This window comes from Rouxiella sp. S1S-2 (assembly GCF_009208105.1).
Classification (GTDB): Bacteria; Pseudomonadota; Gammaproteobacteria; order Enterobacterales; family Enterobacteriaceae; genus Rouxiella.
This window is the reverse complement of sequence record NZ_WFKL01000001.1, coordinates 3,166,249-3,281,591: the sequence shown is the minus strand read 5'-3', so window position 1 is coordinate 3,281,591 and position 115,343 is coordinate 3,166,249. Positions and strand designations below refer to the sequence as shown.

The following is a 115,343-nucleotide window of genomic DNA, read 5'->3' as shown; positions in this document are numbered from 1 at the left end:
CATTTGATGCGGTAGGAGGCGTCTCTGCTTGGATACCAGGTTCTGGCATCGTGGCTTTTTTGGCCAAAATTGCGCTAAGTACCGGTATTAGTGTAGCCAAAGACTTAACCCTCGCTACGCTTGCAGATACTTATAAAGAAAAAACTGAAATATTGTCAAATGTTTTGCAAAATATCATTTCAGGCTTGGTTTTAGATGGTATTACTGTGGGTGCTGATTTCGCAGGCAGATGCATGAAAAGCAAAGCTTTCACTAATTTTTTTGATGCCGATAATGTAAAACCACGGCTAACCCAAGGAATGCCGTCTTCTCCTTCCAGACCTCTGAGGCTTGATGACAACCTGAAAGTAACCGTTGACCTGAGCGGTATAGAGCCACAGACGACGGGGAATTATAGCGGCACTTACAAGAGAAATTTTAATTATTATATTAACCAAGACGGTTTCGCCTACGAGGTATTCCTGGACCCAAGTAGCAAGACTCTAAGATTGAAAACTCCCGACCAGGAACTGAGGAGTGGGTACCACAAGCCGGTGCGCTTTAATACGGAGACTAAGCGCTGGGAGACTCACTCGGATGTAGGATTAGCGGGAGGTGGGAAAGCTGGGAGCAATAAATCAAATCAGAAAGTAAAGCCACAGGCACCTTCGAACGTAGCGGAAAATCCCCCACAGATAAAAAAGGTGGATTACAATCTTGCTACAGAGATTGATGCGAAAAATCTCTTAGTGAATCTGAAAAATAACAATGAAATTAGACTGGCGATAAATTCCCCAAGCGGAAAGTGTGAGGCTATGATGCAGCCAGTAGCTAATTTTATGAAAGATAATGGATTTACTGATGTTCGTTATCGTGGCATGTTTATGTGGACTAACGGTGCTGAAAAAATACCAGGAAATCACTATGCAGTGGTGGGAAGAAAAGGGGGGAAGGATTATGTTTTTGATATTACCGCTCACCAGTTTGGTGACAGAGGAATGGTCAGTTTAACAGACCCTCTGATTCTCTCACATGATGCTTGGGTGGCTAAATACCTAGGGGCTACCAGAACCAAGCGTATTACCTATCAAGATCACAATACAATAAGCGCTGCCAAGGACAATTACAGAATAGATACTGTTGTTCGTGAAGAACGTTTAACCAAGCTTCTTCCGGACGAAAAAGTATTAACTGCCCCTGGATGGTACAAGGCTAATTTCAGTTAACGATAAGCGGATGAACAAGACGTTATGTGATCGTCTGACAACGTGCGGGCAATGATTACCCAATGCTCCGCACGTTACGTTGAACGCCGTGGGCCGAGCTCGCGAAGAAGATCAGTGCTTGTCCAGAGACCAAGTGGCGCTGTTGACGTTAACCGCCACCGGCAACAGGCCGACGTTTTTGAATTTATCCGCAAGTACCTGCTGCTCTTTAAACACTTGTGGCGTCATACGCTCGGCGCCAAACGGCATTCTCGCCAGCGCTTTTGCCCAAATGCTCTTATCCAGACCGGTTGATTTAGATAAAATATCGGCAGTTGCATCGGCATGCGTGTTGGCCCAGTCGCTGGTGCTTTTCAGCTCATCAATCAGCTTCTCGGCAGTCTGCGGATAGCCTTCGGCAAATTTTCTACTCGCCAGGAAGAAGGTGTAGTGCGGCACTAATCCCTCAGCGTTTTTCAGCTCACGGGCCTTAGCGTTGGTTTCAACTTCGGCCAGGAACGGATCCCAGATAACCCACGCGTCGATAGCACCTCGCTGGAAGGCGGCCCGGGCGTCGCTTGGGGCCAAATAGACCGGCTTGATGTCTTTGTAAGTCAGGCCCGCATTTTCAAGTGCGGCCACCAGCAGGTAGTTAACGTCGGATCCTTTGTTGAGCGCCACGCGTTTACCTTTTAGGTCGGCCACGGTCTTAATGGCCGAGTTTTCCGGCACCACAATGGCTTCGGTTTTCGGACTCGCCGGGGAGTGGGCCAGATAAACCAGGTCAGCCTTGGCCGCCTGGGCAATAACCGGTGGCGCATCGCCGGTGGCCGCGAGGTCGATACTGCCGACGTTGAGTCCTTCAAGCATCTGCGGACCCGCGGTAAACTCGACCCAGTGCACGTCAATTCCCTGTTTTTTAAAGTCGGCATCCAGCGTACCGCGATATTTTAACAGCGCGAAAATGTTGGCTTTCTGGTAGCCGATATTCACCTCTTTCGGCGTCGTTTCGGCCTGCGCCGCCTGCACGGTGGCGAGTAAAACGGCGGCCGCTATCGTGTTGAGGACTAACTTTTTCATTTTTATTTCCCTGGAATAGATATAGCTAAAAGGTTGGTAGTTCGGAAAACATAGCAAAATTTGTAATAAGGGCTTAATAGATTAACGGCATAAGTTAGATAAAAGTGGGGTATATGACGCGGGACTACTCGGTCCACACCGCATCGCGCACTTTAATCGCCCTCGGGATCAGTCCCAGTGCGTAAAATCTGTCGGCTATAGCCTGCTGGTCTCGAATAATCCCCAAATCCATTCTTTGTGCCTGATGGCTGCGCCGCGCGAACGCGTGAGTGAGCGAATCAGTCGCCATTCCCAGCTCGGCGGAGAGCAGCGTGGCGGCCTCAACACGATTGTTATCTATATAGCGGCCTGTTTTTTCCAGCGCGCCCATCAGATGATGTAGCAGATCGGCGGAGTGCGCTGCAAAGTCGCGGTGTGCCAGATAAAACTGATGATTATTAACCCGACCGCTGCCATTGGCTATCACTCGCAGCTGGCCGCCGCGCTCTGCGTCGCTGAGCAGCGGATCCCACATCATCCATGCATCCACCGCGTGGTGATCGCTGGGAGTTAACGGGTATTTAGGCGGAGAATAGACCACTCGCACGTCATCGAGTGTAAGACCGGCTTCATCTAGAATTTGCACTAGCAGGTAGTGCACATTCGAGCCTTTATTCACTGCAATACGCTTGCCGCGCAGATCGCCGATCGTCTCTATCGGGCTTTCATTAGCCACCACCAGCGCCACGCTTTGAGGGGCAGGCGGCTCCCAGGCAACGTACAGCATACGATTGTCATTAGCCTGTGCAAATAACGGCGGCACCTCGCCGGTGGTGCCAAAGTCAATTTCACCGTTGCTCAGTGCATGTAACAGCTGCGGTCCGGCGGGGAACTCACTCCATAAAACGCTGATACCACGGTTGGAAAAATCAGATTCCAGCAGTTGCCGGGCTTTGAGGATGCCGAGATTGCCAAATTTTTGATAGCCGATGCGCAGTTCACGCTCGTTCGACGTTAGCGGTGTTCCTCCACGGATGCCGCTAACGGCCAGGCTGCGGCGGGGTTTGATTAGCCCGAGATGACCCAAATGTGTACGCAGCGTATTGCGACTGATGCCAAGCAAGGAGGCAGTTTGCAGCTGATTGTTGCCGCTCAACTCAAAGGCGTTGCGCACTAATGAATCAATAACACGTTGATAAACCTGATCATCACCTTTTTGCAACTGCTGGCGCATGAACTCGTCAAGTGCCTCTTCGCTAAACGGCAGCGAGTCGGCAGCGAGCGGGCCAAGGCGTAGCTGACGCGGTGTGATAACCGGTTCTTTACTCAGTAGCACCGCGTTATGCAGGGTATTTTCAAGTTCACGAATGTTGCCCGGCCACGGATATTCCATCAACGTCAGCAGGGTTTCATCGCTCAGTTGCAGCTGCGGACGCCCCAGGCGACGGGCATAAAGGCGCAGAAAATGCTCGGCCAGCAGCGGGATATCTTCTCGACGTTGGCGCAGGGGGGGCAGTGTGACCGCGGCAACGTTCAAACGGTAATACAGATCCTCGCGAAAGCGCCGCTCACGAATGGCCTGCGCTAAATCGACGTGTGTTGCGGCAATGACCCTCACGTTAACCTTCACGGCACGACGCGACCCCACGCGCGTGACCTCGCGCTCCTGCAGTACGCGTAGCAGCTTAACCTGCAGCGGCAGGCTCAGCTCGCCAATCTCATCAAGCAGTAACGTGCCCCCCTCTGCGGCCTCGAACCAGCCCTGATGACGGTCGCGCGCGCCGGTGAACGCGCCTTTTTCATGACCGAAGAGTTCAGACTCCGCCAGACTTTCAGTCAACGCCCCGCAGTTAACGGCCAGAAACGGTTGCTGCCTGCGCGGGCTATGGTGATGTAAATAACGCGCGACCACCTCTTTACCCGTACCGGTTTCTCCGACGATAAGCACTGTAGCGTCAGTAGGCGCCAGACGGTCAAGTACAGTCTGAAAAGCTATCGATGCGGGATCGATCAACGTAGGTCCGTGACTCTGCATCTTCACTCCAGATAATTAGGCGGGAGACAGACAATACCGCCGAGTGAAGGCTTGAGCGAGGGGGTAAAACATCAAAATGTTGCGAATGCAGCAGTGGCATCGCAGCCTGTGTTGCATTTGCAGCAAGTTTTTAGCGAAGATTTATTTCTAATGCTCTGAAATATAAGAAAAATAAAATCATTATGTCTTGGCACGCTTCCTGCTTAGTTGTTTATAACCAAACTGAAGTTTTGAATCTAATAAATTCAGATATCGTTATATAGGAAAGTGATAATGAGCCACTCAGCGCAGGACAACATCAACGTATTCTGGTTTTTACCTACTCACGGCGACGGACGCTATCTCGGCACTACCGAAGGAGGACGTCCCGTTGATTTGCCCTACTTACAACAGGTTGCACTGGCCGCTGACAACCTTGGCTATTACGGTGTGCTGATCCCGACCGGAAAAAGCTGTGAGGATTCGTGGCTGGTCGCGTCGGCGTTGGCACCGATTACTAAAAAGCTGCGTTATCTGGTGGCGGTACGTCCTGGCCTGCAGCCGCCGACGCTGGCGGCACGCATGGCCGCTACCTTGGACCGTCTTTCTGAGGGACGTTTGTTGATTAACGTCGTGACTGGCGGCGACCCGGTTGAGAACAAGGGTGACGGAATTTTCCTCAGTCATGCCGATCGTTACAAGGTGACCCGTGAGTTTCTTGACGTTTACACACGGCTGTTAAAAGGCGAAAAAGTAGATTTCCATGGCGAGCATATTCGGGTTGAAGGTGCTGAGGTGCTGTTCCCACCGGTCCAAGAAAACGGCCCGCCGCTCTATTTCGGTGGTTCTTCCGACGAGGCTATCGACGTTGCCGCCGACCAGATTGATACCTATCTGACCTGGGGCGAACCGGTGGAGCAGGTGGCAGAGAAATTGGCAGTAGTGCGGCAGCGCGCTGAAAAACGTGGCCGCAAACTCAGCTATGGCATTCGTCTGCATGTGATAGTGCGCGAAACCGAAGAGGAAGCCTGGGCTGCGGCAGACCGCCTGATTGCTCATCTCGATGAAGATACTATTGCCGCCGCGCAGAAAATCTTTGCCCGCATGGACTCAACCGGACAGGCTCGTATGAGTGCGCTGCACGGCGGTTCGCGAGACGGACTGCGCATCGCTCCGAATCTGTGGGCCGGGGTGGGTCTGGTTCGAGGTGGTGCAGGCACGGCGCTGGTAGGCAATCCGCAGCAGGTCGCCGAGCGTATTCGCGAGTATCAGGCGCTGGGCATAGACAACTTTATTTTCTCCGGTTATCCGCACCTTGAAGAAGCGCATCGTTTTGCCGAGTTAGTAATGCCGCTGCTGCCGCTGGCATCGAACGCGGAAAAGCGTCAACGCACAGTCAACACCGGACCCTTCGGTGAAACCATCGGCGGCGATCGTCGTCCGGTAAAACAGAATACTCGCCATTAAGGAAACAATGATGAGCCATAAAATCAGTAACGAACCTATCCAATTTGCCTACTGGGTGCCGAACGTCTCTGGTGGTCTGGTTATCAGTAATATTCCTCAGCGCACCAGTTGGGACTTTGACTATAACCGCAAGCTGGCGCAAATTGCCGAGCGTGCCGGTTTTGACTATGCGCTGACGCAGATTCGCTTCACCGCAGGCTATGGCGCAGACAACCAGCATGAGTCGGTGGCGTTCTCTCACGGACTGCTGGGCGCTACCGAAAAGTTAAAAGTGATCGCCGCGCTGTTGCCAGGCCCCTGGAATCCGACGCTGGCGGCCAAACAGATAGCCACTATCAGTCACCTGACCAACGCACGCATCGCGGTGAATATCGTCAGCGGCTGGTTCCGGGGTGAGTTTAAGGCCATCGGCGAGCCGTGGCTGGATCACGAAGAACGTTATTTGCGTTCCGAAGAGTTCATTCGCTGTCTGCGCGGAATTTGGCAGGAAGAAACCTTCAACTTTGCCGGTGATTTTTATCGCTATCGCAACTATGTCATGAAGCCTAAGCCACTCAACCCATTGCCTGAAATTTTCCAGGGCGGAAGCTCTCGCGCCGCGCGTGATATGGCGGCCCGCGTGTCGGACTGGTATTTCACCAACGGTAACAGCGTAGAGGGTATTCGCCAACAGGTTGAAGATATTCAGCATAAAGCCGCGATTAATCAGCATCAAGTTAAGGTCGGGGTTAACGGCTTTGTCATCGCCCGTGAAAGCGAGGAAGAGGCAAAAGAGGTGCTGCAGCAAATTATCGACCAGGCCAATCCGGATGCGGTTAAAGGCTTCCAGCATGAGGCGAAAAATGCCGGTAGCGCCTCTCCGGAAGGTGAGGGCAACTGGGCAAAATCTACGCTGGAAGATTTGGTTCAATACAATGATGGTTTTAAAACTAATCTGATCGGCACGCCGCAGCAAATTGCCGAACGCATTATTGCCCTGAAGAATGCCGGTGTGAGCCTGATGCTCTTGGGTTTCCTGCATTTTCAGGAGGAGGTCGAGTTCTTTGGTCGCGAAGTTATTCCGCGGGTACGTGAGCTTGAACGTCAGCAGCAGCCGGAGTTGAGTCATGGTTGATCGACACATTGTCATCGTTGGTGGCGGATTTTCAGGCACAGCGCTGGCTATTCAACTGGCGAGGCGGGGCAGTGCTGGACTCAGAGTCACGGTCATTGAACCTCGCGACCAGCTCGGGCGTGGAGTGGCCTATGGTACGCGAGATTCTGCGCACCGTATTAATGTTCCCGCCGAACGTATGCACCTTTCAGCCGACGAAGAGGGGGATTTTGACCGTTGGTTCCGCGCGTCACCTGCCTATGAAAAAGATGCCGATGCCCGCTGGCTCGACGGGAAAGTCTATCCGCAGCGTCAGGATTTCGGTACTTACATCGGCGAACGGTATGCGCAGACGGCCGCGTCTTCGACGGTTGAGCTAAACCACATTCGCGACTACGCCGTCGGTTTTGACGATGGCTGTGTGATAACCGCAAGCGGGAAACGCTATCAGGCCGACGACATTGTGTTGGCCATTAGCCATCCACCTCCGGCGTTGCCGAGTGTGCTGAAAACCCTGAAAAATACTCCCGCGCTGATCGCCAATCCCTGGCAGGCCGATGCATTATCCGCCGTAGCGCCCGACGACCGAGTGGCAATTATTGGCAGTGGACTGACCATGTCAGATGCGGTGGCCTCGCTGCACCGGCAGGGGCATCGCGGACCTATCACTGCATTTTCGCGCCGGGGCCAGCTTCCGCGCCCGAATCTCAGCGGACAATTTGAACCGCGCGCATTGGACTACTCCCAACCGCAGCGCGCCACGGCCCGCGGCTGGCTGCGCCGTATTCGTGATGAAGTGGCGCAAGCCGCCGAACAGAGTTTGCCGTGGCAGCTTGTGCTCGATGACATTCGCGTCAACGGCCAACGCCTGTGGCAGCAGTTTTCCCTCAAGGAACAGCGACGTTTTCTGCGCCATCTTCGTCCGTGGTGGGACGTACATCGTTACCGTATTGCGCCACAGGTGAGTGCGGTATTGCAGCAGTTGCAGGAAGAACAGCGTCTGCAGGTCAGGGCCGCGCGCTTAGCCGGTGCTGCCGCAGTGGGAAAGGAACTGCAACTTACCCTACATCCGCGCGGTGCTGAACCTGAGCCACTGACCGTCGACAAAATTATCGTCACCACCGGTCCGGCGCACGGTTCACTGCTGACCGGTGATGCACTGCTAAGCCAACTGGCAGCGCAGGGGCTCATTCAGGCTGACCCGCTGGCGTTGGGGATTTGGGTTAATCAACAGTCGCAAACGTTGAACGGCTCGGGAGAGGCCAATCCACACCTGCTGGTAGTCGGCCCCGCCGCGCGAGGCCGCTTTGGCGAGCTGATGGGGTTGCCGCAGGTGGCTGAACATGCCGAAAAGCTAGCCCACCAATTACTCAATGTCGCCGTGCCTTCTCTGAAGGGTCGATGTCCAGCCTCACTGAAAAACGTCTGATTTTATTCTGATGTCACTCTGATTTATTTCTGATTTTTACTCGGAACAACACCATTGGATCGGGCGGCCATGACTGACCCGTTTGCTTAGGAGTACGCTATGTCATCGCAACGTGAAATTCGCCTTAATGCTTTTGATATGAACTGTGTCGGCCACCAGTCGCCTGGCTTGTGGAGGCATCCACGCGACCGCTCTTGGCAGTATAAAGATTTATCATATTGGACTGATTTGGCGCGTTTGCTTGAGCGCGGCAAGTTTGATGGCCTGTTTATTGCCGACGTATTGGGCGTGTATGACGTGTTAAACGGCAACAACGATGCCGCTATTCGCAACGCAACCCAGGTTCCGGTTAACGATCCGCTGGCGCTTATCACCCCGATGGCGCTGGTGACAGAACATCTCGGCTTTGGTCTGACGGCGTCACTCTCTTTTGAGCATCCATACCCTTTCGCACGCCGTCTTTCAACGCTGGATCACCTGACCAAGGGCCGTATCGGCTGGAACATCGTGACTTCCTATCTCGAGAGCGGTGCCCGCAATATTGGTTATAAAGAGCAAACTGGGCACGATGCGCGCTATGACTATGCCGATGAGTATCTGCAAGTGGTTTATAAGCTGCTTGAGGGCAGTTGGGAAGAGGGGGCAATTCTGCGCGACCGTGAGCGTGGTATTTTCAGTGATCCAAGCAAAATACATCCGATCAACCATCAGGGAACCTTCTTCCAGGTGCCCGGTATTCACCTTTGTGAACCTTCGCCACAGCGTACGCCAGTCCTTTATCAGGCGGGGGCGTCGAGCCGTGGAAAACAGTTTGCTGCCGAGCATGCCGAATGTGTGTTCGTTGCCGCGCCGTCTAAAGTGTTGCTGAAAAAAACCGTCGCTGATATCCGACGCCGCGCAGAGGAGGCGGGTCGTGACCCGCACAGCATTCTTATTTTCAATCTGCAAACGGTGATTGTGGGGGAAACCGACCAGCAGGCGCAGGCCAAATGGCAAGAGTACAAAAGCTATGTCAGCTATGAAGGCGCGCTGGCGCTGATTTCTGGCTGGACCGGCATTGATTTTGGCCAGTATCAGCCCGACCAGGTGCTGAAACACCTGCACACTAACGCCATTCAATCCGCGGTAGAAACTTTCTCTACCGCCGATCCGAATCGGCAGTGGACCGTGCAGGGTCTGGCTGACTGGGTCGGCATCGGCGGTTTTGGTCCGCTGCTGGTGGGCAGTGCGCAAACCGTGGCCGATGAGTTACAGAGTTGGGTAGAGGAAACCGACGTTGACGGCTTTAATCTGGCCTACGCGGTGACCCACGAAACCTTCACCGACGTGGTCGAACTGTTGGTTCCTGAGCTGCAAAAGCGCGGCGTGTACAAACAGGATTATCAGACCGGCACTCTACGTGAAAAACTTTTTAGCAAGAGTGCGCGGTTGCAGGAGCCGCATCCGGGTGCCGGTTATCGCCGCGCCGCTCAGCCAGATACTCAGCCGGTGGGAGTGGACCTGCCATGATTGAAATCGACAGCCTGTATAAACAGTATCCCACGCCGGACGGTAAGAGGATTGAGGTGTTAAAAGGCGTCTCCCTCACTGTGCCTGCCGCCTCAATTACCGCAGTGGTCGGGCCGAGCGGCGCGGGAAAATCGACGCTGGCAAAATGCATCAGCCTGCTCGAAAAACCCACTTCCGGCAGTATTCGAGTCAATGGCAAAGACCTGTCCAGGCTTTCCGGCGAATCCCTGCGCCGTGAGCGCCGTGCTATTGGTACCGTTTTTCAGTCTTCTGCGTTGCTGCAGCGAAAAACGGTCTGGGAGAATATCGCGCTGCCGCTGGAGTGGCTCGGCGTGGTACCAAAAGATATTAAACGACACGTTGGGCAACTGCTCGAAAGCGTAGGGCTGACGGATAAATCCCCATTTTATCCCTCGCAGCTTTCCGGTGGGCAGCGCCAAAGGGTAGGCATTGCACGCGCGCTGGCGCTGAAACCCTCTGTGCTGTTGGCCGATGAAGCCACCTCAGGGCTGGATCCCGAGGCAACGCAATCAATTCTGACTCTGCTAAAACAGCTGCGAGACCAGTTTGGTTTGGCCATTGTGTTGATAACACACGAGATGGACGTCGTGCGCAGCGCGGCGGATGCGGTGGCTGAAATTCGTGACGGCAGGCTTTTACAACACGGCACGCTTCAGGCACTGCTTGCCCAACCAGAATCTCGCCTTGGTCAGCAGCTTTTTCCGCTTCAGCCGATTGATGCCAGCAGTGATTTGGTGTTGCAGCTGAGCTATGGCGATCGTCGACTCGCCACCGATTGGATAAGCCAGCTCAGTCAGCAGCACCATCTGCAGATTGATGTGCTGGCTGCCCACGTCGAGAAGGTGGGCGACAGGCTGGCGGGAAGAATGCGCATTGGCGTGCGCTTTAACCATCGGGCAGTCGATACCCAAGCGCTTATTCAACAGCTCTATCAGCTCGGTATTAACTCGGACGTTATACAGACTACCCAGCTGTGGCAGGAGGCAGTATGAAATCGGTCGATGTGATGAGTCAGGACACACCCTGGAGCCAAATTCACACCCTAATGCTGCCCGCCTATCTTGAAACCTGGCTGATGGTCGGCATCGTTATGCTGTTTGTGGTGACCCTCGGGGGATTGCTGGGCATCGTTTTATTCAACACCTCCAAACGCGGACTGTTTGTCCAGCCAGGCGTTAATCACGCCCTAAGCTGGCTGGTCAATATGGGGCGGTCGCTGCCGTTTCTGGTGCTGATGGCGGCAATTATTCCTTTCACCTTCTGGTTAACCGGTACCACCATCGGCATTCCTGCGGCAGTGATCCCGATGATTGTCGCCGGCACGCCGTTTTTTGCACGCCTGGTGGAAAACGCGCTGCGGGAATTACCTGCCGACGTCACCGCCGTAGGGCTGGTTTCGGGAGGGTCAACCTGGCAAATAATTTCACGGGCGCAAATCAGCGAAGCCTTGCCGGCGATTGTGGCGGCAATCGTTCTGAATCTTATTTCGATGATTGAGTATTCCGCCATTGCCGGCACCATCGGCGCGGGCGGTATCGGATATTTGGCCGTGGTGTATGGCTATCAGCGCTTTGATAACCACATCATGATTGCCACCATCGTCGTGCTTATCGTCACTATTCAATTGATTCAATTTATTGGCGATCGACTGGTCGCCTCTCTTCAACACGCAAAGGGTACACATTCATCATGACGCAGCAAGATTTTGAAATTAAAAAGAAAAAAAACTGGCCGTGGGTAGCGCTGGTCGTGGCGATAATCGTCATCGCCGCCTTGGCCTGGCATTTTACCTCTCAGCAACGCCATGCCGTGACGTTTGGCACGACGTTACAAGTGCACTTTGAACCCGCAATGGCCGGTGAGCAGAAGCTTATCGAGTACGTTGCACAAAATATTGCCCCTGATTACGGCATTAAAATCGAGGCTGTGGGCCTGCAGGATCCGGTTCAGGCCGACAGAGCCGTAGCCGACGGTCAGTATGCCGCCACGGTTTATCAGCATCAGTGGTGGCTCAAGCAGGTTGTTGACGCCAATAAATTTGCACTCACACCCACGATGCCGCTGTTCCAATGGGCGTTTGGTATTTACTCGGACCGCTATCATTCCATCGATGAGCTGCCGCAGGGGGCCGAAATCGTTGTGCCAAACGACGGTGCCAATCAGGGGCAGGCACTTTGGCTGCTACAGCGTATTGGACTGATCGGCCTCAACCCGGCTGTTGAGCCACGGACCGCGAAATTGTCAGATATTAAAGAAAATCCTCATAACTTTAAGTTTAAAGAGCTGGACTTGTTAACCATGCCTCGCGCTTTAAATTCGGTAGACGCGGCCATTGGCTATGTTTCTCAGTTTGATGCCGGAAAAGTGCCTCGTGATAAAGGCATTTTATTCCCTGCCGCGCCAAAAACCTTTGCTTCGCAGCTGGTGATCGGTACGCCTTATCTTAATGACGAAAATATTATTAAACTGAAAAAAGCCTTTGCTGACCCACGTTTGCAGCAGTGGTTAAAAGAGACGAATGACCCATTGGTCCGAGGTGTTTTAGTGCCCGTCTCGGCAGAGTAAATTCTCGATATTTTGATCCCACACCGGGTTGGCGTAATGCTAATCCGGTTTTTGTGCTGCATTAAAAAACAATATAACTTATTGATTTTAATGAATTTAATATCAATATTTGTTGTTTGTTATTCCCTGTTCCGCGTTTTATAACTTCATGTGTTCGCCTGCAAACCATTCTCAATATTTGTCTTTACATTAAAAACACGAGGGTACTATGAGCACGATAAACATCGACGACGGCATCGCCTCACCGCCGCCTCAGTCAACGCCGATTCGCTCGGTTGGCGACGTCGCCAACTTGATTAACAGCCGTTCTAACAAAAACAGCTATGCCCGCTGGATTGTATTCCTTGCGCTGGGGGGCGTATTCCTCGATGCCTATGACCTGACTACGCTGTCCTACGGCATTGATGACGTGGTTAAAGACTTTGGCCTGACACCAACAATCACGGGTCTGGTGACCTCCTCAATTATGATTGGCACCATCGTGGGTAATTTGCTTGGGGGCTGGCTCACCGACAAATACGGACGTTACTCGGTATTTATGGCCGACATGCTGTTCTTTGTGGTCTCGGCTATCGCCGCTGGCCTGGCACCGAACGTTTGGGTGCTGATTGGCGCACGCTTCCTGATGGGGGTAGGCGTCGGCATTGATTTGCCGGTCGCGATGGCCTACCTGGCGGAGTTCTCGAAGTTTACCGGTAAAGCCAACAAAGCCTCGCGGCTGGCGGCCTGGTGCCCGATGTGGTACGCCGCTTCTTCGGTATGTTTCTTCATTATTTTCGGACTTTATTTTGTCCTGCCAAAAGAGCACATCGACTGGCTGTGGCGCGCTTCGCTGCTGTTTGGTGCCGTGCCCGCGCTGCTGATTATTGCGGTGCGCAGCAAGTTTATGAATGAGTCACCGCTGTGGGCTGCCAATCAGGGTGACCTGAGCGGCGCGGCGCGCATTCTGCGAGATTCCTACGGCATTGATGCGCATGAAGATAAATCGGTCTCTCAGGCAGAGGCTAAAAAAACACCGCCTAAAGTCAGCTTCCGCGTTTTGTTCCAAAAGCCTTACCGTGAGAGAACCCTTGTTGCGGGCGTAATGAACGTGTGTATCTCCTTTGAGTACACGGCGATTGCCTTCTTTCTTCCGTCGATACTGGCGCAGTTCCTGGGGGCTGGCGTCTTTGAAACTATCTCAGCTTCGCTCGGGCTTAACGCGCTGTTCGCCTTCACTGGCGGCCTGCTAGGCATGCGTCTGGCGTGGAAATTCCCTTCGCGTCACGTCGCTATTGCCGGTTTTGCCCTGCAGTTTATTGCCCTGGTTTCTCTGGCGCTGATGGGTCATCCGCAGGCGATTATCGGCGTAGTGTTTGCCATCGCGATGCTGGGTCTATGGCTGTTTGCCGAAGGCTTTGGTCCCGGGGCGCAGTTAATGATCTACCCAGCACTTTCCTATCCTACGCACATTCGCGCCACCGGCGTCGGTTTCAGCCGTTCGCTTTCCGGCATCGGCAGCGCGCTGGCACTGTTTATTCTGCCTATTCTGCAGGCCAGCTTTGGCACCAACATGTTCTGGATAGTCTCTCTCAGCGCCATTATCCCCATCGTTTTCCTGTTGGTCGTCCGCTTTGAGCCGACGCGCCACGACATTGATGCCCCTGAAATTCAGGACTCTGAAAATCACGCCCACCGTGGAGAACAACATGTCTGAACCCCTGACAACGCAGTATGAGACTTTGGCGGCTCGTTTTAGGCCGCTGTTTGCTCGCATAGCTGAAGGCGCAGTAGAGCGCGAAACAACCCGCTCACTGGCCTTCGAGCCGATTCGCTGGCTGAAGGAGGCAGGCTTTGGCACGCTTCGTATTCCGGTCGAAGAGGGCGGCTTGGGTGCTTCACTGCCGCAGCTGTTTCAACTGCTGACCGAACTGGCCGAAGCTGACTCCAATCTGCCGCAGGCGCTGCGTGCCCATTTTGCATTTGTTGAAGACAGGCTCAACCAACCCGACAGTGAAGAGAGAAAGCGCTGGTTTAGACGTTTCATCGACGGTGAGCTGGTAGGCAGCGGATGGACAGAAATCGGCAACCTCAAGCTGGGCGAGGTGGTGACTAAAGTAACCCCGACGCCAAACGGTTGGACGCTGAACGGTCATAAATTTTACAGCACAGGCACCCTGTACGCGGACTGGATCGACGTGTATGCCCAGCGTGAAGACAACGGCCGCGACGTGATTGTACTGGTCAATACCCATCAGTCCGGCGTGGTCCGTGAAGACGACTGGGACGGCTTTGGTCAACGGCTGACCGGCAGTGGAACGACGCGTTTTGAGCAAGCGCAGGTTGAGGCCGCGCACGTTTACGATTTCAGCGAGCGTTTTCACTATCAAACCGCTTTCTATCAACACGTGTTGTTATCCACGCTGGCCGGTATTGCGCGCGCTGTCACCCGCGATGCCGCGCACGGCGTGGCCCAGCGCAAACGTATTTATAGCCACAGCAACGCTCGACTGGTTAAGCAGGACGTACAGGTCTTACAGGTAGTGGGACAAATTTCGAGCTGGGCCTATGCGGTTGATGCGACGGTGCAGCAGGCCACGCACTCGCTGCAAAAAGCCTATGAACTCCACGACAGCGGCGACGACGCGGTGATTCATCAGGCCAACGTGCAGGCGGAGGTTGACTCGGCCAAGGCGCAGGTAATTGCCAGTGACCTGGTGCCGCGCGCTGCCACAGAGCTTTTTAATGCCCTCGGCGCATCGGATACCCGCACCAGCAAGGCGCTGGACCGCCACTGGCGCAATGCGCGCACCGTGGCCTCACATAATCCGGTAATTTATAAAACACGCAACGTCGGCGACTGGGAAGTTAACGGCAATGAACCGACCTTTATCTGGCAAATCGGCAACGGTGAATAAGGAAAATGCAATGACTCAACCGCAACAGCTCACACCGAGATCCGCACCTAAAGCGGCCGTTTTAACCGATGAGCGGCAGGCACTCGAGGCGGCGCGTGCCGTGGCAGAACTGGCGGCGAAGGAGGCCGTCAGGCGTGACAGAGAGCGTATTTACCCGCTGGAGGCGCTGTCACTGTTTAGCCGTCTGGGTCTGGGCAGTATTTCGGTACCGCGAGAGTTTGGCGGCGGTGGGCTCTCGTATCGCACGGTAGCCGAGGTGTTTCGGCTGATTTCGGCCGCCGACCCTTCGTTGGGCCAAATTCCGCAGAATCACTTTGGTCTGATTCAGTATTTACGTGATGAGGGAACCTACGGCCAACAAAAGTCGCTGTTTAAGGCAGTGGTAGAAGGCCAGCGCTTTGGCAACGGTGGACCGGAAAAAAATACGCACCACACGCGTGAAGTGCTGGCTCGACTGCATCAGCGGCCTGATGGACTGCGCCTGAGCGGCGAAAAATTTTACTCCACCGGTGCACTGTTTGCTCACATCGTGGTCACCACCGCCGTTGATGACCACGGCAAAGCGGTGTTGGCGTTTATACCTCAACCTGCCGACGGGCTTGAGGTGATTGATGACTGGTCCGGCGTCGGTCAACGCACCACCGCCAGCGGCACCGTGCGTCTTAACGAAGTGTGGGTCAATCCACAGTGGATTGTGCCGGTACCGGCTGAGGATAAACCTTCACTGCGCGGACCGGTTTCACAGCTGATTCAAGCGGCCATAGATGCGGGCATTGCCCGAGGCGCATTTGATGAAGCCTGTGAATTTATTCGCACCCAGTCACGGCCGTGGGTCGATGCCGGCGTAGCGCACAATGCCGATGATCCTCATTTGCAGGCCGACGTTGGCCGCGTAAACGTTGAACTGAGCGCTGCCGAGGCTCTGCTAAGAAGGGCAGCCAGCGTGCTCGACGGCATAAACCCCACGCAGCTCACGGCCGAAATAGCCGCCAAGGCCTCTATTGCTGTCGCTGAAGCCAAAGTGCTGACCACCTCGGTGGCATTGAAGGCCAGTGAAAAACTGCTGGAGTGGGGCGGCAGCAGGGCCACGCTGAGTCAACACGGCCTCGACCGGCACTGGCGTAATGCCCGAACTCATACTTTGCATGACCCGGTGCGCTGGAAGTATTACGCCATCGGCAATTATTACCTTAATGGCGTTTATCCGGTGCGACATGCTTGGATATAAGGACGTTTTATGACCGCAATTCAGATTAAGCCAAAACGGCCGACCCACATTATCAGCTCGCCAGAGCAGGCACTTAGCGTTGCCCGTGAACTGGCCCAGGCATTTCGCGTCGATGCTTCCCGCCGCGACCGAGACCGCGAGCTGCCCGTTGCACCATTGGAGGAGTTGTTTGCCTCCGGGCTTGGCGCCATCACCGTCCCGCGAAAATGGGGCGGAATAGCCGTTTCAACAGCGGTATTAGCCGACGTTATCGCCCTATTAAGCGAGGCCGACGCGGCTATCGGCCAAGTGCCACAGAACCATTTTTATGCCCTCGAAGTGCTGCGCGTCAACGGCAGTGAGGCACAGCAGCAGCGGTTTTACCGCGAAGTGCTGCAAGGCGTGCATTTGGGCAATGCTCTGGCCGAGTTTTCGTCCCCCACGGCGCACCAGCGCAGCACCACAGTGTTGGAAAACGGCGCGCATTATTTACTTGAAGGGAGAAAGTTTTATGCCACCGGTGCAGTGTTCGCCGACCGTATTCCTACAGCGGCGCGTAACGCCGAAGGCCAGGAGCAGTTGGTGTTTGTGCCACGGCATCAGAAGGGAGTGACGGTTATCGATGACTGGTCGGGATTCGGGCAGCGCACCACCGGTAGCGGAACGGTGATTTTTGAGGCAGTCGAGGTAGACGTTGAAGATATTGTGCCGTTTCATAGCGCGTTTGAGCGACCGACTGCTGTCGGACCGGTTGCGCAAATTATGCACGCCGCCATCGACCAGGGGATTGCCCGCGCTGCATTCAACGACATGCTGCTGTTTATCAACACGCGTTCCCGGCCGTGGCCTGATTCGAATCTGGCGCGCGCCAGCGACGACCCGCTGACTCTCGACCGCACAGGGCAACTTGCCGCACGTTTACAGGCGGGTGATGCCCTGCTGCAGGAGGCTGGGAAAGCCGTAGACCTCGCACAGCTTGACGCGCATGAACAGACCGTGGCCGCAGCTTCGGTGTCAGTTGCAACAGCGCGCGCCTGGACCACAGAGGTGGCGCTGGAGGCGGGGAATTTGTTGTTTGAACTCTCCGGCACGCGATCGGCCCTGCGTGAGCACAACCTTGACCGCCACTGGCGCAATGCACGCACGCACACGCTGCACGACCCGGTGCGCTGGAAATATCCGGTCATCGGCAACTATGTATTAAACGGCGTACTTCCGCCGCGAAGAGGCACCTTATGAGTCAGAGCGGCAAGAAAGTGTTGCTTAACGCCTTCAATATGAACTGTGTGGGCCATATTCACCACGGCATGTGGACGCATCCGCAGGACCAGTCCACCGAGTTTACCTCGTTAAAATATTGGCTTGAGCTGGCGCGTACGTTGGAGCGCGGGCTGTTCGACGGACTGTTTATTGCCGATATTCTCGGCGTTTACGACGTTTATCAGCAGGGCATAGCCTTAACCGCCAAAGAGTCGATTCAACTGCCGGTCAACGACCCGCTGATGCTGGTGTCAGCGATGGCGAGCGTGACCGAACATCTCGGCTTCGGACTCACCGCCAATCTGAGCTACGAGGCGCCTTATCCGTTCGCGCGGCGTTTTTCTACCCTCGATCATCTGACCAACGGCCGCGTTGGCTGGAATATTGTGACCGGCTACCTCGACAGCGCCGCGCGTGCGGTGGGGCAAACGGAGTTATTGAGTCATGACCGACGCTATGATCAGGCTGACGAGTTTCTTGACGTCAGTTACCAGCTCTGGGAAGGCAGCTGGGAAGACGACGCGGTGGTGGCAGACCGACAGCAGCGCATTTATGCCGATCCGACAAAAATTCATCCGGTACATCATCACGGCGAGTTTTATCAGGTTGATGGCTATCACCTTTCTTCGCCATCGCCGCAGCGCACCCCGTTGCTTTTTCAGGCTGGAAGTTCATCGCGCGGCATTGAATTTGCCGCCCGCCACGCCGAATGCACCTTCGTTAGCGGCAGCACACGACAGGGCACGCGTGAGCAGGTGAACAAGCTACGCCAGGCTGCACAGCAGGCCGGCCGCCAGCCTGACGACATAAAGATTTTCATGGGCGTATCCGTGATTGTTGCCGCCACCGAGCGCGAAGCGCGTGAGAAAGAGCAGGAGTATTTACACTACGCCAGCCCCGAAGCAGGCATTGCGCATTTCTCGAGTTCGACCGGTATTGACCTGTCGCAGTTCGAACTCGATGAACCGATTCAAAGCGGACCAACGCGGGCGATTGAGTCCGTGAGCAAAGCCTACAGTGGCTGGACTCGACGCCGTCTGCTTGAGCAGCACGCCATGGGCGGGCGCTACTCTCTGATAGTCGGCAGTGCTTCGCAGGTGGCCGACGAACTGCTGAAATGGGTGGATGAATGCGGCATTGATGGCTTCAATCTGACCCGCATCCTCAATCCGCAGAGCTATATCGATTTCATTGATTTAGTGGTGCCTGAATTACAGCAGCGCGGACGTTATAAGACGGAATATGAAAGCGGCTCACTGAGGAAAAAGCTGTTTAATCACGACAGGCTGCCGTCGCAACATCCCGCGAGCCGTTTCCGACGGTAGCATTTGAAATAAAGAGAGCGGTGCATCTACATAGTTTTGCTTCTAACACCGAGCATATTAACGGGGGGAGAGGCGTGAGAATAATGCGGAATTTAAAGGGAAATTTACCCCATATACTTGACCATATTCTCACGACACTCAGTCGCAATCTCGATGAGATCGTACTCCCAGCGGTTGGGGCTGAAGAGTTCTGCCGACCACATGCCGTCGTAGCCGGTGGCTTTAACGGCGTCAACCCAGGCCTGAATGTCAATTTCACCTTCGCCCGGCATACAGTTTCGCAGCACCATCTGGTCCCAGGGTTCACCGGGCTTGGGCAGACGACCGTCACAGAAATGCACGCCATAAATCAGGTTTTTATCCAGGCGCGCGATGTCCTCTGGTTTGGAGCCTGAAGCATAGAGGTGCCAGAAATCAATCACCATGCCGACGTTGTCTTTACCGACGCGGCGGATGACTTCCAGACCCTGTTCCAGAGTGCGGAATTTAGTGAAGGCGATCACTTCAATTTGATAGCGCACGCCGTATTCCTGTCCGATAGTGGCGATGGCGCTTACGTTTTCAGTGATGATATCCATCACCTGTTCCTCTGGCAGGTCGTCGATGCCGTTAAGCGCCAGAATTTGCACTGTCGGGCAGTTAAGCTCTGCCGCCGCGCGGGTTAAACGCGTTGCTTCGGCCAGCATGGTTTTCTTCTGCTCTCCCTGATGGCGTTCAATTTCAAGCAGGGCATTGACACAACCTACTGACAAACCATAGCCGTCAACGACCTCTTTTAATCTGGCGGTGGTGCCACCATTATCGAGGTAGCGCACCAGTTTGCTGCTGAGTATTTCCAGACTGTCATAGCCGGTTTGCTTGGCGATTCTTGCATCAGTTAATACGTTGCTGTAGTGGGTTGAAATTCCGTGTAGGGCTTTTTGCATCTGATACTCCTGAGTTTTTTATGATTACGCCTTATTAGGATTGTGATGGGCGTAATCAGGTTTGATGATTAAAGGTTTGTCATTTCGCGAATATAGCGGCGCGCCCTGATGGCATATTCCAAAGGATTGGCCCGCGCTGGGTCCTGCTCTGCCTCTACCACCATCCAACCCTTGTAGCCACTTTTGTCGAGCAGCGCGAACAGCGGTGCAAAATCAATCACGCCGTCGCCTGGCACGGTAAACATGCCCTGACATACTCCGCCCATAAACGCGCTTTTTTCAGCGATAACCTGCTGTAAAACGTCCGCACGGCAGTCTTTAAGATGAACGTGAGCGATGCGCGCAAGATGTTTTTCGAGCACCTGCTCTACTGCTTGTTGATTGAGTTCAGAGGCATAAATGTGGCCGGTATCAAACAGCAGATAAACGTTATGATTTACCGACGCCATAAAGCGGTCGATTTCATCCGGCGTTTGAATACCCGTGCCCATGTGGTGATGTAAACATACCAATATGCCTTTCTCGGCAGCCAGCTCGGCGAGGTGGTTGTAGCCCTCGACGATCCGCTGCCACTGCGCGTCGTTGAACTGCACTCTGTCGCCGTAAATCGGTTGCGCCTTGCCCTGAATGCTTCCGCTTTGTTCAGAACAGCCCATCACCTTCGCTCCCATGGCGTGCAGGAAACTCAGTGTTTCCTTGAATTCCTGCACTGTTTCCTCTCTTCGCCCGTCGGCGAAGAAGGTGCTAAACCAGGCATTACAAATCTGCAGTCCGCGCAGTTGCAGGGCCGGCTTGAGCAGGTGGGGATCGCGCGGATATTTGCTGCCCACTTCGCTGCCGCTAAACCCTGCAAGTGCCATTTCACTGATGCACTGCTGAAAACTGTTTTCGCTGCCTAGCGCCGGCATATCGTCGTTGGTCCAGCCGATAGGGGCAATGGCAAGTTTTACGTAATCGCTGTTCATTGTGGCGTCCTTCGTGAAGCCGTTATTGCGGGTTGTTTAAATAGTGGCTGATGCCATAAATCACCAGCGCGTGGTCTTCGTGCGAAGGCAGGCCGCTGACACTGACCGCACCAAAAACGGCGCCGCGCTTGGTTAACAGCGGGAAACTGCCGCCGTGGTCGCAGTATTGAGCCTGATTGATAAAAGCGTGATGCTCCATGCGCTGCCCGGTTTGCTCGTAGTTGACGCCCGCATACAGAGAGGAGTGGGCAAGTCGCAGTACGGTATTTCTCTTACGCTTCATCCATTCAAGATTATCGGCACTTGATCCGGGTAAGGCAGAGAGGAAAAGAGTCTGGCCGAAGGCATAAACTTCAATTGAAACAGGTGCGTTCAGCTCGGCGGCACGTTGGCGAATGGCGCTGCCAATGGCCCACGCCGAGGAGAAATCAAAGTCGACATTATCGAAACGATACTTAATTTCCTGCTGTAACAGGACATCGGGTGTAAGCGGCTGACTCATGGTTAACACTCCAGCTATGAAATGACGAGTTGAACTCAGGAGAGGCTAAGTCATGGGAATAAAAGTTTCAATTAACATTTAAAATGAAATTGTTGGATGATAATTTAGTTAAGATATTGATATAAATGATAATTATTTAAAAATGCGAGGTGTTTTTTAAAATTAACTGGAGAACTGGAATGCATATTTGTGATGGTTATCACCTAAAAATGCTTCGTAAGTAATTTTCAGGATCCTATTAGCAGTATTTTATGTAAATTTTTGGTATAAAAATTCCATTAATAATTATTTGAAATTATATTGTCGATCTGGACGTATTTTTTCGGGAGCTAAAATGAAATTTGATTATCAACTGCCTGCTGCGCGCACGCCCGACGGCATGAGTGCCCCTTCGCTGCGCTGGGGCATTGTAGGACCTGGCTGGGTTGCACAAAAGTTTGTTGCCGCACTGCAGAAAAATACCCGCCAACGTATTCTGGCGGTGGCGGGGAGTTCTATTACCAAAGCTGAGGAATTTGGGCAAAAAATGGGTATCCCCAAGGCGTTTGGCTCCATCGAGGAACTGCTTAACGGGGGGGATGTGGACGTGGTGTACATCTCAACGCCGCATACTGCCCACTATGCTTGCGCGATGCAGGCGATTCGCGCGGGTAAGCACGTGCTGGTGGAAAAACCCCTAGCGATAAATGCGCGGGAAGTGGCGTCTTTGCAGCAGGCCGCTCGCGAACATCGCGTGTTTCTCATGGAGGCCATGTGGAGCGCTTTCCTACCAAAATTTGATGTGATTCAGCAAGTGATTGAGCAAGGAATTATCGGAGAAGTTCATTCGATTATCGCCGACCATGGCGAGTATTTTACCGAAGATCATCGCATTATGCGCCCCGAACTGGCAGGCGGGACCTTAATGGACCTAGGTTCTTACCCCGTGGCGCTGGCAACCCGTATTCTCGGGCCTGCCGAGCAGATACTCGCCTCGGGCCAAACGGCCCCGACTGGCGTCAACGGACAGGCATCAATCATACTCAAACATGCACACGGACATCAGTCCTCGCTCCATACCACGCTGTTTAGCCACACGCCTGGCAGCGCGGTTATCGCCGGTAACAAGGGATATATTTTCATTGAAGGTATGTTTTATGCACCGGGTAATTTCCACCTTTTTAATAATGAAAAGGATAAAGTGACCTATCTGGAACCTAAATACTCCTATGACTCGCTTTATCATCAGGCCGTACATCTTGCTGTTTGTGTTGAGCAGGGCCTCACGGAGTCGCCGATTAGACCTGTCAACGACACGTTACTGACGATGCAAACGCTGGATGAAGTCCGCCTTCAGCTTGGCGTGGTGTTTCACACCGAGCGAGGCGACGAGAAACACTGACTGCGTGAGTGAACTGGGTGATTCATATGGCCTGTGGATGAGTCACCCAATAATTTCTACGGATAAGCTTGATCTTATATTGTTATGTTATAACATAACAATATAATCAACAGTGTTATAACCCGTCCGTAGAGGTCTACATTATGTCAGAGTCATCAAACCCGTATCTGAACGGCGCGCCAGACACGCGCTTGCCCGTCACCGTGCTTTCTGGATTTCTGGGCGCCGGTAAAACCACCTTACTTAATCATATTCTCAATAATCGACAGGGCCTGCGCGTTGCGGTCATCGTTAATGATATGTCGGAGGTCAATATTGACGCCGCGTTGGTGCGTGACGGTGGTGCAGAGCTGTCGCGGACTGACGAGAAGCTGGTGGAAATGAGCAATGGCTGTATCTGCTGTACGCTGCGTGAAGACTTGCTGATTGAGGTCGACAGGTTGGCCAAAGCCGGTCGCTTCGACCATCTGGTGATTGAATCAACGGGGATATCCGAGCCGTTGCCCGTCGCCGAAACCTTCACCTTTGCCGATGATGAGGGGCAAAGCCTGTCTGCGATCGCCCGTCTCGACACGATGGTCACCGTTGTTGACGCCTACAACTTTTTGAAAGACTACCAGTCAGATACCTTGCTGCACGAGCGCGGTGAATCACTGGGAGAATTGGACCAACGCAGCATCGTCGATTTATTGATTGAGCAGATTGAATTTTGTGATGTCATTTTGCTTAACAAAGTTGACCTTATCGATGTCCCTCAGTGCGACCAACTGTTTGCGATACTTCGCCGCCTTAATCCGCGGGCGAAAATTGAAATCTCCTCGTTTGGAAAAGTCGGCCTCGATAAAGTGCTAAACAGCGGACTGTTCGATTTTGAGCAAGCCTCGCAGGCACCCGGCTGGCTTAGGGAGTTGCGTGGCGAACATACGCCTGAGACAGAAGAGTTTGGCATAACCAATTTTGTCTATCGCGCGCGCAGACCTTTTCATCCGCAACGCTTCTGGGACGTTATGGAGGGCGAGCTGGAAGGGGTTGTGCGTTCTAAAGGCTATTTTTGGTTAGCCACGCGTCCCACTTTTGCCGGTTCATGGTCACAAGCAGGCGGCGTTGCGCATCAGGAAATGGCCGGGACTTGGTGGGCGAGCATTCCACGTGAGAACTGGCCCCAGGACCCTGAAACGCTTGAGTTCATTCTTGAAAAATGGATTGACGGTATCGGCGATGCACGACAGGAGCTGGTGTTTATCGGCATAAGTATGGCCGAGGAGCATCTTCGCGAGCGTCTGGATTATGCACTGCTGACCGCTGACGAAATGAAACAGGGTCCAAAAGGGTGGTCACGTTTTAACGATCCGATCCCTTCCTGGGAACATGGGCTGTGAGTCTGCAACATTCCGGCATCGTTCAAACGCTAAAAACGCCGCTGATTATCCTCAATGGTTTTCTTGGGGCAGGAAAAACTACGCTGTTAAAAAGCCTGCTGTATAAGCTGCGTGACCAAAAGGTGAAGCTGGCGGTAATTGTTAACGACATGAGCGAGTTGGACGTTGACGGTGTGATTATTGCCAACACCGAATTAGTGAGCAAGGCGCGGCTAAACTTCGTCAGCATTTCGGCCACCAGTATCAGCAGCGAGCAGGGAATTGGGCGACTGGATGAAGCATTAAATAAGCTGCACGATGAATATAAACCCGATTTACTGCTGCTAGAAACCTCGGGCAGTAGCCATCCCGCACCGCTGCTGCGCTATTTTCAGCAGCATAACACCGTCGCCCTTAAAGGCTTTTTGACGCTGGCTGATGCGGTGATGCTCAGAGACGATTACCGCAGCGGCGAGGCACTGGTTGAAGGCTTTCAGCGCCACCTGGCGCAGGGTACGCAGGGGGTCGAAAACCTGTTGGCCGAGCAAATAATGCTCTCGAGCAAGGTGTTATTGACCAAAACCGACCGACTCAGTGCTTCAGCAGTGAGGGAAATTGCCCACCATCTGCACCCGCTTAATCCCTATATCGATATTATGGCAACGCAGTGGGGAGAGGTAAATTTGAGCATGCTAACGTCGCTGCCGGATTACAATTTTCATCTGGTTGCCCAACTTCTCGATGAGATGGAACTGATGCACCAAGGGCGCGCCGATGCGTCTGCGGGACGTGAAGATTACATGTTGGAAACGCGGGTGATAGAGGATAAACGCCCGTTTCATCCCCAGCGATTATGGGACACCTGCCAGCAGTTTTTGGGCAAAGGGGTTCATCGTAGCAAAGGTTTTTTTTGGATGGCCAGCCGTGACGATCTTGCACTGCTGTGGAATCAGGCGGCGGGCAGCATTAATCTGGAGTTTGTCAGCTATTGGAAGGCGGGTGTATTGGCGCACCCTGACAGCGGCCTGATGGCAGAGGAGCGGCAAATGCTTGAGCAGCAGGTGGCGAAACAGTGTTCGCGTTTCGGCGACAGGCACTGTCGCTTGACGGTGATTGGCGAGGGCGCTGGGGTAGCTGAATTTACCGAGGCGTTGACGCGAAGTTTTTGCACCGAGGCCGAAATCGCCCATTGGCAGCAGGGCGGTGTTTTTGTCGATCCATGGCCGCAGCGGATGGCACGATTGAAAGCGAAGTAATCAGCATGCCGCCAACGTGGTGGCGGCATGCTGACGGTTGTTTTGGCTGTTTTCGATAGTGTTAAAGCGACTGTTTAGGCCGATTTTGTTGTCGCTCTGCGCTGTGCACGCGCCTCGGCCTGAGTGAGAATTTCGAGCAAATCGCCTTCATCAATATCAAGAACCTCCCCCCTTTCGACCAGCACAGCGTGCAAGTCTTCACGATGAATTCCCCTGCGTTGGCGGACACCCGGCTGTGGCAGATTTACTGCGACCGGCACCGCTTTCGCGCTCGACATCGAGTGAGGATAGCGGCGTTTTACTGCATTATTAAACACCAGGGCGACAGCAGTGAGCAGCAGGGAGTTGATCAGCACCGGATAGAGGGCAAAGCCGTATCCCAGCTGGGCAATTGCCGGTCCGCCAAGAACGGCTGTCACGGCCACGGCACCGCTAGGTGGATGCAGACAGCGCAGCGGAAACATTAGCGCAATCGACAAAGCAACGGCTAATCCGGCCGCCAGCGCGGTGTCAGATAGGCAATATGCGCAGGTGACACCAATAACCGCTGCCAGCAGGTTCCCCCCCACAATCGCCCAAGGCTGGGCTAATGGACTGGCTGGAATGGCAAACATCAGCACTGCCGAAGCACCCATCGGCGCAATCAACCAAGGGCTGCTGTCGCCCAAGGCATGATGACAAAGCCATGCGGTCAGAATCAGGCCAATACCGGCACCGACACAGCCAGCAAGGCGTTCACGGCGGCTAGATAAAATGGGTTGTGGCCAGAAATGTGCACAGCCGTTGAGGAACTTCTTTATGAATGGATTCATGATGCTAAGGAAGAGTGTTAAAAACGATTTATATCATATCAAGCATAAAATTGATGAGGCGTAAGTGCGTTTCGTCATACCAAGTGAATATTGACGGGAAACGCACGTTATCTTGCCAACCTAATTAAATAAGTTGAAGAATCAGGAAAGTGCAGGCTGATAGCGCCTTGCCGGAACGGTTATCAGCAGCAGACAAACGCCGACCATCCCCATTCCCAGCCAGCCAATCGGTGATATTTTTTCGCCAACGACCCACACGGCCAACACCGCCGCGACGACCGGCTCGAGCAGGGTAAGTGTAGTGGCACTGCTCGACGGGATGCGCGCTAGCCCAAAGCCGTAGCAAACATAGCCCACAAACATCGGGATCAGTGCCATATAAGTGCCGACGGCGGCATTATTCCATGAGGCCAGCAGGGGGCCGCCAGTGATAAACAGTACCGGCATCAGCAGCAGACCACCGAGACCGAAGGTGGCACCCATCGACGTTTTGGATGGCACGCCCTGTTGCATTAGCTGTCTTGCCGCCCACGAATAGAGCGCGTAGGTTAGCCCGGCCAGCAGTCCGAGCATGACGCCGGTGAGAACGTCCCCTGACATTGCCGACTCATCATGGCCCGCGCCCTTTCCAAGGCACAGTAAAATCATGCCTGCAATTCCAATACACGCACCTAACATCCAGCGAGCAGACAGACGTTTGCCTTCAAACAGATATTCGATAAGTGCGGACAGCAGGGGAGCCGAACCGATCGAAATTACCGTACCGACGGTGACGCCGGCGAGGTGCATTGAGGCATAGAACACTAAAGGATAAATGCCCACCGCCAGGCCGCCGGTGAGTACCAAGCGCCAGTGTTGACGCAGGCTGTGGCGAAAACGAACAAGGCTTTTCAACGCAATGAGCGCCTGTAGCAGGCCGCCGACGCCCATCGCGAGGGCGCCAATGGCCACCGGACTCACCTGTGGCGCAAAAGTTGCCGCGGTGCCGGTGGTGCCCCATAAAACCGAGGCAAAAAGAACCGCTAACGTTCCGGAAAGTTGACCGCCGACCACTAGACTCATAGCGCCTCCATCATCATGCTTGCCATGGCGAACGCCTGACGCACGCAGTTGCCGTTGCCTTCAAGACCGGCGCGGGATATTGACCCCTCAAGCAGAAAAGAAAAGTGTCTGGCTAAGGTATTGGCCCTGTCAGTATCTTCTCCGGTTAGCGGGGTAAGATGTTCGGCAAGGATAGATTCAACCTGCTCTTTATGCCGACGAACCGCCAGCCTGCCCGGAGCGCCGGCGGGTAACTCTGCCGCGGCGTTTAATAGACCACAGCCTCTGAATCCCCGTTCGTAAGCGTGCTCGGCGTGGTCTTCATAGGCTTGAAACACGGCCAATACTTTTTGCTGTGATGTTGTCGCCTGAGCCAGTCTGGCGGCGTAAAGTGAGAGCCACTCGTCGTGACGGATCTCTAGGTAGGTCTCTACCAGTTCAGCTTTGGAAGCAAAATTGTTATAAAGGCTTTTCTTGGCGACACCGGCTCTTTTTACCACCGCATCAATGCCAGTACCGGCAATGCCATCATTGTAAAAAAGCACGCTTGCGGCACCGAGCAGTCGATCGCGGGCACTTTCAGACACTTCAGTTTTGTCATTGGACACGGAGTCACCTGTAGGTTTTATAAGTAGTAGGTAGCCCAGTCTACCTACTTGCTTAACTGCGTCAAGCTATACGACGCTTTTTATTATTTGTGGTAAAGGTTAGGTTGATAAAACAAACACCGAGTCAGCTTAAAAAAATCATAAACTAGCGCTAAAACTCAGGAAATTATCAGGGAGGAAAAAATGAATATTACGGTCGGTATTTGCCAGAAAAATGAGTATGAACGGATGGTGGCGATTTTCACCGAAATGGAGGAGCACTATTATGGTAAGGGAGTCGTTGAACTGCATAAGATGCAGCACTATCTGGCCTCAAGAGTTTTCGCCCAAGATTCAGGCGTGACGGTTATCCGTGTAGAGCAGGGTGAACGGGTGATTGGCTTTGCCTGTATCAATGTTCTTTACCCGTCACCAAGATACTCGGGACAGATGTTTATCAAAGAGCTGTTTATCTCTGAACGTTATCGTGGGAATGGCGCAGGTAAAAAATTGATGCAATTCATTGGCCGGCTGGCGCTTGAGCGTGAGTGCAACACCCTCGACTGGATGTCGGAAAAAAGTAATGACAACTCCAGGCGATTTTATACGTCACTCGGTGGCGAGATACTGGGCGGCATGCACCATTTTCGCCTCCACGGCGCGGGATTGAAAGCGCTAGCCACGGGGTGACGATAAAAATAATTTATTTAAGGGATAGGCTTAATTAATCCAAATTCTGAGACATATTGATACCCGTAATATGAAAACCACACTTTTCATACAGGGCCTTGGCGGACGGATTTTCGGGTGCGACGCGAAGGCCGACTTCGTTAATGCCCATGACTTTCAGGCGCACTTTCATTTCCATCAGCGCAGCACGTCCCAACCCGCGATTGCGCCAGTCTGGGAGAATGTAAAAATCATTAATCCAGGCAGCCTGCCTGATTAATCCTACCCACAGATAGCCGACCGTCGACTGCGGTTCAGCGCAAAGGCTAATGCACCAAACGGCATTGTCGTTGCTCTCGACACCCTGGGGTAACATCATATTGAGGGTCTCACTGGCTTGATTACGTGCTTTTTCGGCACTGTATACGCGTGTATTTTGCAAATCTTGCGCATATTCACTGATGAAAATTGTGCGATATTTTGCAAATTCCTCAGCGTTCATATCCTTTAATAAAATCACAATATCTCCTTGAATCAAAAGTCATTCCTCAAAGATAACATTTGAAAACTGTTTTACAAGACGCAGAATCTGCTAAAAAAAAGGGCGACAGCTAAGTCGCCCAAGACACAGAAAGTAAACAAGTCAAGCAAGGGCAGTGTTAACCTTTAACGCCTCCCGCTGTCAGTCCGCCGACCAGCCAGCGTTGCGCAATCAGGAACACGGCGGTTATCGGAATAGCCGAGAGAATGGCAGCGGCGGCAAAATCTCCCCACAAATAGTTCTGCGGGTTGAGGTATTGCTGCATGCCAACCGCCAGCGTGTAACTGTTGACGTCACGCAGCAGGAGAGACGCCACCGGCACTTCAGTGATGGCGGCAATAAACGACAGAATAAATACGACCGCCAAAATAGGCACCGACAGCGGCAGCAGCACCAGACGGAATGCCTGCCAAGGTGTTGCGCCGTCAAGCGCCGCGGCCTCTTCCAGTGAGCCGTCAATGGTTTCAAAATAGCCCTTGATGGTCCATACGTGCAGCGCAATACCCCCCATATAAGCGAAAATCACCCCGCCGTGGGTATTAAGCCCAAGAAACGGCACATAGATGCCTAGCCGGTCAAACAGTGCATAGAGCGCCACCAGAGACAGCACCGCCGGAAACATCTGGAAAATTAACATCCCCTTTAACAGTGAGCTTTTGCCGCGAAACTTCATGCGGGCAAACGCATAGGCACAGGTGGTTGAAAGCGCCACGATACCCACCGCAGTAATTCCGGCAATTTTGATTGAGTTCCACAGCCACAGCATCACCGGAAAGGGCGGTGGCGTAATGCTGCCGTCGCTGTTAGTGACCGACATCCCCAGCGCCAGTTTCCAATGGTCCCACGACACCTGGTCCGGAATCAGGCTGCCGGTGGCAAAGTTGCCGGGACGCAGCGAAATCGCGAATACCATCAGTAACGGGAACAAAATCAGCGCGATAAAACTCAGTAGCAGCAGGTGCGTGACCAGCAGCCTGACTTTTTGCGACTTCGGTTTAACCATCGGCATTGTCGTCTCTCCTTAGTCCAGTTTCAGTCGTGAAGCTTTGAGGTTCACGACAGCCAGCACGCCAACCAGCAGGAATATCAGCGTCGCAATCGCCGCCGCCAGCCCGAAGTCTTGGCCACCGCTGCCCTCAAAAGCAATGCGATAGGTGTAGCTGACCAGCAAATCGGTGTGACCCGCCGGCGTAGTGGTGCCTATCATGTCCGGGCCGCCGTTGGTCAACAGCTGGATCAGCACGAAATTATTAAAGTTAAAGGCGAAGCTGGCAATCATCAGCGGCGTCAGCGGTTTTACCAGCAGCGGCAGCGTGATACGGAAGAAATTCTGCATCGGCGTCGCGCCGTCCATCGCTGAGGCCTCGTACAAGTCGTCGGGAATGGCTTTCAGCAGCCCCATGCACAAGATCATCATGTAAGGATAACCGAGCCAAGTATTGACGAGTATAATCATACTTTTGGCGGTAAGCGGATCGCTAAACCACGCCGGTTTAATGCCAAACAGCGCATTGAGCATCAGGTTGATTTCACCAAAGCTCTGGTTGAATAATCCCTTGAAGATCAGAATCGAAATAAACGCCGGCACCGCATAGGGTAAAATCAGCAGAATGCGATAAATCGCTTTGCCTTTCAGCGCCTCCCACTGCACCACGCAGGCTAAAATCATGCCTACTGCAACGGTCAGCACCACGGTGAGCAGGGCAAAAATAACCGTCCAGACGAAAATAGACAGGAAGGGTTTCTTTATGCCGTCGTCATGTAATACGCGCAGAAAATTATTCCAGCCAATACCGACAGTAAAGCCGGGGCTGAGTTTTTCGGCCTGCCACTGCGATTTTCCGTCTGCGTCGAGCTTAACCGCCTGGTAAAAACCACTCTCCATATTGGGGCGATAAATGGCGCCGGTTTGCACGTTGGTCAGCTGTTTGCCGTCTTCTGCCAGCTTATAAAGCGGCTGTGTTCCGGAAAATTGTCGCAGTGAGCTCATACGCAGAATTTCGCCGTCGGGTAATTTGGCCGATAGCTGACCTAGCACCAGACGATTTTGCGTAATCACCCTTAGCGCGGCCTTTTCACCGGCGGGTTGGCTTTGCGCCACGAGATCCAGCGTTTTTGGCGCGGATGCATCAAAAGCAAATGGCGGCGACACCAGCACATTGCTGCCGTCAGGGGCATTAAGGACTAACTGCCACTGGTCTCCGGCAGCGATTAGCGAAAAGTTTAACGCGCTGCCACCCTGAAACTCGCGCCCCATCAGCACCGACTGAGCGCGTTCAAAGGTTAACTGGTTAAGACTGCTGTAGTTGGTGAAAGCGATGGCAATAGTACACACCAGCGGAAACAGCACAAACAACGACATTCCCGCGAGACCAGGATAAATATAGCGCCACGAATACGCGCGACGGTTGCCATAAATATACAATCCCAGGCTTGAGAGAATGAGGGTCAACATGGCAAATAAGTATTCACCCTGCACATACATTCGAACGATCAAGTAACCGGTTAAGCAGGCAAGCAGGCCGATGAGTGGCCATTTAAATGCGTGACTAAACGGCCGTTTTTTACGTGCGGTCAGACCGATTTGGGCTACTGGCATAAGGGCAATCCTTTGAGTCACGGGGCGCAGACGTACCGGCCTGGCCCCGCTATTAACGTAACGTTCTCTCACTTTAAAAGCGGTGCATCACGCGCCGTTACTTGGTGATGCGAGTCTCGACGTCTTTCAACGCCTGCTGAACCGTTTGACGGCCGTTAACCGCATTGATAATGGCGCTGCGTTCGGCGTACCAGAAGGCGCTCATTTGCGGGACATTCGGCATAATTTCGCCGTTTTTCGAGTTGGCCATCGTGGCTGCAATGCGTGGGTCTTTTTCTAGCTGTTGCTGATAAGACTTCAGCGCTACCGCGCCCAGTGGTTTGTCTTTGTTCACCACTGCCAGCCCTTCATCGGTAATCAGATAATTTTCCAGAAACTCTTTAGCCAGCTCTTTATTCGGGCTGGCGGCGTTAATTCCGGCGGTGAGCACGCCAACAAAGGGTTTAGACGGTTTGCCTTTAAAGGTCGGCAGCAGGGTTACGCCATAGTTGATTTTGCTTTTGTCGAGGTTCGACCATGCCCACGGGCCGTCGATGGTCATTGCCGTTTGGCCTTTATTAAAGGCAGCTTCGGCAATGGAATAATCGGTATCGGCATTGATATGTTTGTTTTTAACCAGGTCGATGATGAACTGCAGGCCTGCCTGAGAACCCGCGTTGTCTACGCCGGTATCTTTAATATTGTATTTGCCGTCTTCATATTTGAAGGCGTAACCGCCGTCGGCGGCAATGATTGGCCAGGTGAAGTACGGCTCCTGCAGGTTCCACATAATGGCGCTTTTGCCTTTGGCGCGCAGTTGCTTGTCGAGGGCCGGGATCTCTTCCCAGGTTTTAGGTGCTTCCTTGATAATGTCTTTGTTGTAAATCAGCGACAGCGCTTCCACTGCAACCGGATAGCCAATCAGCTTGCCGTTGTAGGTGGCGGCGTCCCAGGTGAACGGGAACAGCTTGTCCTTAAAGGCCTGGTCCGGGGTGATCTCTGCCAGCAGGCCGGACTGCGCGTAGCCACCAAAACGGTCGTGCGCCCAGAAAATAATGTCCGGACCGTCGCCGGTGGCAGCCACCTGTGGATACTTCTCTTCAAGTTTGTCCGGGTGTTCAACCGTGACTTTAATTCCGGTGTCTTTCTCGAATTTCTTGCCGACTTCCGCCAGGCCGTTGTAGCCCTTGTCACCGTTAATCCAGATAACCAGTTTGCCTTCTTCTATTTTGGCAAATGCGGGGGATGACAGCACCAGCGTGGCCAGTGCCGACAGAGCCAGCGTGTGCCTGAGCATGGTTTTAAGCCGAGGTACGTTGTTTCGAGAAGTGTTAATGCTGAGCGTCATAATCCAATCCTTTTATATGCGGTGAGGCGTCGGTTTTCGTCTTAGACGGGAAAGCCAGGGTACGCCGCCAGTGTGGATTCAACCCGCCGCCGCTTCATCATCCCCCTCTCTACGCCCCCACGGCTCAGAGTGTGATGTAGCTCCCAGCGTTAGGCTATATGTGGTCAAACACGCGGGATTAGGCTTCATTTTTTGCCAGGCAGATCACGAATCTGATTTTTGGTTTGAACTTTCAGCCCTTTGGCTTAACACCCCATCCTCCTTTCTCCTCCCCCATGAAAAACTTTGTTACGGATGATTACGCTTAGCTGCGGTTCCTTCACTCTTCATTGCATTCAGTTTCCTCGCTGGCAGCAAGTACAGGAGTTCAGGATGGCGAGCGTTTCCCTTAACGGCGTGTACAAGGCATTTGGTGAAAACGTGATTTCCAGTGATATCAATCTGGAGATCGACGAAGGCGAATTTGTGGTGTTTGTCGGCCCATCGGGCTGCGGCAAATCAACACTGCTGCGCATGATTGCCGGTCTCGAGGACATTACCTCGGGCGAATTGAAGATTGGCGACAGGCGTATGAATGAAGTGCCACCCGCCGAGCGCGGTATTGGCATGGTGTTTCAGTCTTATGCGCTTTATCCGCACCTGTCGGTGGCCGAAAACATGTCCTTTGGACTCAAACTGGCGGGCGCTGGCAAAGCTGAAATCACTCAAAAGGTTAATCAGGTTTCTGAGGTGCTGCAGTTGGCACACCTGTTGGACCGTCGCCCAAAAGCGCTTTCGGGCGGGCAGCGTCAACGTGTGGCGATTGGCCGTACGTTGGTCTCGGAGCCGTCAGTGTTCCTGCTTGATGAACCGCTTTCTAATCTGGATGCCGCGCTGCGCGTACAGATGCGTATTGAAATTTCGCGTCTGCATAAGCGGTTAAAACGCACCATGATTTACGTCACGCATGACCAGGTAGAAGCCATGACGCTGGCCGACAAAATCGTAGTGCTCGACGCCGGACATATCGCTCAAGTCGGCAAGCCGCTTGAACTTTATCACTATCCCGCCAACCGCTTCGTGGCCGGTTTTATCGGCTCACCGAAAATGAACTTTTTGCCGGTAAAAATCACCGAGGCCGAGCCTGCACGCGTGCAAATCGAGCTGCCGAACCGCCAACGGGTCTGGTTGCCGGTAGAAGGTACCGACGTGAAAGTGGGCAGCAATCTCTCGTTAGGCATTCGCCCTGAGCATCTTTTATCGAGCGACGTCGCTGAAGTGACGCTTTCGGGGGAGGTGCAGGTGGTTGAGCAATTAGGTAATGAAACGCAGATCCACATCCAAATTCCGGCAATTCGTCAGAACCTGGTTTACCGCCAGAACGACGTGGTGCTGGTAGAAGAAGGTGCAACATTTGCCATTGGTTTGCCGCCACACCGCTGCCACCTGTTCCGCGAAGACGGAACCGCGTGTCGACGATTGCATCCCGAGCTCGGCGTTTGAAAGCACGCATCCCCTCACAGGAGAAAATGATGATAACAATGCGTAATTCCTCTCTGGCCCTGGCAGTGACGGCAGGTCTTTTTTCTACACAAGTTATGGCCGTTGATTTCACCGGCTATGCCCGTTCCGGCATCGGCTGGACAGGAAGCGGCGGCGAGCAGCAGTGCTTTAAGGCAACGGGTGCAGACAGCAAATATCGCCTCGGTAACGAATGTGAAACTTATGCCGAATTAAGGCTGGGTCAAGAAGTGTGGAAGCAGGGTGATAAAAGCTTCTATTTCAACAGTAACGTAGCGTATTCCGTTTCGCAGCAGAATGATTATGAGTCAACCGATCCGGCTTTTCGCGAAGCTAACGTGATAGGTAAGAACCTGATCGACTGGCTTCCTGGCGCAACGATGTGGGCCGGTAAGCGTTTCTACCAGCGTCATGACGTGCACATGATTGACTTCTACTACTGGGATATTTCCGGTCCAGGTGCCGGTTTGGAAGATATCGACGTCGGCTTCGGTAAACTCTCCTTCGCCGCAACGCGTAACACCGAAAGCGGCGGTTCATACGGGTATATCGCGGATCAACGTAAAGAAATCCCAACCTCGAATGACGTGTTCGACGTGCGTTTAGCAGGCCTGCAAACCAACCCAGGCGGCATGTTGGAGCTGGGTGTTGATTACGGCCGAGCCAATGCGCGTGATGGCTATTCGCTGGCCGACGACGCCACCAAAGACGGAGTCTTGCTGACCGCAGAACACACGCAGAGCATTTATAACGGCTATAACAAATTTGTGCTGCAGTACGCCTCAGACTCGATGACCGATGCGGGTCAAGGTACGGCAAACGGCCATTCCAGCGGCGGATCAGTCAATAACAACGGTAAAATGGTCCGTGTTATCGACCACGGTGCCATTGACTTCAACGACACCTGGGGCCTGATGTATGTGGCGATGTATCAAGACGTTAATCGCGACAATAACAATGGCACCACCTGGTACACCGTGGGCGTGCGCCCAATGTACAAATGGACGCCAATCATGAGTACGCTGCTTGAAGTAGGCTATGACAACGTTAAGTCGCAGCGCACCGACGAGCGTAACGGCCAATATAAAGTCACTCTCGCTCAACAGTGGCAGGCAGGCGACAGCATCTGGTCACGTCCGGCCATCCGCGTTTTCGCCACCTATGCCAACTGGGATGAGAAATGGGGCTATAACACCGACACCGGCGCAAGCAACGGTTTAGCCATGAGCGACACCGCCAACCGTACCTTCAGCCGTGGTAAAGACAGTGAAGTAACCTTCGGGGCGCAAATGGAAATCTGGTGGTAAAAATTTCTGTCATCCGTTGAGATTTAAGAAGGGCCGAGCAGGTTGCAGTCAGGGCCTGCTCCACGCTTCATCGTGTTTATTAAGGAAACAATAATGAGAAAAAGTCTGCTGTCACTCTGTTTGTCGCTGAGCCTGCTGGCGGCAGCACCCGCGGGGGTGTTTGCCGCTAACGGCGTTGAGAACACTACGCCGGTTATTTCGAGTCAAACTTTACATAATCTTTCATGGACGCCGCTGGTTCCGCCGGTCACACAGGACGTCACGCTGGGCGAGGGGAGCGCTAAAATTAATCAGGGCGATATTCAGGGGGCCGTGGCAGCATTTGCCGTGCCTGCTGACAGAGGTTCACTGGAAATCACGCTAACCAGCATCGCCACCGGAAAAACGGTGTATGCGCCAAACGTGTTAGTGCTGGACGAGCAGATGCATCCGGCGGCATTTTATCCTTCAAGCTATTTCCCCTATATGAAGCCGGGTATTGTTTCAAGCGATCGCCTCGAAGGCACGTTGAAGCTGACGCCTGCGCTGGGACAGAAGCAAATATATTTACTGGTGTATACCACCGAGCAGGATTTGGCCGCCACCACCCAAATGGTGAACCCGGCTAAGGCCTACGCGGCTGGCGTAGGCAACGCGCTGCCGGATATTCCAGACCCGATTGCTCGCCACACGCCGACCGGCACGCTGAGTATTAAAATTAGCGCCGAACAAAAAACCGGTAACGTGATGATTGGTCAACTGTTCCCTTCTTCGGCACCGGCAGCTGCTGCACCGGTCGTGGTGGGCAATACCCAGCCTGCGGCTCCGGCTCCTGCACCGATTAAAAATGCAGAGCCGTTGCTCAGTGATTCAGAGCGTTATTTCAACGACTCAATAAGAAAAGCAGTGAAGGGCGGTAACATCGACAAGGCGCTGAAACTGCTGGATGAGGCGGAAAGACTGGGATCAAAAACGGCACGTCAGACCTTTATCGACAGTGTGAAACACTAAGAATATTCGCTGGCAACAGGGACAGTAAAAACGCACCGAACAACAGTCGGTGCTTTTTTTTATCCGTAATTTCATCTATTAAGGTCGGAAGGGACTAGGCGCAGTAACCCATCACCTGCAGCAAATGCTGCGCCTGTTGAATGGCTTGCTGACGATGCACCACGCCCAGTTTCTGATAAAGATTGCGGATGTGGGTTTTGATGGTGGTCGCTGCAACCACCAGTTCGGCGGCAATTTGGTCATTGCTGTAGCCCGAATAAATCAGTCCCAGCACCTGCCATTCGCGCTGAGTGAGCGGGCTGGTGCGGATAAGCTCCGGCACCTGCGGATGGGTCAGTAATTTACTGACGAATTTTTCGTCAAAGTTGGCAAACTTATGGCGATGATGCTGATTGATTTCACGCAAAATCAGCTGAGCACGGCGCTGTTCAAGCACCGGCAGCAGATTTAGCTGTAGCAGGTGGCGCAACTGCTGGGCCATAATTTCGCCTTCAATCACAAAGTGACTGATAAATCCGGTGCGATTCGCCAGCCCAAGCGCCTCAATCAGCACACGCTGTGCCTCACTTTTCCTGCCAGTGTGCCAATAAAGCAGATTGCTGAGCAGCAAATTCCGGTTCAGGTCGCTGGTGAGACGCAGCTGTCGTGCATTTTCATTAAGCTCGTCGAGCACCACTTCAGCTTGCTCAAACTGTTCAAGTAAAATCTGCACGCGGGCAATATTGCGCCACTGGCCCTGCTGGAAGTGGTTATCGGCCATGTCGGGTTTACGTGCTAGCTGAAGCCACTGGCGGGCGGCCACTTTATCGGCGGTCATCTGCCAGTAAATCACCCGCGGCTTGTCAGTATTGGTTAACCAGTCGATGTGATACTGCCCGGTTTTCAACAAGTTTTCACAGCGAGTAAGATAGTGGTGCGCGTTATCGAGTTGGCCACGCGCCAGTGAACATTTCGCCAGCATCGCCAGACACTGCAGCTGCTGCGGTTGCTGAAAGTTGTTTAATACTTCCAGACCTCGGCGGGCGGCATCTTCGGCATCGTCGAGTCTTGCCCACGACCAGAGCAGCTGCGAGCGCAGGCGCAGCAAAAATTCGTGCATCGGCAACTGTTCAAGGTGCTGTTCGCTGACCAGTTCAAAGGCGCGATCCTGCGTTTCATAGGCGGCCTGCAAAAAGCCCTGAGCAATCAGAATTTCGCTTTGCTGCAGCAGCGCCCACAGCGCATAGTGGTAAGACTCATGACGACGCGCGATCTGTTCTGTTTGCTGCATCAGCGGCAGGGCGCGGCTTAAATCACCTTTACAGTGCTGGATTTCTCCGGTGACCGACGTCGCGACAATGCGGCTGTAATAACTCTCATACGGCAGAAAGCGCAGTGCCTCAGTGGCCAATTTTTCTGCCTCATCCTGTCGGCCGTCGTTGATGGCAACCTGGGCGCGCAGGGCGTCAAACTCTGCGGTCAGGTCCTGTTCCATCACGATATTGCGCTGCATCATCTCGCTCTCTGCCCTTACCAGCAGCGCCTCAACCTCGGCATAGCGATGCTGGCTCTGTGCCAGCCAGGCCTGCAACAGCACCAGTTTAGGGTTTTGAATCAGCCGATCGTACGGCAAGGCATTTAAACACTGTTCGAGCAAGGGCAGCTCACTTTGATTGAACAGCGCCCAGGCGTGCTGCAGCAAAATATCGCGCAGCAGGTCCAAGTCGTCAGCGCCCAGCGCATGATGAATCGCCTCGGCGGGAAAACCCTGTGTCAGCCAGCCCTCCGCCGCCGCACGGTGAATTTTAGGCAATTCGCTGGCCAACTCCCACTGGCAACGCTGGCGCAGAAAGGAGCTGAACAGCGGATGAAAATTGAACCATTCGCCGTTGTCATCCATGCGGTGAATAAACAGACCCTGGCGCTCAAGCTCCTCGAGGCGCTGCTGGCCGTTGTCGCCACCGGTCAGCTTAACTATCAGGGCATCATTCATCGAATGCAGTAAGGAGCAGCGGAGCAAAAAATCGCGGGTGGATCCATCAACGCGGTCAAGCACCTCATCCACCAAATATTCGGATAGATGGCTGGCATTCAGCCCGGCAAGTTTTCGTGCCGACTGCTGGGTTGACTGCTGTGAAGAGTGAGTAGACTGCCGCGCCGAAAGGGCGATCAGCTGCAGCGCCGTGGCCCAGCCCGCGACTTCATCGCACAGCCGATTGCTGTCGGCGTGGTCAATAGGGTCTTTTAGGCGACAGTCAAAAAACTGCTGTGTTTCATGGTGGTTAAAAGCCAGGTGGGTGGCGTTAAGCTCGAGCAGTTGCTCGCGCACGCGCATATTGGCAATACCCAACTGCGGCAGAGTGCGAGAGCACAGCACCAAGAGAACATTTTCGGGCTGATGACGCAGAAAGAAGCGCATTCCTTCATGAATCGCATCATTCGTTATTAGATGGTAGTCATCAATAACCAGCAGCAGCGGGCCGTGCCAGTCAGAAAGCTCCACGAACAGTTGCGCAAACAAAGTGGAGAGACTGGCATATTGATGCTTCTGGCTCAGCGCTTCACTTTTTACACAGTGGCCGCCGCACGCCTGCTGCACGGCGGCAATCAAATAACTGGCAAACCGCTCAAGCTGATTGTCGCCCTCATCCAGTGAATACCAGCCCAGACAATTTTTGCCCGCCGCCCAGTGGGCCACTAACGTCGTTTTGCCGTATCCCGCCGGGCTGGTCACCAGCATCAAACGGTAGTTCGGTGCCGTGGCAAGCTTGGTCAGCAAGCGATCGCGAACTACACTATTTTGCTGCCTAACCGGGCAACTCAGTTTTGAAGGGATCAGCATTTTTCAATCCTTTGATAAAAATCTGGGAGGGGCGTAAGGAATTATTTCATAGCGCGTAATTAATGTTTCTAAACTCCGCTTTTGAAATATTTATTGCAACATTATTACCTTATTTCATGTTGTTAAGTTGCTCTGCATCACACTTTTAAGCCACGTAGTTTCCGAAATTTTTCTGACCCTAAATTTCAACCCGCTAAGCCCCGTGTCTCATCCCTGACTAATCCCCGATGGGATGATGCTCCACCGGCGAAGAACCCGCAGCATAGTGAAAATTTCTTTAAAGGTTTCCGAATAAAGAGGGCAAGTGATGCAAGTGACTTTAGATAAAGCGCAGTTTGAGGCCGCATTAAAACGCCAGTGGCAGGGATTTGGTTTACAGCAGTCGCAGGATATGACGTCACACCAGTGGTGGCTTGCTACCAGCGCGGCGCTTGCAGAACAGCTTCGCGCACAACCCTTGCCCAAGGCGGAGAATCAGCCGCAGCGCCACGTAAACTATATCTCGATGGAGTTTTTGATTGGCCGACTGACCGCCAACAATCTGCTTAATCTCGGCTGGTACGACACGGTGAGCGAGTCTCTCAAACAGCAGGGCGTAGCCTTGGCCGATATCTTGGAGCAGGAAACCGATCCGGCGCTGGGCAACGGGGGACTCGGACGTTTAGCGGCCTGTTTTCTGGATTCGATGGCGACGGTGGGCCAACCGGCGATCGGTTATGGCCTGAATTATCAGTACGGCCTGTTTCGTCAGTCGTTTGATGATGGCCAGCAGCAGGAGGCGCCGGACAACTGGCATCGCGAAAATTATCCGTGGTTTAGCCGCAACAGTTCACTGTCGGTTGACGTTGCTTTTGGGGGATCGCTGGTCAAAAATGAGGACGGAAAAGAGCACTGGCGTCCGGCATTTAGCCTGCGCGGTGAGGCTTGCGACCTGCCGGTGGTGGGTTATAGAAACGGCGTGACTCAGCCACTGCGTCTTTGGGAGGCGACCGACGTTCATCCGTTTGACCTGACGCTGTTTAACGACGGTGAATTTCTCAAGGCCGAGCAGAAAGGTATCGACGCCGCCAAGTTAACCAAAGTGCTGTATCCGAATGATAATCATCAGGCGGGAAAACGACTTCGCTTGATGCAGCAGTATTTCCAATGTGCCTGCTCGGTGGCCGATATTTTACGCCGCCATCATTTTCTGGGTCGCAAAATTGAGGATTTGCCTGAGTTTGAGGTGATTCAGCTTAACGACACCCATCCGACCATTGCGATCCCCGAGCTGTTGCGCATTTTGCTCGACGAGTACCAGTTGGAATGGGACGCCGCCTGGGCCATCACCAGTCGGACCTTTGCCTATACCAACCATACGTTGATGCCCGAAGCGCTGGAATGTTGGGACGAAAAACTGGTTAAAAGCCTACTGCCTCGCCATTTTTCATTGATCAAGGCGATTAATGCCCGTTTCAAAAAAGTGGTTGAAAAACAGTGGCCAGGTAACAAAGCGGTGTGGGAAAAGCTCTCCGTACATCAGAATAAACAGGTAAGAATGGCTAACCTGTGCGTGGTCAGCGGCTTTGCGGTAAACGGCGTTGCGGCGCTGCACTCTGAGCTGGTGGTGAAAGACCTGTTCCCGGAATACCATCAGCTGTGGCCCAATAAATTTCACAATGTGACCAACGGCATTACGCCACGTCGCTGGCTCAAGCAGTGCAATCGCGCACTGTCGACGCTGATTGACACCACGCTGAAAACCGAATGGGTCAATGACCTCGACGCGCTGAAGGACCTCGAAAGTCAGGTTGATAACGCCGATTTTTGCCGGCAATACCAGCTCATTAAGCGTGAGAACAAAATCCGCCTGGCCGAGTACGTTCACCGCACAATGGGCATTACGCTCAATCCGGAGGCTATTTTTGACGTGCAGATTAAGCGCCTGCACGAATATAAACGCCAGCATTTGAACCTGCTGCACATTTTGTCGCTCTATCGCCAACTGCGCGATAACCCGCAGCTGGATATCGTGCCCCGCGTGTTCCTGTTTGGGGCCAAAGCGGCACCAGGTTATTACCTCGCCAAAAATATCATCTTTGCTATCAACAAGGTGGCGGAAAAGATTAACAATGATCCGCAGGTGGCCGACAGACTGAAAGTGGTGTTCATCCCCGATTATCGGGTTTCGGTAGCTGAGCTGATGATCCCGGCCGCCGACGTGTCAGAGCAGATCTCTACCGCCGGTAAAGAGGCCTCCGGTACCGGCAATATGAAGCTGGCACTGAACGGAGCACTGACCGTCGGTACGCTCGACGGTGCCAACGTCGAGATTGCAGAGCAGGTCGGTGAAGAGAACATTTTTATCTTCGGTAATACGGTCGATCAGGTGAAAGCGCTGTTGGCGAAAGGCTACAACCCGCTTGCGCTGCGTAAAAAAGATGCCCATCTTGATGCCATTCTTGGCGAGCTGGAAGACGGCACCTTCAGCAACGGCGATAAGCAGGCATTTAGCCTGATGCTCGACAGTCTGCTGGGCGGCGGTGACCCTTATCTGGTGTTGGCGGACTTCGCCGACTACTGCGCGGCGCAGAAAAAAGTCGATGCGTTATACCGCAATCAGGATCAGTGGACGCGCACGACCATTCTTAATACCGCGCGCGTCGGCATGTTTAGCGCCGACCGTTCTATTCGTGATTATCAACAACGGATTTGGCAGGCAAAGCGATAAGGAGATGCAATGGAGAACAAAGCACTGGAACAGGCTGCCAGAGAGGCCGGTATTTCCTCGGGGTTCATCAATGCCCACGGCAAACAGCAGGCGATAGCTGCCGAAACCAAGCGTGATCTGCTGGCGGCGATGGGCTGGGAGCCCGGCAGCAGTGCGCAAGTAACGCCGGTGCCTGTGGTTAAAGTTTTTGTGACCGGCAATCGCTTGGCGCTGCCGGTAGCCGGTGATGGCGAATACGGCTGGAAGCTACAGCTTGAAACGGGCGCGACTCAGCAGGGTCGCGTAAGCGGAAAAATGACCTTGGCGCTGCCGGCAAAAATCCCTGAGGGTTATCATAAACTCACCCTGACACAGGGCGAGCAGCATTGGGATTGCCGAGTTATCGTGGCGCCAAAACGCTGCTATGAGTCCGATGCCTTGCTGTCGGGCAAAAAGTTGTGGGGCGCCTGTGTGCAGCTTTACACCCTGCGCTCGGCCAACAACTGGGGCATTGGCGATTTCGGCGACCTCAGTGTGATGCTAAAAAACGTCGCCGAACGTGGAGGGGCATTTGTTGGCCTTAATCCGATCCACGCGCTGTATCCGGCAAATCCGGTAGCCGCCAGTCCTTACAGCCCGTCGTCACGCAGCTGGTTAAACGTTATTTATATTGATGTCGGCGCACTCGACGATTTTACGCGCAGTGAACAGGCGCAACAGTGGTGGAATTTGCCACAAACTCAGCAGCAATTGCGGGACGTGCGCGCCAGTGACTGGGTCGACTACGAGCAGGTGATGGCGTTAAAACTTACGGGGCTGCGGCTGGCCTATGCGCAGTTCCTTGGGCGTAAAGCGCACGACCCGCTGGTGAAATCACTGGCTCATTTCGTCAAAAACGGCGGGGAAAGTCTGTATTTACAGGCGGCGTTTGACGCCCTGTATCAGCATTTGGCGCAGGAGAATCACGTCGCGCTGGGTTGGAACCGCTGGCCGGAGCAGTATCATGATGCACGCGGTCCGGCGGTCAGAGCATTTTGCGAGCAGCACGCCCAAGACGTTGAGTTTTATTTATGGTTGCAGTGGTTGGCAGAAACACAGCTTGCCAAAGCCTATAAGCTCAGCCAGCAGCAGAGCATGTCGATAGGGCTGTATCGCGACCTGGCGGTTGGCGTGGTCGAAGGCGGGGCGGAAACTTGGAGCGACGGCGAGCTGTATTGTCTGAAAGCCGCCGTGGGCGCGCCACCTGATATTCTCGGGCCTTTAGGGCAAAACTGGGATTTACGCCCGATGGACCCACACGTGATGGTTAAACGCGGCTATCAACCGTTTATCGACCTGTTGCGCGCCAACATGACGCACAGTGGTGCATTGCGCATCGATCACGTCATGACTCTGCTAAGACTTTGGTGGATCCCAGCGGGAGAAACGGCGGATAAAGGCGCCTACGTACATTACCCAGTTGACGATTTGCTGGCCATTTTATCACTCGAAAGCCAGCGCCACCGCTGTATGGTGATAGGTGAAGATCTTGGCACCGTGCCGGTAGAAATTGTCAGCAAGCTGCGCGAGTCCGGCGTTTACTCGTATAAAGTGCTCTATTTTGAGCGTGATGAAGAGAGTAATTTCCGCGCGCCGCAGTCGTATCCGGTTCAGGCGATGGCAACCATTACCACCCACGACCTGCCCACGCTGCGCGGCTACTGGCAGGGCGACGACCTGGCGCTGGGCAAAACGCTCGGACTTTATCGTGATGAAGAAGTGTTGCAGGGACTTTATGCCGATCGCGCCCGTGCGCGGCAGGGGTTGCTCGATGGTCTTCACTATTACGACTGCATTGCGAAAAGAACCGGGCATCAGGCTGAGATGATGGAAATGACGCCGGTGCTCAACCGCGGTTTGCAGCGCTACGTAGCCGACAGTGCCTGCGCGCTGCTGGGGCTACAGCCCGAAGACTGGCTCGACATGTCGGTGCCGGTTAATGTGCCTGGCACCAGCGACGAATACCCCAACTGGCGGCGCAAACTTTCGCACAGCCTTGAAGAAATGTTTGCCGATGATCAGGTCAACAAGCTTATTAAAGATCTCGATAAACGCCGCCGCAAGGTATCAGTAAACTGAAACTGGTGTGAAAACAAAAATCCGGAGTCAGTAATGGCTCCGGATTTTTTTAAGCTTTAGGCCTACTTCGTTTTAGCCAGACGTTAGCCCAGCATGCCGCGCAACACGGTGGTCAGCTCAACCTCGCCAATCACCCGGTTCGCAATATCCCCCTCAAAGCAGATCCACTCCTCATTGAAACCGTCGATCATCTGGATGCGCGGCAGGGGATGGTTGGCGCCCTGTGCGCGAAATAGCGCTTCCCACGTTTCGCGTGGCACCGCAGAGGCGGCAACCTCATGCCCTAAAACGTCCTCAAAGGCGTGGGCCAGGTCATTAGGTGAAATACGCACCGGACCTTCAAGCTCGATGATACGTTTCCCCGTCCAGGTTTGTTGCATTAACTCGGCGGACACACGCCCCACGTCGGCGGTTGCTACCATCGGCACCGGCTTGTCGAGCGGCTGCAAATAACTGTCGATAACGCCGTTATGACGCGCGTTTTCAATATCGAGCGCCGAGTTTTCCATAAACCAGCCCGGACGCAGGAAGGTGACAGGCAGGTCTAGCTGGTTTAAGGACTCTTCCATTAGCGTGCGTTGGGTCAGTAAATTGGTCTGCGTCGCCTGCGCGCCAATAGTTGAAAGACACACCACCTTTTGCGGCCTGGCAGATTCAAGCGCACAGAATACGGCGGCGATCACTTTTCTTGCTTCGGGAAAACCCGGCTCGGGATCGAAATCTGACGGCGGAAGAATAAACACCGCTTCTGCCCCCTTAAAGGCCTTACTGAGCGCGGCGGTGTCGTACATATCCGCGACGGCAATGTCGCATCCCAGCGCCTGCCATTCGTCTGCCTTACGCGGGTCACGTATAACCGCGCGCACCGCCTGACCACGGTTAAGTAAATTGCGTGCTACCGCGCCGCCGACTTTTCCGGTAATACCTGTAATGACGTACATTCTGTGGTTCCTTAAATGGTGTGAATGACGAAAGGGATGCCAGTGCACCTGTGGAAAGGAGTATAGGGTGTGTTTTAAGTTGACAGAATGCACACTGATGCATAACTTTAGTGACTTTTAAGCACGAGTGAACGATGAGTTTCGACGGAAGACTGCTTGCCAACATCAACGTATTAGCCGCTATTGTGCACAGCGGCAGCTTTGCGCGTGCCGCTCAGGCGCTTAGCCTCTCACCGTCTGGCGTTAGCCGCTCAGTGAGCCGACTCGAAGCTAGCATCGGTATACGGTTGTTCGACCGTACTACGCGAGCAGTCACACTCACCGATGAGGGGCGACGGCTGTACGAGGAAATTAGCCCGCTTTTGGCGGGAATCGGCGACGCCGTCAGCTTGGCGTCGGGGGCTTCTACCGCCGTTCACGGACGGCTTCGCGTTAACGTCGATGCTTATTTTTCGCGCAGAATACTCGCGCCGCACCTCAGTGAATTTCTGGATAAATATCCGGGGCTGTCGCTTGACGTTATGGTGCTTGATCAGCTGGGCGACATCGTGGGAGAAGGATTCGATATTGCCGTACGTTTTGGCCAACCACCTTCATCATCGCTTATTGCCCGCAGGCTGCTCGAGACTAAAACGGTGACCGTCGCCTCGCCAAAATATCTAAAAAAACACGGGGTGCCGCAAACGCCGGCCGATTTGGCCAGCCATTCATGCATTCAGATGCGAAGTTCAATGACAGGGCTGCCGTTGGAGTGGGAGTACACTCAAGAGGGAAAAACAGCGCCGGCCAAAATTACCAGCCGACTGCTGGTTAACGAGTCTGAAACTTTATTGACTGCCTGTCTGGCGGGCGCGGGTATAGCGCGAATGAAAGCCGAAGGGGTGCGTGATTTAATTGCCCAAGGCCTGCTGGTCGAGCTGCTGCCCACCTGGACGGGTGAGAAATTCACTCTTTACGCACTGTACCCGTCGCGACATTTACCGCCTGCCAAGGTGCGCGCCTTCATTGAGTTTGTGCAGCAGCTTGTTGCGGCACAGTCTTAAGACGCCGGTGGGATCCTCGCGATGACTTTGATTTCGAAGTCAAAACCGGCCAACCAGTTTACGCCGACGGCGGTCCAGTTCGGATAAGGCGGTTCTCCAAAGGCCTTGAGTCTGACCGCGTTGAGCGTTTCCCACTGGTTGGCGGGGTCGGTGTGGAAACTCGTGACGTCAATGACGTCGTCGATTGTGCATCCGGCTGCGGCCAGTACTGCCACAAGATTCTCAAAGGCGAGCTGGACCTGTTTCTCGAAAACGGGGTCGGGCGAGCCGTCCTCTCTACTGCCGACCTGTCCCGATACAAACAATAAATCGCCTGAGCGAATAGCCGCCGAATACTTATTAATTTCATACAGTGCCTGGCGACCGGCGGGGAAGATGGCTTCACGTTTACTCATGGATTAGCTCCTGTTAGAACACGTTTTAGGTTTCAGCTAGACATCTGACAAGGGGGGAAATCGGTGTTAACATACGCTGCGTATGTATTAATATCCTACATACGTGGCGTATGTCAAATAACATACGTGGCGTATATTATTGCGGGAGAGTGAAAAGTGGCAAAAAAACGTGAGCAGAAAGTCGAGGAAACTCGCGCTAAACTCATTCAGGCCGCGCGTAAAGCCTTTGCAGAAAAGGGCTATGCGGCAGCCTCGATGGATGAATTAACGGCAGAAGTGGGCCTGACGCGCGGCGCGCTTTACCACAACTTTGGTGATAAAAAGGGCCTGCTGCAGGCGGTTATCGACCAGATGGATCTTGAGATGCTGGCGCGTCTGCACAAAATTCAGGCACAGGCAGACGATGCGTGGTCGGGATTTTTGGCCGAAAACATCACCTATATCGAGATGGCGCTGGAACCTGAAATCCAGCGCGTTATGCTGCTAGACGGCGCGGCGGTGCTGGGAGACCCCTCGAACTGGCCGAATCAGAATGCCTGTTTGCGCAGGGCGGCAATCACCATCCAAACGTTGATTGATGAGGGAACCTTGAAACCTGTCGATCCCGAGGCAGCGGCGCGCTTGCTCAACGGCGCTGCGCTTAATGCTGCCCTGTGGATTGCGGCAGCGGATGACCCTCATGCCATTTTAGAAAAAGCGATTGATGCTTTTCGCCTGCTGGCCGCGGGGTTGAAGGCCTAAAGCACGCACCGCTTTGGTTCGTTGCTTTAGAAATGTGCTTTTTTATGGTGCGTATTTTTTCGTGCTGTAACGATTGTTTCAATTGGCCTTGTATACAACGATTGTATACAAAGGCTTGGCGCGATTTTGCCTTCAGTAATCAATCTGGTACAGAAATTGCTTTTTCCTAAAGAGACCTTAAGGAGAAGCAAATGAAAGCTGTGGTGATTGGTGGTGGAATTGGTGGGACGTGTGCGGCAATCGCGCTTAAACGTTTTGGGATCGAAACTGCGGTCTTTGAGGCAGTAAAAGAGATCAAACCGGTGGGCGCGGCGATTTCCATCTGGCCTAATGGCGTGAAATGCCTGAATTATCTCGGCATGAAAGATGCGCTGCGCCAGCTTGGCGGACAGATGCGCTACATGGCTTACAATGATTACCAGCAGGGCCAGACCCTAACGCGTTTCAGCATGGACCCGCTGATTCAATGCGTAGGCGAACAGCCGTATCCGGTGGCGCGCGCCGAGTTGCAGGCGATGCTCCTCGACGCCTATGGCCGCAACGACGTGCAGTTTGGCAAGCGTGTGACTCACGTTGAAGAATCAGCGAGTGGCGTAACGGCGTGGTTTGACGACGGAACTTCCGCCACCGGTGACCTGCTGATTGCCGCCGACGGCACGCATTCTGTGATCCGTAAACACGTGCTGGGCTACGCTACCGAGCGTCGCTATGCAGGTTATGTTAACTGGAACGGTCTGGTCGAGATTGACGAAAGCATTGCTCCGGCCGATCAGTGGACCACTTTCGTGGGGGAAGGCAAGCGTGTTTCGCTGATGCCGGTGAGCGGCAACCGATTCTACTTCTTCTTTGACGTGCCGCTGCCAAAAGGGTTGGCGCAGGATCGCAGCACGGTGTGCGAAGATTTGCAGGGTTATTTCGCGGGCTGGGCGGAGCCGGTACAAAAACTTATTGCTCAAATTAATCCGCAAACCACCAATCGGGTTGAAATTCACGACATCGAACCCTTTGAGAAACTGGTTAAGGGGCGCATTGCGCTGCTGGGTGACTCGGCTCACAGCACCACCCCGGACATTGGGCAGGGTGGCTGCGCGGCAATGGAGGACGCGGTGGTGCTGGCGACCATGCTGCAAACCAATTCGCTCGGTATTGAAGATGCGCTGTTGCGCTATCAGGAAAAACGCGCCGATCGCGTTAAAGACCTGGTGCTAAAGGCCCGCAAGCGCTGCGATGTCACCCACGGCAAAGAGATGGCAGTCACCGAACAGTGGTATCGGGACCTCAAACAGGAAACCGGTGAGCGTATTCTGGCCGGCATGTGTGAAACTATTCTTGGTGGGCCTCTTCAGTAACCTCTCTCGCGTGAGTGTGGGAATGTCATTCGGCATTCCCATTGCGTATTTTCCTAAATTTCCCCTTCAAGATAAAACCGTCAACTATCTTATGGATAGATGCGATATCGCCTGCCATGCTTATTAATTAATCCATGGAGGCCGCGATGCATAAATTCGTATTATCAATATTTTCCAGCCCTGAATCGCTGCTGCAGGTGTTGAGTCGACGCGACGTTGAGGAAGCGATTGAGGAGGGCGAGCGCATTATTATCAACGAGGATGGTGTTGCCTCGGTAAATATCAAAAGCAATGAAGTGAAAGAGGATTTCCAGCGGCACGTTCAGGCACTCAGGAGAGTTTAAGATGGGAACAGCTGTCTTTATGGTACTGATGGTCTGTGGTTACTGGTACACCAGCCGCGACCTGTCGACCCGCTTTAAATTTAAGCGCACCTTTGGCTGGGACGTCTATTTTCTGGTCGCCTTATATGGCTGCATTTTTGTCCTGCAGGGTTTGGTTGCTACTGCATTGATTTGGTTAGTTCTTTTTATCGCTTCCGGCATTATGAATCTGACCTCATATTCACTGGCGGACCGCTATCACCACATGCAAATGGACTTCATCAACTGGAGCTTTCTGGGTATTCAGGCTCCCGTGGTGATTATGCTGACCCTGGCGGTTATATTCTGTATTTATCGCTCTAACTGGGCGGGCAGTGCGCGCTTAAACAGCGCGGGCAGAAAAGAACTCTACAAAAGGCTAACCCATTCAAACGGCGTTGAAGGATTGCTGTTTCAATGTATGGAAGAGGGGCATTTGGCATGGATCACGTTGAAATCTCGACGTATTTATATTGGCATGGTGCACACTGCATCGTTCGAAAATAGCGCGACCGCCAACGTGGTGATCGTGCCCATGCTCAGTGGTTATCGTGAAGGTAAAGCCATGAGTCTGTGCATAGAGCATAACTACAGCGCGTGGTACGACGAACATGACATCTCACTGGATTCGTCTCCGCGCTCGGCAATGGATTTTCGCAAGGTGATTATGGTCGAGCAGATTGAAAGCCTCTCACTGTTTGACGCGGCCAGCGCCACGGCGCTGTCGATAAGACAGGATCAGTAGGGTAATCCTGCTGTGCGATAAGCCACGCTGCCCGGTGTGGGCAGCGTTTCATAAGGCAGAGGCTGCGGGGACTGACTGTCAGCGGGGTTAAGTTTGCAACTTCTGTTTCACTGCCTCCCAACCGCGCGCGTCCAGCCCTTACGCGCTGGCAAGCCCTGTATGGCTACGCCTGCGGCAACAAGCAGAAGCAGGGCAGAAACAATCACCACCTGTTCGAATCCGTACATAAAAAAGGTGGGCTGTTGATTGCGTACCAAAAAGCCAAATAGCGCGACGCCAATGACTCCACCTATCTGCCTTGAGGCATTCAGCAGGCCAGAGGCGATACCAGCCTGCTTGCCCGCCACTGCCGCCAGCGCAGCGTTGGTAATGGTGGGAATGGTCAGGGCAGTGCCGCCACCAGCAATCAGCATCGGGATAACCAGCAACGGATAAGATGCGACCACAATGCCGGGTAAAAACAGTGCATAGCCGCAGGCCGAGATGAGCAAGCCACTCACCGCGAGAGTTCTCGCTCCCACCTTCGTCACCAAACGTCCCGCCGTGATATTGAAAACAACCAAAACCCCCATCATCGGCAAGAAGGCCATACCGGTTTGCAGTGGGGTAAACCCGCGAATAAACTGAAAATAAAGGCTGAGGGTAAACACCGTGCCATAAAAAGTCAGATTAGCCAGCAGTCCAATGATCGTTGCGCTGCGCAGGGGGGCGTTACGAAATAAACTGAGCGGCAACATCGGTGAAGGGCTGCGTGCCTCAAGCCACAGAAACACAGTGCCCAACAAAACGAAACACGCAAACGCGACGGCAATCAATGGGTTTTCCCAACCCAGACTGCTCGCCTCTGTCAGCGCAATAGTGAGCGCCGCCAGTGTGAGTGCGCCGGTTATCTGCCCCGTAATATCGAGGCTTTTCGTGGGCTGTACCGGTGAAGTTGGCGCATAGCGGCCGACAACCCATAGGCCCAGCAGGCCCAGCGGGAGATTAATCAAAAAAATACTGCGCCATCCGATGCTGGTTATCAGCAGGCCGCCTATGACTGGGCCTGCCGCCAAGGCTATTCCGCCCGATGCCGCCCACCAACCCACGGCGCGGCTTCTTGCCTCATCATCTAAAAATACCTGGCGCAGCAGCGAAAGCGAGGCTGGCACTAATAGTGCCGCGCCCAAGCCCTGAACAACTCGCGCTGTAATCAGGGCTGAAAGTGTGGGAGCAAGCCCGCATCCCGCCGAGCCAAGGGTAAAAATGGCGAAGCCAACCATAAAAACGCGCTTAGCGCCCAGTCGGTCTCCCAGTGCCCCCGCTGTTAACAATAGCGCGGCAAAGACCAGCGCGTAGGCATTAACAATCCATTGTAAATTATTGATTTTTGTGTGAAATTTTATGTGCAATGCCTCAAGCGCCACGTTGACCACGCTCACGTCGAGAAGGACAATGATAAAACCGAGGCATGCGGCAAATTGTATAAAGCGCAGCTGCCGATGGGATTGATTATGCATAGATGGCTCACCTGATAATAAGATTGAGCAATCATAGGTTGAAATCATGCGTGCGAAAATTCAGTATATGCACATGGCAGACTGGGAAATATGCACAGATGTTTGACTGGCAAGATTTACGATTCTTTCTCGCCGTGGCGCAGGCCGGTAGCCTGTCGGGCGCGGCGCGGGCAATGCATGTCGATCACGCGACGGTAAGCCGTCGCCTGAATCTGCTGGAAGAGAAGCTGCAGGTGCGGTTGGTCGACAGACAACCTCGCGCCTGCCTGCTCACGCCGCTGGGTGAACAGGTGGCTCAGTTAGCCGCCCAAATGGAAGTCAGTGCGTTTGCTGTCGAAAGAGCGACTCGCGCTGCACAGTTACCGCTGGTGGGCAAGGTGTCGGTCAGTGCCCCGCCAGTGCTGGCGGCCAATTTTTTGGCAAAACAATTGTTTGCTTTTCGCCAGCGCTATCCGGATATTCAGCTTTCTATTGCCAGTCAGGTACAAAGTGTTTCACTCAGCCGTCGTGAGGCCGACATTGCCGTGCGCCTGTTTCGGCCTACCGAGCAGAGCAGTGTGGCGCGCAAGATTGGTTTAATGCCGTTTGCGCTTTACGCCAGCAAAGATTATGAGCATGCAAAAACGCCCGAAAGCTGGGAGTTTATTGCCTACGATGCATCGCTTTCGGAGATGACCCACCAAAAGTGGCTGCTTGAAGTAGCAAACGGTCGGCGAGTTGTGTGCGAAGTCAGCGATATCACCAGTCAGTGCGTGGCGGTGCGCACCGGTATTGGCGTCGCCGGACTGCCGTGCTTTCTGGGCGACGGTGACCCTCAATTGCAGCGTTTACGTTTTGATGGCGAGGCGTTTGCCAGAGAAATCTGGATAGTGGTTCATGCGGACCTGCGGCATACGCCGCAAATCCGCGCAGTTATGGACTTTATTATTGAGGCCGTTAAGGCACAGTGGAGCAACGATTGAACGATAAGAGCATTGAATCTGAGGCTTACTTATCGGCCAGGCTAATAATCTCCACGCGCTTTTTATCAGGACTCACTGCTAACCACACGGCAATACAAATAATCACGCCGCCGAAGATAAAGCCGGAGTTAATCTCTTCGCCTAGCACTAAATAACTCCAGAAAACGCCAAACGGCGGGATCAGAAATGTGACCGACAGCGTTTTGAGTGGCCCAATATCGCTGATGAGGCGGAAATAGAGGATATAGGCCACTGCTGTACAGAGTAGACCAACCCCCAGCACGCTGCCCCACACCTCGGGCTGTGCCCAGTTCACCGCCGGTCCGAATGCAAGGGTGTAGCCAAAGAAAGGCAGAAGGAACAGGGTTGCACCCAGTTGGCTGCCGAAGGCGACTATCGTGGGCTCAAGACCTCCCTTGTCTGAAATCCATTTTTTAGCCAGAAAACCGGCTACGCCATAGCAGGCGGTGGCAATAAGGCATGCTATTACGCCCCACACCAGGTCAGCGGTCGAATGCATCTCTCCGGTGGACGTTATCAGCACTATCCCCGCGAGTCCAAGAAACACGCCTGCCCACTTCTTGACGTTCAACGTGGCGCCAAAAAAGGAAAAACCGATCACCGCGCCCATCAGTGGGGTGGTGGCATTTAAAATGGCGGAGTATCCCGCAGGCAGCCAGCGGGCGGCCAGGCAATACATCAGAAACGGCAAACCCGAGTTGATCGCGCCAAGCAGCAGCGCTTGCCGAGTTTTGCCGTTAAAGGCTATCTTTTTTCGCATCATCAGCAAAATAATAGCCAGTCCGCTACAGCCGAAAAGCACCCGTAGAAACGCGGTATTAATCGCTCCAAATTCAGGTGCCGCAATACGCATAAACAGGAAACTGGCTCCCCAAATGGCAGCTAACGTCAATAATCTTATAAAGTCGGGCACCTTCATGTTGTTTCCTTACTTTTTGCGATAGCCGGTTGACACTCTTCAGCCGTAATAGAGGTATAGTTTAGCGGCCTGTGGCACAGAGAAAATAGCACAGGTAGATGCGGTAATGGATAGGGTAATAGTTAACCGGAGGCGTTGTGCTTAAAATTTGGGGCAGAAAGACATCATCGAACGTGCAGGCTTTGATGTGGTGTGTGGGTGAATTGAATTTACCTTATGAACGTTATGATATCGGTCATCGTTTTGGCGGCAACGATACGCCGGAATTTTTAGCGATGAACCCCAACGGTACCGTGCCGGTATTGCAGGACGGTGACGATGAACCGTTGTGGGAAACCGGCGCCATCCTGCGTTATATCGCGAGAGTGTATGGCAATGAGGCTTTTTGGCCGTCGAGTGCGGCAGAGTGCGCGCAGGTTGATAAATGGACGGAATGGGCCAAAGTCAGCGTCTCGCACAGCTTTACGGCCCCGCTTTTTTGGCGAGTAGTGCGAACCGCCAGCAAAGACAGAGACCAACCAGCCATCGATAACGCAATGAAGGTATTGAATAAATTTTTAGATGTTGCCGAAGTCCAGCTCAGCAAGCACGCCTATATTGCCGGTGAGGGTTTTACACTTGCCGATGTGCAGTTCGGGCATATTCTCTACCGTTATTTTGACATCGATATTGAGCGCGAATCGTTTCCGGCCCTGGAGCAATACTATGAACGACTGAAGCAGCGTCCGGCTTTCGTCGAGCATGTGATGGTTTCTTATGACGATCTCCGGGTGAAGTGATTTAAAATCGAAAACAGCCATTTCGTTCAAGATTCTAGATCAAACAAAGGCCATATAACGGCCCTGTCATTCACGGTTTCTCTCTTCGATACGGTGCTATTTATGCCACGTGCATGAGACTTTCTGCATTTCATTTGACTCGGCACTTTACGCGCGCGATAAGCGTAATTTTTAGCTTCTTATGTTTTACCTCGTTAGCTCACTTTGGTAATGATTAACTGCACTATCTTCAGTAAATTAAAGGAACTACTCTGTTGTCATTTGAGCACTATGGTGACGTATGTGCTCATTATGTTGATACCTGTCAGTATTAATTGGAGTTCCTCATGTCTCAAACCTCTATTACACATGCTTTGGGCCAGGCTACGGTCGCTAAAATATTTGAAACTACGCTTGAATTTGGTTCAACCTATCTCTTCCCCGACTGGGCCGACGACACGCCTGTTGTGCCGCTCAGTGTGCACAGCTGGTTGGTGAAAAATGAAGGGAAAATATATTTGATTGATGCTGGAGTGGGCAAGGGCAAGACCCGCGCCTCGGCGTTATTCAATCATCTCGATAACCCTTATTTAGAGCGATTGGCCGAGCAGGGTGTAACTCCTGATCAGGTCGATTATGTCTTGATGACGCATATTCATACTGACCACGTAGGTTGGAATACAACTTTCAAAGACGGTGAATGGCAACCCACTTTTCCCAATGCGCGCTATGTGTTTCCTAAAGAAGGCTATGAGTTTTATCTCACCGAAGAAGGCCGAGCCGTGGCGGGATATGCTGCTTTTACCGACAGCGTTGCGCCAATCGTTGCCGCCGGTTTAGCCGATTTTATCCCCGCAGCGGGGGGAACGGTAGACCAACATTTTGAATATATTCCCACGCCCGGCCACTGCGTGGGTCATATGTCGATCCGTTTTAGCTCCGAGGGAGAGCAGGGATTATTTGCCGGAGACGTGATGCATTGTCTGGAACAGGTTAAAAACCCCCAGTTAGTCTCGGTATTTTGCGTAGATAAGCCCCTGGCGATAGAGACTCGCCAGCAGATTCTGGAACAGATGGCACAGAGTCACACGCTGTATTTCAGCTCTCATTTTGAAGGCAGCTCCGTCGGCTACGTTAACCGTGAAGGCGACCATTATCGCTGGCAGCCGGTTTAAGCAAAATATTAAATATCGTGCATTTATTACGGTGGCTCTACTCTCCGCCACCGGTAAATAAGAATAGAAGATGCTAAATTTTTGCTAATTATCTAATCGCTATATTATTTATTATATAGCGATTGTAAGGTACTGTCTTACCCCATTGAAGGCGTAATATTTAAGAGGAACTCAGATTGTACCTGTATATGTTTTACTTAGGCGGCAATGCCGGAAGATCAAATATTGAAGTTCACGATATTCAGTTTGTAGCAGCCGAGCAGCCGGAGCATGCTTGGCCTGCGCTGCGTGAAGCATGGTTTGGCGACGCGGATAAAGTGCACATTGATGGTTATGCGCGTATTAATTGGGCGGACGGCTATGCCGTTTCACTGTCGGCGACGCCTGCGGCGGACGATAAAAAGCTGTTTTTTGTTAATGCCGGTGCCTATGACCCTTCGACGTTGGCTGAATTACACGCCTTTGATTTGTTTGTCGCCCGAGATGCACAAGAGGCTAAAGTCAGAGGAGTAGAGTCTTTGCTTAATGGTGCACTGCATCAGCATAAAGATAATCTTAAAGACGTGGATGATTGCATTCTGTTGGATAAAATCGGCGATCTTTATGTGCATTTAACCCCGAGCAGTCACGGTAAAGCTTTCAGACCTGAGTGGCAGGGCTACCAGCCTATTGGGCTCTAACCCTTATTTTAGCCTCTGTTAATCCAGAGGCTAATGTTTGAGTATGCTGGGGCAGGGTGCGGAATGACCATTTTTTTACCGTTAGGCTATTTGCTGGTCTGATGGTGGATTGGGCAGACATCGTGGGATATTAAAACGCTGGCTTCAACGTTATTGACCCGGCTGTTTATTCCTTTGCTGATCGTTTTCAATATTGCCATACACTTTAGCAGCATGAGCGGCATCATTATTGCCACCGCTCTATTATCAGGACAGTTTATTATTGCTGTGCAGCGATAACGTCAATAATCACTAACGGCTCTTTGCCCGTGTTGCTTAATCCGTGTGATTCGCCTTTGCGGACAATAGTAATATCACCGGCTTTAACCGGATAATCTTTACCGTCGGTGTCTTTAAATGTGCCAGTGCCAGAAACAATCACATAAGCATCTTCATTATCTTTATGCTGGTGATAGCCAATCGAGTCACCCGGTTTGAGGGTCAGCCAGCTTAGCTCTTTAATTGCCTGATCGGGCTTGGCTTTATCGCGTGTAAAGGCAAAAGCCGCATCCACGTTACCTTTACCGCCGCCCAAGCCTTTCTTTTCAACTTTTTGCTGTTGTTCTTTAGTAATGACCTGCGCATTTGCCCATGAAGCCGGTAATAACGCGGCGATACACAATAATGCAGTTGTTAATTTACGCATAAATTTCACCCAGTTATTATAAATCCATTATTTCAGGCACCCTGTTGCTGCCTGATTTTTCCTGCCGTTCTTTATGCCAGAAAAAAGACTTTTCCACATTGCCAAAAAGTGACATCAACAAAAAACGCCACCCGCAGAATAGACGTGTGGCGTTAATCAGAGACTAGAATGGGGTATTAGCCAGGATAAATACCGCGATCTTTACGCGCCATCAGAATTCGCTCACAGGCCACAATATAGGCCGCCGTGCGCAGCGAACAATCCTTCTCTTTTGCTTTGTCCCAAACGTGAACCATGGCGTCGGTCATGAGTTTGTCCATACGCACATTAATCTCGTCTTCGCTCCAGAAGAAGCTGGCCATGTCTTGTACCCACTCAAAGTAGCTGACCGTCACACCGCCGGCGTTGCACACCACGTCTGGCACGACAATTACGCCGCGCTCGGCTAAAATGTCGTCGGCCTCTGGGAAGGTTGGGCCGTTGGCACCTTCAAGTACCAATTTACAACTGAGCAGCTGTGCGCGTTCGCGGGTGATTTGTCCCTCGAGTGCCGCAGGAATAAGAATATCCATCGGCGTAGTCCAGAAGGCTTCGCTGTCGATTTCCTGTGCACCCGGGAAGCCTGCAATTTGTCTGTGCTGGATTTGCCACTCACTCAACGCCGCCATATCGATGCCGGAGTCATTAAACAAGGTTGCCGTATGGTCTTGAATTACCACGATCCGTGCGCCGATTTCGGCAAACAGGCGAGCGGCTTCGCTGCCCACGTTACCAAATCCTTGAATCGCCACTCTTGCGCCTTCAGTTTCAATACCTGCGCGGCGTGCAACTTCGCGTCCGGTAACAAATACCCCGCGGCCGGTGGCTTTTTCGCGGCCTAGTGAGCCGCCGAGATGAATCGGCTTACCGGTCACAACGCCGGTGATGGTGGTGCCGTGGTTCATGGAATACGTGTCCATGATCCAAGCCATAACTTTGCTGTTAGTCCCGACGTCCGGTGCCGGAATGTCTTTCTGAGGCCCGATAATGATGCCAATTTCGCTCGTGTAGCGGCGAGTCAGTCGCTCCAGCTCACCGTCAGACAGCGCAAAGGGATCAACGCGAATGCCGCCTTTCGCTCCGCCATAAGGCAGATTCACGGCCGCACACTTGATGGTCATCCACGCCGAAAGCGCCATAACTTCGTTGAGATCAACACCAGGGTGGTAGCGGATACCGCCTTTTCCCGGGCCGCGCGAGAGGTTGTGCTGAACGCGATAGCCTTCAAAATGACGGATCGTACCGTCATCCATTTGCAGGGGAATATCTACGATCAGCGCGCGTTTCGGATGACGTAGGGTGTCTATCCAGCGTGAAAGGTCACCGAGATAAGGGGCGACGCGATCGATTTGACGCAGATAGGTTGTCCAGGGAGATGTACTGCTTTCTGACGCGTAAGATAACTTTTCCATAAAAAAGCCTTTTTAAATAAAGTCATTTATTTTGTGAAGCTGAGGAAGAGAAGTGCATTTCACTATGCGGTGATAATGTTATCAGCTTTTATAAAGAGTGTTTATGGACGACAACGGCAAATTGCTTATTTGTGATCGGTGAGGCATTCAATTAGTGAATAGTTATACAAGAAATAGAGACCTCTAAGGAGTGAATATTTATGCAGTTTATATTCATTAAAGTGACTAATAAACTTTTTTTTCCCAATTATCAGAACTTTGAGACCGGTCAAAAAGTGAATGAAATGATATTTTTCAGTGTTGACTTTGTTAAAGCTCAACGCCAGCATGCATCCTGAACTCGCCGCTCCATGACTTTTCTGCAAGGCTAAAGGAATTGCAATGACCCTCGAGAAAATAGAACGACAGGAAAACGCTGCCGGTAAGCTTGATGCCCCTGAGAAACTGCACAGGGGCCTCAGTGAGCGTCATATTCAGATGATTGCCTTAGGGGGGGCAATTGGCACGGGTCTCTTTATGGGCGCAGGGAAAAATATCGCCGTTTCCGGTACTTCCATTTTAATCATCTACATGCTGGTTGGCTTTTTCATGTACATGGTAATGCGGGCTATGGGTGAGGTGTTGCTTTCGCGTCTCGACTATCGGTCGTTCGCGGATTTTGTCGCGGATTATCTCGGACCAAAAGCCAGTTTTTTTCTCGGCTGGTCCTACTGGTTGAGCTGGGTTGTTACCTGTATTGCCGACGTGGTGGTGTGCGGCGGCTATATGCAGTACTGGTTTCCGCATATGTCAGCCTGGGCGCCGGCGCTGTTCACACTCGGGCTGCTTTGCCTGTTCAACATGCTGTCGGTCAAGATGTTTGGCGAGGCGGAGTTTTGGTTTGCTCTGATCAAAGTGGTGACCATTGTGGCGCTTATCTTGACCGGTGGCTGGATGATTGCGACCGGCTGGACCTCTCCGGACGGTGTACGCGCCTCAATGCATCACCTTAGTGACCCAGAAGTGTTTATGCCGCACGGCATTGCAGGTTTTTTGGCCGGATTCCAAATCGCTATTTTTTCTTATACCGGCATCGAACTGCTAGGCACCATGACCGCGGAGACCAAGGATCCGCAGCGAATTTTGCCAAAAGCCATCAATGCGCTGCCGCTGCGGATCATTATTTTCTATATGCTGTCGATGACAGTGATTATTGGCGTAACGTCCTGGGGGGCTATCTCGCCCGACGTTAGTCCGTTCGTGATGCTTTTTGCCAAAGCCGGGTTACCCGCTGCGGCCGCCGTGATCAATTTTGTTGCTCTGACCTCGGCTATGTCGTCGGCTAACAGCGGCGTTTATTCCAGCACGCGTATGCTTTATGGCCTGTCTATCGAGAAACACGCCCATTGGCAGTTCCGAATCCTTTCGAGAACCACGTTAATCCCCATACGCAGCCTGTTATTCTCTTGTTTTTGCATGCTCAGCGGCACACTTTTACTGTTTTTAGTGCCGAACGTGATGACGCTGTTCACTATCGTTTCTACTCTGGCAGCAATTTTGGTGATTTACAGTTGGGCGATGATCCTGATTTCTTATCTGGTTTATCGCAAAAAGCGCCCTGATTTGCACGCCGCATCCTCATTTAAAATGCCTGCGGGTATTGTGATGACTTGGCTCAGCCTGGCGTTTTTTGCCTTTACGATTGTCATTATGCTGTTCGACCCAGACACACTTTCTGCACTTTGTGCCACGCCGCTGTGGTTCATCATGCTGTTCATTTTTTGGAAAATGAAGCAAAGAAAAGAGCAACAAATGACGACGGTAATCAACAGTCAGGCATAGAGCTGAAGTGACGGATTATTATTCCTCAGAGAGTCCGTCCTGATTGACCAGCCAGCGTTCAAAATCTTGGTGTAAAACGGTTTTCTGCACCCCAACTGGCGTCAGCGCCTGATACAGGCACGGCGCCACGGTGTTTTGTGTAAACAGCGGAACAAGATTACCACGCGCAATTTCGGTAGACAGCGTCTTGATCGGTCCTAGACCGACGCCAATCCCTTCAAGCATCGCGTGCAGCGAAACGTGAAAATGATCGTAACGTCTAAAACCGCTTACCGGCATTTGTTGCAGGCCCGCCGCGGCAAACCATTGATTCCAGTGGCCTGGGCGAGTCAACGTCTCAATCCGTGGGCACAACAAAACATCTGCTGGTTTCTCAATGGGATAGCGTTTAAGCAGCGCCGGTGAGGCCATTAGACAATGCTGGTCCTGCAAGAACGCAATGGCCGAATACTCCACCGCGCTGATTTCTCGACGAATTAACAGGTCATAATGACCGATAATATGCAGCTGTTCGGTATTGGCGGTGGATATTTGCAAATTAGCCTGTGGGTAACGGGCGTAAAAATCGTCAATTCGTGGGAGCAGCCACTTTAAACTCAGGGTAGTTGGCACGCTGATGTTAAACACATTATTCCGCCCGCCGTTTCCATAACGCAGCGCAATATCAGAAAGCGTGTCAAAGGCGCTACCGAGTTCACGGGCCAGCGTCAAGGCGTAGGGGGTAGGTACACGCCGCTGACCCTCCTTGCTGAATAAATTTACCCCAAACCACTTTTCAACCACCTGAATTTGACGGCTTATCGCGCCGTGAGTGATGCACAGCTCTTTGGCCGCTGCGGTATAACTGCCTGCATGACAGGCAACCAGAAAAGCCTTCAGCGCTGTCAGGGGAGGAAGAGGGTGCATTTACTGTCCTTTAAAGTCACGGTTATGTGATGTTTTAGCACGAGTATTGTAATTTTTTAACCGCTAACATCGCGTTAATGAAGACTTGCAGGAAATAAATTCGGTGATGTATCTCGTTATTATCTTGATTGGGGTTCTGGCTGGGACCCTTAGCGGCGTAGTTGGCACGGGGTCATCCATCATGCTGTTACCGGCTTTGACCTACACTTTTGGCCCCAAGGCGGCTATTCCTATCATGGCCATTGCCGCTATTATGGGCAACGTGTCGCGGGTGATTTTATGGCGCAAAGAGATCAATTATAAAGCATTTATGCTTTATGCCATCCCCGGTATTCCTGCGGCTGTTCTGGGGGCAAACACGCTATGGGTCATGCCGGTTGAATTATCAAACCTCTGTATCGGACTGTTCTTTTTGCTGCTCATTCCCCTGCGTCGATGGGCAAAAGCACAGGCCTTCACGTTGACCAGTGTCCAGTTGGCGCTAGTCGGGGCGGTGGTCGGATATTTGACCGGCGTGGTGTTCTCAACCGGTCCGATAACGATCCCTATATTTGCCGGATACGGCCTAGTCAAAGGCGCGTTGTTATCTACCGAAGCCGCCGCCTCATTTGCTATCTATTTGGCTAAAGCCTCAACCTTTGAAGCTATCGGCGCACTGCCCGCATCGGTATTTATTTGCGGCATTTTGGTCGGCAGCACCTTGATTATGGGCACCCTGATAGGCAAAAGATTTGTGCTCAGACTTTCAGAAAACGTCTTTAATCGGTTGATTGACGCCATGCTGCTGATTGCCGGAGTTTCTTTGCTGTGGGATGCGGTGGTGTAGTTTTTTGATAAAACGGCGTTACGGTTTTTTCTCGGACGAGTAACCCAAAGCCTAACCATTGGCTTCGGGTTACGGTATTACTGACTTTACTCTCAATACGCTAAAGGCTCTGTGCGGCAAGTGCAACGGCGTCGGCACCGGCGGGGATGCGCATGGGGGCTGAAGGGTCGTTTACCGCCTGCCACACCGCGTGCGCCACGTCGGCCGCGTAGGTAACAACGGCAGTGTTTTTAGCGTTGGCAAAAAAATTCGCGGCAAAAGCCTCATACGGCTCGGGAAAGACGTTTTGCATTCTCGATGCCGCATTTTTGCCAAAATCGGTGGAGGGAGCCAACCCCGGCAGCACCAGACCCACCCGAATATTAAAGGGCGCGAGTTCGAGCGCCAGCGATTCTGTAAAGGCATTAACCGCGGCCTTGCTGGCGGTATAAACGGCAAGCAGCGGGATCGCTTTTAGTGTGACCGTAGACGTCACGTTTATAATCACACCTGATTTTCGCTGTCTGAACTGTGGAATAAACGCCTTACACAGCGCCATTGTGCCAAAAGTATTGGTGTTGAAAATATCACGAGCGAGATCCATTGAGGTACCTTCGATAGCACTCAGCAAGCCAATACCCGCATTGTTGACCAGTGCGTCAATGGGACCGGCGGCTTCAACCGCGTGGTGAATGCTTTCTGCGTCGGTCACATCAAGGGCAAGCAGGCGCAGGTGTTCGGAGCGCGGCAGCAGGTCTTCACGCGGGGTACGCATGGTGGCAATGACCTTCCAACCTTGTTTTAAGAAATAGCCTGCGGTCTCTAACCCAAAGCCGGAGGAACAGCCAGTAATCAGCACAGTTTTCATTATAACTCCTGAAGATAAATCGTTAGAACTTGACTCTACGCGCCATCGGCCGTACTTAATACATTGCAAAGTCCAGTTTTCATTCGTTGGAGTCCGGTTATGAACGATCCTCTTGCCGAGGTGGTTACGTTGCTCCAGCCTCAGGCCCCTTTTTCGAAACTCGTCCACGGCGCAGGAATATGGCGTGCACATCGTACGCAAAGCGAAAAGCCGTTTTATGGGGTGATCCTGGAAGGATGTTGCAGTCTGGAGCTTAATGGGCAACCGCCGCTTACTCTGCAAAAGGGCGATTTTGTGCTTATCCCGGCAGCATCGGATTTTTCGACATCAAGTTATCCTCCCGAGCTTTCTATAGAAGTCAGCAGTTCTCCAACCTTGCATCCTGAGGGAGTCTACCGAATAGGTTCTCCACAAGGGGAGCCAGAGGTGCAATTACTGATTGGATATTGTCAGTTCGGCTCGCCGGATGCGGCGCTGCTGGTTTCACTTCTGCCACAGCTGGTGCTGGTTCGGGGCGAGAAAAGGCTTTCAACGCTGGTTCAGTTGGTGGCTGATGAAACACGTCAGCGCCGACCTGCTCGTGACGTCGTTTTACTGCGCCTGTTGGAGGTTTTACTGATAGAAGCGTTGCGATCCATGACCGCAACCGCAGGCTCTACGGGATTGTTACGCGGATTAGCCGACGAGCGTCTTGCCGCAGCGATACGGCAAATGCATAAAACGCCGGGACGTAGATGGACGGTGGTGGAGTTGGCAAAAGAGGCGGCGCTGTCTCGTTCAAGCTTTTTTGAACGCTTTAGAGAAGCCGTTGGCGTGGCGCCGATGGAGTATTTGCTGGCCTGGAGAATGGCGCTGGCCAGAAAGATGCTGCAAAACAAAGAAGGCAGCATGGGGGATATTGCAGAGTGCGTGGGCTATGGTTCTGCCAGCGCATTTAGCGTCGCATTTACCCGTTATGTCGGTATGCCACCGGCACATTACGCTCAGCAAGTGCGGCAGTAAGCGTGGCGCAGAAGCCCCTTTCTGCGCGCTTGTTAGTTGATGATTCGATTTCGCTATCAGCCAAAGGTAAAGGCGTAGGCATTTACATCCGCATCAAGAAACTCGATGGTGAAGGTGTGCTCACTGCCGGCATCCGGCTGGCGTATGAGCTGATAGAGTCGCTGGTCGGTCACCACGCCTTCCCCGCTGGCGGAGATGTCCGAACCGTGCATCTCGCCAGGCTCTTTACCGTCGAGGGTGACCTTAAAGCGGATCTGTTTACCCTGTTCCTGCGGACCTAATACGAGATGAAGGTCGCGAGCGTGGAAACGATAGGTAATGCGTCCGTTAGGCTTATTTAAGGTTATTTTTTCATCACCCACGGTCCAGTTTCCCTGCAGGCCCCACTCGTTGAGGTCCAGACGGTCTGAAATGGTAAAGTCCGCCGGTGCATCGGTCACCTTATTGTCCGAGGCAAAATGCTGTGAACGCATATAACCCAGATAGGTTTCAGGTGAGATGTCACTATCCTGACCGGCGGCTTGTTCTACGCCTTTTGCCTGTACCTGACTAATTGAGGTGCTGACGTTTTTAGCACCGGCTTCTTTAAGCAGTTGCTGAATAACGCGCTCCGACTGCGGATACTCGCCTTCGCCAAAGTGTTCATAGCGAATTTCGCCTTTGGCATCAATGAAGTAGTGAGCCGGCCAATACTGGTTATTAAAGGCACGCCAGATGCTGTAGTTATTATCAATCGCAATCGGGTAGTCGATGCCCAACTTTTTAGACTCTTGAATCACGTTATTAACGTTGCGCTCAAAGGCAAACTCAGGGGCATGTACGCCGATAACCACCAGTCCTTCGCTGCGGTATTTATCCGCCCACGCCTTAACGTACGGCAGGGCGCGCAGGCAGTTAATGCAGGAATAGGTCCAAAAATCTATCAATACCACTTTGCCTTTCAGCGCCTGCGGGGTCAGCGGTGGCGAATTAAGCCACTGGACGGCACCGTCTAGAGAGGGCATCGGGCCAAGGTCGCTCAAGACCGGCGCACCGTTCTCGTCGGCGGCGCTTGGCGACTGATTATTGGTGCGGCTTAGACCAAATTTATCGACCAGCTTTTGCTCAAGGCCGCTGGTGGTTTCATTGGAAAGGCGCGTCAGCAGGCCGGTATCCAGACCCAGTGCAATGGCCACCACGCCTATCAGCATCGCTGCGCCAATCCCTCGGCGTATCCATTCCCCCGCACCCAAAGAGCGTTTCATGGCGGTGAAAACTTTGCCACCGATCAGCAGGGCCAGCATTAAAGAGGTCACGGCGCCCGCGGCGTAGGCTAACAGCAGCAGGCTAGAGCCGACGTTAGCCCCTTGCAGCGCTGCGCCAGTGAGTACTAATCCAAGGATCGGGCCTGCACACGGTGCCCAAAGCAGCCCGGTTGCAATACCCAGCAGGAAAGAGGTGCGGGTTGGCGATTTTTTACTGCTGGTCGCCGCTTCACTTACCTTGTTACCGGCCGAGACCAGCGGGCGCATCACTCTGTCACCAATGTGCGGGAACAGCAGCGTGACGCCGAAAAATGCCATCAGCACCAGTGCAACCCAGCGTCCGTACTGATTGGCCTGCACCACCCATCCTCCGCCTACTGCGGCCAGCGTGGCAACCAGCGTAAATGTCAGCGCCATTCCGGCCAGCAAGGGTAAACCTGATTTCAGAAAAGATTGGTCGGAGCGAGCAAAAACGAAAGGCAATACCGGCAAAATGCAGGGACTGGCGATGGTCAAAATGCCGCCAAAATAGGCGAGAATAAGGATTAGCATAGTAAAACCTCAATAGGTCGCGGCTGCCTTGAAGCCTGATGCAGCGCAATGTACCGGAACATATCGTCGAGTATCGCTATATATTTAAATATATAGCGATACTCGAATTATATCCCCCTTGAACCTGCTTGGGTGAGGTTTAACGAAAATGTTAACATTGTGGTGAACGGCCAAGGGCAAGGAAAAGAGTGAGGGAGCAAACTCTGAAGGGATAAGTCTGCCCCGTTAAGACATTAACAGGGCAGGGTAACGCTATGCGCAGTCTTAGTCAGCCAGACGACGGCAAATTGCGTCGGTGAATTCGCGGGTCGTTGCCGTACCCTTGAGGTCGCCGGTGCGAATGTTGTCTTCGTTCAATACTGCATAAATTGCAGCACGCAGGCGATCGCCTTTGTCTTTCATGTCAACGTGGTCAAGCATCATGGCAGCAGCCAGCAGCAAGGAGATCGGGTTAGCGAGACCTTTACCCGCGATATCCGGTGCTGTGCCGTGAACGGCTTCGAAAATAGCCACATCTTTACCGATATTGGCACCTGGAGCCATGCCCAGACCACCGACCAGACCGGCGATTTGGTCAGAAAGAATGTCGCCGAACAGGTTGGTACACAGCAGCATATCGAAGCGCCACGGGTTCAGAACCAGTTGCATCGCACAGGCATCAACAATCATATCGTCAACTTCAACGCGGCCTTCGTACTCTTTGGCCACTTCACGCGCCGCTTCCAGGAAAATGCCGGTCAGCGCTTTCAGGATGTTGGCCTTGTGAACGATAGTGATTTTTTTACGGTTATTTTTAATGGCATATTCAAACGCATAGCGAGCAATACGTTTGCTTCCCTCACGGGTATTCATGCCGGTTGAAACGGCAACCGCTTTAGGATCATCGCCTACCGGAATGTAGTATTCGTGCGAGACATAGAAACCGCCCAAGTTTTCGCGGAACAGCACCAAATCGATGTCTTCAAAACGGCCCGGGACCAGGGTGCTGGCAGGGCGTACGTTGGCATACAGCTCAAATTCTTCGCGCAGACGCACGTTAGAAGAGCGGAACCCACCGCCGATTGGCGTAGCAAGCGGACCTTTCAGCGCTAAACGACGTTCGCGGATGCTGGCTAATGTACTCGCCGGCAGCGGATCCCCTTCCGCTTCCACACCTGCAACGCCTGCCTGCTTAACATCCCATTCGAAAGGTTGGCCAAGCGCATCGAGAACTCTGACAGTCGCTTCAACAACTTCCGGTCCAATACCATCACCTGGTATTAGCGTGGCAGGGATTTTCTTGTTTAGTTGGGTCATGTTACTTGTCTCTTTTTGGTAAACGGGAAACTTTTCAAGTGTGTCAGCTTACTGCCGACCATTGTAATGTTGTAAACACCAGACTGCGATGCGAATTTGTTTCTTAAAATATCTAACTGTGCGGACAGATGCATTATCCGCGGATGCTAAAGCGCAAAATTTGTAGAAAAAATGTTAATTAATTTGATGAATCTTACCGCGTTGCGGCATCAATTTCACGGATAATCTCTATGAGTGCGCGCAGATTTGCCGGCATATGGCGATTCTGCGGGAAGTAGAGGCACAGACCTGCAATGGCTGGAGACCAGTCTTCCAAGACCGCCACCAGCGCGCCGTTAGCCAGCGATTCGTTGACATAACTGTCTGGCAGATAGGCAATACCCAGGCCGTCGATGGCCGCCTCGCGCGTTAACTGCAAATTATCAAGGGTCAGCATTCCGGGCACATCCAGCGCGGTCTCCTGCCCGTGTTTGAGAAACTCCCACCGGTAGCGTTTACCGCTCGGCAGCCTCTGGCGGAGGCACTGATGTTGTAACAGGTCGTCAGGTACGATTGGCCTGCCACAGCGCGTGAGATATTCAGGCGAGGCGACGGCAAGAAAACGCACCTCCGGTCCCAGCCGCACAGCAATCATGTCTTTCGGCACGGCTTCTGCGAGCCTAATCCCGGCATCAAAGCCTGCTTCAACAATATCTACCAGCGCCCCCTCGGCCACCAGGTCGAGTTCTACGTGGGGATAACGCTGCATGAACTGCGGCACGATGCTGGCGAGCAGGATGCGAATTCCGCCCTCATTCCCATTAATTCTTAGTCGGCCAATCAGGTGATTATGATTTCCAGAAACGTTTTCGAGCGCAACATTCAGCCCGTTAAGCAGCGGTTCGAGACTGTTGAGCAGTCGTTCCCCCGCCTCAGTAAGCGAGACGCTGCGGGTTGTTCGATGCAGCAACCGCGTGCCGAGGGTGTCTTCCAGCGTTTTCATTACGTGGCTCAGTGAAGATCGCGTCACGCCGAGCATGTCCGCCGCACGGCGAAAGCTTTTGTACTCAGCAACGGCCATGAAAGCTCTAAGTTCTGCCAGCGTTGGCTTGTTAATTGGTGACATTATTTCACCTGTAGGTCCCATTTATTGGTCATTAACGTAACAATAAAGAGGGGCTAACATCTATACCTCAACGCCGATTTATTCTTACAGAGGTAAATATGATATCTAAAACCTGGTTTATTACTGGAACATCTACCGGCCTTGGCCGTCTGTTAACCGAACGTCTGCTTGAACGAGGAGACCGAGTTATCGCCACGCTGCGCAAGTCGGGCACGCTTGATGCCCTGTCTGAGCAATTTGGCGACCGTTTGCAGGTACTTACGCTGGATATGACCAACACCCCGGCAATTAGAGCGCGGGTGAAAGAAGCCTTCAGCAAGGTGGGACGTATTGATGTGGTAGTCAGTAACGCCGGTTACGGGCTATTTGGCGCGGCCGAGGAGCTTAACGACGAGCAGATTGAACGTCAAATTGCCACCAATCTTACCGGATCGATTCAGTTGATCCGCGCCGTGCTGCCTTATTTTCGTGAGCAAAAGGCGGGACGCGTGGTGCAGATTTCATCGGAAGGCGGGCAAATAGCTTACCCGAACTTTAGCCTTTATCACGCCACCAAGTGGGGAATTGAGGGTTTTGTTGAATCGGTAGCGCAGGAGGTTGCACCGTTGGGCATCGATTTCATGCTGGTTGAACCTGGACCTACCGGAACAAATTTTGCCGCTGGGCTGGAGAGAGCAACACCCATGAGTTGCTATGACAATACGCCCGCCGGTGAGGTCAGGCGCGCCGTAGACGGAGAAAAATTCCCTATCACCGGCGATGCTCAAAAAGCGGTGGCGGCCATAATTGCCGCCGTAGATGCGAAAATAATGCCAAAGCGCCTGGCCCTCGGGAGTACGGCCTATGCCTCAATTCATGCGGCGCTTAATAACCGTTTGCAGCAGCTTGAGGAGCAAAAATTAATCACTCTTGCAACGGATATCGACAACGCCTTATGAGTTGAACACACTATTAGCGCTTGGCCTTGTCGTGGCGAGGCCTGACGTTAACGTCGGTAATTTGTGTGTCTTCGCTGGCAGAAACGACCAGACGAACCGCGCTGGCTACCGACTCCGGCGTGCTGTATTCCAGCGGGTCGATTTCTGCGAAGTTGCCCGCTCGTTGACGGCTGTTGCGGTTCATTGGCGTATCGGTTGGGCCGGGTGATACGGTAGCTACCCGTACCCCGTTGGCGCTTTCTTCCCCGCGAAGGGCGTGAGCCAGCGCATTAAGCGCGAACTTGCTCGCCGAATACACCGTGTGGCCCGGCAGTGCCAGCGTACCCGATCCCGAATTGATAAATACCACTTGGCCGTTCTGCTCGCGCAACGCCGGCAGCGCCAGACGGGTTAATTCAGCGGGAGCAAATACGTTAACCGAAAATTGCCTCTGCCAGACGTCCGGTGTGGCTTTTGCTACCGTAGTTTGCTCAGAGATGGCGGCGGAATGCACCAGCACGTTAATTTTCGCCAACCGGTTAATGAACTGCCGCTGTGCATCAAAATCCAGTAAATCAATCTCCACCGCCTCAACGTTTTGCAGTAAACGCAGTTGCACAAGACTGTCTTTATTTCTGCCTAATGCGTAAACCTGATGATCTTTAGCCAAATTATGCACCACAGCCAGGCCGATGCCGCTGGTTCCACCGGTCACAATTGCCACCGGTAAGGAAGAAGATGTACTCATGATTAACTCCAATCTTTGATGTGAATTCGACGTTAACAGCGGGTACTGCCGGTGACGAGTAACATATCCTGATAAGCATTGTGAACAGGTGGCATAAGGAAAATAGTGACCTGAAAACCTTATGCATTTTCCTGAGACACTTAGCAATTTTTCTTGGTAGTGTCGTTTTTTGGCCTGTGTAATGCTCTGACTTATAACAAAAAAGCATCACTTGATTCTATGCTGACTTGTTTTCGGCAAGGAAGTGGAACGGTTTTTTTGTCACCCGTCATTTTATAAATACATTACTGGGATCTATAAGCATGCTGAAAAAATTTGTTTTGCCTCTTACCGCAGCGGCGGTACTGGTTGCTTCCGTATCGGCCTATGCCGTTGAGCCTTTGCGCGTGGCGGCCGACCCGGTGCCGCACGCCGAGATTCTTGCCTATGTGCAGAAAATTGACCCAGGTTTAAATTTGAAGGTGATTGAAATTCCTAGCGGCGTGAATTCCAACGAGCTGCTGGCTCATGGCGACATTGACGCCAACTATTTCCAGCACCGTCCTTATTTAGCAACGCAGGAGAAGGCATTGGGCGTTAAATTTGCCGTGGCTGCCGAGGTGCATATCGAGCCACTGGGAATTTATTCAAGCAAATACAAGCACTACAGCCAGTTGCCTGATAAAGCCAAAGTGGCCATCCCAAATAATGAAACCAACCTTAGCCGCGGCCTCTATTTGCTGCAGGATCAGGGCTTGATTACGCTAAAACCCGATCTGAAAGGTTTGGCAACGCCGTTGGATATTATCGGTAATCCAAAGCACCTGAAGATCCTTGAGATTGAATCTCCGCAGATCCCGCGTGCGCTGCCTGACGTTGACCTGGCGGTTATCAACGGTAACTTTGCTCTTGAGGCGGGACTGGATCCGGCTAAAGATGCGCTGGGTCTGGAGAAGGCGAAGGATAACCCTTACGCCAATATTCTGGTTACCTCGCAAAAGCTGGCGACGGACCCGCGGATTTTACGTTTGGCGAAAGATTTGGAATCACCGCAAGTCGCTGAGTTTATTCTGCAAAAATACCACGGTTCTGTCCTACCAGTGAGCGCCGCTAAAAGCTAAGTAGTGGAGGTCTCCTGCTCGGTATTTGTATTAATAAGGTGATCCCTTCCCCCAAAGGGGAAGGGAGTATAGGTGCATACGACACGGCTCCATTACGTATTCTTCACGCCACCATCAGACTTGCCAACAGCGTTTGAGTATAAGGATGCTGCGGCGAGGCGACTATCTCTTCAGTGGTTCCAGTTTCTACTATCTTCCCGTCTTTCATTACCGCAATTCGATGACTCATGTGCTGCACCACGCCGAGGTCATGCGAAATAAACAGCATCGCCAAGCCCAGTTTGCGCTGGAGTGCCATCAACAGGTCCAGTACCTGCGCCTGAGTGGTGACGTCGAGCGCGGAAACCGGTTCATCACACACCAGAATTTCTGGCTCAGAAGCCAGCGCCTGAGCGATTGAAACCCGCTGCCGTTGACCGCCAGACAGCGCCTGAGGACGCCGCAGCAGTAGGTCGGGATGCAGGCCTACCAGTTTTACCAGTTCAAGCGTTCTGGCGCGCAGCGCGGCGGGAGACAGTTTTGCTCGCAGTTTTAACGGCTGCTGAATAATCTGCTCCACCGTATACTGCGGGTCAAACGAACCCAGCGGATCTTGAGTAATGGTTTGGATCCGTCCGCGTGAAGGCCGACGCTCAACTTCACGAAGGCTGCTCCAGGGTTTACCCGCCAGCCATACTTCGCCTCGGTGCGCACTTTGCAGGGCCAACACCACTTTGCCGAGGGTGGTTTTACCCGAACCAGACTCACCTACCAACCCCAGCGTTTCCCCCCATGCCAGCTGAAGCGATACTTGATTTACCGCGTTATGCTTCACGCCATCGGGTCGGCTGAAATCGACCGACACGCTGCGAACATCTAACGCGGCGACGTCTCTCTCCCGGCTGCGTTGGGTCGCATTTTCCTGCGTTGTCAAAGGCACTTCCGGCAGCGGGGGTTCACCCGACAGCCAACGACCGCGAGTGCGGGCGCCGGGAATGGCTGCCAGCAGACGTTGAGTGTAAGGATGCGCCGGTGCCGCCAAAACTTCTGCCGCAGGACCACTTTCAACACCTTCGCCGTGCTGCATCACGACTACGCGATCGGCGACCTGAGCCACGACCGACAGGTCATGGGTTATCAGTAAAACGCCGTGACCGGCCTCTGCCAATTTACGAAATACGTCCAAAATACGCTGCTGAACCGTAACGTCGAGCGCCGTTGTGGGTTCATCGGCAATCAGCAGTTTCGGTCCGCCCGCCAGCGCAGAGGCGATAAGCGCGCGCTGACGTAATCCGCCCGACAGCTCGTGCGGATACTGGTTAATTCGATTGTGCGGGTCAGGAATACCGACCTGAGATAACAGTGATTCGACCTGGGCGGTCACCTGGCTGCGCGCAAAAAGCCGATGAATCAGCATCGGTTCAGCTACTTCACGGCCAATGGTGCGCAGCGGATCCAGTGAAACCAAGGCATCTTGCAAAACAAAGCCGATTTCGCGACCGCGAAGCGCCTGCCAGTCGGCAGCACTTTGGGCCAAAAGATTTTTTTGCGTTCCATCGTGCGCCGTGAGACTCAGGAGGCGTGCGCGTACATTGGCATTGTCACCCGCGAGACCGACCAGCGTGCGGGCGGTAACCGATTTTCCTGAGCCGGACTCGCCGACCAGCGCCACTATTTCACCCGGGTTAACCTGAAACGAGATACTTTTTACGGCCTGAACGTTTCCCTGCGGCTGATGAAAATCAACCTGCAGGTCTTCAACGATAAGCAGGGGAGAGGAGGCGTTCGTATTGAGGGTCATAACATTTAGGCCCCTTTTGCCAAAATAGTTTGTAGACGACGCCCGAACAAAGTGATCGCGATAACCGACAGCGCAACCACGGTTGCCGGCAGCAGGCTTATCCACGGCGCCACATCGAGATAATCGCGTCCGTCGGCCAGCAGCGCACCCCATTCGGCGGTGGGCGGCACGACGCCAAGGCCTAAAAAGCTGAGCGATGACGCGGTAAGCACCGACTGACCCACGCCAATGGTGGCTAAAATCAGCAGTGGCCGCAGCGTGTTGGGTAAAATATGACGAAAAATAATGCTTAACGACGACTCGCCCAGCGCCACTGAGTGTTCGACATAGCCCGAAAGCTTCACCTGCAATACCTGGGACCGCAGCAGGCGGGCATAGCTGGCAATACCGGATAATCCTACTGCAAGCAGCGTGTTGGTAGGCCCGCGTCCCAGCACCGCAATCACCAGCAGGGCCAGCAACAGTTCAGGGAAGGCCAGCAAAATATCCAGCAGGCGTACCAGCACGCGTCGGATAGCCATCGGCGCCAGCGCGGTGAGCAGACCCAGCGCCATGCCCCCGGCACAGGCAATGGCGGTCGCACCCAGACCAATACTGAGTGACAGCGCGGAGCCGTAAACCACGCGGGCAAAAACGTCGCGCCCCAGTGAATCAGTACCAAACCAGTGGTGCAGAGTCGGTGCGGCGAGTACGGCGTCCATGTCCATATCATCGGGCTTTAGCGGGGTAAACCACTGCGGAAAGATGACGGTCACGATAAGCAGCAGCACGACGGCCGCCGGTATCAAGGTTTTGGGTAACAACCACGGATTACCGCTGCGCTGTTTAATGGACTGGCGTGAAAACACCAGTAAAGGATCGCTGCTCATGTTCAAGGGGTCCTTTTGCGCAGACGCGGATCGACCACCAGATAGGCGGCATCGACCAGCAGGTTAATAACAACGAAGAGCAGAGCGGAAAGCATCACAATGCCCAGTACCAGCGGCATATCGCGACTAGCAATTGCCTGCAGGGTGATTTTGCCAATCCCTGCGCGGCCAAATACCGTTTCTGTCAGAATGGACCCGCTAAGCACGTTGGCCAGCATAGTGCCGGTCAGCGTTGAAGCCGCCAGTGCCGCATGACGCAGGCCGTGACGCAGGCGAAGATGCGTTTCCCCCGCCCCGCGTGCGCGCACCGTCAGCGCAAACGGCTGTGAAAGGGCCTCTTCCAAACCGTCTCGCAGAATCTGACTCAGTATCGCCGCCAGTGGCAGGCTGAGGGTAATAACCGGCAGCACCAGCGAGCGCCAACCGTCGTTGCCCATGACCGGGAACCAATGCATCTTAAAACTGAACACGCTGAGTAGAATAATGCCTAGCCAGTAAACCGGCGTGCTCAACAGGCACAGTTCCAGTCCGGCAAAGAAGGTTCTCAGATAGCGCCAGCGCCCAGCCGTCGCTAACGCATTGAGAATAGCCAATACCAGCGCCAGAGCCAAAGCACTCACCGCCAGTACCAGTGTTTGTTTTAGGGCATCAATAATCACACCGATCACCGGCTCGCGGTATTGATAACTCTGTCCAAAATTGCCCAGCAGGGCCTGACCGCAGTAGTGCAGATATTGCAGCCACAGCGGCTGGTCCAACCCGAATTCATGGGTCAGCTGGGCGCGAAAAGCATCGTCCACCACGTTGGCACCGCCGCTGAGAATAGACACCGGATCGCCGGGTATCATCTTGAGGGCAATAAACGTGAGGGTGGCCGCGCCCCAAAGCACGGCCAGGATGGTGAAAAGACGTTGTGTTGCAGTCCAAAGCATATTAATGGCTCAGCCAGGCATCATAAAAATTAGGCTTGGCGTTGGTTGCCCAACTGACACCGTGAACCTTTTTGGATATGCCCAACTGATAGGCCGGCACGTATAAAGGCACGACGTAAGCCTGACTGATAATCTGATGCTGAATATCGGAATACAGCTGCTTACGCTGCGCATCCGGTGCACCAACGGCTTCGCTCAGTTTGGCATCCAATGCGCTAATGTGGCTGTAGTTTGAGCCTTTAGGCGGGGTGTAGTTTGAGTGGAACACGGTGCGTAAAATATCCGGCTCGGCACGCACATAGAAGTTTGACACGACATCGTACTGATTGTTGTTGGTGCGATCGGTAAAGCCACCAGAGTCAACCGGATCCAGCTTAAGATCGATACCGGCTTTTTTAACCTGGAATTGAATCGCCTGGAATAAGGTGACGTCGGAGCTTTCAAGCGTGGTTGGGTCATACACGAAATCAACGGTCAATGGTTTGCCGTCTTTGGTGCGAATACCGGCGGAGTCTTTGCGGGTCCAGCCCGCTTCGTCGAGCAGCTTCTCGGCCTTGCTCAGGTCAAAGCCCCACAGTTTGGCAACCGCCGGATCGTAATACTGCGTCTGTGGACCCAGAACGTTGTTGGCCGCTTTGACCGTACCAAAGAATGCCACTTTTACTGCTGAGGTGGGATCGACAGCGGTTAAAAATGCCTGACGAACCTTCAGATCGGTAAAAGGACCCTTGGAGGTGTTGAGGTACAGCACCCGCACAATTCCCGGGTTCTCTTTGGTTTTCACGTCAAGCGCCGGATTGGTTTTCACCGTTTTGGCGTTCACCGGTGGCACGGCGTCAATCGCCTGAATTTGACCGCTGGTCAGCGCACCAAGACGCACCGAAGACTCCGGCAGGTATTTGAAGTTGATGGCTTCGAGATAGGCCGGGCCAGTGTGTGCCGCGTACCCCGGTCCCCAATGATAGTCTGCACGGCGAGTCAGCTGGCTGCCGCTGCCTTTAACAAACGACTTGAGAATAAACGGACCGGAACCGACCACGGTATTGGTGGTGTTCGGGGTATTCTTAAGGTAAGTCGGCGACTGAATGCCCAGATACGGCAAGCTTAATCCCTGCAACAGCGGAGCAAACGGTGTGTCGTAGTGGATAGCAACGGTGTACTCATCTGGCGTAGTGATGGTTTTAATCGGCCCTAACAAAGATTTAGAGTAGCTCGAGGTGGTTTTAGGGTCGAGAATACGTTCCAGATTATATTTCACCGCCTCGGCATTGAGCTTAGTGCCGTCGCTGAAGGTCACGTCTTTGCGCAGATGGAACACATAGTCGGTGTGATTTTCATTCACCTCCCAGCTTGATGCCAGCCACGGGGTGAAGCGGTTATCTTCCGCCTGACCTACCAGCGAGTCGACCACGTTGCGGTCAATAAGCGCCGTTACTGATTGCCCGGTAATTGACGGGTCAATGATCGGCGTATCGCTACCCAGCGCAACGTTAAGCGTACCGCCCTGAACCGGCGTTTCTGCGGCAAATGACGGGCCTGCCGCCATCACTAATACCAAGGCTGATACCAGTTTGGCTACCTGGTTTAATTTCCATTGCTGTTTGCTTATCTTCATTAACGACTCCATCAAAAGTTTATAAAACCCTGTTTTTGTTTTTTTCTTATTTCTCGAAAGGCTCACCCAAGGTCAGCATCAATCGGTTTGCCCAGGCGAAGAACGCCGTGGATTGCACAAGATCCAGCAGCTCGAGGTCGCTCAACCCAAGCGTTCTCAATTGCTGAATTTGCTGCGCGTTGGCCGTGGACGGTGTGGCAGAAAGCGCGGCAGAAAAGTCGATTTCTGCCTGCCATCTTGCTTCCTGACCATGGCTTAAACTCTCTCCCGGCGGCGTGTCCAGCAGGCGCTGAACGGCTTCAGGATTTTTCGACAGTTGTCCTGCTTTGCGGGCGTGCACGGAGGCACAAAAAATGCAGCCGTTAATCTTGCTGGCTACTGCGGCGGCAAGTTCACGGTCTTTGCGCGGCAATCCGCCTGGGGTGAAGAAAATGCCTTTGTCGGTCAGCGTACGCTGCTCCAGCACCGGTAAATTACGCGCCAGCAGGCGGAAGTAGTCGGAGTCTGAGTGGCCAAAGCGCGCCAGCGTTTCCTGCTGTTCCGCATTGAAGTCTTTCAGCGGCTTTGAGGCTATCCAAGGCTCCCAGTTAAGCTCGTCCTGGGTAAAGGCCGGGGGGGCGTTTTTACCCGAGTGCGTTTTGGCATCGGTGCGCCAAAACGCAGCACCGACCGAATGAGGGCCATTATTGTCAGTGGATTTACCGTTGATTAAGCGGTAACCGCGCAGCAGGCGGCTTTGGAAACTGACGAAAGCAATGAGTTGTGACAGTGTCACAATTGCGTTTAGCGTCCAACCGGCTTTTTGTAGTTCTTCAAGATGCTCTGCGGTGGCGTTGGCCGGTTTAAAGCTCAGCCGCTCAGCGTGTGCCAGAGCCGTTTGCTGGCGACTGCGCGACACGGGAGCATCAGACTGCAGCGCGTTTAGGCGTTCGGCATAGTGGGCGCCCAGCTGTATGTCACCGTGCCAGCGGGCAATCTGTTGCGCCAGCGACAGGCGTTCATGCAGCGGAAAGTCGGTGAGGTTTTCATTACTGTTAAACAGTGCGTTGTAGCTTCCCTGCGTGTGCTCCGTGGCCGCATCGCGGGTTTCACGCGCCTGCGCAAGCGCTGATTCTGGCTCGATTTCTGCAAGTGTTGCCAGCAGATCGGTGGGGTTAAATGCAGAAGTCATAGCGTTTCCCTTGAGAGTTCCTGATGAAGTGGTTGAGGTTTGGCAATATTTTTCGGCGTGCGGCGAACCCAGCCCAGCGCCGGGGCCACTTTTTTGGCGATAAGCTCAATCGAGCGCAAAATATACGGATGCGGCGGATCGATTGAATGCACCTGAAACGCCAAATCGGTGACGCGTGCCAGTGCGGTATCGCGTTGCAGAGAGGCGATAACCTGATCTGCTGTGCCCAGATGCACGTCAAAGGCGGCGATGTGCTCGTCGAGGGTATTGCCACTAAAGCGATTTCCCGCCGCACGTGCGCCGTCGGCCTGTCGCTTCAATCCTTTTGCCGCCAGTCTTCTAGCCTCATCGGCGTCGTCGCTGACAAACGCGGTGCGAGAACCGAGAATACGCGGCTCAACGCCCGCGGGCAGCGCCTCAAGATAGGCATCAATAATTTTGTTTTGCAGCACGTCCAGCGGTAAATCCTGCTGTCCCTCGGGGCGTGGCTGGGTGCGTGACAGCATCAGCCCATCACCCGCGGCACCCGCACGCGCACCGCCTTCGGGTGAGAAGGTGGCCTGCCAAACGCGGCGGTTTAAGTGCTGGGCGGGTGGATAAAGCTGGTTGCCTTCACCTTCCAACGCCTTGCCCGCCCAAGCGTGACGGAGAATGTCGAGGTTTTTGCCGAAGGCCTCACCGCGCGTGTCGATATTTAGGCCAAAGGGAATAAACGAGGAGGCCGTACCCCCAGAGCCGAGGCCAATTTCCAGTCTGCCACCCGAGAGTAAGTCCAGCACCGAGGCGTCTTCAGCCACGCGCAGCGCATTTTCCATTGCCAGCGTAATCACGCCGGTGCCGAGGCGAATGTGGCGCGTATTGGCCGCCACGTAGGCAAGAAAAACCAGCGGCGCAGGCAGGCCGCCTTCATCGCGATGAAAATGGTGCTGTGCTATCCAGGCCGAGTCAAATCCCTGCTGCTCGGCGTGGGCAATTTGTTCGGTTGCCAGTCTGTACCGCTCCTGTGCACTGGTGTCGTCCAGCAGGCGGGTAAAGAATCCCAGTCGTTTAGGGCTGATTTTAGAGGCCGCTTGGCTCATACAAACTCCTTGGTTGCTGAAGGTTCTGCAACGTGCAAAGGCGAAAACCCAGGAATGGCGCTTAAAAGTTCCCGGGTGTAAGCATCGGTAGGGTCAGAGAACAGGGATTCAACGTCGCCGTAATCAACCTGTTTTCCCTGGTTCAGCACCGATACGGTGTGTGAAATCTGGCGTACGGTAGCCAAGTCGTGAGAGATGAAGAGATAGGTCAGGCCCAAATCCTGCTGCAGCTGCACCAGTAAACGTAAAATCTGCGCCTGCACGGTAACGTCTAGCGCCGAGGTGGCTTCATCGAGCACCAGCACCTGCGGTTCAAGAATAAGTGCCCGCGCCAAGGCCACGCGCTGGCGCTGGCCGCCGGAAAGCTCGTGCGGTTTACGCTGCAGCAGCTCAATGGGCAGCGCGACGCGTTCGGCTATTTCATGTACCCGCAACTGACGCTCCTCGCGGCTCAGCTTGAAATAGTTAAGCAGTGGCTCCTCAATCACTTTGAACAGCGTTTGTGAAGGGTCGAGCGAGGCAAACGGGTTCTGATAAACCAGCTGAATTTTCCTGCGCGCCTGACGCAGGGCTTCACCGGAGAGCAGGGCAATGTCTACGCCGTCAACAAACAGCTGACCGCCATCGGGGCGTTGAAATCCCAGCAGCAGGCGCGCTAGCGTGGTTTTACCCGACCCTGACTCACCCACCAGCGAGTGCGTAGTGCCGCGCGTGACCTGAAACGACACGTTGTCGAGGGCGCGAAACGCCGGCGCATTTTTAGCGCCAAGTGAGAAATGCTTGCTGACGTTGCGGACCACAATGGCACTCTCGGTGCTTTGGACAGGGCGGGGCAGCGCTGAGCCGGTGCGCGGCGTTAACGCTGGCGCATCGGTAAACAGCTGCCGGGTGTAATCACTTTTTGGCGATCGCAGTACTTCGGCGGTAATACCCTGTTCCTGAACTTTCCCCTTGCGAAACACCAGCAGGCGGTCGGCACGTTCGGCGGCCAGCGCCAAATCATGGGTGACAAACAGCACGGCAGTACCAAATTCGAGGCGCAGTGCGTCAATCAGGTCGAGAATACGTTTTTGGACCCGCACGTCCAGCGCGCTGGTGGGTTCATCGGCAATGATCAGTGCCGGCTGCAGCGCAATCGCGATAGCGATCAGCACGCGTTGTTTCATGCCGCCAGAAAGCTGATGCGGATATTGTTTGGCACGCTGCTCGGGATGACTCAGGCCGACGCGGGTCAGGAGTTCAACCACGCGGGCATCTCGGTCCCTGCGCGACATTTTGCGGTGAATCTTCAGCACTTCTGCGACCTGTTCACCGACTGTCTTTACCGGATTCAGCGAGCTGGTCGGGTCTTGCGGGATCAGACTGATGCTTGAGCCGCGCAGGCTGTCGAGACGGCGTGAGGACCAGCGGCTGATGTCGGTGCCGTTAAGTAAGATGCTGCCGTGCTCGATATGACCATTTTCGGCCAGCAATCCAATGATTGACTGCGCGGTGGTCGTCTTACCCGAACCCGACTCGCCCACCAATGCCACCACTTCACCGGGCAGAATCGAGAAGGAGACCTGCTCGACCACGCGGGTAGACTGGTGACCGCTGCGATATACAATCGAGACGTCTTTCAGCTCAAGCACCGGCTGCGGTGCATTGAGGGAGGCGTTAAACGTTGCCTGGCTCATTAGCGTGTTCTCCGAAATGACTGGCTGATGCGGTTAGCGGCCAAAACGGTGAGAATAACCACGATGCCGGGGAACGTAGTAAGCCACCAGGCGGTTGAAATGTAGTTGCGGCCTTCAGCAATCAACAGTCCCCACTCCGGCGTTGGCGGCGGTGTGCCGTAACCAAGAAAGCTCAGCGTTGAAATAGACAAAATGGCGTTACCAAACTGCAGGGCCGAGAAGGCGATGACCGAGGTCAGCGAGTTGGGCAGAATGTGCCGCCACAGTACCGATATGAAGGTGCCGCCGCTGCCGTAAGCCGCTTCAACATAGTCGCTTTGGCGCACCAAAACGGCTTCAGATCGCGCCAATCGGGCAAAGTTGGCAATCGAGGTAATCCCTACGGCAATCGCCGCATGTACGGTGCCAAACCCGAGCAGAATAATCACACTCAGTGAAAGCAGCAGGCTAGGGATAGACAGCAGTACGTCGACAATGCGCATAACCACAGTGTCGGTTAAGCCGCCTATCGAAGCGGCGGCCAATCCCAGCGCGCTACCCAACAGCAGGCCCAGGAATACCGCAACCAGTGCGCCAGAAAGCGAATGGGATGCGCCGTAGACAATGCGTGCATAAAGGTCGCGGCCAAGTTGGTCAGTGCCCAGCCAGTGGCCCGCACCCGGAGCCAGTCGCTGCGCACCGGCGATGCCTTCAGTGCCGCTGTAGGGGGTAAATAACTGGGGTGCAATTGCCCACAGGATCACCACCAAAATTACCACCCACGCCAGAATCAGCGTGGGTTGAACGCTGGAAAAACGCCGAGATGAAGCCGGTGGAAACGCCGCCAGCTGGGTATTTTCGGCACTATTATTTTTACTTAACGGCAAACTGCTCATGAGGTTACTCCGACGGACGGTTTCAAGCGTGGGTCGAGCAGCGGATAAACTAAATCGACCAGCAGATTGATGGCCACATAGGCGGTGGCGGAAATCACCACAATCGCTTGCAGCACGGCTAAATCCTGATTATTCACCGCCTGCTGGGTCAATTGGCCGATACCGTTCAATCCAAATACTGTTTCCGTGACCAATGCACCGGCAATCAGCTCGCCAAACAGCAGCCCGGCAATCGTCAGCGCGGGCAGCATGGCGTTGCGCGCGACGTGGCGCCAAAGCACGCGACTGCGGCTCGCGCCTTTGGCACGGGCAACGGAAACAAAAGGCTGGGTCTGTACTTTGTCGATGCTACGGATAAGAATCTGTGCCAGCGGGGCGCTGATAGGCACCGCCAGCGTGACCACCGGCAGAATTAGCCCCAGCCACTCGCCAGGGTTGATAACCGGTATCCATCCCAAGCGAAATGAAAACACTTGGATCAGCGCAATACCCAGCCAAAAGGTGGGAACCGAAATAAACAGCGCAGGTAGCCCCAGCAGCGCTGACTTCAACCAGCGCAGCGGCAGCAGGTTAGAGGCAAACGCGATAAACACCGCCAGTGCCACCGCCAGCAGAAAGCCGAGTATCGCCAGACGCAGGGTGGGAGGGAAATTGCTGACCAACAGCTGAGTCACGGGAACGCCGGCCTGAATCGAAAAACCGAAGTCACCGTGCAGGAAGCTGCCAAGCGTATGCAAATACTGTTGCCACAGCGGCAGGTCAGCGCCATACGCCGCACGCATCTCTTCGATTTGCGCCGGACTCAGGCCCATCGACGGATCCTGAAACTTGATAAGGATGGCGTCACCGGGCAGCGCCTGCAGCAGCACAAACGACAGGGTAAATGCCGCCCAGAGCACTAACAGGGCCTGACCAATGCGTCCGCTAAAATATCGGCTCATCGTCTACTCCGGATATTAATGTTTGGCCAGCCACGCGCTGTAGAAGCTTGGGCGACCCACGGCTTCAAAACTCACGTCGTGCAGATAAGGCGCACCGGCAAACACCTGCGGCTCTTCAAAAATAGGAATGTCATAGGCCTGCTCCAGCAGATAGCGCTGCGCATCGCCGGCCAACGCCAGACGTTTTTGCGGGTCAACTTCGGCCGAGATATCCACCAGCAGCGCATTCAACTTGTCATCCTTAAAGCTTTTGACTTTGCTGCTCAGACCGCCAAGCTGGAGCAGGGCGTCACGGTTGGTGGGGTAAAATTCACTTTTGATGACATCAGGGTCGGCGCGGCCCACTTCCACTACGTTGACCGGTGTTTTCAACGGGTCAAGGCTGTCGGCAACTCGGCTGCCTGCGTCACCGGCCAAAATGGTCAACTTGACGCCTATCTGGTTCCACTGTTGGGCCACTAACTGCAAAACCTCTTTGTTCTGCGGCTGTGGCAGGGACTCATAAATGGTCAGTGACAGTGGTTTGCCGTCTTTTTGACGGATGCCGTTTGGACCTGGTTTCCAGCCCGCTTCGTCGAGCAGCTTTTTAGACAGCTCAGGGTCATACTTCAGCTTGTCGCTGAGATTGACGTAGCCCGCAGCCGACGCGGCGATGACCGAGGTGGCCTGCGGATAGTTAGGGGAGAACAGGGTGGAGACAATCTGTTTGCTGTCAACGCCGTGCAGCAGCGCCTGGCGAACTTTCAGCTCGGCCACCAGCGGGTTATCAGGACGGAATGAGATGCCGTCGTTCACGCCGCGCGTTGAGGGCGCATAAATTGGGAATTTTTTCTCTGCGGCCTGTTTTTCATCAAAGGCCTGCACCTGACGAATAAAGTCCGCCTGACCGGCCAGCAGTGCGCCAATTCTGACGCTGTCTTCGCCGGTGACGATCACTTTAATGCCGTCAAGATTGGCACGGCCCTGCTGTTTGAGGTTTTTAGGCCCCCAGTTATAGTCTTTGCGGGCGGTTAAATCGACTTCACGGCCCAGCGTTTCCGCACTGACCACAAAAGGTCCTGAACCGATGATATGGCGAGCGTCGCCGAGGGCATCAAAGTTACGTGCCAGCGTGCTCAGCGAAACCAGGCCTGAACCGATGGTCGCGGTGCCTTGCAGGAATCCCGGCGACGGCTTTTTAAAGTAGAACTTAACTGTCAGAGGGTCGATAACTTCGCTGTGGTCGTAATTATTAATAACCTCTGAAACGGGCAGGTGATGCTCTTTATTGCCCAAGCCATAGGTGTCGAAGTTTTTGGCCACTGCGTTGGCGTCCAGGGGTGTGCCGTCCGAGAAGGTGACACCGGGACGCAGTTTGAAGGTGTACTGGGTTTTATCAGCGTTGGTGGTCCAGGACTCCGCAATCCACGGCTCGACTTGCAGGGTCTGCGGATTCTGATAAGTCAGCTTGTCGGTAATTTGATTCAGTATGCCGCCGTTGGGGTAAAAGCCGCCCGCCGGTGGATAAAGATTGGTGTGTGCCTGCTGTTCGAGATAAATCAGTGTTCCGCCCTGAGTGGGTGCATTTTCGGCGGCCCAAACGGATGAACTCCCTGTTAACAGGGCGAATGACAGCCCTAACGCCACTGCGCTAACCCGGCGATTGTTGTGCATATTTTATTCCTTTTTTATTTTTTGATTTGAGGCTCGCATCGGCGTGGAACAAACCTTAAAAGATGCGATTAGGCTCATAACAAACCAAATCAAAAGGAAGATGAAATAACGAATATTGCTATACATAGCGATAAAAGGTCATAGATGGAAATTGCCGACTTATTATTTTTTGTAGAAACAAAATGCTTTTTTCTTCGTAGCTTAAAAATCTCTTATCTCTATTTTGAAACTTACTTTTGAGTGAAAAAAGGAGTTCAGTTTGAGTAACCAAACTCGCAGGCGTCTAAAGACCCTGGTAGGGGCAGGGAGCGTGGTCTATGCATCGAATGATGACAAGCGTCGTTCTGGCATTTCACGTGCAGCTTCGCTCGCCAAAATTGCCGAAAAAGAGAAAATAACCGGCCTGTTTACCGCCGACCTGCTGCAGGCCGACCCCGATGGGCTGGCAGGTTCTACCGGCAGTCAGGATCCGATCATTGCGCTTGCTGCTCTCAGTCAGGTCACTGAATACATTGGCCTGATTGCTACGGTGTCGACCACTTATCAACATCCGTACAACCTCGCCAGACTAATTGGTACCCTGGACCATGTTAGCGGCGGTCGTGCTGGCTGGAACGCGGTAACTTCATCAGTGGGCGAGGAGAACTTTGGCGATATTTCCCTGCCGGATCCCGCGACCCGCTATGCTCGCGCCACGGAGTTTATCGAGGTCATTAATGCGCTGTTTGATGCTAACGATCCTGCTGCGGTAAGGCGTGCCAGCAGCGGTTCTATCAGCATTGATCCGCGTAAACTGCATCCTATTGACCATCGCGGAACCTTCTTTCAGGTGAAAGGCCCGCTGAACGTGCCGCCGTCGCCGCAGCACCGTCCGGTGCAGTTTCAGGCAGGTCAGTCTGATGAGGGGCTGATTCTTGGTGCGCGTTATGCCGAGGTTATCTACACCTCGCAGCCAACGCTTAACGACGCACTGGGCTTTGTCGAGCGTGTACATCAGCACGCCAATGCCTACGGCCGTCATGAGAATAAGCCGTTAATCATGAATTCGTTCCACTCGGTGATTGGTGAAAGTGCGACCGACGTTTCGCGGCGTCTGCGTGAAAAGCATGAACGGATCGACTACCAGCAGGGCAAGCTGAAGGTGGCTGATATGCTGGGCGGTGAGATTGACCTACGTGACTTCGCGCTGGATCAGCCCATTCCGCCTAAGTTTTTGCCAGAAGTGGGATTAATTAATCGTCGTCGTGGCAGGGCAGACATTTTTAAACGCTTTGCGCTGCAGGGACTTACGCTGAGGGAATTGATTATTCAGGCGCAGGAAACGGGCCATTGGTACGTGGCGGGAACCCCTGAAACCCTGGCAGATGCTATCGAAGAGCGTTATCGCGCAGGCGTGCTTGACGTTATTTCTTTGCACGGCTTAGGTCAGCCCGATCAGGAGGATTTATTGCTAAACGGATTATTACCGGAGCTTAGAAAAAGACAACTGATTGATGAAGACTATTTCGGGGAAGATTTTAGATCCAACCTCGGTCTTTCTGCGATCAAGAGCACTAGCGATATATATTGAACGCACTATTTTTGATTTAGAGACAGTGTTTCACGCGGCAGTGGTGATTATTTCCCACTGCCGAGGGGGCGCTAAAGCAGGCATAGGAATGTCTACCTGTCACCCAGCACAAACGCGTTTATTACCCGCACAGAGTGGGGCACTGACATTATAGGTAAACAATGTCTCAAGGTGGCCGTCATGCTGCCCTTCAATGTCGCGTAGAATATACGCTGAACCGGCGCTATTAACCAAAATATCCAGCTCGCCAAATATTCCGCTGGCATATTTAGCCAACATCCGTGCCTGAGATTTAACCGTAATATCCACCGCTACAGCAATGGCGCGTCCTCCCGCTGAACGAATATCATCGGCGGTCTGTTCGCCGTCGTTCAGACTGTGGTCGGCGACAATCACCGACGCGCCGCGTGATGCCAACAACATAGCGTGCACTCTTCCAACCCCACCCCCTGCGCAGGTTACCAGCGCGATTTTTCCATCAATGCGTCCATCTTCTTCCAATGCCAGAACACTCTCCGGTGTCTGTGGACCAAGGGTGCTATCTTCGATCATTAATGTGCCCTTAAAAGGTGAAATAAAGTGCCTGGATGTCGATACCCAACGCAGGAATTTATGCATGAACTTGGGGAGATAAGTAAACTAACAAAACTGTACAGTGCGGTATAGTTTTAAATTATTAAATTAATATGTCAGAGATTTTTTTCTGATTTTTAAGCGTATTTAGCCTTGGCGCGAGAGGGGGCGATATCCATTAATTTGCTTTAGCTCCCTCTCGCCGTTCAATCAGAATGAGTATGACACGCTGACAGTGGCGCTGCGCGGTTCGCCATACACGCCCTGATCGCTCAAGTAGCTGTAATACGTTCGGTCAAACAGGTTGTCGATGTTGGCCTGTAGCGCAAGCTGCTTTGTCACTTGATAACGGGCAAACAGGCTCGCCAGCGGATAACTGCTTTGGAAGATGCGCACGGTATCTCCAGAAGGTGCGACGGCGTCCTGATAGGTGCGGTTTTGCCAGTTTATACCCCCGCCGACGGTCAACTGCGGCAGCATTGGCAGGGTATAACGGCTAAACAGCTTGAAGGTCGTTTGCGGAACAAACGCATTCGGGCGGCCATCGGTCGCGTCGGTCGCCACATAGCGGGTCGCGCCGAAAGTCATCTGCAAATTGTCGGTAACCGCGCCGTTAAGCTCAAACTCTGCACCTTTGCTCACCACGCCTTTTGCCGCGTAGTAGGCCTGCTCACTGGTACCGTTGACGAATCCGCCGTCTATCTCCTGACCTAAATTGTCTTGCTCGATGCGAAACACGGCGAAGGTCGCGGTGAGTCGGCCATCCAGCCAGGCCGATTTCAGGCCGGTCTCGTAGTTTTTACCGGTGGTCGGGGCGAGATAGTTGCCTGATTCGTCGCGGTAGGACTGCGGCTGGAAAATAGAGGTGTAGCTGGCGTAGGCCGACCAGGTGTCGTTAATGTCGTAAACTACGCCAGCGTAGGGCGTGATGTTGTTTTTCGTCATCTCTGCACTGGTGCCCATCGTGCTGTACTGGGTATAGCGTGCGCCAACGATCAGAGAAAGCGGATCGGTCAGTGAGAAGCGCAGGGCGGTGTAGACTGCTTTTTGACGCACAATGTCGTCGGAAACCGGCTCCCAGTCGCTCCACTGAGGGTCGGCCAGGTTGCCGTTAAGATTATTATAATCGCCAATGTCGTCGCTGGAGATGTCCGCTGCGGCGCTCGAATAGACATTGTGCTGACGGCTGTAGGTCACGCCTGCCACCATCTGATGCTGACGGCCCAGCAGTTCAAACGGCCCGCTGGCGTAGGTGTCCACCGAGTCTAGCCTGCGGGTTCCGCGGTCTTTGCTGCCATAGCCGCTGACCCCTTCACCGGTGATTTCATCCGGGAAGCCTTCGGCATAAAGCAACTTGTCGTCGAACTTTGATTCGGCGTGCGTCGCATTCAGGCGGAAGTTCCAGCCGTTGTCGAAGTTGTGCGTGAGATTAGCAAAAATTTTGCGCGAGTTGATATCGTAGTGCGCCCAGTCTGCCGACGGGCTGGTACTGCGACTGTAGTGAGTACGATTGCCGTTGCTATACCAGCTTGGCAGTCCGCCCCAGGTCGGATTGCCGGTGTGGTCTTCCTGGAAACTGTAGCCGAGGGAGAGGGTCGTGCTGTCGCTCACGTCGGCGTCCACCACGCCATAAATAAACTTTTTGTTTCTGTGGTAGCGGTCAAGCCAGCTGTCCTGGTCCTGATAACCGGCGACCACGCGGCCGCGCACTGTCCCTTCCTGATTCAGCGGACCAGAGACGTCCAGCACGTAGCGCTGTTTGTTCCAGCTGCCGTAGCTGGCGCTGATATTGCCAGTAAAATCTTTGCTGTCGGCCTGCTTGCGCACCATGTTCACCGAAGCCGACGGATTTCCCGCACCGGTCATCAGTCCGGTCGCGCCGCGTACCACTTCAATACGGTCATAAATGGCCGTGTCATCACCGGCATCACCGAAGTTCCACACATTATTAACGGAGGTCGGAATGCCGTCGAAGGTGTAGTTGTTAATAATAAACCCACGTGAATAATAGCTTGAGCGCTCACTGTCATAAATATAAGGCGAGACGCCGGTGGTGTTATTCAGTACGTCGCCCACCGTTTGCAGGTTTTGGTCCTGCATGCGCTGCTGGGTGATAACACTTAACGACTGCGGCACGTCGCGAGGAGTCAGCAGCAACTTAGTGCCCGCAGTGGTGGTTTTTACGCTGTAATCCTGCTGGTCGCCGCCGGAGTCATCATTCGCGGCATTGACCACCATCACATCAGGCGTTGAGGGCGCGCTGAGAGTGATTTCGGCCGCCTGTGCCAGCGCCGGATTGACCAGCACATGCACCGCTAATGCCACTAAAGTAAGGGGGAAAGTGTGTTTGAATGCCGCCTCGCGCAGCGTCGTGCTGCGTTCCCTGCTGTTGAAAAGCATGAATGATTACCGTGAAATATAAAATATTATTGAGAATGGAAATGATAATGATTTGCTTTAAAATTTCTGAGTAAGTTTACGTCTAAAATGTAACAACCTGTTATTAATAAGGATATTGCAGGATTAACGGCAGGGTAGGCCCGCATTTGGGCACGATAAGACGTTTACTAAAATTATTGTAATGCGTATGATTCTCATTCTTTTTATCAGCTTTCTTCTGCCGCTAGGGTGAAAAGGAAGCCGTAAATCCACTTATGGAGTTGAGAATGAAATCTTTGTTCAGTCCGCGTAAGGCCGCAGTCGCACTGGCGGTTGTTGCCGCTTTCAGCCTTTCTGCCTGCCAGGCACCGGCAAAACAGGCGGCTACGCCGGTGGTTGCACCGGCTGCGGCAAAACCGGTTGATGCACAGATTTCGCAGCGCATATTGGGGGACGGGTTGTATGAGATGGCTTATTCCGCCGAAGGCAATACTCTGTATGTCGCTAGCGCCCAGTCATTCAAGGATGTAAACGGCGGTATTATTTATCGTCTTGATCCTACAACGCTGGCCACCAAAGGTGAAACACACACTGATTTGAAAAACTTCGCACTGGCCGAAAATCCCGACAGCAGCCTGATTTACACCACCAATACGCTGGACGGCGGCATTTCGAAAATTGACGCCAAGAGCGGCAAAGTAATGCAACGCATGAACTTCAATGAAAAAGCCAAAGACGGTGATCCCGTCCCGGCGCGTGAAATTTACTGGCATGCCGGGGCGCTTTACGTCGGCGGTGTCGCGGATTCTGGCGTGATTTGGGTGGTTGATGCCAAGACGCTGAAATTGAAAAAGCGCATTCCGAATGCTGGGAAATGGGTAACGGGCATTATTTATTCACCGGTTACCGACCGTATTTATGCGGCCAACGGCGGCGGCGAAGTGTTAGTCATCAATCCGCACAGCCATAAAATCGAGAAGCGCTGGACGGCCAACGACGGCAAATCCTACCTGTTCCTTAATCTGGCAGAAGACCCGCAAACCGGCCGCCTGTTTGTGACTGACGACTCTAAAGGCAAAGCGACACTGGTCTTTGATGAGCGCACGGGCAAGGTTATCAAGCGCATTGAGGGCGACGCGCTGGGTATTAAATTCAATGCCAAACGCAACGAGATTTACCTCAGCCAGCGCGAGTCGAAGAAAGTGCTGCAGCTGGATGCCACCACCTATGCAGTGAAAAACAGCTGGGCGTTCGACACGCGTCCCAACAGCCTGTTGGTTTCACAAGACGGGCAGACGCTGTTTGTGACCCTCAAGCAAGACTTTAACAAAGACAGCTCGACCAAAGGCCGGGACGGCATCGCGCGCATTGCGTTGAAATAACGCACACTGTTTTGATCCCTAATGACAAAGTTGATTGAGCAGGCCCGTTACGGTGTAACGGGTCTTTTTTATTGGCGAGGCGGGAATTATTATTGGCAATACTGCAGCAGCAGGGGGTGAAATTCGGGCTGTAGGCGATAGCGATACACCGGTCTGCCGGTAGTGCCGTAGTGAATACTGGTAAAAAGGATGTTCATCTGTGCCAGCCAAATGAGGTATTTTCGGCAGGAAACACGCGAAATACTGACATCGGTCGCCAGCTCATCGGTAGAGAATTCGCTTTCCGGATGTTTGTCGATCCACTGACACAGCGTGCGCAACGTCTGCTGGGTCAAACCTTTTGGTAACCGCGTTTGCTCGTCGGCCGTCAGGGCGTTACCGTGGATCAGCAGGTCAACGTCCGCTTGCTGATAAAATGGCTGGTTGTCCATCAGGCGTTTTTTGTGCCGCCAACCTTTTAATGCCTCTTCAAAACGCGAAAATTGGAACGGTTTTATCAGGTAGTCGACCACACCGTAGTCGAGCGAACTTTTAATCGTTGCCGCGTCGGCCGCCGACGAAATAATAATCACGTCGATTGAACGCGCTGCGCTGCGCAGTTCTGGCAGTAAATTCAAGCCGTTTTCCTGCTGCATATAGATGTCGAGCAGGATTAAATCCACTGCCGGATGGCCGTGCGCGAGTTTGTCTTTTGCCTGCTGCAGGGTAGATGCCGTGCCGCAGCAGCGAAATCCTGCGACCTGCTCAACGTAGCAACGATTTAACTCCGCCACCATCGCGTCATCATCTACTACTAATACATTGATCATTGATGTGTATTTCCTCTTCCCCACGGAAGCTGTATCAAGAACTGAGTATACACCCCCGGCTCCGACTCTACGCTTACGCTGCCGCCGAGACTTTCTGTTTGCTGTTGAACCAGGAACAGTCCCACACCGCGATCGCTGCCCTTAGAGGATACGCCTTTGTCAAAAATCGCCGCGAGTTGTTCTGCTGAAATACCTGGGCCGTCGTCGCTGACCTCGCAGGCCAGCCAGCCGTTTTGGTAATGCAGCATGACGTCAATTTCACCCTCCGATTGATGCTCGAGTGCTTCAAGCGCATTCTCAATCAGATTTCCCAGCACGGTAATGAGTACTGCGACCTGTTCGTCGCTGCCGTTGTCCGGCAGCAGACTGGCATCGTTAAGCGTTAACTGATGTCCGCTGTCCGATGCCCGATTAATTTTACTCAACAGGAATCCGGCAATCACCGGTGACTTGATCTTCTGCATCAGCAGGCCGATTTCAGTCTGGTAATTGTTGGCGGTTTGAAGAATAAACGCCTCCAACTGAGTATAATTTTTCATGTGCAGTAGACCCAAAATGACGTGCAGCTTGTTCATAAACTCATGGGAGCGCTCAGTCAGGGCATCAACATAGTTTACCATGCCGTCGAGGCGCTCACCGAGCTGGCTGATTTCGGTTTTGTCTCTAAAGGTGCACACCGCGCCGATAATCTGTTGTCCGCTGCGCACCGGCACCGTATTGCTGATAAGCGTACGACCACGCACGTTGAGTTTTTCATCATGCCAGGCTTTGCCGTGATGCAAAGCCTCGTGTAAATGGCTAAGCATGATAGACGACTCGGGGATGGCATCGCCGGTGAGCGGCGCCTCGCTGGAGGTTTCACGTAGCAGTTGGCGCGCGGCCTGGTTTATAAGCGTGACGCGGGAGTGCTGGTCAACGGCAATGACGCCTTCTTTGATTGACTCGAGAATGGCCTGGCGCTGCTCAAACAGGGTGGAAATTTCATACGGTTCAAGTCCGAAAAGAATATGCTTTAATCGCCGGACCAGAATCAGAATACCCAGCAGGCCGACCACCGCACCGAACAGCACAGTCCAAAAGATATTCCAGCGACTTTGAGTGATTTGCTGGGCGACGTCATCAAGCGAAATCCCCACCGCCACCACGCCAATTTGCTGGTTTGCGTCATTGTACACCGGCGTGAATGCTCGCAGCGCCTCGACCAGTACGCCGTGATTAACTGAGACGTTTTCGTGGCCCTTCAGCGCGGGAATAAAGTCATCACCGACAAAATGCTTGCCGATATTTTGCAGATTGGGGTGAGAGTAACGGATGCCGTCCATATTAATCACCACGATGAACAGCAGGCCATCGCGATTTCGCACCGCGTTGGCAATCGGTTGGATGAGGTTGTTTTCGCTCGGCAGTGTGAGCCCGCGCTGAATCTCAGGAGAGGATGCCAGCGTGCGCGCCACGGCCATCGCCTTATCCTGCATATGCATGCGGGTGAAGTTATCTATCTGTGCATTATACAAAAGATGCACACTCAGGAGCACGGTGGTGATAACTGCACCGACCATGAGGGTCATCAGAGTACTGAGTTTGATCGGGCGCTTTTGCACTGGATTTCGCTGCTGTGGTTGGCTCATCATAACTGTTCAAATCGAGTGGGTTAGGGTGCTGGCGTGTTGTGAAACATCACCCGGGCTTTGGGCGCAGTATAACGCGCAACTTTAGCGGCGAGGAGGGGACAAAGAGCGCTGACTCTTTTGTAACTAAAAAAACATAAAACCAATATCATTAGTTAATAAACTAAAAAAACTTTAACTTATCGGTAACAATATCTTAAATTCCACGCACTTTTTTAACGACCATCAATAACAAAGTGTAGACTCGGAATGAACAAAGCGAAAAAACTGCTTCCCACGCTCTCTCTTTCAGCACTGTTAGTGTGTTCAGCGGTTCACGCTGAAACCTCACCAGAGAAAACAGACGTGCTGCTCATCGGCGGCGGCATCATGAGTGCCTCGTTAGGAACCTGGCTGGAAGAATTGCAGCCAAGCTGGAAACAGCTCATGGTTGAGAAACTCGACGGCGTTGCGCTTGAGTCCTCCAATGGTTGGAACAATGCCGGTACTGGCCACTCCGCCAACATGGAGCTGAACTATACGCCTGAGCGTCCGGACGGCACCATTGACGTCAGCAAAGCGCTGGAGATCAACGAAGCTTTCATGATCTCGCGTCAGTTCTGGACCTCGCAGGTTAAAGACGGCGTGTTGAACGATCCGCATTCGTTTATCAATTCTACACCGCACATGAGCTTCGTTTGGGGCGATAAAAACGTCGAGTATCTGAACAAGCGCTATGAAGCACTGCAAAAAACCGTGCTGTTCCAGGGCATGAAATTCTCTACCGATCATAGCCAGATCCAGAAATGGGCACCGCTGATTATGGAAGGGCGCGACCCGCAGCAGAAAGTTGCCGCGACCTGGACGCCGGTAGGCACTGACGTCAACTACGGTGAAATCACCCGTCAGCTGATCGGCAGCCTCAAGAAAAACAGCAACTTCAAACTCGAAACCTCTTCAGAAGTTACCGACTTCAAACGTAACGCCGATAACTCATGGCACGTGACGGTCAAAGACGTGAAGAGCGGCACAGAACGTGAGATTGATGCCAAGTATGTGTTTATTGGCGCAGGCGGCGGTGCACTGAAACTGCTGCAAAAAACCGGTATTCCTGAAGGTGACAACTACGCGGGCTTCCCGGTGGGGGGATCGTTCCTGGTGACTGAAAACCCGGAAATTGCCAACCGTCATCAAGAAAAAGTGTACGGACAGGCTTCAGTGGGCGCACCTCCGATGTCAGTACCGCATCTGGATGCCCGCTACCTGGACGGCAAGCGCGTGGTGCTGTTCGGGCCATTCGCCACCTTCTCGACCAAGTTCCTGAAAAACGGTTCACTGTTTGACCTGCTGAGCACCACCACTACCCGCAACGTGATGCCAATGACCCACGTAGGTCTGGACAATTTTGACTTGGTTAAGTACTTGATTGGTCAGGTGATGTTGAGTGACGACGATCGCTTCGCTTCGCTGAAAGAGTACTATCCTGATGCCAAGAAAGAAGACTGGAAACTTATCCAGGCCGGTCAGCGTGTGCAAATCATCAAGAAAGATGCGGATAAAGGCGGTGTTCTGAAGCTGGGTACCGAAATCGTGACCGATCAGCAGAAAACCGTTGCCGCCCTGTTGGGCGCATCTCCAGGCGCTTCAACGGCAGCACCGATTGCGCTTAGCGTGATGGAGAAGCTGTTCCCAGAAGAGTTTAAATCAGCGGAATGGCAGAGCAAAATTCGCGCTATCGTGCCGAGCTTTGGTCAAAAACTGAATGACGACCCTGCGCTGACTCAGCGCGTATGGGATGAAACTGCGGCCACGCTGCAGCTGGTGAAACCTCCGGTTATTCAGATGACTCAGAAAGCGGCCGATGCAGCGAATGATGCACAGCCAGCGACCACTCCCGCGCCTGCCAAGAGCGATATGGCGCTGTAAGTCAGTAGCGTCGTCAATCAGTCAGTCGCAAAAAAGCGCCGAATCTTCGGCGCTTTTTTTATGCTTCAAGGGATTGCTCATGGCGCCAATGCAACGTCGGCAAAAGATAACGATGCATGCTTTCTGGCTGTTTTTCATCGATAAGGTCGATGACCATTTCAAAACAGTGTATTGCCAGTTCCCGGCAGTCCTGCGCCACGGTGTCAATTTTTACCGACAGCGAATCATAGAGAAAGTGGTCATCGAAGCCGCAAAGGTGAATGTCGCTGGTGAGCAACTTATGCTGGCTCATGTAACGTAATACGCCCTCCATCAGACCGCAGGAGGCGACATACAGCGCCTTCGGTGGTCGCCCAAGACGCGCGCAGAGATTAGCAAACATCTCATAACCGGAGCTTGGATGATAATTGCCATAAACTATCCACTCAGGTTTGCAGCTCACGCCAGCGCGCTCAAGCCCCCGTTGAAAGCCGGCCAGTCGGTCGCGGGTGGGGGAGATACGCGGCTGCCCGCCAATGAAGTAAAACTCGTCCTGATGGTGTTTTGCCACGCGGGCAACCAGCTCGGCAGAGGATTCAATCGCCTCGCACACCACCAGCGGCAGCTCGCTATTTTGCATATGACGGTCAAACAACACCACCGGCAGCTGTTGGCTGATTTTTACGTATTCCGCATCATTGAGCATGCTGGACGCAACAATCAGGCCGTCGACCTGGCGCTGGATCAGATTATTGACGCCCAGCGTTTCCTGGCTGGTATTTTCATCTGTGCAGGCAATCAACAGCTGCATGCCTTTCTCGCGGCACAGCGTTTCTAGCTCGTTGGAGTAGGCCGCAAAGCCATAGTTGGTCATTTCAGGTACTACCAGCCCGAGCGTAAAGCTGCGCGTGACGTTAAGTGAACGCGCATGAATGCTGGGCTGATAGTGTTGTTCGGCCGCCACAGCAAGCACGCGATCTCGGGTGGCATCGGAGATGCGAAACTTTTTGCTGTGGCCGTTAAGTACCTGGCTGGCCGTCGATTTTGACACACCGGCAAGCTCGGCTATGCCACTGATGGTGATACGTTTTGTCTTTTTCACTGCGCCACGTTTTATTATCGGACAAGAGGGTTATTCTATCATGCAATTCGCCAACGGCCAGTAGCTCAGCGCAATCTGCTTACTTCCTGTCAGCGTTAAACGGGCGGGTAAGGTTGGAAAATAGCGTGAGGACATCACCGCCTCACCCTGATTAATGAAAATTTCAACGCTTGAGCTGTCGCACAGCAGCGTGAGCTGTTGCAGTACGCCGTGCCAGAACCGCGTTTCGGGCTGATTCGTCCGGCGGTTTATGCGGGACAGTGTCAGGCATTCTCCGTCCCAGATCAGCGTGAGCGCCTCGCCAAATTGCGCACTAAACGGATGCTCAGTTTCTATCTCGACCTCAGCCTGGGTAATGCCCCAGCGCGGGGCCTGTTGTGCGGTGCCACTCCACGTCTGTTTTTCTCCACGAAGCTGCTGCAGCTCACGGGCAGGGCGCTGCACTATTTTACCCGCCTGCAGTGTCAGTTCACGCACGCAGGTCATAGTATGGATCCAACCCTGTTCGACGGTAGGCTGATAGAATTCATCGCCGTCAGGAATGCCCATCCAGCCAATCATTAAACGACGACCGTCTTCGCTCAAGGTAGTTTGTGGCGCATAAAATTCGAAGCCCAGATCCAGCTCGTTAAAGTCGCCGTGCGGGAATTCACCGCGTTGATAGTCAAGTTCACCCACAAAATAGCCAGACTGGAAGGTGTTTAGATAACGATGCGGCTCGGCGGTTAGTCCCTGCGGACAGCAAATCAGCACATCGCTCTCCGCCAGCCTAAACAAGTCCGGACATTCCCACATGTAGCCAAATTCACCCAGCCCGTTAAGTCCGGAACCGGCAATTTCGCCAAGAGAATGCCAGGTCAGTAAATCGGAGGATCGCAGCAGCAGGATTTTGCCTTGCAGGTCGAGGTTTTGCGCGCCGAGCACCATGAACCAGTGCCCGTCGTATTGCCACACTTTAGGGTCACGTACGTGACCCGTGTAGCCCTGCGGCAGGTCGAGTACTGGCCCTATTTTGTCAAATTCACCGTCGGCGTTTTCACGCGCCAAACATTGGAAGGCGGTGCGGCTGCCGTTGGCATATTTCACGTTGCCAGTGTAAATAAGGGTAAGATGCTGCTTATCTACCACCGCCGATCCCGAGTAGCAGCCGTGTGATTCAAACTCTTCTGACGGGGCCAACGCCAGTGGCTCATGCCGCCAGTTGACGAGGTCCAGTGAGCTCCAGTGCCCCCAAAATTTGGCACCGTGCGCGCAGGCCAGCGGGTTCCATTGATAGAACAGATGATAACGCCCGTTGTGCTGCACGAAACCATTCGGGTCATTAAGTAAGCCGACCGGCGGTGCCAGGTGCCATCCAGGGCGATAGGCGCAGGCGTTGGCTTTAGCCTGCCCCGACACCACGCTGCGCAGGGCCTGTTTGAGTAAATGTGCTTCTGACATTATTCACTCTCCGTTTTGTATTTCAGCAACAAAGACAGCACAAAGGCGCTACCGAAGGCGATGAGCAGGCCGATAACGTAACTGAGCATCGAGCTGGCTTGCACAATCGCCAGACCCGGGATAGCCGTCAGGCCTACGGCGGTCATATTGACGTGCATCGCCACTACCCACGCACCGCCGAGTGCGCCACCGGCCAGCGCGGCGAGGAACGGTTTCATAAACCGCAGATTGATACCAAAAATGGCCGCCTCGGTGATACCCAGCATCGCCGAGAAGGCCGAAGGGACGGCGATAGCCTTAATTTTCGCATCGCGGGTTTTAAAATACACCGCCAGACACGCGCCGCCTTGGGCAATGTTAGCCATCGACCAGATGGGCAGCAGGAAATTCACCCCGATATTGGGATTGCCCAGCAGTCCGGCCTCAATGGCATGGAAGCTGTGATGAATACCGGTAATAACGATAACGGAATACAGCCCGCCAAAAATAAGTCCGGCCATCCAGCCTGCGTGAGTAATCAGCGTGCTGAGTATGAAAGAGATGCCGTCACCCAATGCGCGACCGGCAGGGCCAATAACCAGAAACGCGATAAAGCCGGAAATAATTACGGTCAGGAACGGCGTGAGGATCAAGTCCAGCGCGTCGGGGATCACTTTACGCAGACGCTTTTCGATAAAGCTCATAAACCACACTGCCAGCAACACCGGAAACACGGTGCCCTGATAGCCTATCATCGCAATCTCGAGACCAAAGAAGTTCATGGTATGGAAACCGCTCGCCACGCCCCAGGCATTGGTCAGGGCAGGGTGAGTCAGTATGCCGCCGAGCGTAGCGCCGAGGAATGGGTTACCGCCAAACTCGCGAGCGGCAGTAAAGCCAATCAGGATCGGCAGAATGATAAACGCCGCCGAGCTAAACATGTCGAGCATGATAAAAATCGCACTGTCAGGGCTGGCCCAGCCATAGGTTTTGACCATGCCCAGCAGGCCCATCAACAGGCCGGATGCCACAATTGCCGGGATGATTGGCACGAAAATATTCGACAGCACGCGCGCAATGCGCTGAAAAGGGTTCAGTTTCTGCGCCGCAATGTTGGCGGCCTCTGACTTGCTGGATTCACTGATGCCCGCCGCTTTGATAAACTCTGCATGGACTTTATTGACCAGACCCGTGCCAAAAATGACCTGAATCTGCCCAGCGTTGCTGAAACAACCTTTCACGCCTTCCACTTTTTCAATGGCCTTTTTATCGACAATGCTGTCGTCAATCAGCACGAGTCTCAGCCGCGTTGCGCAGTGTGCCGCGCTGGCAATATTTTCTTTCCCTCCCAACAGGGGAAGCAGTTGGTTTGCAATTGCGTTGATATTCATAGTATCCCTTAAATTACCCTTGCCAATCGGCGCCCGGTCAGGCCAGGCGCATCTTTGTTCATCAGACCGGTGTCTTTATTTAGAACCAGGTTTCCATTTGAATGCCGAAATTCCACTGTCCGCCTGCGGTAAAACCGTCGGTGCCGAACGAATCGCTGGAAGAATAGTTGTCGAGCTCTTTGCTCCAGTCCATATAGCTGGCGAAGAAGCGAATTTCTGGTCGGCTCAACATGTCGCTGATATCGCCAACTTTAAAGGTTGGAGCAAAGGTCAGTTTGTAGAAACCTCCGCTGACTTTGTTGTAGCTGTTGTAGCCTCGAGGGTCGAGATTCATATACTGATAACTGCCCTCATAAGCCAGCTCGAAGTTGTCAGTTATTTTCTGAATCAGACGCGCGTTAATCGTGACCCATTTGTAATCATCCCCTGAAATGTAGCGATCCTTGCTTTGCTGCGCCAATATTGCCGGTGCAATGCTCCAGTCTTTGCTCAAAGGTGTGATGCCGTAAGTCGCCAGACGCAGCGTATTGGCATCGGCGGTCAGACGGCCGTCGGAACCAAGAGCCTTCACTTCTGCCCCTAAGCCGTGACCGTACAACAGCGCCGTTTTAGACGTTCCTTCACGCAGGCCATAGAAGCTGTCACCGTGGTAGGCCAACAGGGTATGGAAGCCCGTTTCTGCGGCATTGCTGCTGCCCTGTATTCCGTCATTTTCACGCTGCTGATTGTTCTTGCCGCGCAGTCCACTGATCATCCACTGAATCGGGCCAGCGAAGTTATTGGCGGTAACAATGTAGTTCTCAATGCGCGTATCGTTGTTGTTATCGTCTTTAAGGTCGTCAAAGTTTCGCCCGTAAAGTGAGAAGTTACTTTTCAGGTTATCGCCCCATTTCACGTCATAAATACCGCCGCCGGTGCCGGAGAGAAAGATGATGTCAGAGTCGAGCCAGTGAATATCGAAGTTGTCGCGGTCGAAACGCTTACCGGCCCACAGCGTGGTGTCCTTAAACGCGCCGGTGAAGGTAGGGAGCGAGCCTAGCTCCACAAACGCCTGACGAACGTTGAGCTCACTGGTGGCGCCGGTCCAGTCGTTATAGCTGCGCTGGCCGTCGGCCAACATCACCTTGTAGCGCGACGTCGCGCCGCTGGCCATGGTTTGACGATGCTCCAGATTCACTTCGACGTACGTGTTGTTTTCATTGCCGAGGCGGCCAACTGCGCCACCGGTCTGGCCGGCAGGTGTGACGTAAGGGCCGCTCTCCGTCGAGGAGCCTGAGTCGTTCATGATGATGCCCGAGCGTGCATAACCACTGAATGTAAAGCCATCGTCGCCGTGAGTTGTGCTCTTTTCGTTGTTGGCCAGCGTTTCGGTACGCTGGGCCACTCGGGCGGTTTGCTGCTGAGTTTTCTCGGCCGTTTTGGCAACTTCACGTGTTTGCACTTCATTGTTGGCGGTGCGTGTTTCGAGCTGCTTCACCTGTTTTTCGGCTTCGCTGGCGCGCGCTTCGGCCTTGGCGGCGCGGTTTTCTGCCAACTGGAGACGTTTTTCCATCGCGTTAAGGCGAGCTTCAATGGCACTGGTGGAAGATTCTGCACCCACGGCGGCGTTGGAAAGAATAAGACCAATAGCAACAGCGAGGTAGCGAGGTTTGATCATCATTTTAATCACTCGTAAGAGGTTTAGTTATTATGGTAAAACCACATTAGCTAAAATGCTAAACTGGTTTTCCTGCACACAATAAACATTGGCCTCGTCGCTTTGCAATCATGTTAGGCAGGCAAAGAGCGAAATTGTGATCTTGCTGGCAAATCCAATCACTGATGTAATAATTCAGTTGCGCCTGATAAGCTAAACCGGTTTTCTCTTTGGTCATAAAGTCATAACACGCAGGGAATGAAGATGAAAAATCGAGTGTGGGTGTTGGGAGATGCGGTGGTAGATTTAATCACTCAGGGTGATGACAGTTTTCTAAAGTGCCCAGGCGGCGCACCGGCCAACGTGGCGGTCGGCGTCCGTCGTTTGGGTGGCGATAGCGCATTTATAGGGCGAGTAGGGGACGATCCCTTCGGTAAATTTTTGCACAATACCCTGCTTGATGAAGGTGTAGACGTGACTTATATGCTTAAAGATGCCTTACACCGCACCTCTACCGTAGTTGTCGAAAACACTGACGACGGCGAACGTTCTTTCACCTTCATGGTGCGTCCAAGTGCCGACCTGTTTCTGCAGTCTGGCGATATTCCGACCTTCGAAAAGGGGCAGCTCCTGCATCTTTGCTCGATATCGCTGTCTGCAGAACCTTCCCGCTCGGCGGCTATATTAGCCATGCAGCGGATGCGCGCGGCAGGGGGTATTGTTTGCTTCGACCCCAATATTCGCCTGGACTTATGGGCCAGCGAAACGGATCTGCGTGAGTGCCTGCATCAGGCGCTGTTGCTGGCCGACGTGGTTAAAGTCTCGGAGGATGAGCTGAGCTTTTTAACCGCAGAGCCGCAGACTGCAGCGGCTGTCGATATCATGGTACAGCGTTATCGGCCTAAGTTACTGCTGGTGACGCAGGGCAAAGCGGGCGTCATGGTTTATGCACAGCGGAAGTCATTGATAGAGCATTATCCGGCACCGACTATCAAGGTTGTTGACACCACCGGTGCGGGGGATGCTTTCGTGGCGGGCCTGTTGGCGGGATTGGCGCAAAGCGGACTCGATGCTTCAGAGCAGCAGTGGTCGGCAACGTTGGCTCAGGCAATAGCCTGTGGTGCACTGGCAACCACCGCAAAAGGTGCGATGACGGCGCTGCCGAAGCGCGCGCAGCTTAAGGCTTTTTTGAGTGTTGAAGCCGGGTAACGCTTAAGAATCAAAGAGAAGGCCATAAAAAACCGCCTCTGTTGGGCGGTGTTTTTATTTCAGAGCGGAATTAAACGCCTATACGTCCGGATCGTCTGGGGTAATGCCCACCACCAACTCAAGCGTTTTACGCAAGATGTCCTGCTCCACCACGTCGACCGTGGCTTCCATTTTAGCAAGCAGGCTCAAAATAATGGCTTTTTTGGTGATGAAACCTTGCTGCGCAGTAATTTTTCTTATCACAGCACCCAGAACTTCTGTTTCGCTGGCGTACAGATCGCCTGCGCTTGCGAAATGCTCGAAAATTTCATTCTCTTCAGATAGTTGCTGCATGTACCGTGTCCTCTTAAGGCAAAGTGCCCCGTTATAACTAAGTCGTGCGATTAAAATTGATCAGTGTTTTTTCTTATCGTCAGTCGGACCTGATGAAGAAAAAATATGGCCTACGTTATCGCTTCCGCGGACCTTAAAGGTAGTATGTTGCCGAGTAGCATTGGCGCTATTGCGGACCTCTATTATTGCTTTTTCACAGGCACGCTGACGGAGCGCATTATTCTCATTAACTGCCATCGATTTAAGCTCGGCAACAAGGGCTGCGGTAGAAACCGGGCCGCCGCCGTGCAACATTGCCAGTACGGCTTTACCCATTACGATATCAATTAATTTTTCGTCGTCATTTCTATTCATATCAGCTTCTCGGAATTCAGGTGCCTATTTAAAGGATACCAGAAAACTTATGAATCACGTTCAAGCACCAAGCGAATAAGCTCATGGTAATGCTTCTCCTCGTCAGCGTTTTTTGCGTTCTCGATTCGACTCAGCAATTTTGTGCACAAGTTTCTACGATTCAGGCTCACCCCAGCCCGCAAAATTTCAACCACGATTTGACCCATTGTCTCGTCCTGTGAAAGGGCAGGGACATTGTTAAGCATGTAAAGGGTATCGCTCATCTGTGATTTACTGTATTCGTCCTGACGCATAAGTAATCCTTAACACGATGGGTTGATAACGCTCAATTTTATACGCGCAAAGTTATACACAAGCACGATTTTGTACAACTATATTAGATTTGAATGTTTATTTTTTTTGTCAAAAGATGCTAATCGATATAAATCATGGGGTTAGTTAATATTTTATCGCATTTGAGGGAAGGAGATTGTATATGCATTCATAAAATTGATTATTCTTCACATAAAAACACAACGCCAACTGACCGCAATGTTGCAGGCATGTTGGCGTGTAATGAGAGAGTTAACCACGATTTTTGGGTGAAGGGACTAGCCTGATGGTTTGCCTGGAAGGCGCTACACTGCTCCCGTGGTAGTTGGAGTCGAGCCAGCCTGACCTTTCAGGAGACACGCTCCCGAGGCTGCAATAGCCTTGTAACCAGCGGCAAACTTCATGCATCAACAGCAGTCGATTTTCATCTGCTTCTACTTCGGCCATACTCTTAAGGTTTTTCAGCAACGTATTGACGTTCACATCTTCCCTGTTGAAGATAAGGTTCATTGCCGCCTCGCCAATCAGAGCGTTGCCCTTTGCTTCATCAGAAATAATCATTATTACCTCTAGAATTAGTATTAAGTTTACACATTTCATATTTAGTATAGACCAGATATGCCTTATTACTTTTTCACCTACATTGGCGGTACGCGGTTCACAGGACGAACGGTAACGTATTTTAAGGTGCAATCAGGCGGATTGGCCTCTGTAATAACATCTAACTGTCAAGGGAGACGGGATGAGAACACTTTCTGAAGAACGCAGGAAATCTATTATCGATACGGCTACAGAGCTTTTTCAGGAGATGGGTTATGAACGCACCTCAATGAATGAGGTCGCCAAAAGGATGGGCGGGTCAAAAGCCACGCTGTATAACTATTTTGCTTCGAAGGAAGAGTTGTTTGAAAACGTGGTGAGGACCTACAGCACACAGTTGCTGGCCGCCGCCGCGTCGGAGCTTTCCACTTACCGTGACCATTCCAAAACGCTTGAGCAAAAACTCCAACGCTTTGGTGAGCGGATGCTCGAAATTTTAGTCACGGATGACAAGGCGATAAAAATTTACCGCTGCGTGATTGGCGAGGCGGGGCATTCAAATATTGGAGAACTGTTTCTTGCCTCTGGCACTCAGGACAGCATGGATAAGTTGGCCGAGTTGATGTGGGTTGCTATGGAGAGCGGTGAGCTGGCAGCGGGAGACGCGGTGCTCAGGGCGACACAGTTTACCTCGCTAATGAGAGCTGAGGTTGACATTGTGCTGTATCACCGTGAACCGGTGCTGTTTAAACCCGATCAGATTACATTGATGGTTGAACGCGGTGTGCAGCTTTTTTTGTACGGCGCATCAGCACATAAAATGAAAAAAAATGCATAGCGGCTGTTTACCCTATGCACTTAGCGCCTTCCCTGCTGCTTTAGCCATGGTGCGGTGCGGGAAGCCTTTTCACTGCCTCCAGTAAAGGCGCTGTTTTACCCGCCGCACAAATGCGGATCCAACCTTCACCGGCTGGGCCAAATGCAATGCCTGGAGCGACCGCCACCCGCTGGGTCAGTAAGAAGTGTTCTGCCCATGCGGCTACGTCGCCTTCACTGGCGTGTGAAACGTCAATCCAGATATAAAATGCGCCCTGTGGACGTTGATATTTAAAACCCCGCTGGTCAAGTACCGCGCAGGCAGCTTCAACGTTGTTGCCATAGTGCACGCGAGCCTCATGCACGCAGTCCTGCGGCCCTTCAAGGGCGGATAACACCGCGAGCTGGGCCGGAGAATTTACGCAGCTCACGGTGGCTTCCTGCGCGGCACGAAAGGGGGATGCCACGCCCGGCGGCGTAACCAGATATCCCACGCGACCGCCGGTCAGACCGTAGGTTTTGGACACCGAATAAACGCTGAATACCCGGCCGTCGGAGTCGAGCGATGCGACGCTGGTAAAGGCATGCGTAAAGGTGAAGTACTCGTAAACCTCATCGCTTATCACCCACAAATCGTGTTTGGCGGCAAACTGTAGCAGTTCTGTCAGTTTTTCAGCACTGTAAACCACGCCAAGCGGATTGGATGGGCTGTTAATCAGTAACACTTTGGTACGCGACGTAACGCATTGCTCAAGATTGGACAGCGAAGGCTGAAAATCATCTTCTGCTTTTAGGTGATAAGGCACCGGCACCGCGCCGAGCAGTGTCGGGATCATCGAAAAAGTGGCATAGCCTGGGTCGGGTATCAGGATCTCGTCACCGGCGCTAAGGGTTAATAACATCGCCATGTGCAGCGCCTGTGAGCCGCCTGCGGTGACGTGGATTTGATCATCGTCTACCCGATAGTGATTATCACGTTCCAGCTTGGTGGCAATCGCCGAGCGCAGCAGGGCCATTCCGCTGTTGGGGGTGTAATTCGTGACGTCGGCATTCCAGGCGCTGGCACCGGCATCAAGAATGTGTCGGGCGACCGGCCTTTCTGGTTCACCAATACTCAGTTGAATGACATCGTCGAGGGCTGAGGCCAACTCGTAAATACGGCGAATACCCGATGCAGGGATGGCCAGTGCGTTGGCAGAAATTTGCGGCATAAAATCTCCAGATGGGCGGTAGGCGGAACAGTCTGACGACGAGACTAGTCAGCTATAAGTTGTACTTAAGATTAAAAAATAAGTAAAGCCGTGCGGACATAGGCGAGAGTTATGCGGCGATAGCCGGGAGAAATTAACGGTTAAAAACGAAGAAATGGGCAAAAAAAAGCCCCCGCGCGGGCGGAGGCTAGCGTTTACAGCTTAGCGTTTAGTTAACCTGAGTCGGCATACCTGAGCGCAGAGCAATCGCTTTATCAAGCACCTGCTGGTTAACGCTCGGGTTTGCCATCACTGTGGCGTTGGTGCCAGAAAGGCTGATTGGCAGCGGCTGCTGTGAGTCAAACTCTTCCTGATTGGCAGACAGTGGGTTATGCACTTCGATATAACGCGCACCGTTGGCCAGCACGGCCGTTTTCACCGGCTCATTGATAAACTGCACGCGGGTGCCGACCGGCACGTTTTCGAACAACCATTTGATGTCGGCGTCACGCAAACGCACACAGCCGTGGCTCACGCGCAGGCCAATACCAAAGTTGGCGTTGGTACCGTGAACGGCGTACAGGCGACCGACGTAAAGCGCATACAGGCCCATTGGGTTATCTGGACCAGCGGGGAAGGTTGCAGGCAACCATTGACCCTGTGCCGCATATTCTTCATGCATTTTTGCCGTCGGTGTCCAGGTAGGACCGGCTTTTTTATGCTGCACCGTGGTCACCCAGTTCAGCGGGGTATCTTTACCCAGTTCGCCGATACCGATGGGTAATACCACCACGGTGTTAGTGCCCTTAGGATAGTAATAAACACGCATTTCTGCACTGTTGATGACCAGACCTTCGTGTGGGGTATCGGGCAGGATCAACTGCTGTGGAATAGTCAGTACCGTGCCAGACGTTGGCAGGTAGGTGTCTACGCCCGGGTTAGCTTCCAGCATGTTTGCCAGACCCATTTGATACTGTGCAGCGAAATGCTCCAACGGCAGTTTGTTATTTTGTGGAACGACAACGGTGATGTTTTCACCAACTAAACGGCCATTGTTTGCTGGCAGTGGATAGACAACTGCAGAAGCAGCCTGGCTATACGCAGCAACAGCTAAAACCAAAGTAAAGATCGCGCGAATGCTCATTTTCATATTTTCTAAGGTTATTCTTGCCACACAGGCACTGGTTTATGGGATTTTACCCGGAACGCTGCCTCCGGATTGACCCTTATATTGTATGTACACAGGCGCTTGAGAGTGAATCAAGATGTGTAACCAATCACTTTTCAGGGATGCTAATTATAAAGAAATATTTCAAACAGGCCAAAACTTTCTCAAAAATCTAACAAACGATGGCTTCTTTTGATTCTTTAACTTTCACTAAGCGATTTCTAGCGGGCATTTTCGCGCAGTGGACGGAAGAAATCGCGGATTTCTTTCGCCAGATCTTCGGGGTATTCCAGAGCGGCAAAGTGTCCACCGCGCGACATTGTTGTCCAGCGCTGTACTGAAAAGCTGCGTTCAACCCATGAGCGGGGCGGCATCGGCAGCTCGGCCGGAAACAGCGCCACACCCAGCGGTGGTTGAACGTGTTGACCTTGGGAAAAACTAAGCGGCATTGCTCGCCCCTCGACGTACATGCGAAATGACGAGCCAATACTTTGCGTAAACCAGTAAACAGAAATATCGGTGAGTAGCGCATCCAGCCCGATGCCTTGTTCGAGGTCGCCGTGGCAGTCGCTCCAGGCCTGAAATTTTTCCGTGATCCAGGCGGCGAGTCCGGCGGGCGAATCATTCAACCCCACGGCCAGACTTTGCGGACGCGTGCCCTGTTGGTGACCGTAAGCACCTTCGCTGGCAGCCCAGGCGCTAACTTTATCCAGAAAGTCCTGCTCTTCGGCGCAGACGGGTGTGGCACCTTCGCCAAGATAAGGTCGATAGGAGCCGGGAATAAAGTTGAGGTGAACGCCGATAATGCGCTCGGGATAATTTCGCGCCAGCCAGCTTGACACGCCGGCGCCGATGTCTCCGCCCTGGGCGGCAAACTTTTCGTATCCGAGTCCGCGCATTAATTTTGCCCAATAATCGGCCGTTTGCGCACTGCCGATGCCGGTTTGCGTAGGCGCAGATGAAAATCCATAGCCGGGCAGGGAGGGAACAACCACGTCGAAGGCGTCGTACGGGTCACCGCCGTAGCGGGCAGGGTCAGCCAGCATGGGCACTATTTCAGCCATTTCGACAAAAGAACCCGGCCATCCGTGGGTCAGCACCAGCGGCATAGGCGCCGGCCCGCAGCCCTTCTGATGGACAAAATGTACCCTTTGCTGATCAATCTGGGCGGTAAATTGTGGCAGCTGGTTCAGCTTGGTTTCTTGCCTGCGCCAGTCAAACGTATGCTGCCAGTAACTCACTAGCCGTTTTAGAAATGCCGCATCCGTTCCTTCTCGCCAGCCAAGACAGTCAATCGTCTCAAGCCAGCGGGTGCGAGCCAGTCGTTGCTTCAGATCGTCAATGCTGGCATCACTGATAGCAATTTTAAAAGGTTGGATATCCAAGGCTATTCACTCTCGGTTGTTAAAAGATGTGTGGCAGTGCAGTGACTATAGTTTTTATTTGTGCAGGCAACCAGCGCTGTTGGAGGCGCGGTAACCTTTGCTAAAGGGGGCGTAAGCAAGAAAAGATGCTGCGCGCGGAAGATCCGTACGCAGCGGGGACGGGGTATACGGCAAACTTAGAAGTCGTAGCCGACTGTTGCAACCACTGTGCGCTCCTGGCCCCAGTAGCAATAGCTGGTGCCGTAGCAGGCTGCTACGTACTTCTTGTCGGTCAGGTTGTTGACATTAAGCTGAACGTAAGCGCCTTTGAGTGACGGGGTAAAGCTCGCAAGATTCACCTTTACCGAGGCGTCAAACAGTGTGGTGGAGGCAATGCGTTGGGTGTTGGCATTATCGGCCCACTGCTTGCCGATGTAGCGCGCACCGCCGCCGACGTTAATGCCCAGACCTGCGTCATACTGCGCCCACAGGGAGGCCATTTGGTTTGGCGTGACATATGGCGTATTGCCGCTGGTGCCGTCAATCGCGTCTTCGTATCTCACGCGGTTATAGGTATAACCGGCAATGATGTTAAGGCGGTCGGTCACTTTGCTGTGTGCTTCAAGCTCGATACCTTGCGAATGCACTTTGCCCGCAGGCTCGAAATAACTGCCGATAACGACGCGGTTGCCGACATCTTTTTGCGTCAGGTCATACAGCGCGACGCTGTACATATTGCTACTGCCCACCGGCTGGTATTTTAAACCGGCCTCGTACTGCTCGCTGGTCATCGGTTTAAGCAGCGTGCCGTTTTGGCCAGACAGCGCGGAAGGGGTCATCGCCTGACTGTAGCTAACGTAAGGCGAAATGCCGTTGTCGAAGGCGTACAGCAATGAGGCACGGCTGCTGAAATGTTTGTCGCTGCGTTCGCTGTCGGTTTCAACGCCGTAAATGCTTTCGTATTGGGTGTTTTTGGTTTTCAGCGTGTCGTAGCGGCCGGACAGCGTCATGTGCCACTTGTCGTACACCATGTCATCCTGCAAATAAACGCCAGACTGCTGATAACGACGTTTACCGTGCGTTGAGCTGTAAAGGTCAACGGCGCTGCCGCCCGAGACGCCGGTGTAAGGGTCAAGCGTGGAAGCGTAACCGCCCTGCGCATCCAGCGTATTGGTGTAATGCTGGAAATCAAAGCCTAGTACTACTTTATGCTGTAGCGCCGCAGTGGCGAAATCAGCTTCGAGCTGGTTATCAATCGCGAACGAATCAAGCGAAGACTGCTCGCCGGAGTAGTAGCGGTTTAGCAGCGTTCTGTCGGCATTCCAGCCACCCTGATACACCTGTTGCAGTTCGGTATTTGAGTGGGTGTAGTTAGCGTTTTGGCGGAAAGACCAGGTGTTATTGAAGTTGTGCTGGAACTCATAGCTGTATATCTGTTCCCAACGTTTGAATTCGTTACGCGAGCTCTCGCCGTCAAAGAATCCGCGGCCGAGTTTGTCGCCACGGCTGGAGTAGATGCTGCCGTCGCCTGGCACAGCCGCGTGATAGCCGCCAGAGGGGTCTTTCTGCAAATAGGCGCGCAGCAGCAGCGAGGTATTTTCATTGGGCTGCCACAGCAACTGTGGCGAAAGGGCATAGCGCTCTTCGCGCTGGTGGTCATACTGGGTGTCGCTGCTGCGAGTCAGGCCGGTTAGGCGGAATGCCCACTGGTCATTAATCGCACCGGTATAGTCAAACGCACCGCCTTGGGTATTGAAGTTGCCGCCGGACAAACGCACGTGGCCTTCACTGGCAAACTGCGGGCGTTTGCTGGTTTCCATCACCAGTCCGCCCGGAATGCTTTGCCCGTAAAGTGCGGAGGAGGGACCTTTGATGACGTCAATACGCTCAAGGAACCACGGGTCAACCTGGACGATATTGTAGCTTCCGCCGTCGGAGGCCATGCGCAACCCGTCAAGGAACACGTTATCGACGTCGCCACCGTGGAAACCGCGCAGTGAAACCGTGTCGTAGCGCGTGGCGCCGCCGGCAAAGTTGGTGAACACGCCGGGGGTGTAGTTCAGGGCAGAGTTAACGGTGGTGGCGTTCTGATCGTCCATCTGTTGGCGAGTAACCACTGAAACCGACTGACCGGTAGTGATCAGCGGGGCATCGGTCTTGGTCGCCGCCTTGCTTGTTTTCGCGGTGTAACCCTGAGTCGGTGCATCAGCAGCATCTGAAGGTGACGCAGTGACCACGACAGTATCATCGGCGAGGGCTGCCAGAGGAGAACACAGGGCCAACGCGCACAGGACGGCGAGGCGCTTGAATGGAAAAGCAAACAACATGATTCATATTCCCTATAAAAATTGTTTTCTCAAACAGTCAATAAAGTACGTTGCGATCAAAGCAGAGGGTTTAGCGCCTATGTCAGGATTCTTACGCCAAAACGCAAGCATGGTAAACGAAATGATAAGTAGTATCATTATTATTTAATATGCTTGGTGACATTTTCCAACATTGAGAGACAGGGGAGGTCTTTGGCAATCCTAATTTCTAGAAGGAGGGTGGGTTTTTGCATAAGACGTCACGCGACAGCTTTCTGTCGCGTTTTGCTAAGAGGGGGAATACAAAAAACGCTATGGATGGGGTTATCGCGCGACATTTTAGCCGAGCGTGGACTGCCGTGCGTTAATAATTTCCATCCCAATCTGCTGACCGCAGGAGAGTTCCAGGGTGTTGCCGTCTGGATCGGCGAAGAATGCCCAGTAGCCTACCGGTGGCAGTGATTGCTGTGCTTTTCGGCGCAGAACGCCTTCCTGTTCGGCAAGCTTTACCTTAGCGTCAATTTCTTCGCGGCTACTGCAGGCGATGCCAAGATGGCCAAAGGGACCTAACGGGGTGTCGACGGTGGTTTGTGACTGTACCAGTACCAGTGCGAAAGGACGGGTTAAATCTGATAACCAGGCCACCTTTTGTGCCTCTTCTATGCCGGGCTCACGCTGATGGATAATCTGCATTCCGGCATAGCGCTGATAAAATTCGATGCTTTTTTGAAGGTCTTTAACCTGTAATGCAATATGGCTGAATCCCACATCATTCACTGACATACGCCTGCTCCTTGTTAACGCTCAACTGCCCGTAATGAAAGTAAAATATAAATCTCAAAAAGGGGTCAACCGACAAGAGCTTCATCCATGAGGCTACCTGTCGATTGTCGCAACGCGGTTTTGCTGGATAAGAAGACGTTTAGACCAGCACCAGTCCGAGCACGGCGCCCACCGCCAATACCCAAAGTGGATGAATTTTCTTGTTCATCGCCAGCAGCGTACACAGGGCGATAACGGCGGCAAGTGCGATGCTGGTGGCCGAGGCTTTAGCGATTAACAGGCCGCTGGAAATAACCAGTCCGACGGTGACCGGCACAAGACCGCTTTGGACTATGCGCCGCCACGGCTTGTCTTTGTAGCGTTTCCAGCCGCCCATCACGATAAGCGTAATAATCGACGACGGGCCAAATTTTGCCAATGATGACACCAGCAAGCCGGCCCATCCGGCCACCTGCCAGCCCACCAGCGGCACAATCATCATGTTAGGGCCGGGTGCAGCCTGCGCCAGCGCAAACAGGGCGCTGAACTCCTGGGCACTCATCCAGTGGTGATTCTGCACCACTTCACGCTGCATTTCGGGCAGGATGGTGTTACCGCCGCCAAAGGCCATCACTGAAAGCTGGGTAAACAACAGCGCCAAAGTGATCAGTATGCCAGTCATTTTTGGGTTCTCCAGAACAGCAGAATGCTGATAGGTGCCAGAACCAGCATCACGGCCAGCATGGGTAAACGCAGTACGGCGATGGCGATAACCCCGAGTATTACAATAGCCAGCTGCAGCCATTTTCCTTTGAGTGGAAGCAGCATCTTGAAGCCAGTGGAGAGCAATAGTCCGGCTGCACCTGCGGCGAGACCGGCAAATAGATGTTCAACCACCACGTCATTTTGATAGCGAGCATAAACCAGTCCGAGACCGACAACGATGGCGGTTGGGGCACAAATCAGGCCAAGGATCGCCGCTAATGCCCCACGAAGTCCCTGAAACTCATTACCGAGCGCAACCGACAAATTAATGATGTTGCCACCGGGTAAAAATTGGCACAGGCCTAGCAGCTCAGTGAACTCGTCACCGCTCAACCAGCGTTTTTTCTCAACGATCATCCGCCGCGCCATCGGCAATACGCCGCCAAATCCGGTTAACCCCAAAATAAAAAAGCCCACGAAAAGTTCGCGACAGCTTGGCGTGACGCCCTGATGTGCGTGTAGATTTTCATTACTGACATTGCTATTCAAAGGTGCTGACATGAATACGCTCGGTTATTAAAATAGTTAATTGAGGTATGGTTTTTAAGTATGATGCCAGTTGATGTGTCAGCGTGTCTAATTCATTTAAAGAACAAAAAGGATACCTTTAAGGTATGGCAGATATTGAACTGCGGCGTTTACGGGCGTTTGTTACGGTGGTTGAAGAGGGCAATATTACGCGCGCGGCGCAGCGCCTCTACATTCAACAGCCGCCGCTGACCCGACTATTGCAGAGCCTGGAAGAGGAGTTTGGCGTTAAGTTACTTGAGCGCTTGCCGCGTGGCGTAGAGCCGACCGAAATAGGCAGGGTGCTGTTTCAAGAGGCGAAATTACTGCTCCAGCGTGCCGAAAACCTCAGTGCCACCATGCAGCGGGCCACCGAGGGCAAGCAGGGTAATATTCGTATCGGATTCACCAGTTCGGCCGCGTTGCATGCCTTTGTGCCCAACGTGCTGCGCCGATATCGTGAAGTGTATCCGCGGGTGACCGCACAGCTTGAAGAGTCCGGCAGTACTGAGCTTTTGCAGGCATTGGTTAATAGAACGCTGGATGTAGCGTTTGTGCGTACGCCGGTGCTGGGCATGCCTGAGCTAAAAATTGAGCGGATTTTACAAGAGCCGATGATGGTTGCGCTGCCGGTCGGGCATCCGCTGGCACAGAACGCAGGGGAGCCAGTGGCGCTTAACATGCTCAATAATGAAGGATTTATTTTATACCGACGTCCGGCAGGACAGGGACTTTACGATGCGATTCTGGCGGCCTGTTATCGGGCGGGATTCAGTCCGCGCATTGTTCAGGAGGCACCGCGTTTAACCTCTTGCCTGAGCCTGGTCGGCGCAGGGCTTGGCGTCTCAATAGTTCCCGCCTGTATGGTCAGGTTGGGCGGTGACGGCGTGGTATATCTACCGCTGTCCAACGCCGCCGAACTGCACGCGCCACTGTACTTGGCGCAGCGTAAAGAGGTGGCGCAGCGCAAAGATCAGCAAAGTTCGGCGATGATCAACACGTTCTGCGCGCTGGTGAAAAGTCAGCTCGATGAGGCGAAATAGCCTTAATTATTCTGGCGCGTTGTTTTCAGGCAGATGGCGAGCGGTGGACGCCAGCGTGATGCTGTCGTTTTCAACCGCGTGCAGCAAAGAGTCGAGCAGGCCCGGAAAACGCGCGTCCAGATCTTCGCGCCGCAGCGACAATAAATTGGCCCGCCCGTCGGGCCGCTGCCAGATAACGCCGCTTTCACGCAGCACCCGCCAATGGTGAGTCAGCGTTGACTTGGATAACCCTTGCAGTAGGGTACCGCAGGGATGTTCACCGCCGTTTGCCAGCCTTTGCACTACTGCCAATCTCAGGGGATTTCCCAACGCAGTCAAAACATTTTCTAAGCGGATCTGCTCACGTTCCGGATGGTTGGCAATCATAGTTTTCCTGTTCGATAATCAATAGATCTTGATAAAAGGCGCATCGTCGCCCTTTTTGAGGCCAGATCATAGCCCACACTCTCTTTGCGATGCAACGGTCAGGCTTAAGGCGTTAGCGATAGCACTGATAGCGAATAACGATTGTTCGTATATACTCGTACAATTGTAGTATGCTTGCGTTCTATAGCTAACCAGTCACGTAGCTAAACATTAACGTCGACGGGAAACAGTTCCCGCCTTAACCATTAGCCATCCTCTACTAAGGACATTATATGGCTCGCAAAACTCCTATTGAGCGCTACCGCAATATCGGTATCTCAGCACACATCGACGCCGGTAAAACGACCACCACCGAGCGCATCCTGTTCTACACCGGCATGAACCATAAATTAGGTGAAGTGCATGACGGTGGAGCAACAACGGACTGGATGGCGCAGGAGCAAGAGCGTGGCATTACTATTACCTCAGCGGCGGTAACCTGTTTTTGGCAGGGGATGGACCATTCGTTCGACGAACATCGTATTAATATTATCGACACACCAGGGCACGTTGACTTCACCATTGAGGTGGAGCGTTCGATGCGCGTCCTCGACGGTGCCGTGATGGTATATGACTCGGTGGGCGGCGTGCAGCCGCAGTCGGAAACCGTGTGGCGTCAGGCCAATAAATACAAGGTTCCTCGTCTGGCCTTCGTCAATAAAATGGACCGTCAGGGCGCCGATTTTTTCCGCGTACGGCAGATGATGGTGGACAGGCTTAAGGCGAATCCGGTGCCGATTGTTATCCCTATCGGCAGCGAAGAGCATTTTTCTGGCGTGGTTGACTTGCGTAAAATGCGTGCCATTTATTGGGACGACGCCACGCAGGGCATGACGTTCAGCTATGCGCCTATTCCCGCCGAGCTGCAGGTTAGCGCCGAACAGTGGCGAGAGAAAATGGTTGCCTGCGCGGCGGAAGCGTCCGATGAGCTGATGACTAAATATCTTGAAGGGGGTGATTTAAGTGAAGATGAAATCACCTGCGGCCTGCGTCAGCGGACCATCGCCGGTGAAATACAGCCGATGCTGTGCGGCAGCGCGTTTAAAAACAAAGGCGTGCAGCGCATGCTGGATGCGGTAGTCGAGCTGATGCCTTCTCCGCTAGACATTCCACCGGTGGTGGGCAGTGATGAAGACGGCAATGAAATTCATCGTCAGGCGGACGATGGCGAAAAGTTCTCGGCGCTGGCGTTCAAGCTGATGACTGACCCGTACGTCGGCCAACTGACCTTTGTGCGCGTCTATTCTGGCGTATTGTCGAAGGGGGACAGTGTCTACAACCCCATTCGTGGCAAGAAAGAGCGCATTGGGCGTATCGTGCAGATGCACGCTAACGTACGTCATGAGGTTGATGAAATACGTGCCGGTGACATTGCCGCCTGCGTGGGGCTGAAGGACGTCACTACGGGTGAAACGCTGTGTGATCCAACGGCACTGATAACGCTGGTTAAAATGGAGTTTCCTGAGCCGGTTATTTCTCAGGCAATTGAGCCAAAAACCAAGGCCGATCAGGAGAAAATGGGCATCGCGTTGCAGCGTTTGGCCTCGGAGGATCCATCGTTTCGCATTCGTACCGATGAAGAATCTGGGCAGACAATTATTTCCGGCATGGGCGAGCTTCATCTTGAGATAATCGTTGACCGCATGAAGCGAGAATTCGGCGTTGAGGCCAATATCGGCAAGCCGCAGGTGACCTACCGTGAAACCGTGCGCAAGAAAGTGGAAGACGTTGATGGCAAATTTGTTCGCCAATCTGGGGGCAAAGGGCAGTACGGGCATGTGGTATTTACGCTCGAGCCTCAGGAGTCCGGTAAAGGCTTTGCGTTTGTCGATGCCACCAAAGGCGGCGTGGTGCCGCGTGAGTTCATTCCTGCCGTGGAAAAGGGCGTCGTTGAGGCGCTGAGCAACGGCATTTTGGCGGGGTATCCGGTGGTTGATGTCAAAGTAACACTGACCTTTGGCTCTTATCACGAGGTGGATTCGTCGGAAATGGCCTTCAGAATGGCCGCAATCTTTGGTTTCAAAGAGGCGGCCAGACAGGCCAGTCCGGTGATTCTTGAGCCAATGATGCACGTCGAGGTTGAAACACCCGAAGACTACGCCGGTAGCGTGATGGGTGATCTCTCTTCACGGCGCGGAATGGTGCAGGGCATGGAGGAGATCCTCGGCGGCGGCGGTAAGCTTATCAAAGCCGAAGTGCCGCTCTCGGAGATGTTTGGTTATTCCACCGTGCTTCGTTCAATGTCGCAGGGCAGAGCAACCTACACGATGGAGTTTCACCACTATGCCGAAGCCCCGCGTAACGTGGCGGATGACATTATTGCTTCACGGTCCTGATAATCATTAAGTGTAAAAAAAGCCAGCCCGCGAGGGCTGGCTTTATATTTTAAGGGGGGAAGGTGATTAAAAGTACTAATCCTGCTGATAAATATCGGGTCGATTAATTTGCCAGACAAAGTTTTCAGCGTTTACTGCTGAATAACCGACTTTTTCATACAGTCCAGCGGCAGTGGAGGTTACCAGCATAATACGTCGCAACTGTGCCAGCGTCGGGTGCTCCAGGCACGCCGACATCATCCATCGCGCCAGTCCCTTTCCCTGATATTCATCAATCACGAAAACGTCACATAAATAGCCGAATGTTGCAAAGTCGGTTACCAGCCGGGCAAAGCCAATTTGTTTACCCAGATGATAAAGGCCAAAGCACAAGCTGTGATCAATCGCCGTATTCAGCACTTCGCTTTTGATGCCTTTCGCCCAGGTCGAACGGCTCAAAAATGCGTGAATAAACGGCCGGTCAAGTGTCGATTTATCGGAGGTCAGGGCGTAATCGCCGTGTTGCCATCGGGTCGTCGTGTGTTCCAATCCGCCTTCCTTTTATTTAGGGAGTTAAGTTGCCGTTTATTACTCGTTGATACGCTAATTTTACTAACTCGATGTGTGAATCCTGTGCGCTGCTGTGCAGGTGCGCTAACTCAGGCACGGCAACGAAAACAGGCTCACAAAGCGAATAATCTCGCACCCGCCGTGTGGGCACGATAGAGGTAAAAAAGGCCTGCGTCGGGATATTGAAACCCGCTGCGGCATGCACCGCCGCCGAATCACAGGTAAGCATCGCAGAGGCATGTTTGATCCACGCCAAAAAATGACCAGTATCAGAGGAAAGATTACTAATATCAGTATATTGTGCATGATCCACATAGCCAAAGCCCAACACCGGTAGCGAATACTGCCGCCACAAATTTTCAACCAGTTGGGTGTGGAATTCAGCGGGAATAGTGCGGATTGGCGTACTGGCCTGCGGGCAAAAAAGGACATAGTCGCCTTTATTCCACGGGGACGGTAGCGTAGGCAAGGCCAACTCCTGCAGCCAGGTATTACGTTTCAATTCGCCGGG

At 53.2% G+C, this 115,343-nt stretch carries 100 protein-coding genes (2 of these 100 only partly in view); 43 read left to right on the top strand and 57 right to left on the bottom strand.

The window, feature by feature from the left end:
• Positions 1-1,205, top strand: the 3' end of a protein-coding gene (locus tag GA565_RS15140) for a hypothetical protein (protein WP_152199154.1). 4,513 nt of this gene lie to the left of the window's left edge; 1,205 of the gene's 5,718 nt are visible here — the last part of the coding sequence; its start codon lies off the left edge, out of view; it ends in the stop codon at positions 1,203-1,205.
• Positions 1,206-1,316: 111 nt separating this feature from the next.
• On the opposite strand, the gene GA565_RS15135 is transcribed toward GA565_RS15140, so the two are convergent.
• Entirely contained in the window at positions 1,317-2,264 is a 948-nt protein-coding gene (locus GA565_RS15135) for a sulfonate ABC transporter substrate-binding protein (protein ID WP_152199153.1), read from the bottom strand.
• A 124-nt stretch (positions 2,265-2,388) separates the two neighbouring features.
• A complete protein-coding gene (locus tag GA565_RS15130; protein ID WP_152199152.1) occupies positions 2,389-4,278 on the bottom strand; it encodes a sigma-54-dependent Fis family transcriptional regulator in 1,890 nt (629 codons plus the stop codon).
• Between the two features lie 273 nt (positions 4,279-4,551).
• On the opposite strand from GA565_RS15130, the gene ssuD reads away from it, so the two are divergent.
• The 12 genes from ssuD to GA565_RS15070 all read left to right on the top strand — a co-directional run bounded on the left by ssuD (position 4,552) and on the right by GA565_RS15070 (position 19,030).
• Positions 4,552-5,724 (top strand): FMNH2-dependent alkanesulfonate monooxygenase, encoded by a 1,173-nt coding sequence (gene ssuD / locus GA565_RS15125; RefSeq protein ID WP_152199151.1) that lies wholly within the window; start codon positions 4,552-4,554, stop codon positions 5,722-5,724.
• Positions 5,725-5,734: 10 nt separating this feature from the next.
• Positions 5,735-6,838 carry a dimethylsulfone monooxygenase SfnG gene (gene sfnG, locus GA565_RS15120; RefSeq protein WP_152201534.1) on the top strand — a complete coding sequence of 368 codons (1,104 nt, stop codon included), beginning with the start codon at positions 5,735-5,737 and terminating at the stop codon, positions 6,836-6,838.
• Positions 6,831-8,246, top strand: coding sequence for an FAD/NAD(P)-binding protein (locus tag GA565_RS15115; RefSeq protein ID WP_152199150.1), 1,416 nt, complete (start codon positions 6,831-6,833; stop codon positions 8,244-8,246). The genes sfnG and GA565_RS15115 overlap by 8 nt, the downstream gene beginning before the upstream one ends.
• 99 nt (positions 8,247-8,345) lie before the next feature.
• A complete protein-coding gene (locus tag GA565_RS15110) occupies positions 8,346-9,755 on the top strand; it encodes an LLM class flavin-dependent oxidoreductase (protein WP_152199149.1) in 1,410 nt (469 codons plus the stop codon).
• Positions 9,752-10,768 carry a methionine ABC transporter ATP-binding protein gene (locus tag GA565_RS15105; protein ID WP_152199148.1) on the top strand — a complete coding sequence of 339 codons (1,017 nt, stop codon included), beginning with the start codon at positions 9,752-9,754 and terminating at the stop codon, positions 10,766-10,768. The genes GA565_RS15110 and GA565_RS15105 overlap by 4 nt, the downstream gene beginning before the upstream one ends.
• A complete protein-coding gene (locus tag GA565_RS15100) occupies positions 10,765-11,469 on the top strand; it encodes a methionine ABC transporter permease (RefSeq protein WP_152199147.1) in 705 nt (234 codons plus the stop codon). Before GA565_RS15105 ends, GA565_RS15100 begins: the two co-directional genes overlap by 4 nt.
• On the top strand, positions 11,466-12,341 hold the full coding sequence (locus tag GA565_RS15095) for a MetQ/NlpA family ABC transporter substrate-binding protein (protein ID WP_152199146.1): 876 nt from the start codon (positions 11,466-11,468) through the stop codon (positions 12,339-12,341). The genes GA565_RS15100 and GA565_RS15095 overlap by 4 nt, the downstream gene beginning before the upstream one ends.
• Positions 12,342-12,549: 208 nt before the next feature.
• Positions 12,550-14,037 carry an MFS transporter gene (locus GA565_RS15090; protein ID WP_152199145.1) on the top strand — a complete coding sequence of 496 codons (1,488 nt, stop codon included), beginning with the start codon at positions 12,550-12,552 and terminating at the stop codon, positions 14,035-14,037.
• Positions 14,030-15,238 (top strand): acyl-CoA dehydrogenase family protein, encoded by a 1,209-nt coding sequence (locus tag GA565_RS15085; protein ID WP_152199144.1) that lies wholly within the window; start codon positions 14,030-14,032, stop codon positions 15,236-15,238. Before GA565_RS15090 ends, GA565_RS15085 begins: the two co-directional genes overlap by 8 nt.
• A 10-nt stretch (positions 15,239-15,248) precedes the next feature.
• Positions 15,249-16,466: an SfnB family sulfur acquisition oxidoreductase gene (locus GA565_RS15080; RefSeq protein ID WP_152199143.1), complete on the top strand. Its 1,218-nt coding sequence runs from the start codon at positions 15,249-15,251 to the stop codon at positions 16,464-16,466.
• 9 nt (positions 16,467-16,475) lie between these two features.
• Positions 16,476-17,684, top strand: a complete 1,209-nt coding sequence (locus GA565_RS15075; protein ID WP_152199142.1) for an SfnB family sulfur acquisition oxidoreductase — start codon at positions 16,476-16,478, stop codon at positions 17,682-17,684.
• Positions 17,681-19,030 carry an LLM class flavin-dependent oxidoreductase gene (locus GA565_RS15070; protein WP_152199141.1) on the top strand — a complete coding sequence of 450 codons (1,350 nt, stop codon included), beginning with the start codon at positions 17,681-17,683 and terminating at the stop codon, positions 19,028-19,030. Before GA565_RS15075 ends, GA565_RS15070 begins: the two co-directional genes overlap by 4 nt.
• Positions 19,031-19,134: 104 nt before the next feature.
• On the opposite strand, the gene GA565_RS15065 is transcribed toward GA565_RS15070, so the two are convergent.
• The 3 genes from GA565_RS15065 to GA565_RS15055 form a co-directional block, all read right to left on the bottom strand.
• A complete protein-coding gene (locus GA565_RS15065; RefSeq protein WP_152199140.1) occupies positions 19,135-19,956 on the bottom strand; it encodes a sugar phosphate isomerase/epimerase in 822 nt (273 codons plus the stop codon).
• A 68-nt stretch (positions 19,957-20,024) separates the two neighbouring features.
• Entirely contained in the window at positions 20,025-20,921 is an 897-nt protein-coding gene (gene iolE, locus GA565_RS15060) for a myo-inosose-2 dehydratase (protein ID WP_152199139.1), read from the bottom strand.
• 22 nt (positions 20,922-20,943) lie between these two features.
• Positions 20,944-21,423, bottom strand: coding sequence for a heme-degrading domain-containing protein (locus GA565_RS15055; protein WP_152199138.1), 480 nt, complete (start codon positions 21,421-21,423; stop codon positions 20,944-20,946).
• 334 nt (positions 21,424-21,757) lie between these two features.
• Here GA565_RS15055 and GA565_RS15050 point away from each other — a divergent pair, with 334 nt between their 5' ends.
• The 3 genes from GA565_RS15050 to GA565_RS15040 all read left to right on the top strand — a co-directional run bounded on the left by GA565_RS15050 (position 21,758) and on the right by GA565_RS15040 (position 25,418).
• A complete protein-coding gene (locus GA565_RS15050; RefSeq protein ID WP_152199137.1) occupies positions 21,758-22,804 on the top strand; it encodes a Gfo/Idh/MocA family protein in 1,047 nt (348 codons plus the stop codon).
• 143 nt (positions 22,805-22,947) lie between these two features.
• On the top strand, positions 22,948-24,183 hold the full coding sequence (gene zigA, locus GA565_RS15045; protein ID WP_152199136.1) for a zinc metallochaperone GTPase ZigA: 1,236 nt from the start codon (positions 22,948-22,950) through the stop codon (positions 24,181-24,183).
• A complete protein-coding gene (locus GA565_RS15040; RefSeq protein WP_226950973.1) occupies positions 24,180-25,418 on the top strand; it encodes a GTP-binding protein in 1,239 nt (412 codons plus the stop codon). Before zigA ends, GA565_RS15040 begins: the two co-directional genes overlap by 4 nt.
• A 74-nt stretch (positions 25,419-25,492) precedes the next feature.
• On the opposite strand, the gene GA565_RS15035 is transcribed toward GA565_RS15040, so the two are convergent.
• The 3 genes from GA565_RS15035 to GA565_RS15025 form a co-directional block, all read right to left on the bottom strand.
• Positions 25,493-26,233 (bottom strand): HPP family protein, encoded by a 741-nt coding sequence (locus GA565_RS15035; protein WP_152199135.1) that lies wholly within the window; start codon positions 26,231-26,233, stop codon positions 25,493-25,495.
• A 138-nt stretch (positions 26,234-26,371) separates the two neighbouring features.
• Entirely contained in the window at positions 26,372-27,292 is a 921-nt protein-coding gene (locus tag GA565_RS15030) for a DMT family transporter (protein WP_152199134.1), read from the bottom strand.
• Positions 27,289-27,879 (bottom strand): TetR/AcrR family transcriptional regulator, encoded by a 591-nt coding sequence (locus tag GA565_RS15025; protein ID WP_152199133.1) that lies wholly within the window; start codon positions 27,877-27,879, stop codon positions 27,289-27,291. The genes GA565_RS15030 and GA565_RS15025 overlap by 4 nt, the downstream gene beginning before the upstream one ends.
• A 183-nt stretch (positions 27,880-28,062) precedes the next feature.
• Between GA565_RS15025 and GA565_RS15020 the strand changes: the two genes are divergently transcribed.
• On the top strand, positions 28,063-28,548 hold the full coding sequence (locus GA565_RS15020) for a GNAT family N-acetyltransferase (RefSeq protein WP_152199132.1): 486 nt from the start codon (positions 28,063-28,065) through the stop codon (positions 28,546-28,548).
• A 34-nt stretch (positions 28,549-28,582) separates the two neighbouring features.
• Here GA565_RS15020 and GA565_RS15015 read toward each other — a convergent pair whose 3' ends face one another.
• The 4 genes from GA565_RS15015 to malE all read right to left on the bottom strand — a co-directional run bounded on the left by GA565_RS15015 (position 28,583) and on the right by malE (position 32,943).
• On the bottom strand, positions 28,583-29,047 hold the full coding sequence (locus tag GA565_RS15015) for a GNAT family N-acetyltransferase (RefSeq protein ID WP_152199131.1): 465 nt from the start codon (positions 29,045-29,047) through the stop codon (positions 28,583-28,585).
• Between the two features lie 139 nt (positions 29,048-29,186).
• Positions 29,187-30,077, bottom strand: a complete 891-nt coding sequence (gene malG, locus GA565_RS15010; RefSeq protein WP_152199130.1) for a maltose ABC transporter permease MalG — start codon at positions 30,075-30,077, stop codon at positions 29,187-29,189.
• A gap of 12 nt (positions 30,078-30,089) precedes the next feature.
• Positions 30,090-31,667 (bottom strand): maltose ABC transporter permease MalF, encoded by a 1,578-nt coding sequence (gene malF / locus GA565_RS15005; protein ID WP_152199129.1) that lies wholly within the window; start codon positions 31,665-31,667, stop codon positions 30,090-30,092.
• Positions 31,668-31,764: 97 nt separating this feature from the next.
• On the bottom strand, positions 31,765-32,943 hold the full coding sequence (gene malE, locus GA565_RS15000; RefSeq protein WP_152201531.1) for a maltose/maltodextrin ABC transporter substrate-binding protein MalE: 1,179 nt from the start codon (positions 32,941-32,943) through the stop codon (positions 31,765-31,767).
• Positions 32,944-33,366: 423 nt separating this feature from the next.
• Here malE and malK point away from each other — a divergent pair, with 423 nt between their 5' ends.
• From malK to malM, 3 genes are all read left to right on the top strand, one after another.
• A complete protein-coding gene (gene malK, locus GA565_RS14995; RefSeq protein WP_152199128.1) occupies positions 33,367-34,476 on the top strand; it encodes a maltose/maltodextrin ABC transporter ATP-binding protein MalK in 1,110 nt (369 codons plus the stop codon).
• 29 nt (positions 34,477-34,505) lie between these two features.
• Positions 34,506-35,801, top strand: coding sequence for a maltoporin (locus GA565_RS14990; RefSeq protein WP_152201530.1), 1,296 nt, complete (start codon positions 34,506-34,508; stop codon positions 35,799-35,801).
• Positions 35,802-35,894: 93 nt separating this feature from the next.
• Complete coding sequence (gene malM, locus GA565_RS14985) at positions 35,895-36,791, top strand: maltose operon protein MalM (RefSeq protein ID WP_152199127.1); 897 nt, start codon at positions 35,895-35,897, stop codon at positions 36,789-36,791.
• Positions 36,792-36,885: 94 nt separating this feature from the next.
• Here the strand turns inward: malM and malT are convergent, their stop codons facing one another.
• Positions 36,886-39,612: an HTH-type transcriptional regulator MalT gene (gene malT / locus GA565_RS14980; RefSeq protein WP_152199126.1), complete on the bottom strand. Its 2,727-nt coding sequence runs from the start codon at positions 39,610-39,612 to the stop codon at positions 36,886-36,888.
• Between the two features lie 304 nt (positions 39,613-39,916).
• On the opposite strand from malT, the gene malP reads away from it, so the two are divergent.
• Positions 39,917-42,322: a maltodextrin phosphorylase gene (gene malP, locus GA565_RS14975; protein ID WP_193311918.1), complete on the top strand. Its 2,406-nt coding sequence runs from the start codon at positions 39,917-39,919 to the stop codon at positions 42,320-42,322.
• Positions 42,323-42,331: 9 nt separating this feature from the next.
• A complete protein-coding gene (gene malQ / locus GA565_RS14970; RefSeq protein WP_152199124.1) occupies positions 42,332-44,419 on the top strand; it encodes a 4-alpha-glucanotransferase in 2,088 nt (695 codons plus the stop codon).
• Between the two features lie 83 nt (positions 44,420-44,502).
• On the opposite strand, the gene GA565_RS14965 is transcribed toward malQ, so the two are convergent.
• A complete protein-coding gene (locus GA565_RS14965; protein ID WP_152199123.1) occupies positions 44,503-45,360 on the bottom strand; it encodes an NmrA family NAD(P)-binding protein in 858 nt (285 codons plus the stop codon).
• 134 nt (positions 45,361-45,494) lie between these two features.
• On the opposite strand from GA565_RS14965, the gene GA565_RS14960 reads away from it, so the two are divergent.
• Positions 45,495-46,403: a LysR family transcriptional regulator gene (locus GA565_RS14960; RefSeq protein WP_152199122.1), complete on the top strand. Its 909-nt coding sequence runs from the start codon at positions 45,495-45,497 to the stop codon at positions 46,401-46,403.
• Here the strand turns inward: GA565_RS14960 and GA565_RS14955 are convergent.
• On the bottom strand, positions 46,400-46,798 hold the full coding sequence (locus tag GA565_RS14955) for a RidA family protein (protein ID WP_152199121.1): 399 nt from the start codon (positions 46,796-46,798) through the stop codon (positions 46,400-46,402). The genes GA565_RS14960 and GA565_RS14955 overlap by 4 nt on opposite strands.
• Positions 46,799-46,954: 156 nt before the next feature.
• Here GA565_RS14955 and GA565_RS14950 point away from each other — a divergent pair, with 156 nt between their 5' ends.
• The 4 genes from GA565_RS14950 (at position 46,955) to GA565_RS14935 (ending at position 49,995) form a co-directional block, all read left to right on the top strand.
• Complete coding sequence (locus GA565_RS14950; protein WP_152199120.1) at positions 46,955-47,539, top strand: TetR/AcrR family transcriptional regulator; 585 nt, start codon at positions 46,955-46,957, stop codon at positions 47,537-47,539.
• A gap of 191 nt (positions 47,540-47,730) precedes the next feature.
• A complete protein-coding gene (gene hpxO / locus GA565_RS14945) occupies positions 47,731-48,888 on the top strand; it encodes an FAD-dependent urate hydroxylase HpxO (RefSeq protein WP_152199119.1) in 1,158 nt (385 codons plus the stop codon).
• 146 nt (positions 48,889-49,034) lie between these two features.
• Positions 49,035-49,232 carry a hypothetical protein gene (locus GA565_RS14940; RefSeq protein ID WP_152199118.1) on the top strand — a complete coding sequence of 66 codons (198 nt, stop codon included), beginning with the start codon at positions 49,035-49,037 and terminating at the stop codon, positions 49,230-49,232.
• A gap of 1 nt (position 49,233) precedes the next feature.
• A complete protein-coding gene (locus tag GA565_RS14935) occupies positions 49,234-49,995 on the top strand; it encodes a hypothetical protein (RefSeq protein ID WP_152199117.1) in 762 nt (253 codons plus the stop codon).
• A gap of 107 nt (positions 49,996-50,102) precedes the next feature.
• Here GA565_RS14935 and GA565_RS14930 read toward each other — a convergent pair whose 3' ends face one another.
• Positions 50,103-51,494: an MFS transporter gene (locus GA565_RS14930; RefSeq protein ID WP_152199116.1), complete on the bottom strand. Its 1,392-nt coding sequence runs from the start codon at positions 51,492-51,494 to the stop codon at positions 50,103-50,105.
• Positions 51,495-51,592: 98 nt separating this feature from the next.
• Between GA565_RS14930 and GA565_RS14925 the strand changes: the two genes are divergently transcribed.
• Positions 51,593-52,456 carry a LysR family transcriptional regulator gene (locus tag GA565_RS14925; protein ID WP_152199115.1) on the top strand — a complete coding sequence of 288 codons (864 nt, stop codon included), beginning with the start codon at positions 51,593-51,595 and terminating at the stop codon, positions 52,454-52,456.
• Between the two features lie 25 nt (positions 52,457-52,481).
• Here the strand turns inward: GA565_RS14925 and GA565_RS14920 are convergent, their stop codons facing one another.
• Positions 52,482-53,396: a DMT family transporter gene (locus GA565_RS14920; RefSeq protein ID WP_152199114.1), complete on the bottom strand. Its 915-nt coding sequence runs from the start codon at positions 53,394-53,396 to the stop codon at positions 52,482-52,484.
• 137 nt (positions 53,397-53,533) lie between these two features.
• Here GA565_RS14920 and GA565_RS14915 point away from each other — a divergent pair, with 137 nt between their 5' ends.
• From GA565_RS14915 to GA565_RS14905, 3 genes are all read left to right on the top strand, one after another.
• Positions 53,534-54,175, top strand: a complete 642-nt coding sequence (locus tag GA565_RS14915; RefSeq protein WP_152199113.1) for a glutathione S-transferase family protein — start codon at positions 53,534-53,536, stop codon at positions 54,173-54,175.
• Between the two features lie 326 nt (positions 54,176-54,501).
• Positions 54,502-55,329 (top strand): MBL fold metallo-hydrolase, encoded by an 828-nt coding sequence (locus GA565_RS14910; RefSeq protein ID WP_152199112.1) that lies wholly within the window; start codon positions 54,502-54,504, stop codon positions 55,327-55,329.
• A gap of 176 nt (positions 55,330-55,505) precedes the next feature.
• Positions 55,506-56,009, top strand: a complete 504-nt coding sequence (locus tag GA565_RS14905; RefSeq protein WP_152199111.1) for a DUF1543 domain-containing protein — start codon at positions 55,506-55,508, stop codon at positions 56,007-56,009.
• A 259-nt stretch (positions 56,010-56,268) separates the two neighbouring features.
• Here GA565_RS14905 and GA565_RS14900 read toward each other — a convergent pair whose 3' ends face one another.
• Positions 56,269-56,694, bottom strand: a complete 426-nt coding sequence (locus GA565_RS14900; RefSeq protein ID WP_193311917.1) for a cupin domain-containing protein — start codon at positions 56,692-56,694, stop codon at positions 56,269-56,271.
• A 176-nt stretch (positions 56,695-56,870) separates the two neighbouring features.
• Positions 56,871-58,145: a Glu/Leu/Phe/Val dehydrogenase gene (locus GA565_RS14895; RefSeq protein WP_152199110.1), complete on the bottom strand. Its 1,275-nt coding sequence runs from the start codon at positions 58,143-58,145 to the stop codon at positions 56,871-56,873.
• A gap of 381 nt (positions 58,146-58,526) precedes the next feature.
• Between GA565_RS14895 and GA565_RS14890 the strand changes: the two genes are divergently transcribed.
• Entirely contained in the window at positions 58,527-59,966 is a 1,440-nt protein-coding gene (locus GA565_RS14890; RefSeq protein WP_055780613.1) for an amino acid permease, read from the top strand.
• A gap of 18 nt (positions 59,967-59,984) precedes the next feature.
• On the opposite strand, the gene GA565_RS14885 is transcribed toward GA565_RS14890, so the two are convergent.
• A complete protein-coding gene (locus GA565_RS14885) occupies positions 59,985-60,872 on the bottom strand; it encodes a LysR substrate-binding domain-containing protein (RefSeq protein WP_152199109.1) in 888 nt (295 codons plus the stop codon).
• 106 nt (positions 60,873-60,978) lie between these two features.
• On the opposite strand from GA565_RS14885, the gene GA565_RS14880 reads away from it, so the two are divergent.
• Complete coding sequence (locus GA565_RS14880) at positions 60,979-61,698, top strand: sulfite exporter TauE/SafE family protein (protein ID WP_152201528.1); 720 nt, start codon at positions 60,979-60,981, stop codon at positions 61,696-61,698.
• A 100-nt stretch (positions 61,699-61,798) separates the two neighbouring features.
• Here GA565_RS14880 and GA565_RS14875 read toward each other — a convergent pair whose 3' ends face one another.
• Entirely contained in the window at positions 61,799-62,545 is a 747-nt protein-coding gene (locus GA565_RS14875) for an SDR family oxidoreductase (protein WP_152199108.1), read from the bottom strand.
• A 99-nt stretch (positions 62,546-62,644) separates the two neighbouring features.
• On the opposite strand from GA565_RS14875, the gene GA565_RS14870 reads away from it, so the two are divergent.
• Positions 62,645-63,547 carry an AraC family transcriptional regulator gene (locus GA565_RS14870; RefSeq protein ID WP_152199107.1) on the top strand — a complete coding sequence of 301 codons (903 nt, stop codon included), beginning with the start codon at positions 62,645-62,647 and terminating at the stop codon, positions 63,545-63,547.
• Positions 63,548-63,603: 56 nt separating this feature from the next.
• On the opposite strand, the gene GA565_RS14865 is transcribed toward GA565_RS14870, so the two are convergent.
• The 3 genes from GA565_RS14865 to GA565_RS14855 all read right to left on the bottom strand — a co-directional run bounded on the left by GA565_RS14865 (position 63,604) and on the right by GA565_RS14855 (position 67,735).
• Positions 63,604-65,343 (bottom strand): cytochrome c biogenesis protein DipZ, encoded by a 1,740-nt coding sequence (locus tag GA565_RS14865; RefSeq protein ID WP_152199106.1) that lies wholly within the window; start codon positions 65,341-65,343, stop codon positions 63,604-63,606.
• Positions 65,344-65,607: 264 nt separating this feature from the next.
• A complete protein-coding gene (locus GA565_RS14860) occupies positions 65,608-66,639 on the bottom strand; it encodes an isocitrate/isopropylmalate dehydrogenase family protein (protein WP_055780598.1) in 1,032 nt (343 codons plus the stop codon).
• A gap of 193 nt (positions 66,640-66,832) precedes the next feature.
• Positions 66,833-67,735 (bottom strand): LysR family transcriptional regulator, encoded by a 903-nt coding sequence (locus tag GA565_RS14855; protein ID WP_226951041.1) that lies wholly within the window; start codon positions 67,733-67,735, stop codon positions 66,833-66,835.
• Between the two features lie 107 nt (positions 67,736-67,842).
• Here GA565_RS14855 and GA565_RS14850 point away from each other — a divergent pair, with 107 nt between their 5' ends.
• Positions 67,843-68,682 (top strand): SDR family oxidoreductase, encoded by an 840-nt coding sequence (locus GA565_RS14850; RefSeq protein ID WP_226950972.1) that lies wholly within the window; start codon positions 67,843-67,845, stop codon positions 68,680-68,682.
• Between the two features lie 13 nt (positions 68,683-68,695).
• Here the strand turns inward: GA565_RS14850 and GA565_RS14845 are convergent, their stop codons facing one another.
• Complete coding sequence (locus GA565_RS14845) at positions 68,696-69,409, bottom strand: SDR family oxidoreductase (protein WP_152199104.1); 714 nt, start codon at positions 69,407-69,409, stop codon at positions 68,696-68,698.
• A 302-nt stretch (positions 69,410-69,711) separates the two neighbouring features.
• Here GA565_RS14845 and GA565_RS14840 point away from each other — a divergent pair, with 302 nt between their 5' ends.
• The gene (locus GA565_RS14840; protein ID WP_152199103.1) at positions 69,712-70,509 is read left to right on the top strand and encodes a MetQ/NlpA family ABC transporter substrate-binding protein; all 798 of its coding nucleotides are present in this window, start codon (positions 69,712-69,714) and stop codon (positions 70,507-70,509) included.
• A 103-nt stretch (positions 70,510-70,612) separates the two neighbouring features.
• On the opposite strand, the gene GA565_RS14835 is transcribed toward GA565_RS14840, so the two are convergent.
• The 10 genes from GA565_RS14835 to GA565_RS14790 all read right to left on the bottom strand — a co-directional run bounded on the left by GA565_RS14835 (position 70,613) and on the right by GA565_RS14790 (position 83,100).
• A complete protein-coding gene (locus GA565_RS14835) occupies positions 70,613-72,289 on the bottom strand; it encodes an ABC transporter ATP-binding protein (RefSeq protein WP_152199102.1) in 1,677 nt (558 codons plus the stop codon).
• A 5-nt stretch (positions 72,290-72,294) separates the two neighbouring features.
• On the bottom strand, positions 72,295-73,158 hold the full coding sequence (locus GA565_RS14830) for an ABC transporter permease (RefSeq protein ID WP_152199101.1): 864 nt from the start codon (positions 73,156-73,158) through the stop codon (positions 72,295-72,297).
• 2 nt (positions 73,159-73,160) lie between these two features.
• Entirely contained in the window at positions 73,161-74,090 is a 930-nt protein-coding gene (locus GA565_RS14825) for an ABC transporter permease (RefSeq protein ID WP_152199100.1), read from the bottom strand.
• Position 74,091: 1 nt separating this feature from the next.
• Complete coding sequence (locus GA565_RS14820; protein ID WP_370518102.1) at positions 74,092-75,636, bottom strand: ABC transporter substrate-binding protein; 1,545 nt, start codon at positions 75,634-75,636, stop codon at positions 74,092-74,094.
• 115 nt (positions 75,637-75,751) lie between these two features.
• Positions 75,752-76,876 (bottom strand): alkylhydroperoxidase domain protein, encoded by a 1,125-nt coding sequence (locus tag GA565_RS14815; protein WP_152199098.1) that lies wholly within the window; start codon positions 76,874-76,876, stop codon positions 75,752-75,754.
• Positions 76,873-77,934 (bottom strand): putative FMN-dependent luciferase-like monooxygenase, encoded by a 1,062-nt coding sequence (locus tag GA565_RS14810; protein ID WP_193311990.1) that lies wholly within the window; start codon positions 77,932-77,934, stop codon positions 76,873-76,875. The genes GA565_RS14815 and GA565_RS14810 overlap by 4 nt, the downstream gene beginning before the upstream one ends.
• A gap of 17 nt (positions 77,935-77,951) precedes the next feature.
• Positions 77,952-79,631, bottom strand: a complete 1,680-nt coding sequence (locus tag GA565_RS14805; RefSeq protein WP_152199097.1) for an ABC transporter ATP-binding protein — start codon at positions 79,629-79,631, stop codon at positions 77,952-77,954.
• Positions 79,631-80,506: an ABC transporter permease gene (locus GA565_RS14800; RefSeq protein WP_152199096.1), complete on the bottom strand. Its 876-nt coding sequence runs from the start codon at positions 80,504-80,506 to the stop codon at positions 79,631-79,633. The genes GA565_RS14805 and GA565_RS14800 overlap by 1 nt, the downstream gene beginning before the upstream one ends.
• On the bottom strand, positions 80,503-81,447 hold the full coding sequence (locus GA565_RS14795) for an ABC transporter permease (protein WP_152199095.1): 945 nt from the start codon (positions 81,445-81,447) through the stop codon (positions 80,503-80,505). The genes GA565_RS14800 and GA565_RS14795 overlap by 4 nt, the downstream gene beginning before the upstream one ends.
• Before the next feature lie 15 nt (positions 81,448-81,462).
• The gene (locus tag GA565_RS14790) at positions 81,463-83,100 is read right to left on the bottom strand and encodes a TIGR04028 family ABC transporter substrate-binding protein (protein WP_152199094.1); all 1,638 of its coding nucleotides are present in this window, start codon (positions 83,098-83,100) and stop codon (positions 81,463-81,465) included.
• A 259-nt stretch (positions 83,101-83,359) separates the two neighbouring features.
• On the opposite strand from GA565_RS14790, the gene GA565_RS14785 reads away from it, so the two are divergent.
• Entirely contained in the window at positions 83,360-84,670 is a 1,311-nt protein-coding gene (locus GA565_RS14785; protein ID WP_152199093.1) for an NtaA/DmoA family FMN-dependent monooxygenase, read from the top strand.
• A gap of 99 nt (positions 84,671-84,769) precedes the next feature.
• Here GA565_RS14785 and GA565_RS14780 read toward each other — a convergent pair whose 3' ends face one another.
• Entirely contained in the window at positions 84,770-85,222 is a 453-nt protein-coding gene (locus GA565_RS14780) for an SDR family NAD(P)-dependent oxidoreductase (protein ID WP_152199092.1), read from the bottom strand.
• Positions 85,223-85,453: 231 nt separating this feature from the next.
• On the bottom strand, positions 85,454-87,643 hold the full coding sequence (gene fhuE / locus GA565_RS14775) for a ferric-rhodotorulic acid/ferric-coprogen receptor FhuE (RefSeq protein ID WP_152199091.1): 2,190 nt from the start codon (positions 87,641-87,643) through the stop codon (positions 85,454-85,456).
• A 266-nt stretch (positions 87,644-87,909) separates the two neighbouring features.
• On the opposite strand from fhuE, the gene GA565_RS14770 reads away from it, so the two are divergent.
• The gene (locus GA565_RS14770; RefSeq protein ID WP_152199090.1) at positions 87,910-89,004 is read left to right on the top strand and encodes a YncE family protein; all 1,095 of its coding nucleotides are present in this window, start codon (positions 87,910-87,912) and stop codon (positions 89,002-89,004) included.
• 89 nt (positions 89,005-89,093) lie between these two features.
• Here the strand turns inward: GA565_RS14770 and dcuR are convergent, their stop codons facing one another.
• A complete protein-coding gene (dcuR, locus tag GA565_RS14765) occupies positions 89,094-89,813 on the bottom strand; it encodes a two-component system response regulator DcuR (protein ID WP_152199089.1) in 720 nt (239 codons plus the stop codon).
• On the bottom strand, positions 89,810-91,444 hold the full coding sequence (locus tag GA565_RS14760; RefSeq protein WP_193311916.1) for a sensor histidine kinase: 1,635 nt from the start codon (positions 91,442-91,444) through the stop codon (positions 89,810-89,812). Before GA565_RS14760 ends, dcuR begins: the two co-directional genes overlap by 4 nt.
• A gap of 246 nt (positions 91,445-91,690) precedes the next feature.
• On the opposite strand from GA565_RS14760, the gene mqo reads away from it, so the two are divergent.
• Positions 91,691-93,346, top strand: a complete 1,656-nt coding sequence (gene mqo, locus GA565_RS14755) for a malate dehydrogenase (quinone) (RefSeq protein ID WP_152199088.1) — start codon at positions 91,691-91,693, stop codon at positions 93,344-93,346.
• Positions 93,347-93,404: 58 nt separating this feature from the next.
• Here the strand turns inward: mqo and GA565_RS14750 are convergent, their stop codons facing one another.
• The 4 genes from GA565_RS14750 to GA565_RS14735 all read right to left on the bottom strand — a co-directional run bounded on the left by GA565_RS14750 (position 93,405) and on the right by GA565_RS14735 (position 98,897).
• Positions 93,405-94,427, bottom strand: coding sequence for a substrate-binding domain-containing protein (locus tag GA565_RS14750; RefSeq protein ID WP_152199087.1), 1,023 nt, complete (start codon positions 94,425-94,427; stop codon positions 93,405-93,407).
• Between the two features lie 30 nt (positions 94,428-94,457).
• Positions 94,458-95,867, bottom strand: coding sequence for a sucrose-6-phosphate hydrolase (locus tag GA565_RS14745; RefSeq protein ID WP_152199086.1), 1,410 nt, complete (start codon positions 95,865-95,867; stop codon positions 94,458-94,460).
• Positions 95,867-97,237, bottom strand: coding sequence for a sucrose-specific PTS transporter subunit IIBC (locus tag GA565_RS14740; RefSeq protein WP_152199085.1), 1,371 nt, complete (start codon positions 97,235-97,237; stop codon positions 95,867-95,869). Before GA565_RS14740 ends, GA565_RS14745 begins: the two co-directional genes overlap by 1 nt.
• A 79-nt stretch (positions 97,238-97,316) precedes the next feature.
• Positions 97,317-98,897 carry a carbohydrate porin gene (locus GA565_RS14735; protein WP_152199084.1) on the bottom strand — a complete coding sequence of 527 codons (1,581 nt, stop codon included), beginning with the start codon at positions 98,895-98,897 and terminating at the stop codon, positions 97,317-97,319.
• A 240-nt stretch (positions 98,898-99,137) separates the two neighbouring features.
• Between GA565_RS14735 and GA565_RS14730 the strand changes: the two genes are divergently transcribed.
• Complete coding sequence (locus GA565_RS14730; RefSeq protein WP_152199083.1) at positions 99,138-100,082, top strand: aminoimidazole riboside kinase; 945 nt, start codon at positions 99,138-99,140, stop codon at positions 100,080-100,082.
• Between the two features lie 78 nt (positions 100,083-100,160).
• On the opposite strand, the gene GA565_RS14725 is transcribed toward GA565_RS14730, so the two are convergent.
• From GA565_RS14725 to GA565_RS14710, 4 genes are all read right to left on the bottom strand, one after another.
• Positions 100,161-100,415 carry a biofilm development regulator YmgB/AriR family protein gene (locus GA565_RS14725; protein WP_152199082.1) on the bottom strand — a complete coding sequence of 85 codons (255 nt, stop codon included), beginning with the start codon at positions 100,413-100,415 and terminating at the stop codon, positions 100,161-100,163.
• A gap of 60 nt (positions 100,416-100,475) precedes the next feature.
• Entirely contained in the window at positions 100,476-100,769 is a 294-nt protein-coding gene (locus GA565_RS14720) for a hypothetical protein (protein WP_152199081.1), read from the bottom strand.
• 47 nt (positions 100,770-100,816) lie between these two features.
• Positions 100,817-101,062, bottom strand: a complete 246-nt coding sequence (gene ycgZ / locus GA565_RS14715) for a regulatory protein YcgZ (protein WP_055780503.1) — start codon at positions 101,060-101,062, stop codon at positions 100,817-100,819.
• A gap of 271 nt (positions 101,063-101,333) precedes the next feature.
• Positions 101,334-101,642, bottom strand: a complete 309-nt coding sequence (locus GA565_RS14710) for a hypothetical protein (RefSeq protein ID WP_152199080.1) — start codon at positions 101,640-101,642, stop codon at positions 101,334-101,336.
• A 181-nt stretch (positions 101,643-101,823) separates the two neighbouring features.
• Here GA565_RS14710 and GA565_RS14705 point away from each other — a divergent pair, with 181 nt between their 5' ends.
• The gene (locus GA565_RS14705; protein ID WP_152199079.1) at positions 101,824-102,459 is read left to right on the top strand and encodes a TetR/AcrR family transcriptional regulator; all 636 of its coding nucleotides are present in this window, start codon (positions 101,824-101,826) and stop codon (positions 102,457-102,459) included.
• Positions 102,460-102,499: 40 nt separating this feature from the next.
• On the opposite strand, the gene GA565_RS14700 is transcribed toward GA565_RS14705, so the two are convergent.
• From GA565_RS14700 to GA565_RS14670, 7 genes are all read right to left on the bottom strand, one after another.
• Positions 102,500-103,648, bottom strand: a complete 1,149-nt coding sequence (locus tag GA565_RS14700; protein ID WP_152199078.1) for a pyridoxal phosphate-dependent aminotransferase — start codon at positions 103,646-103,648, stop codon at positions 102,500-102,502.
• Positions 103,649-103,856: 208 nt separating this feature from the next.
• Entirely contained in the window at positions 103,857-104,777 is a 921-nt protein-coding gene (locus tag GA565_RS14695) for a L,D-transpeptidase family protein (RefSeq protein WP_055780489.1), read from the bottom strand.
• Positions 104,778-105,016: 239 nt separating this feature from the next.
• A complete protein-coding gene (locus GA565_RS14690) occupies positions 105,017-106,180 on the bottom strand; it encodes an epoxide hydrolase family protein (RefSeq protein ID WP_152199077.1) in 1,164 nt (387 codons plus the stop codon).
• Between the two features lie 176 nt (positions 106,181-106,356).
• Positions 106,357-108,486: a TonB-dependent siderophore receptor gene (locus GA565_RS14685; protein ID WP_152199076.1), complete on the bottom strand. Its 2,130-nt coding sequence runs from the start codon at positions 108,484-108,486 to the stop codon at positions 106,357-106,359.
• 318 nt (positions 108,487-108,804) lie between these two features.
• On the bottom strand, positions 108,805-109,248 hold the full coding sequence (locus GA565_RS14680) for a VOC family protein (RefSeq protein WP_152199075.1): 444 nt from the start codon (positions 109,246-109,248) through the stop codon (positions 108,805-108,807).
• A gap of 139 nt (positions 109,249-109,387) precedes the next feature.
• Positions 109,388-109,909, bottom strand: coding sequence for a chromate transporter (locus GA565_RS14675; RefSeq protein ID WP_152199074.1), 522 nt, complete (start codon positions 109,907-109,909; stop codon positions 109,388-109,390).
• The gene (locus tag GA565_RS14670; protein ID WP_152199073.1) at positions 109,906-110,493 is read right to left on the bottom strand and encodes a chromate transporter; all 588 of its coding nucleotides are present in this window, start codon (positions 110,491-110,493) and stop codon (positions 109,906-109,908) included. The genes GA565_RS14675 and GA565_RS14670 overlap by 4 nt, the downstream gene beginning before the upstream one ends.
• A 113-nt stretch (positions 110,494-110,606) precedes the next feature.
• On the opposite strand from GA565_RS14670, the gene GA565_RS14665 reads away from it, so the two are divergent.
• The gene (locus GA565_RS14665; protein WP_152199072.1) at positions 110,607-111,542 is read left to right on the top strand and encodes a LysR family transcriptional regulator; all 936 of its coding nucleotides are present in this window, start codon (positions 110,607-110,609) and stop codon (positions 111,540-111,542) included.
• Positions 111,543-111,548: 6 nt separating this feature from the next.
• Here the strand turns inward: GA565_RS14665 and GA565_RS14660 are convergent, their stop codons facing one another.
• Complete coding sequence (locus GA565_RS14660) at positions 111,549-111,908, bottom strand: helix-turn-helix transcriptional regulator (protein ID WP_152199071.1); 360 nt, start codon at positions 111,906-111,908, stop codon at positions 111,549-111,551.
• A 272-nt stretch (positions 111,909-112,180) separates the two neighbouring features.
• Here GA565_RS14660 and fusA point away from each other — a divergent pair, with 272 nt between their 5' ends.
• Positions 112,181-114,283, top strand: coding sequence for an elongation factor G (gene fusA / locus GA565_RS14655; protein WP_152199070.1), 2,103 nt, complete (start codon positions 112,181-112,183; stop codon positions 114,281-114,283).
• A 75-nt stretch (positions 114,284-114,358) separates the two neighbouring features.
• On the opposite strand, the gene GA565_RS14650 is transcribed toward fusA, so the two are convergent.
• Positions 114,359-114,811 carry a GNAT family N-acetyltransferase gene (locus GA565_RS14650; RefSeq protein WP_152199069.1) on the bottom strand — a complete coding sequence of 151 codons (453 nt, stop codon included), beginning with the start codon at positions 114,809-114,811 and terminating at the stop codon, positions 114,359-114,361.
• 16 nt (positions 114,812-114,827) lie between these two features.
• Positions 114,828-115,343: the 3' portion of a glycosyltransferase family 9 protein gene (locus GA565_RS14645; RefSeq protein WP_152201523.1), read on the bottom strand. It continues 513 nt past the right edge of the window; only the last 516 of its 1,029 coding nucleotides appear in the window; its start codon lies off the right edge, out of view; the stop codon is at positions 114,828-114,830.

What these genes read in the sequence shown, in the direction of transcription:
- GA565_RS15050 (WP_152199137.1), top strand. Translation starts at nt 21,758, where the DNA reads ATGAAATTTGATTATCAACTGCCTGCTGCGCGCACGCCCGACGGCATG.
- GA565_RS14860 (WP_055780598.1), bottom strand. Translation starts at nt 66,639, where the DNA reads ATGACCCAACTAAACAAGAAAATCCCTGCCACGCTAATACCAGGTGAT.
- GA565_RS14815 (WP_152199098.1), bottom strand. Translation starts at nt 76,876, where the DNA reads ATGACTTCTGCATTTAACCCCACCGATCTGCTGGCAACACTTGCAGAA.
- GA565_RS14695 (WP_055780489.1), bottom strand. Translation starts at nt 104,777, where the DNA reads ATGAAAATGAGCATTCGCGCGATCTTTACTTTGGTTTTAGCTGTTGCT.
- GA565_RS14885 (WP_152199109.1), bottom strand. Translation starts at nt 60,872, where the DNA reads ATGCACCCTCTTCCTCCCCTGACAGCGCTGAAGGCTTTTCTGGTTGCC.
- GA565_RS15105 (WP_152199148.1), top strand. Translation starts at nt 9,752, where the DNA reads ATGATTGAAATCGACAGCCTGTATAAACAGTATCCCACGCCGGACGGT.
- GA565_RS15090 (WP_152199145.1), top strand. Translation starts at nt 12,550, where the DNA reads ATGAGCACGATAAACATCGACGACGGCATCGCCTCACCGCCGCCTCAG.
- ssuD (WP_152199151.1), top strand. Translation starts at nt 4,552, where the DNA reads ATGAGCCACTCAGCGCAGGACAACATCAACGTATTCTGGTTTTTACCT.
- GA565_RS14760 (WP_193311916.1), bottom strand. Translation starts at nt 91,444, where the DNA reads ATGATGAGCCAACCACAGCAGCGAAATCCAGTGCAAAAGCGCCCGATC.
- GA565_RS14700 (WP_152199078.1), bottom strand. Translation starts at nt 103,648, where the DNA reads ATGCCGCAAATTTCTGCCAACGCACTGGCCATCCCTGCATCGGGTATT.
- GA565_RS14725 (WP_152199082.1), bottom strand. Translation starts at nt 100,415, where the DNA reads ATGCAGCAACTATCTGAAGAGAATGAAATTTTCGAGCATTTCGCAAGC.
- GA565_RS14850 (WP_226950972.1), top strand. Translation starts at nt 67,843, where the DNA reads ATGATATCTAAAACCTGGTTTATTACTGGAACATCTACCGGCCTTGGC.
- GA565_RS14675 (WP_152199074.1), bottom strand. Translation starts at nt 109,909, where the DNA reads ATGACTGGCATACTGATCACTTTGGCGCTGTTGTTTACCCAGCTTTCA.
- GA565_RS14895 (WP_152199110.1), bottom strand. Translation starts at nt 58,145, where the DNA reads ATGGAAAAGTTATCTTACGCGTCAGAAAGCAGTACATCTCCCTGGACA.
- GA565_RS15075 (WP_152199142.1), top strand. Translation starts at nt 16,476, where the DNA reads ATGACCGCAATTCAGATTAAGCCAAAACGGCCGACCCACATTATCAGC.
- sfnG (WP_152201534.1), top strand. Translation starts at nt 5,735, where the DNA reads ATGAGCCATAAAATCAGTAACGAACCTATCCAATTTGCCTACTGGGTG.
- GA565_RS15070 (WP_152199141.1), top strand. Translation starts at nt 17,681, where the DNA reads ATGAGTCAGAGCGGCAAGAAAGTGTTGCTTAACGCCTTCAATATGAAC.
- GA565_RS14835 (WP_152199102.1), bottom strand. Translation starts at nt 72,289, where the DNA reads ATGACCCTCAATACGAACGCCTCCTCTCCCCTGCTTATCGTTGAAGAC.
- GA565_RS14770 (WP_152199090.1), top strand. Translation starts at nt 87,910, where the DNA reads ATGAAATCTTTGTTCAGTCCGCGTAAGGCCGCAGTCGCACTGGCGGTT.
- GA565_RS14865 (WP_152199106.1), bottom strand. Translation starts at nt 65,343, where the DNA reads ATGCTAATCCTTATTCTCGCCTATTTTGGCGGCATTTTGACCATCGCC.
- GA565_RS14820 (WP_370518102.1), bottom strand. Translation starts at nt 75,636, where the DNA reads ATGGCGGCAGGCCCGTCATTTGCCGCAGAAACGCCGGTTCAGGGCGGT.
- GA565_RS14795 (WP_152199095.1), bottom strand. Translation starts at nt 81,447, where the DNA reads ATGAGCCGATATTTTAGCGGACGCATTGGTCAGGCCCTGTTAGTGCTC.
- GA565_RS14890 (WP_055780613.1), top strand. Translation starts at nt 58,527, where the DNA reads ATGACCCTCGAGAAAATAGAACGACAGGAAAACGCTGCCGGTAAGCTT.
- GA565_RS14960 (WP_152199122.1), top strand. Translation starts at nt 45,495, where the DNA reads ATGAGTTTCGACGGAAGACTGCTTGCCAACATCAACGTATTAGCCGCT.
- GA565_RS14730 (WP_152199083.1), top strand. Translation starts at nt 99,138, where the DNA reads ATGAAAAATCGAGTGTGGGTGTTGGGAGATGCGGTGGTAGATTTAATC.
- GA565_RS14805 (WP_152199097.1), bottom strand. Translation starts at nt 79,631, where the DNA reads ATGAGCCAGGCAACGTTTAACGCCTCCCTCAATGCACCGCAGCCGGTG.
- GA565_RS14790 (WP_152199094.1), bottom strand. Translation starts at nt 83,100, where the DNA reads ATGCACAACAATCGCCGGGTTAGCGCAGTGGCGTTAGGGCTGTCATTC.
- GA565_RS14900 (WP_193311917.1), bottom strand. Translation starts at nt 56,694, where the DNA reads ATGCGTAAATTAACAACTGCATTATTGTGTATCGCCGCGTTATTACCG.
- GA565_RS14910 (WP_152199112.1), top strand. Translation starts at nt 54,502, where the DNA reads ATGTCTCAAACCTCTATTACACATGCTTTGGGCCAGGCTACGGTCGCT.
- GA565_RS14930 (WP_152199116.1), bottom strand. Translation starts at nt 51,494, where the DNA reads ATGCATAATCAATCCCATCGGCAGCTGCGCTTTATACAATTTGCCGCA.
- GA565_RS14870 (WP_152199107.1), top strand. Translation starts at nt 62,645, where the DNA reads ATGAACGATCCTCTTGCCGAGGTGGTTACGTTGCTCCAGCCTCAGGCC.
- zigA (WP_152199136.1), top strand. Translation starts at nt 22,948, where the DNA reads ATGTCAGAGTCATCAAACCCGTATCTGAACGGCGCGCCAGACACGCGC.
- malG (WP_152199130.1), bottom strand. Translation starts at nt 30,077, where the DNA reads ATGCCGATGGTTAAACCGAAGTCGCAAAAAGTCAGGCTGCTGGTCACG.
- GA565_RS15130 (WP_152199152.1), bottom strand. Translation starts at nt 4,278, where the DNA reads ATGCAGAGTCACGGACCTACGTTGATCGATCCCGCATCGATAGCTTTT.
- GA565_RS14735 (WP_152199084.1), bottom strand. Translation starts at nt 98,897, where the DNA reads ATGATGATCAAACCTCGCTACCTCGCTGTTGCTATTGGTCTTATTCTT.
- GA565_RS14880 (WP_152201528.1), top strand. Translation starts at nt 60,979, where the DNA reads ATGTATCTCGTTATTATCTTGATTGGGGTTCTGGCTGGGACCCTTAGC.
- GA565_RS15100 (WP_152199147.1), top strand. Translation starts at nt 10,765, where the DNA reads ATGAAATCGGTCGATGTGATGAGTCAGGACACACCCTGGAGCCAAATT.
- malF (WP_152199129.1), bottom strand. Translation starts at nt 31,667, where the DNA reads ATGCCAGTAGCCCAAATCGGTCTGACCGCACGTAAAAAACGGCCGTTT.
- malQ (WP_152199124.1), top strand. Translation starts at nt 42,332, where the DNA reads ATGGAGAACAAAGCACTGGAACAGGCTGCCAGAGAGGCCGGTATTTCC.
- malE (WP_152201531.1), bottom strand. Translation starts at nt 32,943, where the DNA reads ATGCTCAGGCACACGCTGGCTCTGTCGGCACTGGCCACGCTGGTGCTG.
- ycgZ (WP_055780503.1), bottom strand. Translation starts at nt 101,062, where the DNA reads ATGCGTCAGGACGAATACAGTAAATCACAGATGAGCGATACCCTTTAC.
- GA565_RS14845 (WP_152199104.1), bottom strand. Translation starts at nt 69,409, where the DNA reads ATGAGTACATCTTCTTCCTTACCGGTGGCAATTGTGACCGGTGGAACC.
- GA565_RS14875 (WP_152199108.1), bottom strand. Translation starts at nt 62,545, where the DNA reads ATGAAAACTGTGCTGATTACTGGCTGTTCCTCCGGCTTTGGGTTAGAG.
- GA565_RS15055 (WP_152199138.1), bottom strand. Translation starts at nt 21,423, where the DNA reads ATGAGTCAGCCGCTTACACCCGATGTCCTGTTACAGCAGGAAATTAAG.
- GA565_RS14685 (WP_152199076.1), bottom strand. Translation starts at nt 108,486, where the DNA reads ATGTTGTTTGCTTTTCCATTCAAGCGCCTCGCCGTCCTGTGCGCGTTG.
- GA565_RS14830 (WP_152199101.1), bottom strand. Translation starts at nt 73,158, where the DNA reads ATGAGCAGCGATCCTTTACTGGTGTTTTCACGCCAGTCCATTAAACAG.
- malT (WP_152199126.1), bottom strand. Translation starts at nt 39,612, where the DNA reads ATGCTGATCCCTTCAAAACTGAGTTGCCCGGTTAGGCAGCAAAATAGT.
- GA565_RS14925 (WP_152199115.1), top strand. Translation starts at nt 51,593, where the DNA reads ATGTTTGACTGGCAAGATTTACGATTCTTTCTCGCCGTGGCGCAGGCC.
- GA565_RS14740 (WP_152199085.1), bottom strand. Translation starts at nt 97,237, where the DNA reads ATGAATATCAACGCAATTGCAAACCAACTGCTTCCCCTGTTGGGAGGG.
- malK (WP_152199128.1), top strand. Translation starts at nt 33,367, where the DNA reads ATGGCGAGCGTTTCCCTTAACGGCGTGTACAAGGCATTTGGTGAAAAC.
- GA565_RS15030 (WP_152199134.1), bottom strand. Translation starts at nt 27,292, where the DNA reads ATGAGTCTAGTGGTCGGCGGTCAACTTTCCGGAACGTTAGCGGTTCTT.
- GA565_RS14920 (WP_152199114.1), bottom strand. Translation starts at nt 53,396, where the DNA reads ATGAAGGTGCCCGACTTTATAAGATTATTGACGTTAGCTGCCATTTGG.
- GA565_RS14965 (WP_152199123.1), bottom strand. Translation starts at nt 45,360, where the DNA reads ATGTACGTCATTACAGGTATTACCGGAAAAGTCGGCGGCGCGGTAGCA.
- GA565_RS14745 (WP_152199086.1), bottom strand. Translation starts at nt 95,867, where the DNA reads ATGTCAGAAGCACATTTACTCAAACAGGCCCTGCGCAGCGTGGTGTCG.
- iolE (WP_152199139.1), bottom strand. Translation starts at nt 20,921, where the DNA reads ATGAACAGCGATTACGTAAAACTTGCCATTGCCCCTATCGGCTGGACC.
- GA565_RS14825 (WP_152199100.1), bottom strand. Translation starts at nt 74,090, where the DNA reads ATGCTTTGGACTGCAACACAACGTCTTTTCACCATCCTGGCCGTGCTT.
- GA565_RS15095 (WP_152199146.1), top strand. Translation starts at nt 11,466, where the DNA reads ATGACGCAGCAAGATTTTGAAATTAAAAAGAAAAAAAACTGGCCGTGG.
- GA565_RS14665 (WP_152199072.1), top strand. Translation starts at nt 110,607, where the DNA reads ATGGCAGATATTGAACTGCGGCGTTTACGGGCGTTTGTTACGGTGGTT.
- GA565_RS15135 (WP_152199153.1), bottom strand. Translation starts at nt 2,264, where the DNA reads ATGAAAAAGTTAGTCCTCAACACGATAGCGGCCGCCGTTTTACTCGCC.
- GA565_RS14800 (WP_152199096.1), bottom strand. Translation starts at nt 80,506, where the DNA reads ATGAGCAGTTTGCCGTTAAGTAAAAATAATAGTGCCGAAAATACCCAG.
- GA565_RS14720 (WP_152199081.1), bottom strand. Translation starts at nt 100,769, where the DNA reads ATGAATAGAAATGACGACGAAAAATTAATTGATATCGTAATGGGTAAA.
- GA565_RS14780 (WP_152199092.1), bottom strand. Translation starts at nt 85,222, where the DNA reads ATGATCGAAGATAGCACCCTTGGTCCACAGACACCGGAGAGTGTTCTG.
- dcuR (WP_152199089.1), bottom strand. Translation starts at nt 89,813, where the DNA reads ATGATCAATGTATTAGTAGTAGATGATGACGCGATGGTGGCGGAGTTA.
- GA565_RS14840 (WP_152199103.1), top strand. Translation starts at nt 69,712, where the DNA reads ATGCTGAAAAAATTTGTTTTGCCTCTTACCGCAGCGGCGGTACTGGTT.
- GA565_RS14660 (WP_152199071.1), bottom strand. Translation starts at nt 111,908, where the DNA reads ATGATTGCCAACCATCCGGAACGTGAGCAGATCCGCTTAGAAAATGTT.
- GA565_RS15080 (WP_152199143.1), top strand. Translation starts at nt 15,249, where the DNA reads ATGACTCAACCGCAACAGCTCACACCGAGATCCGCACCTAAAGCGGCC.
- fusA (WP_152199070.1), top strand. Translation starts at nt 112,181, where the DNA reads ATGGCTCGCAAAACTCCTATTGAGCGCTACCGCAATATCGGTATCTCA.
- GA565_RS14940 (WP_152199118.1), top strand. Translation starts at nt 49,035, where the DNA reads ATGCATAAATTCGTATTATCAATATTTTCCAGCCCTGAATCGCTGCTG.
- hpxO (WP_152199119.1), top strand. Translation starts at nt 47,731, where the DNA reads ATGAAAGCTGTGGTGATTGGTGGTGGAATTGGTGGGACGTGTGCGGCA.
- fhuE (WP_152199091.1), bottom strand. Translation starts at nt 87,643, where the DNA reads ATGCTTTTCAACAGCAGGGAACGCAGCACGACGCTGCGCGAGGCGGCA.
- GA565_RS14710 (WP_152199080.1), bottom strand. Translation starts at nt 101,642, where the DNA reads ATGATTATTTCTGATGAAGCAAAGGGCAACGCTCTGATTGGCGAGGCG.
- GA565_RS14955 (WP_152199121.1), bottom strand. Translation starts at nt 46,798, where the DNA reads ATGAGTAAACGTGAAGCCATCTTCCCCGCCGGTCGCCAGGCACTGTAT.
- GA565_RS15085 (WP_152199144.1), top strand. Translation starts at nt 14,030, where the DNA reads ATGTCTGAACCCCTGACAACGCAGTATGAGACTTTGGCGGCTCGTTTT.
- GA565_RS15065 (WP_152199140.1), bottom strand. Translation starts at nt 19,956, where the DNA reads ATGCAAAAAGCCCTACACGGAATTTCAACCCACTACAGCAACGTATTA.
- GA565_RS15115 (WP_152199150.1), top strand. Translation starts at nt 6,831, where the DNA reads ATGGTTGATCGACACATTGTCATCGTTGGTGGCGGATTTTCAGGCACA.
- GA565_RS14670 (WP_152199073.1), bottom strand. Translation starts at nt 110,493, where the DNA reads ATGTCAGCACCTTTGAATAGCAATGTCAGTAATGAAAATCTACACGCA.
- GA565_RS14990 (WP_152201530.1), top strand. Translation starts at nt 34,506, where the DNA reads ATGATAACAATGCGTAATTCCTCTCTGGCCCTGGCAGTGACGGCAGGT.
- GA565_RS14705 (WP_152199079.1), top strand. Translation starts at nt 101,824, where the DNA reads ATGAGAACACTTTCTGAAGAACGCAGGAAATCTATTATCGATACGGCT.
- GA565_RS15020 (WP_152199132.1), top strand. Translation starts at nt 28,063, where the DNA reads ATGAATATTACGGTCGGTATTTGCCAGAAAAATGAGTATGAACGGATG.
- GA565_RS15110 (WP_152199149.1), top strand. Translation starts at nt 8,346, where the DNA reads ATGTCATCGCAACGTGAAATTCGCCTTAATGCTTTTGATATGAACTGT.
- malM (WP_152199127.1), top strand. Translation starts at nt 35,895, where the DNA reads ATGAGAAAAAGTCTGCTGTCACTCTGTTTGTCGCTGAGCCTGCTGGCG.
- mqo (WP_152199088.1), top strand. Translation starts at nt 91,691, where the DNA reads ATGAACAAAGCGAAAAAACTGCTTCCCACGCTCTCTCTTTCAGCACTG.
- GA565_RS14935 (WP_152199117.1), top strand. Translation starts at nt 49,234, where the DNA reads ATGGGAACAGCTGTCTTTATGGTACTGATGGTCTGTGGTTACTGGTAC.
- GA565_RS14680 (WP_152199075.1), bottom strand. Translation starts at nt 109,248, where the DNA reads ATGTCAGTGAATGATGTGGGATTCAGCCATATTGCATTACAGGTTAAA.